The organism is Pseudoclavibacter sp. RFBA6 (assembly GCF_002931575.1).
GTDB classification, from domain to species: domain Bacteria; phylum Actinomycetota; class Actinomycetes; order Actinomycetales; family Microbacteriaceae; genus Pseudoclavibacter; species Pseudoclavibacter terrae.
On record NZ_PSUA01000008.1, the window covers coordinates 1 to 87,848 of the forward strand.

Consider the following 87,848-nt stretch of genomic DNA (forward strand, 5'->3'; position numbering starts at 1 on the left):
AAGGCGGACCCACCGACGCGAAACACGGCATCCTGCTCTGCTCCTTCCACCACCACGAAGTCCACCGCGGACGCCTCGCCCTCACCCACAGCAGCAAAGGGCGCTGGCACGTCGTCCCCGCGCTCGGACACCACGCCCCACGCAGAACCGCCCGCCGCCGCGGCTACACCACCACCACCACCGCTACCACCACCCAAGGCGCGCGCCCACAGATCAACCGAAGACCCTAAACAAGCGAGGCCCCTCAAGAAGCGAAAACCCTCAGCACGCGAAGCCCCGCACGCGATGACCCTCAGCACGCGAAGCCCCTCAGCACGCGAGGACCCGGAACAACCGAGGACCCGGAACAACCGAGGACCCGGAACAACCGAGGACCCGGAACAACCGAGGACCCGGAACAACCGAGGACCCGGAGGCCGCCCGCAGGGCAGACTCGGGTCTCTTCGGGGTTGGCGCGGAAGATCACAGAGTCGGCGCGGAAACGCGAAAGTGCCGCCGAGATCACGAAGACCAGGGCGGCACCGGTTGCTGTCCAACTCCGCTCACACGGAGCGGGATGCAGCAGCGCGACTAGAGCTGCGGCTGACGAGTGTTGTAGCCGAAGCGCGTGGGGCGCTGCGCATAGCCATCCTTGCGGACAGCGCGAACAGTCTCAGCGGCGAAGGCGACAACCGCCACAACCCCGATACCAATACCAAGAAGTTCCATGGGTCCACCTCCGTGATCTGCCGGCGGGCGCCGGATATTGCATATCCAATCGCATCCGCCCGGGCGTGTCGCGGTCCACTCGGGGGTCAGTGGACTGGTCGCGCCGCGTCAACCCGCGCCCCCGCGAGCCACTCCTCCAAGAAGACCGCAACCCCATCATCGATGTTGCTCGGAATCACCGACTCGACCACCGCGAGCGCCTCAGCGCGCGCGTTCGCGACCGCGATCGGGTGGCCGACCACGTCGAACGCCGGCAGGTCGTTGTAGTTGTCGCCGAAGTAATACAGGTCTTCACGACCCACCCCCAGCTGCTGCGCAACCGCGAGCAGGCCCGTGCCCTTCGAGCAGTCCGCGTTCGCGATCTCCAAGTACGTGTCCTTCGACCGGTAGCTCACAACACCGGAACGCGCACCAAGCACCACCTCGAGCGCATCCACCAGTGCAGGATCGCCCATGCACATGATCTTGTGCGGAGGAGTCGCGTCCACCTCCCCAGACGCGACGAACTCCAACGCCGAAGCAGCCTCCGGGCGCACCCACGTGTGCGTGCGCTCCCGCTCGGTCCACTCATCCTCGCCCCAGGCGTACCAGTGCTCACCCGCGAAGAAACTCGCATGCAAGCCGGACGCCTCGCAGTGCTCGGCGACGAACCGCGCATCCGCGGGCGAGATCGGCACATCGTGCTGCACCTCACCGCTCCCGGAAAGCACCAAGCCGCCGTTGAACGCAACCAGAGGCGACCCGACACCGCCGTACAGGCGCTCGAGCACCCGCATCGACTCCGGGGGCCGCGACGAACAGAGCACGAAGTGGTGGCCAGCGGCCCGAACCGCCGCGATCGCCTCGATCGTTCTGGGAGAGAGCGTCCGCTGCGCGCTCAGCAGAGTGCCGTCGATGTCGCTGATGAAGAGAACCATGGACTACACCATCTCAGGAAGACGCGTATCCGCCATCGACCGGACGTCACGCGCCGACAGCTGCGCCCACGCATCGGCAAGCATCCGAGTGCCCGCCTCCAGATCAGCGATCGGCGCCGTGAACGGCACCCGCAGGAACCGCTCCAGGCTCCCGTCGATCGAGAACTTCGGCCCAGCGACCAGCGCCAACCCTCGCGCCTCCGACAACGACGTCATGGCGGAGCTCGCCGACTGCGCGAGATGCACCCACATCGACAGGCCACCATCAGGCAAAGGCACATGCCACTCCGGGAGGTGCAGGCTCAGCGCCTCGTGCAGCGCGTCCCGGTGCCGGCGCATCTGCTCCCGGCGCCGCGGCAGCAGCTCTGGCAGGGCCCGCACGATCCGCTCCGCGAGAAGCTGCTCGATCTGCGGCGTCCCGAGATCACCCGCGGGACGCGCCTGCACGAACCGGCGAATCAGCGCCGCATCAGCCCGGATCCAGCCGATCCGGAGGCCCGCCCAAGCGGCCTTGCTGAGCGACCCGACCGTCACGACCCCCGAACCGGAGAACGGGGACGCCCCCCGCGCGTGGCGAGCAAACGGGCCGTCGTCCCACGGCCGGTCGATCGACAGGTCGGCGGTCGTCTCGTCCACGACGAGAATCGTGCCAGTCGCACGCGCCGCCTCCGTCACGCGCACGCGATCCTCCGGTCGCATCGACGCCCCCGTCGGATTATGGAAGTCCGGGATCAGGTACGCGAGCGCCGGACGCATGCGCTCGATCGTCTCGACCAGGTGATCGATCTCCCACCCGCCCGTCGTGACCGGCGTCGCGATGAGCCTCGCCCCCGCGCGCCGCATCGCCTCGTAGGCGTGCGGGTAGGTGGGCGACTCCACGAGCACCACATCCGACCGGGTGAGCAGCGTGTGCGCCGTCAACGAGATCGCGTGCTGCGCCCCCATCGTCACGATGATCTGATCTGCCGTCGTGGGCAGCCCCCGCGCCGCGTACCGGTCGGCGATCGCCGACCGCAACGACAGCGTCCCCAGGAGATCGAAACCGGGCGCGGCGAGCGCGAGCGGCATCGAACTCGACGCGTCCGCGATGATCTCAGCGAGACCCTCGACAGGTGGCGGCACCGCCCGCGCGAAGTCCACGCCGAAGTTCTCACCCTCCCCACTCGGACGGTAGTCCTGCCGACCGAGCCGGGGGAGCGTCACACGACTCCCGGACCCCTGGCGGCTCAGCACGTGCCCGCTGTCGCGCAGCGACTGATACGCGGCCACGATCGTCGTACGGCTCCGGCCGGACTGCACCGCAAGCTCCCGCTCGGAAGGCAGTCGAGTGCCGACCGGAATGCGCCCGTCGACGATCAGCAGGCGGATGCGCTCGGCCAGAGCCTCGTACGCCGCCGAATCGTCGCGCAGCTCACCCGCCAACGACAGCAGGGTGCGGGCAGAGATACGAGAACCAGAAGTCGACTCCATGGATCCAGTATGCGGGAAGTGGACCGCGACGGCCAGGCCAATACGACGATTGGATGTGCTCACCAGCACGATTCGCCCTACGTCACGGAGGTGGCCCATGGAACTCATCCCGCTCATCGTCATCGGGATCATCGCAATCCTCATCGCCGGGGCCGGGGTGACGGGCACCCTCATCGTCATGATGCGGGATGGGTACCGGGCGCGCCCGATGCAGTCCAGTTACGACTCCCGCCAGCCGAGCTCGTCAACCCGCGCTCACGACCCGGCTGCCGCCGGTTAGCGCCCGCGAGCGCGACCCGCGATCACAGCCCAATCCTCGACCGACGCTCACGACCCGGGTCGGGGCCCGACGCGCGTGGCCCGACGCCGCGACCAATACACTGGCCGCAAGCTGGGGGAGGCGGCATGGCAGGCGGCGAGCACGGGCAACGGCGAGTTGCGACGCTTGGCCGAGGGGTCTCGATCGCGCGAGCCCTGGTGGCTGCCGCCGTCATGGCCACCGGGCTCGTGCTCTCCACCGAGGTCGCGTCGCTGCTCTTGGGCGTCGATGCGACCGCTGCGAGCGGCTTCGGGTCCCGCGTGCTCGTGGCGTGCTGCGTCACGCTCGTCGTCGTCGGTGCCGTCCTGCTCCTGCTGCGCCGGTGGGACCGCCGATCCCTGACTGGCATCGGGTTCACGGGCCTCCGGGCCGACGCCTCGGGGTTCGCCCTCGGACTCGGCACCCTCGTGGCTGCCGGCGTCGCCATGCTCCTGGCGCTCGACGTCACCGGCGTCGTCAGCCTCATCGCCCTCGACCCTGTGCGGCTCCTCGGGTTCCTCGGGGCGAACACGGTCGTCGCGCTCCTCCTCGAAGCCATCCCGGAGGAGCTCGCGATCCGCGGCTACGCGCTCACGAACCTCCGCGAGGCCTTCCCGCCCGCCGCAGCGACCCTCCTCAACATCGCGACGTTCCTCGTCGTCCCGGTCCTGGCCCTCACGCTCCAAGGGGCCCTCGCGGCAGCTCGCGGGGCGGGCGACCAGATCCTCCTCGCACCGGCAGGTGAGGACCCCATCGTCTACTCCACGATGCTCACCGCCTTCGGCTACCTCCTGATCTGCGCGCGCGACGCCACCGCATCCGCCACCGTCTGGACCAGCGTCGGCGCCCACCTCGGGTGGCTCACCATGAACCGCCTCGTGCTCGGCGGCGACAGCGTCCAGTTCGAGATGGACCACCTCGGCATGCTGCTCTTCTTCGCCGGATACGCGACCATCTCGGTCGTCGCCTTCAGCTGGCTGCGACGACGCCACAGCGCTGCCAGGTGAGAAGGCTGCGAGAAGAGATGGCATCCACGCGCGACGGCAGCCCGGTATGACGGCCGCCACGCGTGACGGCAGTCACGTATGGCGGCTGCGAGCCGGGTGGCCGCGAGCCTGGTTGTCGTGAGTCTGATGGCCGTGAGTCTGGTGGCCGCGAGTCTGGCGGCTCCGCGAGCGCACCGCGCCGCAGCGCATCAGGGACCGCGGTGAATTGACGGTCGAGATGGCCCAGGGGGCGCGAGCGGGAGTGCCGGCCGCGCGGGTGATCGTCTAGAAGACGTTCACGAGCACGACGAACGTCGCCGTCCCGAGCCCGACGCTGAGCAGTGTCCTGCGTCCGAACCCAAGGTGCACGCCGATCGTCACAGCGAGCGCGATCGCCGCCCACAGGGATGTGCGCGGCTCGACGGCGAAGTCGCTGAAGGTCACGACGGCGAGGATCGCGAGGATCCCGGCGGGCATCCACACGGCAAGCCGCTGCACGGTCTTCGAGTCGCGCAACGGCTTGAGGGCCGCGAACGGCACCGCGCGCAGTGCGAACGTGATGCCGCCGCAGACGGCGACCGCCCCGACAAACCACCACACGTCAAACATCGCTCACCTGCACCTCGCCCCGGTCGCGCCGCGCGGCCACGAGAGCGCGGGCCGCGAGCGCCACGGCGAAGAGGATGAGCGCCGCGAAGAGCGGAGCGCCCGGCACGAAGAGCAACCCGAGCGAGACGCTCAAGCCGGCGATGAGCAGCGAGGGCACGTCCTCGCGGGAGCGGATCGCGTCGAGAGCCAGGACCGTGAAGAGTGCGCACAGCGAGAACTCGAGGCCCTTGATCTCGCCCGGGAGGATGCTCGCGAGCGCCACGCCGGCCAGGCCCCCGCCGACCCAGTAGGTCTGGAGTGCGAGCTGCAGGGTGAGGAGTCGAGTCGCCGAGCGCTGCGCCGACGGGATGGGCGTCACGATCGCGTAGGCCTCGTCGGTCATCGCCCAGATCGAGTAGAGACGGGCGAGGCGTCCGCGCACCAGATGCAGCGGGAACGAGAACGCGTAGAACACGTGCCGGAAGTTGACGAAGAAGGTCGTGAGCGCCATGGTCGGGATCGGTGTTCCAGCAGCGATGAGGCCCACCAGCAGGAGCTCGATCGACCCCGCGTAGACGAGCACCGACAGTGACGGCGCGACCCACCAGGGCAGCCCAGCCTGCATCACCAGCACCCCGAAGGCCACACCGAGCGGCACCACGCCGAGGCCCGCCGCGAGCGAGTCACGCAGCCCCGCCCGGATCCGCGCACCGCGGGTCGATGGGACCGCCAGGCTTGGGGCTAGGCTCGGGGCTCGGTTCGCCGCCGCGTTCGCGCGGGCGCCCGTTCCTGCTCTTGTTCCTGCTCTTGTTCCTGCTCTTGCTCCCGCTCCCGCTACCACGGCCGTGCCTTCGCGCGTGCCCACGGCATCCGCATCCGCGGGCCTCGCCCTTGCGGGCCCAGGTGGGGAAGCGTCGCGTGCTCCGGCGTCTGCGGTGGTCATGCGGAGATCTTGGCACGTCGGGCGCGCACGCCGAGAGCGAATTGGAGCCTTGCGGCGTCAGATTCGGCAATAATCAGGTGTGGACACCATCGATCGCGCAATCCTGCGAGAACTGCAAGCGAACGCCCGACTCACGAACGCCGAACTCGCGCAGCGCGTCGGGCTGACCCCCGCGCCCTGCCTGCGCCGCGTGCGGCGCCTGGAGGAAGACGGCGTGCTGCTCGGCTATCACGCCGAGGTCAACCCGGACAGGGTGGGACGGGCCTTCAAGGTGCTCATCGACGTCGACCTCACGAGTCAGGCGCACTCGACGGTGGAGGCGTTCGAGTCGCAGGCCGTCGAGCTCACCGAGGTGACCGAGGCGCGCCGCATGTTCGGCTCGCCCGACTACGCGATCCGCGTCGAGGTGGCCGATCTCGAGAGCTTCGAGAAGCTGCTGCGCGAGAAGATCTGGCGGCTCCCCGGCGTCCACCGCGTCACCTCGCATTTCACGATGAAGGTGCTCAAGGGGTGAGCGCGGCGTGCCCGTCGCCCGCGCCACGCCGCGAGCGGGCCTGGATCGCCGCGGCCCCCGCCGTCCTCATGATGGCCTGGGGCGGCAACCAGTTCACGCCGCTCCTGCTCCTCTATCGCAAGGTCGAGGGCTATTCGGCTCTGCAGGTCGACCTCTTCTTCGGTGCGTACATCCTGGGACTCATCCCCGGTTTCCTCATCGCAGGCTCCCTCTCCGACCGCTTCGGTCGCAAGCCGGTCATGATCGCCTCGGTTGCGCTGAGCGTCGTCGCCGCTCTTGTGCTCGCGCTCGGCAGCGCGAGCCCGACCGCGATGATGCTCGGGCGCCTCCTGTCCGGCGTCTCGGTGGCCTTCGCGATGGTCGTCGGCACGACCTGGATCCGCGAGCTCTCGAGCGGCACCGTGCCACCCGCCATCGCTGCGAGGCGTGCCTCGCTCACCATCACCGGAGGGTTCCTCCTCGGCGCCGTCGTCGCCGGCCTCGTCGCGCAGTGGGCGCCCTGGCCGACCGTGACCCCGTACGTCGTGCAGCTCGCGCTCACGGCCATCGCCGCCATCGCGCTCGCCCGCGGCACCGAGACCGCCGGCCCGCGAACGCTTCGACCGGGCGAGCAGCGACTGCCCCGGCCGATCGTCGACGTGGCCATCGCCCCCGAGCACCGCCGTCGCTTCCTCACGGTCATCCTGCCGATGGCGCCGTGGGTCTTCGCGGCTCCCGCGCTCGCGTTCGCCGTCTCGCCGGCCATCGTCGTCGAGCGGCTCGGGGGCCTGGAGATCGCCTTCGCCGCCCTCCTCACGCTCGTCACGCTCACCGTCGGGTTCCTCATCCAGCCCAGCGTGCCGCGCATCGCCGCGCGCGTCGGGGGTGCCTCCGGCTCGGTCGGCCTCGGGCTCCTCGCCGTCGGGGCGCTCATCGTCGCCGCCAACGTCGCCGTCCAGTCCCCGCTGCTCGCGTGTGCGGCAGGCGTGCTCCTCGGCGGGGCGTACGGCATCTGCATGCTCACCGGCCTCGTGGAGGTGCAGGCCATGGCGGGAGCCCGCAACCTGGCGGGCCTCACCGGCATGTACTACGCGCTCACCTACATCGGCTTCGCCCTCCCAGCCATTCTCTCCGCGCTCGCGCCGACGTTCGGCCTGACCTCCCTGCTCGTGACCGTCGCCGTCGTGGCGAGCGGATGCGCTGCCCTGGTCGCGTTCAGCGCGCGACGCACCCGGTGACGCGCGCCACCAGGCCCTGCCGCCGCTCCACCCGCCGCTGCTCCATCTGCCGGCGCCAAGATGACGTCGGACGCGCGGCGCACTGAGCGCGCACGCACCTGCTGATCAGGGAACGTCAACGTTCGATCCCTAGCGTCGTCGGTACATCGCGCCGCGAACCGCCGCGTCGATGCCAGACCCACGATCACCACGAACCACCGATCAGACGGAGGCGAACGATGACCGCTCTCACCGACCCCAGAAACCGTTTCAGCGACTCCGGCTTCCCCAGCCAGGAGCAGCAGCAGCCAGGCCTCACCACCGAGACCACGCCAGCCCCCGACCACGGGGAGAGCAGCTACACGGGCCACGGGCGCCTCAAGGGCCGCCGCGCCCTCATCACCGGTGGCGACTCCGGCATCGGCCGCGCCGTCGCCCTCGCCTACGCACGAGAGGGCGCGAAGGTCGCCATCTCGTACCTGCCCGAGGAGGAGGCGGACGCACAGGAGACCGCGCGCCTCATCAACGAGGCCGGCGAGACCGGGCTCCTCCTGCCCGGGGACCTCCGGAACGAGCAGTACTGCTCCGAGATCGTGCACGCGACCGTCGCCGCCTTCGGAGGCATCGACCTGCTCGTCCTCAACGCCGCCTACCAGCGCGACCGGACGAGCATCGGCGAGACGCCGACGGAGGAGATCCGTCGCGTCATCGAGACGAACCTCGAGGCGCCCATCTACACGCTTCGAGCCGCGGAAGAGCACCTGCCGCCCGGCGCATCCGTCATCTTCTCGTCGTCGGTGCAGGGCTACGAACCCAGCGATGGCCTGTTCGACTACGCCATGACGAAGGCGGCCCTCGTGTCGCTCACCGAGTCGATGGCGAAGGAGTTCGGTCCGAAGGGCGTCCGCGTCAACGCCGTCGCCCCTGGCCCCATCTGGACGCCCCTCATCCCGGCGACTGGCTGGGACGAGGAGAAGCTCGCGAGCTTCGGCCAGGACACGCCACTGGGGCGGGCTGGCCAGCCAGCCGAGCTCGCTGGTGCCTACGTCTACCTGGCGTCCGACGACGCCACCTACACGACCGGAGCGATCATCGCCGTCACGGGCGGCAAGAACCTCTGACGTCGACGGAGGCCGAACAGGCGATCCCACCCGGATCGAAGCGAGAGGAGCGGACCATGCCCAAGAACGCGAACGCCGACGACCAGCCGAGCTTGAAGGACCAGGAGCTCTACGAGAAGCTGCGCGACGAGGGCAACTCGAAGGAGAAGGCCGCCCGCATCTCGAACGCCGCCGCCAAGAAGGGGCGGGGTGAGGTCGGGAAGAAGGGCGGCGAATCCGGATCGTACGAGGACTGGACCGTCGCGGACCTCAGGAAGCGCGCGAAGGAGCTGGACCTCACGGGCTACTCGGACAAGCGCAAGGACGAGCTCATCGGAATGCTCCGCGAGCACTGAAGAGACTCGCCCGCCCCGCTGAGGATGAGCTCGCGAGAGCCCGTCCCGAGCGGGGCGGCGGCCGTCAGTCGAGTTCGAGCGTCTCGAACGGCTGGAGGTCGACGAGCAGGGCGCCAGCGCGCTCCGCCGACTCGCGGAGCCGGGTCGTCGCCAGCGTCTTCCCGACCTTGGCGAGCAGCATCTCGTGCACGGGCAGCACTCGCTTGGGGCGCACCCGCTCGATGTAGTCCATCGACTCGGCGATGCGCATCCAGGGTGCGTTCGCGCACACGGCCAGCACGTCGATGTCGACGCCCTCCGGCGCGCTGTAGGCGTCGCCACCGTAGTAGAGCGCCCCGTGCTCGACGAGCACGCCGACGTTCTCGATGCGGGGGATCGAGCTGTGGATGATGGCGTGCTCGCCGCCGAAGAACGCAAGGTCGAAACCGCCGACCAGCACCGATTCGCCGGCCGAGACGTCGATGACCTCCCCGATGTCCGGAAGATCCGCGGCGATGATCTTCTCGGCCGCGGAGGGGGTCGTGAAGATCGGGGTCTTCGGGTTCCTGGCGAGGATGCGGGTCAGCTGCTCCGGGGTCCAGTGGTCGTCATGCTCGTGCGTGATGACGATGGCGACCGTGCCCGCGGCCTCGGTGATCGGGGTCGTGAACTTGCCCGGATCTATGAAGAGTCGAGACCCGCTCTTCTCGATCGAAAGCGCGGCGTGCTCGAGCTTGGTGAGGCGCATGTTCCTCCTTGATGAGATGCGGCCTCCGTGGGACGCGCGACGATGCGACAACGCTAGCAACCCGCGTCTGGTCGGCCGCACGGGACCCGCGGAACAGCGCGCGACGCGCCGTGCCTCGAAACCCGACTTGCATTGTGTTCACGCGGTGTGCCAGAATATCCGAGTTGCCAAAACGGTCCCATCGTTTAGCGGCCTAGGACACCGCCCTCTCACGGCGGCAGCGCGGGTTCGAATCCCGCTGGGATCACCAACGAAAGCCCGGTTCGAGACTTCTCGAGCCGGGCTTTCTGCATGCGCGGCGAAAGCTCCAGCACCCGGGTTCGGTTGACGGACACCCTGCTCGGGGATACGTTGGGATGGTTCCTGTTCCCGACAGATTGGCAGGCCGGTGAGGATTATCGACGCCCCCGCAACGCACACTGTGCGCTGACGACCGTCGAACCCACCTTCTGAGGCTTCCGGTGTCAGTGCGCGCACTGAACCACCAGGGAGCATCGTGTCTACGTCGACACCTCACACCATCACCCCGCTCGCCTTCGAGCGCCTCAGCCTGAGCTGGCCGGACGGGACGCGGGCACTCGATTCGCTCACGGGCGCCTTCCCACCGGGGAGGACCGGCCTCGTCGGCCGCAACGGCAGCGGCAAGTCGACCCTCCTGCGTCTCCTGGCGGGCCAGCTCGCTCCGACCGGTGGCACGATCCGGGCGGACGCGGATGTCGCCTACCTGCCGCAGCAGCTGACGCTCGACACGGCCCTCCCGGTCACTGCCCTCCTGGGTGTCGACGAGAAGATCGCGGCCCTGCGCGCCATCGAGGGCGGTTCCATCGACACGGCCGCGTATGACGTGCTCGGGGACGACTGGGACATCGAGGTGCGCGCCGAGGCCGAGCTGCGAGGACTCGGCCTCGACGAAGCGATGCTGACGCGCACCGTCGGTGGCCTGTCCGGCGGTGAGGCCATGCTCGTCGCCGTGGCCGGCCTTCGCCTGGGCCGTGCGCCCGTCGTGCTGCTCGATGAGCCCAGCAACAACCTCGATCGGGAGGCACGCGGCAGGCTCACCGCGCTCGTCGCAACGTGGCGTGGCACGCTCGTCATCGCCAGCCACGACGAGGAGCTGCTCGAGCACGTGGACCAGATCGCCGAGCTCCGGCGAGGGGACATCAGCCTCACCGGCGGCGGGTACAGCACCTACCTCGAGCAGCTCGAACGCGAGCGGACGGCGGCCGCTCAGGCCCTCCGATCGGCCGAGGGCACGCTCCGATCCGAGCAGCGGGACCGTCGGGAGGCCGGGGCGAAGATCGCCGGCAGCCTCCGAGCCGGGAGGAAGGCGCAAGCCAACAAGCGGGCACCGAAGATCCTCATGAACGGGCAGAAGGCGCGCGCCCAGGTGTCCGCGGGAAAGCTCCGAGGTGAGCACGAGGCGCGCCTCGCCGACGCTCGTGCCGCCGTGGACCGGGCGGAGGAGCGCGTGAGGGACGACGCGAGCATCCGCGTCCAGCTGCCCGACCCCGACGTCGCGTCCTCGCGTCGGCTCGCGACCCTCGAGGTGCCGGATGCGGCAGGCGAGCTGCGTCCGATCGTGATCATGGGGCCGGAGCGCATCGCCCTCACCGGTCCGAACGGGTCGGGCAAGACGACGCTCCTCGACGCGATCGCCACCTCGGCGGATGCGTGCGGCGCCGAGGGGGCTGCCCGCATCAGCACGCGCGGGGGAGCGTGGGTGACAGCATCCACCACCCGTGTCGGCTACCTGCGCCAGCGCCTCGACGGTCTGGACGATGAGGCGAGCGTGCTCGACAACGTGCAGCGGGCGGCGCCGGAGACCTCCGTGCAGGAGCTCAGGGCGCAGCTCGCCCGGTTCCTGCTGCGGGGAGCTGTCGTCGAACGGCCCGTGGCCTCGCTCTCCGGTGGCGAGCGCTTCCGTGTCTCGCTCGTTCGGCTCCTGCTCGCGACCCCCTCCGCCCAGCTCCTGCTGCTGGACGAGCCGACCAACAACCTCGACCGGGAATCGACCGCGCAACTCGTCACCGCGCTCGGTGACTATCGCGGAGCGCTCATCGTCGTGAGCCACGACGAGCGGTTCCTCGGGAGGCTCGAGGTGACCAGACGGCTCAGCCTCGACTCGGCAGGCAGCGTCCTCGGAGAGGCGTGAGGCCGGGATGGCGTCGCGGCGGGTCTCGCAGCAGGGCCGCCGCAATGCCACAATGGATGCACGCGCGATCTACGCGTACAAGGTGTGCCTTCGGGGCAGGCCACCCGGGCAGAGTTCCAGAGGTGCTATTTGTGAATACTGAACTGGCTTCGTCGTACGCGCGCGCGGAGGAAGCCGTCGCGCTGCGCGTGAGTGCCGCCAGCGACGTCGGAAGTGTGCGCCAGGTCAACGAGGACTCCGTGCTCGCGCGCATGCCCGTCTTCTTCGTCGCCGACGGCATGGGCGGTCACGCGTACGGCGACCGCGCGAGCCAGACCGTGGTCGCGACCTTCGACGAGGAGTTCCAGGTCGAGGAGCCCGCGACGCCGGACCGCGTGCTGCGCACCATCGACCGCGCGAACCGTGCGGTCCAGGACCTCGTGACCGAGGCAGACGGCCCGGGTGCGGTCGCGGGTACGACGCTCTCCGGCATCGCCCTCGTCGATCTTGCCGACCTCGGCGCAGAGCTGCTGCACTGGATGATCTTCAACGTCGGCGACTCGCGCGTGTACGGCTGGAACGGCCGCGCGCTCGTGCAGGTCACCGTCGACCACTCGGCCGTGCAGGAGATGGTAGCCATGGGCCTCATCTCAGCCGCAGACGCGCTCATCCACCCCGACCGCAACGTCATCACCCGCGCCGTCGGCTCCGAGAGCGACGTGGAGGCCGACATCTGGCTCATGCCGGTGCACGGCCACCAGGTGTTCCTCGTCTGCTCGGATGGGCTCACGAAGGAGCTCAGCGACGAGCAGATCTCGCAGGTCATGCTCGAGTACCACTCCGACCCGGAGCCCGAGCTGACGCTCGCCGAGACGCTCGTGCAGACGGCGGTCGAGGTCGGCGGACGCGACAACGTCAGCGTCGTCGTCATCGACTCCGAATACGCGAACGCCGACCAGGCGTCCGCTGCGCCCTCCGTGACGACGGGGCCGATCGCGGCACCGCCGGCCGACGACAGCTTCGAAGACACGACGCCGAGGTAACGATGACCGAGGCACCCCACGAGGTCACGGCACACGCTCCCGTCATCTTTCGTCAGCGCCGCCACGCGCTGCTGCTCCCGCGTCCGTTCGCATCCTCGCAGCGCGCGGATCCGGCCCTCGACGCGGCAGAAGACGCTGTGGCCCCGGGACTCGTCGACGCGGCCCGCCTGGCGTTCACCGACGGCGCCCTCTCGTATGACACTGTGCTCGGGGCCATGCTCGGCGGCGGCCCGCTCAGCGAGGTCGCCCCGTTCGTGTACCTGATCCGCGACGGCAACGGCCTCCGGGTTCTCGCGCGGGGACCGCTGCGTGTTGTCGAGCTGCCCAACGCACCACGGATCGGGATGCGACCGGCGGTCATCAGCGCGCGGGAGGCGCTCACCTGGGTCGAGGCCGTGCTGCCGGCCGCGCGCGGCGTCGAGGTCACCGTCGAAGACGACGGGCACGGACTCGACGAGGTGCCGATCCAGCTGCTGTTCGCGGACCACGACGACGAAGTCGCCGAGACATCGGCTCCGAGCCTCCAGGCTGTGGGGACGACCGCCGACCCCGACCTCGACGGCGCCGTCGGCCCCAGGGAGGCTGTGCGGCCGCGCTCGCTGGCGCTCGAGGCGCAGCTCGAAGGGGCCCCACGCCGGCAAACCGCGGAGGCGGATTCCGGCGAGGCGTTCCCCGAGGCGACGATTCTCGAGCTGCCATCCGAGGAGGAGGCGCCGTCCTGCGACGAATCGGCCGCGCTCGGCACGCCTGCTGCCGAAGCCGAGCCTGCAGCTGAAAGCGAGCCTGCAGCCGAAAGCGAGCCTGCAGCCGAAGGTGAGGCGGGGCCCGAGACGAACGAGGACGCGGATCCCTCGAATCGTGACGCGCAGACGTTCCCCGTGCCGATCCTCGACACGGAAGCGCAGGCCGACCTCATCGGCGAGCACGACGGCCGCACGATCCTGAGCGACGAAGCGAGCCGCATCCGCCAGGCGGCATCCGCGCGCCGAGCCGCGCGCCAGGAACCCCAGGACCACGCCGACCCGGCGGCGACCCAGCTCGGGTCGGTCCCACCCCAGCACGTCGCCTCGGCGGGCCGCCTCGACCGCCCCGACCGCCCCGACCGCCCCGACCGTGGGGAGCACGACGGCCTCACGGTCGCCGGGGGATCGATCCAGGACCTCAGGCGCGACCGTGCCAGCCAGGTCGGGCTCGGCGAACTCGGTGAGACGGTGCTCGCGCAGGCGCTGTCGTTCGAGACGCACCCGGAGAGCGCGGGCCCGACGTTCGCGCCGCCGAGCCCGGCGCCGATCCCGCCGCAGGTGGGGCCCGACCCGCTCGCCGCGCCCGCACCCTCAGCCCCGCCGCCCGCGCCCGCACCCGCGCATCCCACCCCGACGAACGCACCCGCCTACGTCGTCGAGCTGTCCACTGGCGGCACGGTCGCACTCGCGGGGCCGCTGGTGCTCGGCAGGGCCCCGAGCATGGGGGCGGAGCAGACCGGGGGCATCGAGCCCCACCACGTCAAGCTCACGGGCGCGACCGACATCTCCCGCAACCACGTGCTGATGAGCGTCGAGGGTGGCGTCATCGTCGTCACCGACCTGCACTCGCGCAACGGCACGGACGTCGTCATGCCGGGCCGTGGCCCGCAGCGGCTGCGAGCCGGTGAGCCGACGGCGGTCATGCCGAACACGGTCATCGACCTCGGCAGCGGCATCTTCCTGACCGTGCGCAACCAGTCCATGACGGCGAGCCACTGACGGTGGCCGGGCAGCGACGGACGCCAGCGGAGCCGCCCGAGATTCCCGGCTACCTCTACCGAAAGCACTTAGGTTCCGGCGGCTTCTCCGACGTCTTCCTCTACGAGCAGCAGTTCCCACGAAGGCTCGTCGCCGTCAAGGTGCTGCTGGGCGGCGACGACCTCGGCGAGACGAGCAGGCAGGCCTTCATCGGCGAGGCCAACCTCATGGCGCAGATGTCGTCGCACCCCTACATCGTCACGATCTTCCAGGCCGACGTCGCGGGCGACGGCCGCCCCTACTTCGTGATGGAGTTCGCGTCGGGCCTCAGCCTCTCCGAACGCTACAAGCGTGAGCGGATCCCCGTCGAGGAAGTGCTGCGAACGGGGGTGCGCATCTCGAGCGCCGTCGCGACCGCACACGCGGTCGGCATCCTGCACCGCGACGTGAAACCGGCGAACATCCTCACGAACGACTTCGGCTGGCCGGCGCTCACCGACTTCGGCATCTCCTCCGCCGTCGACGATGAGCTCGCAGACGCCGGCGATCTCGTCGAGTCAGCCCCGGCAGGGGGAGGTGGGCTGTCGGTGCCATGGTCCCCGCCGGAGATGTTCGAGGACGAGCCGAAGCCCGACGTGCGCAGCGAGGTCTTCTCGCTCGGCGCGACCGTCTACTCGCTGGTCGCAGGGCACACCCCGTTCGAACGCCCCCGTCAGAAGAACTCGACGCTCGACCTCATCTCCCGCATCGAGCGCGGATCCATCTCACCCATCGACCGCGGTGACGTCCCCCGATCGCTCGTGAGCGTGCTCCACAAGGCGATGGCCCGCAACCCCGCCCACCGCTACCAGAGCGCGGTCGAGTTCGCGTACGCGCTGCAGCGGGTCGAACTCGAGCTGAACTACGCGCCGACCGCGATCGACGTGCCCAACATGACGATCTCCGCTCCCATCGCGACCGGGGGTGGGGATGCGGATGCGACGAGCCTGCGGCCCGTCTCGCTGGTCAACGCGCAGGTCCACGAAGGAGCCCGCGCGAGCAAGGCCGAGCTGACCTCCGCACGCGCGGTCGTCCGGGTCGCAGCGCAGCAGTCGCCGGGTGGGTTCGCGGCCCGGTACGAGACCGCCAGCGGCCCACGGACCGGCCGGAAGCCCCGGGGCGCCGAGCATGCGGGCGCGCAGGCGAGCGATGACTCCGGCCCGACGACAGCCCGCCGCATCACGACACCTGGCCATGCTTCCGCTGGTCCGACGCCGATCGCGCCCTCGTTCGGGGGCGCAGCCGGAGGCCAGCAGCTCGGTGATGCGAGGGGCGAGGCGACGATGGCCGCCGAGCTGGCGGGCGTCAGCGAGGCCAACGCGGCGGCAGCCAGACGCAGGCCGTCGCGGAACGCCCTCGTCGGGCTCATCGCGGGCGGTCTCGTCGTCGTCATCGGCGTTGCCGCCGCCATCGCATGGATGCTCACGCCAGGTGACGAGCAGATCGGCCGCGCCACCGCCACACCCGTGTCGATCGACGCGGGTGGCTTCCCTCCCGTGCTCGTGGCCCCCGTCGCCGTTCGCAGCCCGGACGGAGCCGTCACCTTCTCCTGGTCGAACCCCGACCCGCAGCCCGGCGACGTCTACTACTGGACCGCCGGAGAGAACGGCAAGGACGGCGCGACGACAAGTGAGACATGGGTTGTGATCCCGGGAGTGCCGGAAGGCGCCCAGTCCTGCATCGAGGTTGAGGTGAGGCGCGGCGGGAAGGTCAGTCCGGAACCGCTCGATGTCTGCTATCCGCAATGAGCGCGCTGATCCGCCATGATGGACCCATGAGTGAAAGCAAGTACACCTCTGCGGTCGACGCGAGCGAGATCCCGGAAGAGGCCGTCGAGATCTCCGACAGCGACGAGCGAGTCGTCAGCGAGGTGCCGCCACTCGGACCGCTGCGCGTCGAGTTCGTCGGGGAATGGTACGAACTGGACCCGGCGACGCCGTTCACGATCGGCCGCGACGCGGACCTCGTCATCGACGAGAACCCGTACCTGCACCGACAGTTCCTCGTGCTCCAGGCCGAGTTCGGCATGTGGTGGCTCTCCAACGTGGGCTCGGTGCTCTCGGCCACGGTCACCGATGACTCTGGCCAGGTGCAGTCCTGGCTGTCGCCCGGCGCGAAGCTGCCCGTCGTCTTCCAGCACATGCAGGTCATGTTCACGGCGGGTTCGACGACGTACGACTTCGCCATCCACTCGGCGTCGGACTTCTACAACACGTCCCACGTCAACATGTCCCCGTCCGGCAACACGACGCAGGCCGTCATCCACCTCACGGAGACGCAGCGCGAGCTGATCCTCGCGCTGGCGGAGGACGTGCTGCGCAACTCCGTTCCGGGGCGCGGCGTCATCCCGAGCTCGGCGGATGCGGCCGCTCGCCTCGGGTGGACGCTCCCGACCTTCAACCGCAAGCTCGACAACGTGTGCGACAAGCTCGACAAGTTCGGCGTCTCGGGACTGCGGGGCGGGCGAAGCAAGCTCGCGTCCAACCGCCGCGCGCGCCTCGTCGAGTACGCCATCTCGACGCGTCTCGTGACTCCGGAGGACCTCGACATCCTCGACCGCCGCTGAGACCGCCGGGCATCCGCCACAGTCGTCCAGGGGAGCCTTGCCTCCTTCAGGAGGACGAAGGGGAGCCCTCTCGGTCGCGCCCGCGTCCGCTCCTCGTGCACAATGATGTCCGTGCGCCTTGCGTGAGGCGCTGAGGAGCTCTGCTGGGGGTGGGGAAGCATGCGCCGAACAGCGCCGAGGGCGAGGGGACGCCGCCAGCTCGCGATGACGCTCGTCCTCGCCCTCCTCGTGGGAACACCACTGCTGTTCGCGCTCCTCCACGAAGGGTTCGCGGCCGCCGAGATCGAGGTGGAGAGCAGCGACGTCTGGGTCTCGAACAGCCAGGAACTGCGGGCGGGGCGCCTGAACGCGCAGATCCAGGAGCTCGACGCGAGCGTGAGCCTCGTCACCGCGGACGTGGGCATCCTGCAGGACGGCGACACCGTCTTCCTGCACGACCAGACGAGCGGCTCCCTCGGACGGGTCGACCCGGCGCTCACCGACCTGCGGGAGAGCATCCTGACGCCGGCCGGCAGTCGCAGCTCGTATGGGGGCGGCGTGATCGCGCTCCTCGACCCGGCCACTGGCAGACTGTGGCTCATCGACGCCTCGCAGCCGCTCGCCTTCGACGCGGCGACCGCGGAGCCGGTCGCGGAGCTCGGCCCGGACGCGCAGGTCGTCGTCACGCCGCTCGGCACCGTGCTGGCGGTCTCGCCCGAGAAGCAGCAGATCCTGCGCATGGAGGGCCTCGGCGCCGAGCAGAGCTGGGAACCCCTCGCGGGTTCCCCCGGCGCGTACGAGCTGACCGCTGTCGGGGAGCAGCCGGTGGTCTTCGACCGTGAGGCCGGCTCGCTGCTGGTCGACGGCGCGGCCAGGCCGGTCCCCGAGACGGCCCTCCGCGTGCAGCTGCCTGGCGCGGCGGCCCCCGAGGTCGTGTTCGCGACCGTCGACGGAACCCTCCGTGTGCCCCTCGGCGGCGGCGACCCGGTCAGCGTGCCAGCCGGTATCGACGGCTCCCTGGCCACGCCGCAGGGCACCGCGCGTCCCGCAGTGGTCGGTGGATGCACGCACGCGGCCTGGGCGCAGGCCGCCGCCACGATGGTCGCATGCGGTGACGGCGAGCCGCGGGTCCAGTCGATGTCGACGCCACCGCTCGGCGAGATCCTCTTCCGGGTCAACCGCAACGTCGTCGCGCTCAACGACATCGCGACGGGCCAGGTGTGGCTGCCGCAGGAGAACATGCGGCTCGTCGAGAACTGGAACGAGCTCGTGCCGCCCGAGGATGCCGACGGCGTCGAGGGGGAGAACGAGGCGACCGAGGAGTCGTTCGAGGCGACACTCGCCGAGCGGGGCGAGGTGAACACGCCTCCCGACCTGGTGGACGACGTCTTCGGCGTGCGTGCCGGATCCACGGGGTACCTGACGGTGCTCGACAACGACTCGGATGTCGACGGCGACATCCTCACGATCACCGGACTCGCGGGCGACGTGCCGGAGTCCTTCGGCGAGCTGCGCCTCATCGACGACGGGCGAGCCCTCCAGTTCCGAGCCGCCGACGGAGCCTCCGGCGAGCAGACGCTCACCTACACGGCGACCGACGGCAGGCAGGGCGGCGTCGCTGAGGCGCGGCTCACGATCCGGATCCAGCCCGCTGAGGCCGAGAACCAGGCCCCCACGACGAACAGGACCAGCACGGTCGCCGTCGAGGCCGGCCAGAAGATCTCCTACAACGTCATCCCCGACTGGATCGACCCGGACGGCGACCCCATCTTCCTGCAGGGGGCCACGGCACCCGTCGGCGATGCCATCGGCTTCACGCCAGACGGACGCATCACGTTCACGGCGGCCAGCGCGGAGCTGGGGGAGCGGGTCGTGCCCTACCTCGTCTCCGACGGCTCCTCGCAGGCCGCCGGCGAGCTGCGCATCCGGGTCGAGGCGCCAGGCACGCTCGGCCCGATCGGGACGCCCGACTACGCGAGCGGCGTGGTCGGCGAGACCGTCACCGCGCAGCCGCTCGTCAACGACCTCTCACCCAACGGGCAGGCCCTCGGTCTGGTCGAGATCGCGGAGCTCGGCACGGCGACCGGAGGGGCCGGGTTCAACCCCGACCTCGGCACGGTGACCTTCACCTCCGAGACCGCGACGACCGCCTACGTGCAGTACACCGTCACGGCTGGCGCCGCCACCTCGGTCGGGATCATCCGCTTCGACGTCGAGGAGCCGGCGGCGGAGCCTGCGCAGGTGACCGCGGTCCGCGACCTCGCCTACCTGCGTCCCGGCCAGTCGAACGCCGTCGACGTGCTGGGCAACGACGTGTCCACGGGCACTGGCGTGCTCTCCGTGCAGAGCGTCGAGACGACGGATGAGGCGCGCATCGCGGGCCTCGCCGTCGAGCTCATCGACAACACGATCGTCCGCCTCTCCTCGCAGGCGGCCATCCAGCAGGCCATAGAGCTGCCGTACACGATCACCGACGGCACGGCGACGTCCGTCGGCTTCATCGTCGTCGTCCCGGTCGAGCCGGCCGTGACGCACGAGCCACCCGTCGCCGTCGACGACACCAGGCGGGTGCGCGCCGGCGACTACACGAGCGTCTCCGTGCTCGAGAACGACTCGCACCCGGACGAGGCGCAGATGTCGCTCGCGCCGGAGCTCAACAACGTGCAGGTCGGCGACGGCTACACCTTCGTCTCCGGCGACGACGTCCGCCTCCAGGCGCCGAGCGAGCCGGGCACCTACTCGCTCGGGTACACCGTCGTCGACGAGCACGGCGAGCAGGCCGGCGCGAACCTCACCTTCCAGGTGACGGCTCCCGACGAGTCGAACAACCGGCCGCCGGAGCCGGGCACCGACACCGCCAGGGTCTTCGAGGGCGCCAGCGTGCGCATCGAGGTGCCCCTGAACGGCATCGACCCGGACGGAGACTCCGTCGAGCTCACGCAGCTCGTCGACGTCCCCAAGCTCGGCTCGGTGCGGGAGATCACGCAGACCTCCTTCGTCTACGAGGCCTTCGCGGGCGCCTCCGGAACGGACGTGCTGCGCTACGAGGTCGTCGACGGCTACGGTCAGCGCGCGGAAGGCACCATCAAGGTGGGTGTCGTCGCCCGCGCCGCCGCGACCGCGCCTCCCGTCGCCGTCGATGACAACGTGCGCGCCAAGCCCGGATCGCGCATCGCGGTCCCCGCGCTGCAGAACGACTCCGACCCGAACGGCTACCCGCTCGAGCTCGTGCCCGAGCTCGTCGGGGTCGACGCGAGCCTCGACGCCGAGGTCGACGGCGACTCCGTCATCGTCACGGTCCCGAGCGACGGCGAGTTCGTCTCCGTGCCCTACACGATCACCAACGGCCAGGGAGGTCAGGACGCCGCGTTCATCCACATCACGATCAGCGCGGATGCGCCGACGCTCCCGCCGACCGCGACCGACCACGTCGTTCGCCTCGACGACTTCGCAGGTGCGCAGACGCTGAGCGTCAACGTGCGCGACGGAGCGGCGAACCCAGGCGGGCGGGCGAGCGAGCTCGCCGTCGACCTCGTGGGCGCCGGGGCCGGGGCGGCGCAGGTCGAAGAGGACGGACGCGTGACGGTGACGCTCAGCGACGTCAGGCAGATCATCGTCTACCGGCTGACAGCGGAGGACACGGGCCTCACCGCGGCGGGCTTCCTCATGGTGCCAGCGCTCATCACCGAGGAATCGAAGCGGCAGTCGCCGTTCCTCATCCCCGACCTCCCCGCGCAGAAGGTGAAGGTCGGCGAGTCGATCTCGTGGAACGTCAACGACCTCGTCCGGGCGCCCTCCGGCAACCGCGTCACGATCATCAACCCGGAAGAGGCGTGGGCCGAGCAGGCAGACGGCAGTGCCATCGTGCAGAGCGAGACCGACCTCAGGTTCACGCCGAAGCCCGGCTTCCGCGGGCCCGCATCCGTCACCTTCCAGGTGTCGGATGCGGACGGCGACAACGACCCGAACGCAGGCATCGCGACCATCCGGGTGCCGATCGCCGTCGGAGACCCCGACTTCTTCGACGTCCCACCGACGTTCGTCGCCCCGCAGCTCACCATCGAGCAGGGCACAGAGCAGAGCTTCGACCTGAGCACCGCGACGGGGCACCCCAACAAGGACGTCGTGCCGCAGGTGCAGTTCTCGAAGCTCACGGGTGGAACGGGAGACCTCACGGCGTCCCTCGACGGCAGCACCGTCAAGGTCGGGGCCGGCGTCACCGCGAAGGTCGGCACGGTCGCGAAGTACACGGTCACGTACACGTTCCGCGAGTTCGTGCAGACGGGCACCGTCACCGTCACGGTCGTCTCGACCTCGAAGCCGCTGCCGCGGGCGGTGCCGGACGAGCAGCTGGCCCGACGCAACGAGCCCGTCACCATGAACGTCACCGCCAACGACTTCAACCCGTTCCCCGAATCGCCACTCAAGCTCCTCTCCGCGAGCGACGTCTCCACAGGCGCTGAGAAGGCTGCCGTCTCGCTCGTGGACGGGCAGCTGCGGATCGTCCCGGCCCCGAACTTCATCGGCACCATCACGGTCAGCTACCGCATCGGCGACCAGACCGGCGACCCCCTCCGCGAGACCACGGGCCTGGCCACCGTCGAGGTGCAGGACGTGCCAGGCATCCCCACCTCGGTGACGCTCGAGAAGGGCAGCGCGCTCGGCACGCTCGTCGTGGGCTGGTCGAGCGCCATCTCCAACGGCCCCGAGATCACCGGATACGAGGTGACGCTCACCGGGGGCGGGGCTGTCCTCACCGCGTCCGTTGGCGTGGCGTACAGTGCGACCTTCTCGGCTTCCGACGGCCTTGTGCCCGGCGTGGAGTACACCGCAACCGTCCAGGCCAAGAACGCGCTGGGCATAGGGCCGCCTTCGAACTCAGCGGGCGCGAAGCCGATCAACCTCCCTCAGGCGCCCCAGGGACTCTCGGTTCCTGATGTTCAGGCCGCGCCGGGAGCGCTCACGGGGACACTCAAGGCGGACTGGTCTGCGCCCGCCGTGGACGGTGGAGGACTCAGCGGGTACGACGTGACGGTGCAAGTCGGAACGCAGGCCCCGACGACGACGAGTCTGCCCGCATCGCAGCGTTCCTTCGAGATCACCGGCATCGCTATCCCCAAGTACGGTTCGACGCCGGTGAGCGTCTACGTCGCGGCGAAGAACGAAGCTGGGGCCTCCACGGCCACAGTCAAGATCACGGGCACAGTGTTCTACACCCGGGACTACAAGATCAGCATCATCGCGGGCAAAGCGGTAGACGGGAAGCCTGACGACGTGAAGAGCTTCGTCATCAAGGGGCAGGACTTCTCCGAGGCGACCACCTACAGCGTCAAGTGCTACAGCAACAACAAGCCAGGCGACAACAAGCTGATCGGAGAGCAGACCGGACTGAACGCCGCGTTCCTCAACTCCGACGGAGGGCTCCATCTGCCGGACTGCGCGGGGAGCCTCGGTGGCTACTGGGTGGAGATCATCGAGAACGGTGCGTCCGTCGTCAAGAGCCCGGTGCTCGAGAAGTGGTAGCCAGAATGTCGGTGGCCGAAGAGACAATCAAGAGACCTGACGTGCAGCAGCCGTCGCGAAGAGGAGCCCGTATGACCGTGACCGAAGAGCAGGCCGCCTGGTTCCAGGACGCCTTCGAGCGGCTGACCGCCAACATCGAGCAGGCGGTCGTCGGCAAGCGGCACGTCGTCGAGCTCACCCTCACAACCCTCTTCAGCCAGGGGCACCTCCTCCTCGAGGACGTGCCAGGCACCGGCAAGACGGTGCTCGCGAAGGCCCTCGCCAAGACGATCGACGGCACCAACAGCCGCGTCCAGTTCACGCCGGACCTGCTGCCCTCCGACGTCACCGGCGTCACGATCTTCGACCAGGGGAAGCGCGACTTCGAGTTCCACCCGGGCCCCATCTTCGCCTCCATCGTGCTGGCCGACGAGATCAACCGCGCCTCGCCGAAGACGCAGTCCGCGCTGCTCGAGGTCATGGAGGAGGGGCGGGTCACCGTCGACGGAACACCGCATCCCGTGCCGTCGCCATTCCTCGTCATCGCCACCCAGAACCCCGTCGAGCAGGCGGGAACCTACAAGCTGCCGGAAGCGCAGCTCGACCGCTTCCTCATGAAGACCTCCCTCGGCTACCCCGACCACGAGAGCACCGTGCGACTCCTCATGGATGCGGGAAACCGGCAGCGCGCCGACAGCGTGCCCGCCATCCTCCACGCCGAGAACGTCGTCGTCATGCAGCAGCTCGCCGCCGACGTGCACGTCGACGAGTCGATCATGGCCTACGTCTCGGAGATCGTCACCGCCACACGCGCCGACCGAGACGTGCTCGTCGGCGTCTCCGTCCGCGGTGCCCTCGCGCTCGCCCGCGCCGTGAAGGCCTGGGCCCTCGCGCACGGCCGCCGCTACGTCGTCCCCGACGATGTGCGCACCCTCGCGCACCCCGTGCTTGCACACCGGCTCATCCTCGACCCGGAAGCCGAGTTCTCGGGTACCACGCCAGACCAGGTCATCGACCGGTGCCTCCTCGAGGTCGACCCACCCCAGCACCGAGCCGCGCAGTGACCGACGCGCACGAATCCACCGAAGCCGACGTCGCGGACCGCGACCGGCTCACGATCGGCGACGCCATCAGGTGCGTCACGCCGCTCGGCTGGATCGTGCTCGTCTCCGGCGTCCTGCTGCTCGCCGCCGGGACGGTGTTCGGCTGGCTCGAGCTCATCGGAATCGGGGGAGTGCTCATCGGCGTGTTCGCGGCCGCGGTGCCCTTCACCATCGGACGCGAGAGCTTCGGCGTCCAGGTCGACCTCGAGCCGCGGCGCGTTCGCGTCGGCGACCGCGCGCTCGGCCGCCTGCAGGTCACCAACCTCGGCGAGCGCCGCGTCCTCCCGACCCGCCTCGCACTCCCCGTCGGTCACGCGACCGCCGAGTTCAGCGTGCCCCAGCTGGCCCCGGACGAGACGCACGAGGACCTCTTCGCCGTGCCCACGACGCGCCGCGCCGTCATCGAAGCCGGGCCAGCCCGCTCGCTGCGGGGCGACCCCATCGGCCTGCTCGAGCGGGCCAGGAGATGGACGGGCGTGCTCGAGCTGTTCGTGCACCCCAGGACCGTGCGCATCACCGCCCAGGTGGCAGGCCTCCTCCGCGACCTCGAAGGTGTCACCGGCGAGCGCATCACCGACGACGACCTCGCCTTCCACGCCCTCCGCCCCTACGAGCCCGGGGACGACCGGAGGAACATCCACTGGCGCACGAGCGCGCGGACCGGCCTGCTCATGGTCCGGCAGTTCCAGGAGACCCGTCGCTCGCAGGCCAACGTGCTCCAGACACTCGAGACGTCCGCCTACGCGTCCGAGGAGGAGTTCGAGCTCGGCGTCGAGGTGCTCGCCTCCCTCGCGCAGGAACTCATCCGCTCAGGGGTCGCCCTCAGCGCCATGACCCAGAGCGGGCGGCTGCCGACGCGCGCCGTCTCATCGATGCTCGACGGCACCAGCAGGCTGCAGCCCCACGCGAGGGCAGCCCCATCGCTGCGCGACTTCGTCGCCCTCAGCGTGCGACGGCTTCCCCAGGCCAGCATCGTCTTCCTCGTCTGCGGCAGCGCCACGACCGACGCGCAGCTCGGGCAGCTGCAGTCGGTCTTCGCAGCCGACGTGACGCTCGTCGTCTTCCGCTGCGCGATCGGACACCCAGCCAGCCGCACGCGCCTCCGCGAGACCGTCGTGTGCACGGTGCCTGATCTCGACGACCTGCCGCGCCTGGTGCGCGAGACGCGGGTGCGCACATGACCGCGGCGACCAAGGGGCAGACAGGCGGCGGACCGCGGGAGATGTCCTCGCCCCGGCGCGACCGAGCCACCCGGGCGCCGCAGGAGACAGCGACCACGTCCCTGATGGGGGCGCGTTCAATAGTCGACGCGGGTGTCATCGCGGCGCTCACGACGCTCGCATCCCTCGGGTTCGCGCCCGCCTACGGCAGCGGCTGGTTCCTGCTCGCGGTCGCTGGCGGACTCCTCGTCGGCATCGGCCCCGCCCTCATCGGGGCCCGCCTGGGCCTCACCCGCGTCAACACGATCCTCGTGGCGATCGCCAGCTACTTCCTCTTCGGAACCGCGTTCGCGCTGCCCCAGTCCGACCTCGGCGGCGTGCTGCCCACCCTCGCGACGCTCGCCGACCTCGCCCGCGCCCCCGTGTTCGCGTGGCGCGACGCCGTGACCCTCTCGACGCCGCTCCTCGAACCCGGCCATCTCGCGGCGCTTCCCTACTTCGTCGCCGCCGCCTGCTCCCTCGTGTCGATGATGCTGCTCCTCTGGGTCGCGCCCGCACGCCCTCATGCGGTCTGGCCGCCGACCGTCGCGCTCCTCGGCCCCCTCGCCGTCCTCGCCAGCGCGATCTTCATCGGGACAGACGACAGCGTCGCCGGTGTGCTGCGCGGCGGGATCTTCGCCGTCGTCGCCCTCGTCTGGCTCAGCTGGCGCCGCGGCTTCGGCAACGTCGCCTCGAAGGACGCCAGGCGAGCGCTCTTCCGTGCCCGCGCGCTCGGCACCGGCGTGCTCGTCCTCGTCGCCGCCCTGCTCACGACCGCCGGTGGCCTCGTCGCCTCCGCGACCGTCGCCGACCAGCGGGTCGTCGCACGCGAGCAGATCACACCGCCGTTCGACCCCCTCTCGCACACGAGCCCACTCGCCGGCTTCCGCGAGTACTCCAAGCTGAGACCAGACGCCGTGCTCTTCGACGCAACCGGCCTCCAGGGCGGCGACCGCATCCGCCTCGCGACCCTCGAGAGCTACTCGGGCAAGTCCTGGCAGATCGCCGACCCCCAGCAGTCCCTCGAAGCAGCCGGCAGCTACACCCTCTCGGGACGAGTCGTGCCGAGCAACCCCTTCGTGACCGCATCCTCCCAACGCCACCTCGACGTCACCATCCGCGACTACTCCGACATCTGGCTGCCAAGCGTCGGCGTCCCGACGGACGTGAACCTCACCGGCGGCAGCCTGCCAGAGCGCCGCGGGGACTTCCGCTTCAACGCCCGCGCCAGCGGAGGCCTCCTCACCTCGGGACTCCAGGAAGGCGACACCTACGAGATCGCCGCGCTCGTGCAGGACCTCCCGATCGAAGGGCAGCTCGACAACGCGGACGTCGTCGACCTCGCCTACCCGGACATGCCCGCCGCCCCAGCCGCGCTCGTCGAGCGCCTGCAGAGCTACGTCGCGGGCGAGACCTCGCCCTACCTGCAGCTGAAGGCCATCGAGAACGCGCTCATGGCCGAGGGGTACTTCAGCCACGGCACCGCCAGCGACACCGTGCCCTCCCGTGCCGGGCACGGACTCGACCGCATGCAGGAGCTCTTCGAACTCCGCTACCTCGTCGGCGACGAGGAGCAGTACGCGTCCGCCATGGCGATCATGGCCCGCCAGCTCGGCTTCCCGGCCCGTGTCGTCATGGGCTACGCGCCAGAGGTCACGAGCGAGGGCACGACCGAGGTGCGCGGCTCCGACGTCACCGCCTGGGTCGAGGTGCCATTCGAGCGCTTCGGATGGGTCGCCTTCGACCCCACACCGGAGCGCACCGACGTGCCCGTCAACACGACGACCGACCCCCAATCGAAGCCCAAGGCCCAGGTGCGTCAGCCACCGCAGACCCAGGAGAAGCCGGACGAGCTGCTGACGAGTGCCGACGAGCGCCGTCAGGAGGAAGAGCCGGACGACGAGGAGACCCTCCCCGGCTGGATCCTCACGCTCGGCGCATCGCTCGCGGTTCCACTCGCGCTGTTCTTCGTGCCGCTGCTCGTGATCGCGCTCCTCAAACGGCGACGACGCCGAAGACGACAGCACGAAGGGACCCCAGACCTCCGGGCAGCCGGGGCATGGAGCGACAGCATCGACCGATACGCGGAGCTCGGCTACGCAGTGCCGCCACGACGCACCCGCGCGCAGACGGCCGCGGCAGTGCATCCATCGCTCGCCTCCATCGCCGACCGGAGCGACCTGGCCGTGTTCGGCGACGAGCTGCCGACGGAAGAGCAGCTCGCGCTGCTCTGGGCGGATGCGGATGCCTCCGTCGCCGAGGCGCGCAGGTCCGTCGGCTTCTGGCGCCGCCTCCGAGGACGATTTGCGTTCCGCCGCCGCCAGCGAGCCGTATCATGGCGACGTGGAACGTTCGGGGTTCATCGAGGTACCGCCGGGAATGATCGGCCAGGGGGCGAGCATGTCTGAGACGGCAGACGAGCCCGACCGGGCAGCTCGGTCGGAGCAATCAGCGCGCGGAAGCTCGGCGGAAGGATCGCCCGACAACTGGCTCCGCGCCGAGCTCGACGACGACTATCCGCTGCCGCCGCTGCCCGCCCCACGGCCCAGGCTCACGCCACAGCCAGCCGCGCAGGGCCTCCAGCCGGCCGCGCAGGGCCTGCAGCCGGCCGCGCAGGGCCTGCAGCCGGCCGCGCAGGGCCTGCAGCCGGCCGCGCAGGGTCTGCCTCCCGCCGCCCCGCAGTTCGGCGCAGCAGCGCAGGTCACCAGCGCACCGCTCGAGTCGCCGCTCGCTCCGGTCGATCGTGCCCAGTCTGCAGTGCCGTTCCAGGGGCCTTCGACCACCCCGGAGGTCGACGCCCGACAGCCGAGCGTGCAGGGGCCGGGCGCGCATGCCGAGCAGCCGCTCCCAGAATGGGTGATCGTGCTCGCCGACGGCGTCAGCCTCCCCATCTACGGTCCGGTGGTGATCGGGCGCAACCCGTCGCAGGAACGCTTCCCAGACGCCTCCGTCTCCGCGGTCCCCGACATCACCCAGACCATGTCGAAGACCCACGCCAGGTTCTGGGCAGACGGCGACCGCCTGTACGTCGACGACCTCAACTCCACCAACGGCGTCGCCCTCTTCCCTGGCGGGAATGCGCACGGCGCCCTCGCGGTTGAGCCTGGAGTCCCAGCGGAACTCCGCTCCGGCGACGTCGTGCAGCTGGGCGAATACCGGCTGTCGATCCGCCGAAGCTGAGCACCGCGTTCAGCCTCGTCCCGTCAGGAGCCGCATGGTCTCGTCGCTGCGACTCACACCCCCGACGCCGACACCAGAAGCCCGAAAAGCTGCAGACGACGCAGTGTTAGCATGGTCCGCATGTCTGCCGGTCTGCTCCTCCTTTGCTGCCGCGACGGGGCCTGACTTCGCAGGTGCATCCCGTCGCGGTGTTCAAGGCGCCTGACCAGATGCGAGGAGACACAAGCAGCATGAAGACCGAACGCAGCAGCACACACGGCGCACTCCCCACGGCGCAGCCGAGAACCCTGGCGCAGAAGGTGTGGGAAGACCACCTCGTCGCCAAGGGTGAAGACGGCTCACCAGACCTCATCTACATCGACCTGCACATCATGCACGAGGTCACCAGCCCGCAGGCGTTCGACGGCCTGCGCGTCGCTGGCCGCCCCGTGCGCCGCCCCGACCTCACGATCGCGACCGAAGACCACAACACGCCGACGGTCGACATCCTGAACCGCATCGCCGACACCACGAGCCGCACGCAGATCGAGACGCTGCGCCGCAACGCCAAGGAGTTCGGTATCCGTCTCCACCCGCTCGGGGACGCCGAGCAGGGCATCGTGCACGTCGTCGGGCCGCAGCTCGGCCTCACGCAGCCCGGCATCACCGTGGTCTGCGGCGACTCGCACACCTCCACCCACGGGGCCTTCGGTGCCATCGCGTTCGGCATCGGCACCAGCGAGGTCGAGCATGTGCTCGCCACGCAGACGCTCGCCATCAAGCCGTTCAAGACGATGGCCATCAACGTCGACGGAACCCTCAGGGAGGGCGTCACCGCGAAGGACATCATCCTCGCCGTCATCGCCAAGATCGGCACGGGCGGCGGCGCCGGCTACGTGCTCGAGTACCGTGGCTCCGCCATCGAAGCCCTCTCCATGGAGGGGCGCATGACGATCTGCAACATGTCGATCGAGGCCGGAGCGCGCGCGGGAATGGTCGCACCGGACGAGAAGACCTTCGCGTATCTCGAAGGCCGCGATCACGCCCCCATCGGCGAAGACTGGGACGTGGCACTCGACTACTGGCGAACGCTGCGCACCGACGACGACGCCGTCTTCGACGCCGAGGTCTCCATCGACGCCGACACCCTCGAGCCGTTCGTCACCTGGGGCACCAACCCCGGCCAGGGCGTCTCCCTCAGCGGCGTCGTCCCAGAGCCGTCCGAGTTCGCCGACCCCAACGACCGGCAGGCCGCCGAGCGCGCCCTCGAGTACATGGCGCTCGAAGCGGGCCGCCCGCTGAAGAGCATCCCCGTGGACGTCGTCTTCATGGGGTCGTGCACGAACAGCCGGATCGAAGACCTCCGCGCCTTCACCTCCGTGATCGCAGGACGCCAGAAGGCAGAGGGCGTGCGCGTCATGGTCGTCCCCGGTTCCGCGCGGGTTCGCCTCGAGGCGGAAGCCGAGGGCCTCGATCGGATCATCACCGACTTCGGAGCGGAGTGGCGCTTCGCGGGCTGCTCGATGTGCCTCGGCATGAACCCAGACCAGCTCGAACCGGGCCAGCGCTGCGCTTCCACCTCGAACCGCAACTTCGAAGGGCGCCAGGGCAAGGGCGGGCGGACCCATCTTGTGTCTCCCCTCGTGGCCGCCGCGACCGCGGTTCGCGGTACGCTCTCCAGTCCGTCCGATCTCGACCCGCCCGCAGCATCCACAACCCCGGGCACCGCACAGCAGCCACAGGAGGTGACCGTCTGATGGAGAAGATCACCCGCATCGAAGGCGCCGCCGTCCCGCTTCGCCGCTCCAACGTCGACACCGACCAGATCCTCCCGGCGGTCTACCTCAAGCGCGTCACCAAGACGGGCTACGAAGACGCGCTCTTCAACGGGTGGCGGCAAGACCCCGAGTTCGTCCTCAACCGACCCGAATACCAAGAGAACCCCCGCATCCTGCTCGTTGGACCCGACTTCGGCACGGGGTCATCCCGAGAGCACGCCGTCTGGGCGCTCAAGGACTACGGCTTCCGAGCCGTCATCGGCTCCCGCTTCGGAGACATCTTCCTCGGCAACGCCGGCAAGCAAGGGCTGCTTGTCGCCACGCTGGAGGAGCACCTCGTAGAACAGCTCTGGGATGCCGCGGAAGCGGACCCGGGCGCGGCTGCGGTCGTTGACCTCACCACGAACACCGTTACTGTCGGAGACATGACGGCGACGTTCGAGATCGACGACTACACGAGATGGCGTCTGCTCGAGGGCCTCGACGACATCTCGTTGACGTTGCGTGACGAACACGCGATCTCCACCTTTGAGTCACGCCGAGAGGCGTGGCGTCCGCGGACTCTTCCGATCCGCAGGTCCACCACCGCAGGGAGTGCAACTCAGTGAACACGATCACCAACGACTCGGCTCGCGCCGGCGCATCAGTCGGCCTGACCGGCGACACCATCGTCTTCAACGGCGGACGCCCGCTCGCCGGTCGCATCGAGGTCCGTGGCGCGAAGAACCTCGTGACCAAGGCCATGGTCGCGGCCCTCCTCGGCGAGGACGTCAGCGTTCTCCGCGACGTGCCGGACATCTCCGACGTCCGCGTCGTCGCCGGCCTCCTCACCCTCCACGGCGTGAAGATCGACCGCAACGAGGTGTCCGGCGACCTGCGCCTCGACCCGACGAACGTCGAAACGGCCCACATGGCCGAGATCAACGCGCACGCCGGCTCCAGCCGCATTCCGATCCTTTTCTGCGGCCCGCTCCTGCACCGCCTCGGCGAGGCGTTCATCCCCGACCTCGGCGGCTGCCGCATCGGCGACCGCCCGATCGACTTCCACCTCGAGGTGCTCCGCAACTTCGGCGCCGTCATCGAGAAGCTGCCGAGCGGCATCCGGATGAGCGCGCCAGAGGGCCTGCACGGCGCCAAGGTCACGCTCCCGTACCCGTCCGTCGGCGCCACCGAGCAGGTCCTGCTCACGGCCGTCCGCGCGAACGGGCGCACGGAGCTGCGCAACGCGGCCATCGAGCCCGAGATCATGGACCTCATCAACATCCTGCAGAAGATGGGCGCCATCATCTCGGTCGACGCCGACCGCGTCATCCGCATCGAGGGCGTCGAGCGCCTCGGCGGCTACAGCCACAAGGCGCTCTTCGACCGCAACGAGGCAGCCAGCTGGGCCTCCGCGGCCCTCGTCACGAAGGGCGACATCTACGTCGGCGGCGCCAAGCAGCCCGAGATGCTCACGTTCCTCAACGTCTTCCGCAAAGCAGGTGGAGCGTTCGAGATCCACGACGACGGCATCCGCTTCTACCACCCAGGCGGCGAGCTGCGCCCCGTCGTCATCGAGACGGACGTGCACCCCGGCTTCATGACCGACTGGCAGCAGCCGCTCGTCGTCGCCTTGACGCAGGCGCACGGCGTCTCGATCGTGCACGAGACCGTGTACGAGCAGCGCTTCGGCTTCGTCGACGCCCTCGTCGAGATGGGCAGCGACATCCAGCTGCACCGCGAGTGCCTCGGCAGCCAGGAGTGCCGCTTCGGCCAGCGCAACTTCCAGCACTCCGCCGTCATCTCCGGCCCGACGAAGCTCAAGGCGGCCGACATCGAGGTCCCCGACCTGCGCGGCGGCTTCAGCCACCTCATCGCGGCGCTCGCGGCGGAGGGCACCTCGCGTGTCTCCAATGTCGGCATCATCGCGCGCGGCTACGAGAACTTCATCGCGAAGCTCGAGACCCTCGGAGCTGACTTCACGGTAGAGGCGTAGGAGTGACCGCTGCGAAGCGGGGATCTGCGGGGAAGCGCGTCTCGCCGGAGAAGAGCACTCCGTCGATCTTCTGGTTCCTGGCGGCGATCGCCTTCCCACTGAGCTGGCCGATCATGCGGTGGGAGATCAAGGGCGAGCTGCCGGTCGACGGCGCATTCATCGTCGCCCCGAACCACACCAGCGAGGTCGACCCGCTCATCATGGGGATGGCGGTCTGGAAGCTCGGCCGCGCGCCGCGCTTCATGGCGGCCGACCGCCTCTTCCGAGTGAAGGGGCTCGGCTGGATCCTCCGCAAGAGCGGGCAGATCCCCGTCTCGCGTGACGTCCGCGGCGCCAACCAGGCTGCCATCGCGTCCGCGCAGCAGCTCGCGCGGCTCGGCCAGGGGGTCATCATCTACCCGGAGGGCACGCTGACCCGCGAGCCCGAGCTGTGGCCCATGCGCGGTAAGAACGGAGCCGCCCGCGTCGCCCTGAGCGCCGACATCCCCGTCTACCCGACGGCGATCTGGGGCGCGCAGCACATCCTGCCTCGCTACTCCAAGAAGCTCACGCTTGGCTGGCGCAAGACCATCACGGTGCACGTCGGCGAGCCCGTCAGCCTCGCCGAGTTCAACGGGCGGATGCACAGCGCGAGCGCCATGAAGGCCGCGACCGAGCTCATCATGCACGACATCACTGGACTGCTCGAGGGCATCCGCGGCGAGAAGGCTCCGACCGAGCTCTACGACCCGGCCAAGCACGGGCAGACGGAGCACGGCCGGTTCCCGCAGGACCGGGGCACAGCCCCACGAGAATCGGGCAGCGGCGCGTGAGCTCCGTGCAGCGCGCCGTCGTGCTCGGCAGCGGCAGCTGGGGCACCACGTTCGCGAAGGTACTCGCTGACGCGGGGCACGAGGTGACCATCTGGGCTCGCCGTCCTGAGGTCGCGAACGAGATCAACGAATCGCACCGCAATACGGGCTACCTGCCTGGCATCGACCTGCCGAGGAACCTGCGCGCGACGCCGGACCTCGTCGAGGCGGTTCGAGGGCAGCGCTTCGTGTTCGTGTCGGTGCCCGCGCAGACGGCGCGCGAGCTCGCCGGGCAGCTCGCCACCCTCATCGACGACGACGCGGTCGTCGTGAGCCTCATGAAGGGCGTCGAGCGCTCGAGCGGCCTCCGCATGAGCCAGGTGCTCACGGGCGTCCTCGACCTCCCGCCCGAGCGCATCGCGGTGGCCAGCGGGCCCAACATCGCGCTCGAGATCGCGAAGGAGCAGCCGACCGCCATCGTCGTCGCGTCTGACAGTGAGGCGACGGCCGTGAGCGTCGCGAAACTCGCCCGCAACGGCTACCTGAAGTCGTTCGTGAACGTCGACGTGGTCGGCACCGAGTTCGGCGGGGTCCTCAAGAACCTCATCGCCATCGCCGTCGGCATCGTCGACGGCGTCGGCTACGGCGAGAACACCAAGGCGTCGGTCATGACGCGCGGCCTCGCCGAGATCTCCGACTTCGCTGTCGCCATGGGCGCCCAGGCGTCGACCATGATCGGGCTGGCCGGGCTCGGCGACCTCATCGCGACGTGCGAATCCCCGCTCTCGCGCAACTTCACGGCTGGCAGGCTCCTCGGGCAGGGGTACGTCTACGACGACGTCGTCGCACAGATGCAGCAGACGGCGGAGGGGCTCAGATCGGTCGGGGCGATCCTCGAGCTCGCCGAACGCCACGGGGTCGACATGCCCATCGCGACGCAGATCGACGATGTCCTCCACGGCCGCATGAGCCCCGCCGACCTGGCACCGCACCTCGCGACCGACGACGGACCGAGCGGCGAGTAGCGCCTCGTCCCAGCCTGGCGACCCCGTACCCTTGATGCGGTGAGCGAAGAGTCGCTCGTGGAAGGAACCCTCATGTCGACCGCTCAGCCGAACGCCACCGCAACCGCAGACTCGCGGCCCCTCATCGCCATCGTCTTCGGCGGCCGATCGAGCGAGCACGCGATCTCGTGCGCCACGGCGAGCGGTGTCCTCGGCGCGATCGACCGCGACAAGTACCGTGTCCTGCCGATCGGCATCACGCGTGACGGCGCCTGGGTGCTGGAGGACGACGACGCGGACAAGTTCGCGCTCGACCCCGAGAACCTGCCGGAGGTCGTGGACAACGGCACGCGCATCCACCTGCCGGACTCCGCGAAGCACCGCGAGGTGACCGTCTCCCGAGTCGAGGGCGACGCCCTGGGCGCCGAAGCCGGAGCCGAGCGCACGGAGCGCACGTCGCTCGGCGAGGTCGACCTCGTCTTCCCGATCCTGCACGGCCCGTTCGGCGAGGACGGCACCGTGCAGGGCATGCTCGAGCTCGTCGGCCTGCCTTTCGTGGGGTCGTCGGTGCTCGCCGCGAGTGTGGGCATGGACAAGCACTACACGAAGATCGTGCTGCGGGATGCCGGCCTGCAGGTCGCGGACGGCGTCACCGTCACGCAGCATCAGTGGGACACGCAGGGTGAGTCGCTGGCGGCCGAGGTCATCGACCAGCTCGGGCTTCCCGTGTTCATCAAGCCGGCCCGCGCCGGCTCGAGCGTGGGCGTCAGCAAGGTCGCTGCGCTCGAAGAGTTCGCCGGCGCCATGACGACGGCCCTCGCCGAGGACGACCACGTGCTCGTCGAGGCCGCAGTCGTCGGCCGAGAGGTCGAGATCGCCGTGCTCGAGTCGCGCCCGGGGGAACGTGCGCGCGCCTCCGTCGCCGGTGAGATCGTCATGACGAAGGCGGAGTTCTACGACTTCGAGGCGAAGTACCTGGACGACTCGGGGGTCGAGCTGCGCTGCCCCGCCGACCTGAGCGACGAGCTGCTCGAGGAGATGGCGGAGCTCGGCGTCCGCGCCTTCGAAGCGCTCGGCGCGTCCGGGCTCGCCCGCGTCGACTTCTTCCTCACCGACGACGGCTTCGTCGTCAACGAGATCAACACGATGCCCGGCTTCACGCCCATCTCCATGTTCCCGAAGTGCTGGCAGGCGAGCGGCATGAGCTACCCGGAGCTCATCACCGAGCTCATCGAGGTCGCGAGCGCGCACGCCGCGGCCCGCGAGGCGCGCCTCACGCGCTAGCGGCACAGCTGGCGGCGGGGGCGGGGCGTCCCCGCAGCCCGGACCTGGACGGGATCTCGGCCGCTATTGGGAGCCGAGCACGTCGTCGGCGCCCACGCAGGCGCCCGTCTTCGGCAGCTTCTCGACCGCGTCCTCGAGGTCGATGAGCGCGTTGACGCCAGATGCGACGTCGGAGTCGACGATGACCTCGACGGCGGGGGTGCGCCCGTAGCTGGTGAACCGGTAGGTCGGGGCCTGGCTATCGTCAACGATCCAGTCGATGCCGTTGATGTTTCGGCACTCGGCGGAGGTGGGCCCAGGCGTCGGCACCCCGCAGCGCAGCAGCACGCTGGCTGGGCTGCCCCAGGCTCCCGTGGCCTGGGCGTTCGTGAGGCGCAGCTCGAGTCCGTCGACGGTGGAGGGGAGACGGACCGAGACCTCTGCGCACTCTGGCGCTGCGGCGTCGGGCGCCGGTTCCATCGGCACACTGGCGCTGTTGCAGGCGGTCAGCAGCACTATGGATGCGGCGGTCGCGGCGACGGCGGAGCCGATTCGCGAGGCGGAGCGGGAGGTTCGAGGCATTTGCTCCCAGGCTATCGTGAACGGGTGCCTGCCCTCCCCGACGAAGCCTCACCCCGTCCCGTCCCTGCTGGCGCCCCTGTCGCCCTGACAGTGGGCGAGTGTGGCGAGACCGAGCTGCTGCGGCGCATCCTCGCCAGAGTTCCTGCGGCCAGGGCCGGGGTGCTGGGCGCCGGCGACGACGCCGCGGTCCTGGCGGCCGGCGACGGGAAGGTCGTCATCACGACCGACCTCATGATCGAGGGGCCGGACTTCCGCCTCGCATGGTCGTCGGCTCGCGACCTCGCCCGCAAGGCGTGTGCCTCGAACCTCGCCGACGTCGCGGCGATGGGGGCCGCCCCGACCGCCATCACCGTGGCGCTTGCGCTGCCCGGGCAGACGGCGGTCTCCTGGGTCGAGGAGCTGGCCGAGGGATTCGCCGAGGCGCTCGGCGAGATGGCCCCCGGGTGCGGTGTCATCGGCGGTGACCTCTCGACGAGCGAGCAGCTGGTGATCGCGATCACGGCGTTCGGAGACCTGCGCGGGGGAGACTCGGTGCGACGGTCTGGAGCCCAGCCCGGCGACGTCTTGGCTCTCAGCGGTCCCGCCGGGCGCAGCGGCACCGGGCTCTCGCTGCTGTATGCGCTCGCCCGGGATCCCAGCGGGGAGGCGCTGGCGGAGGGCATCGCGGCCCTGCGCGATCGTGGCGAAGCCGTGGCGTCGGTGATCGACTGGCATCTCGCACCCACGATCGACGCCAGCCTGGGACTCGCGGCCAGGGACGCCGGGGCGTCGGCGATGATGGACGTCTCCGATGGCCTCCTTCTCGATTCCGCGCGGCTGGCTCGAGCCAGCGGCGTGCGGCTCGACGTCGAGACGGCTGCTCTCGCGTCTGACGTCGAGGCGGTCGAGGCTGCGCTGAGCGCCGCGATGCCGGAGCTGGACGAGACCCAGCGGAGGGCGCGCGCCGTGGATCTCGTCGTGGTCGGCGGCGAGGACCACGGCCTGCTCGCGACCTTCCCGGCCGGGGTGACACTGCCGGACGGCTTCAGGGCGATCGGTCGAGTGCATCCGCTGCTCGACGACGACACCTCACGCGTCCTCGTCGATGGTGAGCCGAGGGAGGCTCGGGGCTGGGATCCCTACGCCTGGGACTTCTCGTCGGCGGAGTCTTCGACGGGGCTCGCCTCGTAGCTGTAGACGATCGTCTCGCCGTACGCTTTGCGGCGCAGCGGCTCGAAGCTGCGCGGAACGGTCGGCGCGGGGGAGCGCGAACCGCGTTCGAGCACGACGACCGCCTCGGGAGCCAGGTGCGGCACCAGTGCCTCGAGCGCCTCTGCGAGCTCTGCCTCGCCGAGGTCATATGGCGGGTCGATGAACACGAGCTCGAAGAGCTGCGCTGGGGGAGTGCGGAGGAAGCTCGCCACGGAGTTCTGCGCGACGCGCGTCGTCACCGTGCGGCGGCCCTGCTCGCGCGTCACGCGCGCGAGCAGGTCGGCGTTGGCGCGCAGCACGCTCGTGGCCGCCTTGGACTGCTCGACGAGCACGGCGCTGGATGCGCCCCGGCTGAGCGCCTCGAACGCGAGTGCCCCGGAACCCGCGTACAGGTCGAGCACGGCGACACCGCCGAGGTCGAGCAGCGACTCGAGCGACGAGAACATCGCCTCGCGGACGCGGTCGCTCGTGGGGCGCGTGCCGCTCTTGGGGACGTTGAGCGAGTGGCCCCTGGCGGCTCCTGCGATGATGCGTGTCACGCAGCGATCGTAGCCGCGGGGTCGCATCGGTGCGCACAGCCGCGAGCTTCTGGCCGAACTTGTCGGGGGTGCGTGGAATGATGGGCACTTGAATTCGGAGGTGGCCATGGAATACGGCAACAGCGGGGAAACCCGGGCGGCGACAGCCTCGCCCACGACGTCGACTGGGCGCGATCGCGCATCCGACGCGGCTGTCGCGTTGCAGGATGGCGCTCGTCAGATCCGCGAGAGCGTGTCGTCAGTCATCTCGGGCAAGGACGAGCAGGTGCACCTCGCCGTCGTCGTGCTCCTCGCTGGCGGTCACCTGCTGGTGGAGGATGTGCCAGGCGTCGGCAAGACGGTGCTCGCGAAGACGCTCGCGGCGGCGATGGACTCGACCGTGAGCCGCATCCAGTTCACCCCTGACCTCCTGCCGTCGGACGTCACGGGTGTCGCGATCTACGACCAGGTCGAACGCCGCTTCGAGTTCCAGCAGGGCCCGGTGTTCGCGAACGTCGTCATCGGCGACGAGATCAACCGCGCCTCCCCGAAGACCCAGTCGGCGCTCCTCGAGTGCATGGAAGAGGGCCAGGTCACGGTCGACGGCGTCACGCACAAGCTCCCCGCGCCATTCACGGTGTTCGCCACGCAGAACCCTTCGGAGATGGAAGGCACGTACGCACTCCCGGAGGCGCAGCGAGACCGCTTCATGGCGCGGATGTCGATGGGCTACCCCGAGCGCGATGACGAGCTCGCGATGGTCGACCGCCGCGACTCGAGCGACCCCCTCGCCAGCGTGCGCGCCTCGCTGAGCGCGACCGACGTGTCGACCATGATCGAGCAGGCCTCGCGAATCTACGTGGCCCCCGCCATCAAGCAGTACATCGTCGACCTCGCGAGGGCCACTCGCGAGCATCCCGACGTGCGCGTCGGCGTGAGCCCCCGCGCCACCCTGCATCTTGTCCGCGCCTCGCGCGCGGCTGCGGCGGTCGCCGGGCGCGACTTCGTCGTGCCGGACGACGTGGCGAAGCTCGTCGGTCCCGTCTTCGCGCACCGGCTCGTGCTGAGCGCCCGCGGGTCGAGGGGTACCGCCGCGTCTGCATCCGCCGCCCGCATCATCGACCAGATCTCGCAGCAGATCGCCGTCCCAACGAGCGCGGCGACCGCGTAGCGCGTGGCGACGAAGCGCATCGAGAGGCGGCTGAGACCCACCAGCCGAGCCATCGGCCTGGTGGTGGTCGGCGTGCTGCTCGGAGCCGCCGCCGTGGTCTTCGGCCGTGGCGAACTGCTCGCCCTCGGCGGGTTCCTCGTCGCGCTGCCCCTCGTCGCCTACGTGCTTCGCCTCATCTGGCGTCCGCGCCTCGAAGCCGAGCGCACGATCTACCCGACGACGCTCGCGGTGGGTGATCGGATGCGTGTGGTCACGGAGGTCCGCAACCGGTCCTGGATTGCGCTCGAGCCGAGTTCCTACCTGGACCTGCTGCCCGGCGCGGAGCCGTCCAGCGTCGGCGGCGTGCTGCCGGCGATCGGCTCACGCATCAACCGCAACGAAGACAAGCGGCGCCGCCGGGTCGCCTACGGGGTGGATTCGATGCGGCGCGGAGTCCACGAGGTCGGGCCCCTGTTCTTCGACAACATGGACGGCCTCGGCCTGACCAGGCGAGTCCTGAAGATCGGTGAGGCGACCGAGGTCGAGGTGTGGCCTCGCGTCGTCGACCTGCCGGCGATGTCGGTGCCGAGCGGCAAGAGCGGCGGTGAGGTCGAGGCCGGTGTCGCGCAGTCGGGCGACTCCGACGACGTGCTCACCCGCGACTACCGACGAGGGGACCCGCTGAGACGCATCCACTGGCGTGCGACGGCGCACGCGGGAGAGCTTCGCGTTCGGCAGGAGGAGCACCACGCCGAGGACACCTCCGTGGTGATCCTCGACACGAGCGGGGCGCCCGAGGTCGAGGAGCCGAAGGCGCCGATGACGATCATCGACCTCATGAACGAGCAGGCCGGTCCGATGACTGCCGTGGATGCGGAGTTCGAGCTCGCGGTCTCCCTCGCCGCCTCGGTGCTCGCACGCTTCCACCGGTTCGGGTACGAGACCGAGCTCTTCGAGACGCACGCCGCTCTCGACGGTGACGCCGAGAGCACGCGCACCCCGTCGGAGGAGGCCCTCGAAGGGGTCATGCGTCGACTCATGCTGACGCAGCCCGACGCTGAGCGCCGGGAAGCCTGCGCCGAGGTGGTCGACGACATCTCCAGGGTGGCGCGCACGCCCGTCGTCTACGTGCACCGTCACCTGACCGGCGATGGTCTGGCCGCCATCCGCTCGCTCTCGTCGGTCGCCTCGCCCGCCCTTGCCCTCATCGTCTCCGACGAGCCCGTGCCCCCGGCAACCCTGACGTCGTTCACGGAAGCCGGCTGGAACGTCGCTGTCTACTCACCCACCCGCGCCCGGCCGTTCTCGCCCGTGCTGGAGCTGGAGGCCACCGCATGAGCGCGCAAGCCACGACCACGGCGCAGATGCGCCGTCGCCAAGGCTGGAAGGGCACCCCGGGCGCCAACGGCTCCTGGGTGGTCACCGTCTCGCTCGCCGTCCTGATCTTCAGCGCGACGAACCTGCTGTGGCCGATCTTCGACACCAACACGTGGTCGGCGAAGGCCATCGTCCTGGTCACGGTCATGCTCGGGGCCGCCGCGCTCGTTCGCACCTTCACGGGGTCGCAGCTCTGGGCGCTCATCGCCTCGATCGTGGGCGGTGCGATCGTTCTCGTGGGCTTCACGGGGCGCGGCTCTCCGCGGGCGACGGTCGAGGGCTGGGGTGTGCTGGCCGAGCAGCTCGTCGAGCAGCTGCGCTCCGACGCGGCCCCATTGCGTGAGACCGACGCCATGACGATGCTCGTGCTCATCGGCGTCGCGATCATCGTGGTGCTCTGCGACTTCTTCGTGTTCGGCATCAGGGGTCGCTCCCTCGCGATGCTGCCGCTGCTCGCGTTCCCGCTCATCCCGATGGCCCTCGGCATCGACGCGTTCGACGGGTGGGCGTACGTCTTCGCCGCGTTGGCGCTCGCGGTGTTCCTCTATGCGGTGTCGAGCTGGCACCAGCGCGTGCACGACGAGGAGCTCTCGTACCAGGGCTTTCTCGTGGACAGCAGGGGCCTGGCCGGTCTCGGCGGCGCGCTGGGCGTCACCGCGGTGTCGCTGGTTGCCGTCCTCGTCGCCTCGACCGTCGTCCCAGCGCCGACCGGCATCGACGCGATTCGGCAGACGTCCACCGCCGGGCTGTCCACGAACCGGGCGAATCCCATCATCGACCTCGGCGAAGACCTTCGGCGCAACAACGCGGTCGAGGTGCTCCGCTACGCGACGACCACGGACCAGGGTTCGCTGCCGTACCTGACGCTGCAGACGCTCAGCGACCTGAACGGCAGCGACGACTGGACCCCCGGTGCCTTCGACGGGAACGTGGCGATCGACGGGGGCGAGCTGCCCCTCCCGACCGGTGTCTCCGCCGGGGCGCAGTCCAGCGAGTTCACGACGCGCATCGTGCTCAACGACGGCGTGAGCTCGTTCCTCCCGCGGCCCGGTTTCGCGGCCAGCATCGTGGACCTCCAGGGGGAGTTCCTCCTCGAAGAGCAGACCGGTGACGTACGCAGCGCGAACGACGAGGCCCTGGCGCAGAACTACGAGATCCAGACGGTGGTGCCGACCCCGAGCTTCGAGACCATCTCGCAGGTCGAGGTCGATGTGCCGCCCGAGCTCGAACCGCTCACGCAGGTGCCGGACGAGCCGAGTGCCGACCGCATTCGGGACGTGCTCGCCGGAATCGTCGACGAGAACGCCCCGGCGGGGACGCAGGCGCTGCAGCTCCAGGCGTTCTTCGCCGAGGGCTTCGCGTATTCGGAGACCGCGCCCGTCCAACAGGGCTACGACGGCACGAGCCTCGACGTCATCGCCGCCTTCCTGGACGCACGAGCGGGGTACTGCGTGCACTACGCGTCGTCGATGGCGGTCATGGCACGCATGCTCGGCATCCCCTCCCGCATCGGCGTCGGCTTCACGCCTGGCTCCGCAGGGGAGCTGAACGCCGAGGGGCAGCCCGTGTACACCGTCACGAGCGACCAGCTCCACGCGTGGGCAGAGCTCTACCTGCCCGGGCACGGCTGGGTCATGTTCGAGACGACGCCGGCTGGTGCGCTCGGAAACCTCGTCGCGCCCGGCCCTGGCGAGACGACGGCGCCGACGATCGACCCGTTCGAGACGACGACGCCGACACCGACGCCCGTCGAGACGCAGAGCACGGCGGGGCCGACCGTGCCACCGGAGACGCCGACGCCGACTCCGGCTCCGACCGATGGCACGGAAACCGCCGGAGAGCAGGAGGGTGAGGAAGCGGGCATCGACCTCTCCGCCGTGTTCGTCACGCTCGCAGTCATCGCCGGGGCGCTGGCGGTCATCGCGCTCCTCCTCATCCCAGCGTTCCTTCGCGGCGCCAGACGGCGAGCGCGCCGAGCTGCGGTCCTCACCGGGAGACCCCCGCAGCATCCCAGCGCGGGAACCGCCGCTTGGCAGGAGATCTCTGAGAGCGCCGTCGACTACGGCGTCCGGCTCGCGGCCGGCCTCACCCCCGAGGCGGTCGTCGTCGCCATCGCTGGCGCCTTCGAGACCCGACGCGACCCGGCAGACGCCCCTGCCGCCGCCACCGACCCCGCCGTCGGGGAGGTGGATGACGCCCGCTCCGCGCTCGATCGCATCCGAGTCGAGCATGAGCACGCCGCCTTCTCGGACCCGGGAGCCGGGCAGCAGCTGAGCGCAGGCGAGCGGTCGGCGCTCTGGAACGACGTCCTCGTGGTCCGGGCAGCGCTCCGGGCCGCGGCGGCGCCCGCCGTCCGTCGCCGGGCGGTGCTCGCCCCGGCCTCCCTGTCAGGAAGGCGCTGATGGACGGCTTCAACCTCGACACTCCGCTCGAGGACGTGCTCGGCAAGCGCGACGCTCAGCAGCTCAAGAAGCAGCTCGACGTGACGACGGTCGCCGACATGCTCGAGCACTACCCACGCCGCTACGCGCGCCGGGGTGAGATGACCGCCATCGAGTCGCTGCCGCTCGGAGAGCACGTCACCCTGGTCGCCCGCGTGCTCCGCGTCAGCGACCGGCAGATGCGGGCGCGCCGCGGTTCGATCCTGGAGGTCGAGATCACCGACGAGAAGGGCATCGTCTCGCTGACCTTCTTCAACCAGAGCTGGCGGGCGAAGCAGCTGCAGCCGGGCGTGACGGGTATCTTCTCCGGCAAGGCGTCGGCCTACCGTGGGGCCATCCAGCTCGCGCATCCCGAGTACGAGCTGTTCGAGAATGCGCCGCTCGAGGCCCTGTCGGAGCGTCGAGACCAGTGGCTGAAGGAGCCGATCCCGATCTACCCGGCCACGGCCAGCCTCCCCACCTGGAAGGTCGCGGCCGCCGTCCAGGCGGTGCTCGAAGCGGTCCCGTTCCTGCGCGACCCGGTACCCGTCGAGACGCGTGCCATGTTCGGCATGTACAGCTACGACGAGGCGATGCGTGCCATCCACCAACCTGAGACATTCAAACTGCTCGAACGGGCGCGGGAATCGCTGCGCTTCACCGAGGCCTACGTGCTGCAGGCCGCGCTGCTGCAGCGCCGCGCCATCTCCGAGCTCGTCGCCGCCCGGGCGAGGACCGACGACATCGGCCCCATGCTCGCGGCCTTCGACGAACGGGTGCCCTTCGAGCTCACCCCCGACCAGAAGACCGTCGGCCGGCAGATCGCGAAGGACCTCGCGCGTGGCGTGCCCATGCACCGCCTCGTGCAGGGCGAGGTCGGCTCCGGCAAGACGCTGGTCGCCCTGCGCGCGATGCTGCAGGTCGCCGATTCGGGCGGACAATCGGCCATGCTCGCTCCCACCGAGGTGCTCGCCTCCCAGCACTACCGCTCGATCATCGACTCGCTCGGGCCGGAGCTCGCCGAGCGCCTGAAGCCGACCCTCATCACTGGGAGCATGCCGAAAGCCGAGCGCAAGCGGGCCGCGCTCCGCGTCGTCGCCGGCGAGGCCAAGATCATCGTGGGCACCCACGCACTGCTCAGCGACGACGTCATGTTCGACGACCTCGGCCTCGTCATCGTCGACGAGCAGCACCGGTTCGGGGTCGAGCAGCGCGAGTCGCTGCGCGCCAAGGGTGCCCAGCCGCCGCACCTGCTCGTGCTCACCGCCACCCCCATTCCGCGCACGGTGGCCATGACCATCTTCGGCGACCTGGACATCTCGAGCATCGTGACGATGCCGAAGGGGCGCCAGAAGATCGAGACGTTCGTCGTCGCGACTCGCGAGCGTCCGCACTGGCTCGAACGCGCCTGGCAGCGCGTCGCGGAAGAGGTCGACCGGGGGCGGCAGGCGTTTGTCGTGTGCCCGGCCATCGAGCCCTCCGAGCCCGCGGAGCCCGCCGAAGGCGAGGAGGCACCGCAACCGGTCGCGGCCGTCATGGAGCTCGCGCCGACGCTCGCCGTGCATCCGCTGTTCGCGGGCAAGCGCGTCGCCGCAGTGCACGGGGCGATGCCGAGCGACGAGAAGGACGGCGCCATGCGGGCCTTCGCGGAGGGCAAGATCGACGTGCTCGTCGCCACGACGGTCATCGAGGTCGGCGTCAACGTGCCGAACGCGTCGGTCATGATCGTGATGGATGCGGACCGCTTCGGCGTCTCGCAGCTGCACCAGCTGCGCGGTCGCGTGGGGCGAGGGGAGCACCCGGGGCTGTGCCTGCTCGTCTCGAACTCCGAGGAGGAATCCACCGCTCGGGAGCGCATCAACGCAGTGGCGGAGACGCTCGACGGCTTCGAGCTCGCCGAGCGCGACCTCGAGCTGCGCCGCGAGGGCGACGTGCTCGGCACCGCACAATCCGGCGGGCGGACATCCCTGAAGCTGCTCCGGGTCATCGAGGACACGGACCTCATCCGTTCCGCGCGAGACGAAGCCGCCCTGCTGATCAACGACGACTGGAGCTTGAAGCGCTGGCCGGACCTCAAGGCGGCCATAGGCCGGCACAGCTTCGAGGAGCGGGAGTTCCTCGGCAAGTCCTGACGGCCGCCGTCGGCCGCCGTCGGGGGAACGGGGCTCGCCAAGACAGGTCCGCGCCAGGAGACGGGGTCAGGCCCCTGGCCTACGATGGTCCGGTGACCTCCTCCTCCGCGCGCTCGCTCCGCATCGCCTCCCGCCTCATGATCGCCGCGATGCTGGCCTTCCTGGCGCTCGCGCTCGGGCTCGGGTCGCAGTACGCCTCCGCGCACGACTCACTGGTCGAGTCGAGCCCCTCCGCCGAGGATGCTGTGGAGGTGGCCCCGGCGAGCGCGACTTTGACGTTCTCCGCGGAAGTGCAGTCAGAGGGCACGCTCGGGCCGCAGATCGAGCTGTTCGCGGTGAGCGTCGTGGAGGAGACCGCTGTCGATCTCGAGTCGCCTGCGACGGTGGACGGCACGGTGGTCGACCAGGCGCTCCCCGAGCTCGCCGCCGGCGACTACGCGCTCAACTGGCAGGTCGTCTCCTCCGACGGCCATCCCATCTCCGGCACCATCCCGTTCACCGTCTCCGTGGGCGTCGCCTCTGCGGAGGACACGCAGCCCTCCGCCTCCGCGCCCGCCGGCTTCGGAGCCGCGGAGAACACGGAGGGGTCCACGCTCGCCAACAGCGACGCGGGAGCGACAGGCGCGGCGGAGCAATCCAGCACGCCGGTTCCCCAGGACTCGGGCATCCCTGCATGGGCCTGGGTGCTCATGGGGCTCGCCGGAGTCTCCGTCGTCCTCGTCTCCTTCCTCGTGTTCCGTCGCAAGGCCGCCGACCTCGAGGCGAGCCGCAAGCCGCAGGCCGACGAGCCGACGGCAGACCAGGACGACGACACGCCCAACGCGCGCTGACGCTGAGCTGGCCCGCCGGGCGGCGTTCCGGCCCCGCGTTCCGCCCGCGAGCGGCAACGTGGTGCTCGTGCGCGCTTCGCGCAGGAAGTCCCCCGTAGTCTTGTCCGCATGAGCAGAATCGCTGTTGTGCCCGGTTCGTTCGATCCGGTGACCCTTGGCCACCTCGATGTCATCCAGCGCGCCACCTCGGTCTTCGAGGAAGTGCACGTCGTCGTCGTGCACAACCCGGACAAGCACGCGCTCCTGCCCATCGCACGCCGGGTGGAGCTCATCGAGCAGGCCGTCTCGGCGAGCGGCATCCGCGGCAACGTCCGCGTCGCCTCCTGGAGCGTCGGCCTGCTGGTCGACTACTGCACCGATGTCGGCGCGAAGGTCATCGTGAAGGGCATCCGCTCGCAGGCCGACGTCACCTACGAGACGCCGATGGCGATCGTGAACCGCAACCTCGCCCGCGTCGAGACGATGTTCATGCTCCCCGATCCGAGTCACGCGCACGTGTCCAGCTCGCTGGTCCGTCAGGTGGCTGGGCTCGGAGGCGATGTCTCGCCGTACGTGCCGCGTGTCGTGTACGAGTACCTGCAGGGCGACACCGACACCTCCATCGAGTAAGGGGGTTCGGGATGCACTCCGAGCCGAGGGCGTACAATCTCCCGGTGACTTCCTCTCCGTACCTCGTGAACATCGCGACCATCGTGGGCAAGGCCGGCACGATGCGCACCCTCGAGCTCGACTTCGATGCGCCTGAGCGCATCGGCGAAGGGCTCGGCTACATCGAGAAGGGCACGCCGATCGAGCTCGACGTGCGTCTCGAGGTGCTGCACGACGGCATTCTGGCGACCGCAAGCCTCGAGTCCCGGATGAGCGGGGAGTGCAGCCGGTGCCTGACGCCGCTGGACGAGCCGCTTCGGGTCGATTTCGCAGAGCTTTTCGCGTATGCTCGCGACGAAGCCCTCGAGTACGAGGTTCACGACGACACTGTCGACCTTGAACCGCCCGTTCGCGATGCGGTAGTGCTCGCACTGCCATTCCAGCCGGTTTGTCGGCCGGACTGCCTCGGCCTAGATCCCGAAACCGGCGAGAAGCTGGTGGAGCCGCTCGAAGAGCAGGCGCCCGCGGTTGACCCGCGTTGGGCGGCGTTGGCAGGGTTTGGCGCTTCAACAGGAGCAGCCGAGGAACCAGCAACGGGTTCTGAGGAAGTCGCGGGTCCTCGTGAGACAGAATCTCGTGAGGATGCGCGCAACCATGATTACAAGGGGGAGCCGGGCCAGAGATGAGCTCGCCTCCCTGCACGATGAAAGATGAAAGGTAGACGCCGATGGCTCTCCCCAAGCGCAAGATGAGCCGCTCGAACACGCGTTCGCGTCGTTCGCAGTGGAAGGCCTCTGTGCCGACCCTCGTCAAGACCGTTGAGAACGGCAAGGTCACCTACAGCCTCCCGCACCGCGCGAAGGTTGTCGAGGACGCAGCTGGCACTCCGCTGTTCTTCGAGTACAAGGGCCGCAAGGTCGCAGACGTCTGATCCTCGCGTCATGCACGACGTGAAGATCATCGACCCCGACGCCGCACCGTCAGCTGAGCTGGCAGGCGGCCTCGGGGTCGACTTCGTTCCCGCACTGCTGGAGCTCGCGTTGACCCACAGGTCGTACGCGGTCGAGAACGGCGGCATTCCCGACAATCAGCGCCTCGAGTTCCTCGGCGATTCGATTCTCGGGCAGGCGGTGACGGTCATGCTGTACCGCACGTACCCCGACTACACGGAGGGGCAGCTGTCGCGCCTGCGCGCGTCCCTCGTCTCGACGGTGGCGCTTGCGGAGATCGCTCGGGGCATCGACCTCGGGCGGTATCTGCACCTGGGGCGCGGCGAGCACCTGACGGGTGGCAGCAACAAGGACTCGGTGCTCGCCGACACGATGGAGGCGGTCATCGGGGCTGCCTACCTGTCCGCCGGTGTCGACGTCGCGACCGAGCTGATCCTGCGACTGGTGGAGCCGAAGCTCGCCGTCGTGTGGCGCCTCGGCGCCGAGCAGGACCCGAAGACCGCTCTGCAGGAGCTTGCCGACACTCGCGGTGCCGAGCCGCCGAGGTACGAGGTCGAGGGATCCGGGCTCGAGCATGACCGCAGCTTCACCGCCACCGTGACGGTGCTGAAGAAGAAGCGCATCCTCGCTCAGGCGAAGGGTGTCGGCACGAGCAAGAAGCAGGCCGAAGTGGCTGGGGCGCTCGCCGCGTGGCATCAGCTGAGCCGGGGCGACGACGTCGCCCCCTCGGTTTCCTAGCCGTGCCCGAGCTGCCTGAAGTCGAGGTCGTCCGCCTCGGCCTGGCTCCCGCCGTGACGGGGGCGTCCGTGTCGGCGGTCGAGGTGCTCGACGAGCGGTCCCTGCGCCGCCACCTCGGTGACTCGGTGCACTTCGTCGGCGCGCTCGAGGGTGCACGGTTCGAGGGCGTCTCGCGGCGGGGCAAGTACCTGTGGCTCCCGCTTGAGGGTCGCGAGGAGGCGCTGACCGCGCATCTGGGCATGAGCGGCCAGATGCTGCTGCGCACGCCGGATGCGCTCGACGACCGTCACCTGCGCGCGCGCATCCGGGTCGATGGCCCGGCTGGCGACCTCGTGGTGGCGTTCGCCGACCAGCGCGTCTTCGGGTCGCTGGCGATCGACCGGCTTGTGCCGACGCTGGACGTCGCGGGCGAGCACGTCCCGTCGCAGGTCGCGCACATCGCCCGGGACCCGCTCGACCCGCACTTCGACGACGATGCCTGGGCGGCCGCGCTGCTGCGACGGAGGACGGGCGTGAAGTCGGCGCTGCTCGACCAGACGCTCATCTCGGGGATCGGGAACATCTACGCCGACGAGGCGCTGTGGCGGGCGCGGCTGCACTACGCGCGCAACACGGCGGGGTTGTCGCCGTCCAAGGCGAGGGAGCTGCTGCAGCACGTGCGCGAGGTGTTCGCGAAGGCGCTCGCCGAGGGTGGCACATCCTTCGACGCCCAGTACGTCAACGTGAACGGGCAGGCCGGGTACTTCGCGCATTCGCTCAACGTGTACGGGCGTCAAGGGAAGCCCTGCCCGAGGTGCGGGCGGCCGATCGTTCGCGAGAAGTTCCAGAACCGGGGCTCGCACTTCTGCGAGAAGTGCCAGCGGGAGCGCTAGCCGTCACCAACCGCGACGTCGTGCTCCGCACGGACGAGCATCGCGGTCAGCGAGGGTCAGCTGCCGCCGACTCCACGGCCGCCACCGCCGCATCCACGCCGCCGCTCCACGGGGCTCCGTGGCCGGGCAGCACCCACTTCGCTGTGGTGCTGACGATGGCTTGCAGGGACGCGATCGCCTGGGCGGGCTCGTCGGTGAACGGCGCCGGCTGCGGGCCCTCCGCCCCCGTGAGGACGTGGCGGGTGGTGAGCCCGTCGCCCACGAAGACCGCATCCGCGACCGCCACGTAGACCGCGATGCTGCCCGCGGAATGACCCGGCATGCTGATGATCTGCGGGGAACCGGGGAGGTCGAGGGTTTCGCCGCCCTGCACCTCGATGACCTCGGTCAGCCACTGGGTTTTCGCGCCGCCCTTGCGGAGGGAGTAGGCGGCGAACCCGAGGAGGGGGCCGAACTTCATCGCCTGCTTCGCGGTCGCCGGCTTCGGGCCTCCCTTCGCCCGGTCCGCGTCGGCGGCGTGCACGAAGACGGGCACGCCGTGGTCGCGACGCAGGCGTTCCGCGAAGCCGACGTGGTCGGAGTCGCCGTGGGTGAGGACAACGCCCCGGACGTCGGCGACCGTGAGCCCAAGCGAGGCCAGCTCTGCGACGAGGTCACGCCAGTGGCCGGACAGGCCCGCGTCGATGACGGTCACTCCCTCGGGCGTCACGACGAGGTAGGCGGCCACGATGTCGTTGCCGATGCGGTGGAGCGAAGTGTCGAGTCTCATGATGGCTAATTTATGTAGCCATCATGGCTACTGTCAATAGCTATAGTAGATGCATGCCTACCCCGGACAGGACCTCCCTCGACGCCATCGTGCTCGCAGCCCGCGACCTCCTCGAGGGCGAGGGGCTCGCAGGCCTCAGCATGCAGGCGGTCGCCAGCCGCGTCAGAGTGAGGGCTCCGTCGCTGTACAAGCGGGTCGCGAATCGCGAGGAGCTCATCCAGTTCGTGGCGGAAGCGAGCCTGCTCGAACTGGGGGAGCGGCTCGACGCCGCGAGCAGCCTCGAGCAGCTCGCCGACGAGTTCCGCGCTTTCGGCCACGAGCGGCCAGCCGCCTTCCAGTTGATCCTGACGCCGGGCGCGGGGACGCCGACGGCACGGCCCGAGTTCGGAGCGTCCGCGAGCCAAAGCATCCTGCGGCTCGCGGGCGAACTGGCCGGTGAAAAACGTGCGCTCGAGGCGGCCCGGACGCTCACGGCATGGGCTGCAGGCTTCGTGAGCATGGAGCTCAACAGCGGCTTCAACCTCGGCGGGGACGTCGACGAGGCGTGGCGCTTCGGGCTCGCGAGCATCGTCAGGGCCATCGGCGACGAGTAGTTCGCGACGAGTCGCGAGCTACTGCTGCCGGCCGGCGTCGATCTGCCGTGCGTGGTACGTCACGAGCTCCTCGATGAGCGCATCCGGGAGCGGCTTCGCGGCCGTGAACTGGATGGCGTGCTTCGTCGTCGTGTAGTCGGTGAGGTGGTCTGCGAACTCCTCGAGTGCCCACTCGGATGGGTAGAAGCTCAGGTGCTTCTTCGATGCGGTGAAGTACACGAGCGCCCTGCCCTTGTAGGCGAGCGTCGGCATCCGGTAGCTGATCTTCTCCTCAACCTCTGGCACGATGCGCTTCACGATCGAACGGATGCGCTCGAGCTCGGCCCGATACTCCGGGCTCAGTGCCTCGAGGTACTCGTCGATGCTGCTTGCCGTCTCAGCCATTCTTCGAGTCTACGGGAGCGGCTAGCCGCGGCCGAGTGCCTGGTCGACGCCCTTGTTCGCGAGCATGTCGGCGCGCTCGTTGCCGACGTCGCCTGAGTGGCCCTTCACCCAGTGCCACTCGATCGTGTGGCCGCTTTCCTCGACCAGCGCGTCGAGCTCCTTCCAGAGCTCCGCGTTCTTGACGGGCTGCTTCGAAGCGGTCTTCCACCCCTTCGCCTTCCAGCCTTTGATCCACTCGGTGATGCCCTTGCGGACGTACTGGCTGTCCAGGTAGAGCGCGACCGTGCACGGCTTCTTCAGCGCGCTGAGCCCCTCGATGACGGCCTTCAGTTCCATGCGGTTGTTCGTCGTGTTGAGCTCGCCGCCGAACAGCTCCTTCTCGTGGTCGCCCGACCTGAGCCACACGCCCCACCCGCCGGGGCCCGGGTTGCCCTTGCAGGCACCATCCGTGTACATCACAACATCGCTCACGTGCGTCCCTCGTCTCCGTCGCCAACCACGCAAGAGTAGTCGCGGGCGAAGCCGTATGCAGATTCAGCGCAGATCTAGCGCAGTCGGCGCAGCAGCACCACGCTGTCCTCCAGCGTTCCCGGTGCTCCGTCGGGGGAGGTGACCTCGCGGGTGCGGAGCTCGGCGATCACCGTCTCCCACTCGTCGGCGGGCAGAGCCAGGTCGTCGATCTCGCGTTCGGGATGCACGAACAGGTGCGTGGGATGCTCGGAATTCTCCACCCAGGATGGCGGGCCGGCGTGCGCGATGGTGAGGAGGTGGCCACCGGGCGCGAGCACGCGGGCGGCCTCGCGGAGGATCTGCGTGCGTGGCAGGTGCACGGGTGACTGGAAGAAGCTCGCCGTCACGAGATCCAGCGGTTCGGCCGGGCGCCACGTCTCGAGGTCGCCTGCCACAAAGTCGACCAGCGAGCCGTCCACGCTCGCAGCGCGGGCTGCCGCGCGTGCCCGCTCGATGGCGACCGTCGAGATGTCGATGCCCGTGACCCGCCAGCCCTGCTGGGCGAGCCAGATCGCGTCGCCGCCCTCACCGCATCCGATGTCCAGAGCGCGGCCCGGCGCGAGCGTGCCGGCGACGCTCGCGAGGTTCGCGTTCACGCGGCCAGACCACACGGCGGGCTTCGCCGTGTAGAGCTCTTCCCAGAACTCGGTGGGTGCCTGCGGCTGATCGGCGGTCGCGGCAGCGTTCGTGCCCGAAGCTGCAGATGGATCGGAGGCATCGGATGCGTGGTGGTGGCGCGAGGTCATGCGCTCAGCATGCGCAGGCACGCTGGCAATGGCAATACCGCTTGCGAGAACCGCAAACGCGGACGCGCGTCCAACGTGCGGGACGAGGTGGCCCTCCGAGTCGCATCTGGCTCGTCGTGGCCTGTTTCATCACGCACATCGGCCGGCGTGCTCGCTACAACCGCTTCTGCCACCCGCCCTCCGGCGCGAGCGCGGTGAAGCCGAGCGCCTCGTTGACGCGCAGCATGTGCGCGTTCTCCTCCGCATTCCACGTGAAGACCCCCGTGCACTCCGGGTAGCGCCTGGCGAGCTGTTCGAGGTTGGCGGCCTTCACGAGCATCCCGAGCCGCCTGCCGCGGTGCGTCGACGTGACGAGCGTGTTGTCCTGCTGCGCTGGGCGCGTGGTGTCGTCGAGGTCGAGCTGCAGCATCGACTGGGCCACGAGGTGGCCGCTCGGGACGTGCAGCACCGCGGCATTGAGGAACGTCGCGCCGGAAGCGAGCGCACGACGCTCCATCTGGGCGACGCGTTCGGCGTCCCAGTGCTCTTCGTCGACCTCGAGCTCGCCGGCTGGCGCGTCGACCGACATGTCGCCGTTGAGCCTCGCCAGGTCGTCGAGGTGGGCGGCATCGCTCTCGCCCTCCCAGGTGAGCACACGGTAGTCGACGCCGGCCCGCGCCGTCGCGGCCTCGATGTGCGTGCGCAGGTTCTCGGCCGACACCGGGAGGTGCAGCTCGCTGATGCGCTCGATCTGCCCGAGCTCCCAGCCGTTCTTCCACAGGAAGCGAGCGGCGGGGTCCTCGGCGGACACGGTGCCGTGCCCGGTCGGTGCGGCCACACGATCGCCTCCATGGGTCGGATGCTCGACCCAGTCCTGCAGGAACGTGCGCCCGTCCGCCCGTGCGAGTTCCTCGAGATGCGCCGCGACGAACGTGCCGATGCCGCACCGCCGGAAGGGCGCATCCACGACGACGTGCGGGTACGCGTGCGCGGGGGAGTCGCGGGGCGAGACCATGAGCTTCGCCGCGGCGACCGCATGCTCGCCCGCGTCCCGCCCGTCGCCGCTCGGGAGGGCGAGCAACAGGCGACTCGTGACGGGGCCCGGCATGGTCCAGACGGCGAGGATGCGCTGGCTCGTCTCGAGCAGACGACCCTCGCCGTACGTGGCCGCGTAACCGGAGTTGACGATGTCGCGGAAGCGCTCGAGCAGGCGCCAGGCCTCCCCGTCTCGGGCCGACGCCGGCTCTGGAGGCGTGAGCTCCCGAATGAAGTAGTCCACTCCGGTACCGTAGCTGTCAGGCCAGGGCTCCGTGAGCCCCGCCAGCGCGCCGATCGGGGCGCCGCCACCCCAGTCCGAGCATCCAGTCCAGTCCGACCACGAGCGAAGTCCGACCACCAGCGAGAGGCCAGCGAGCGCGCATGCATCTGAAGAGCCTCACGATGAAGGGCTTCAAGTCGTTTGCGCAACCCACGACCCTCGCGCTCGAACCCGGCGTGACCTGCGTCGTCGGGCCGAACGGCTCCGGCAAGTCGAACGTCGTGGACGCCCTCGCCTGGGTCATGGGGGAGCAGGGCGCCAAGAGCCTGCGCGGCGGCAAGATGGAGGACGTCATCTTCGCCGGCACCGCGACCCGCGGCCCGCTCGGCCGCGCCGAGGTGACCCTCACGATCGACAACGCCGACGGGATGCTCCCGATCGAGTACAGCGAGGTGACGATCCGTCGCACCCTGTTCCGCAACGGCGGATCCGAGTACGCGATCAACGGCGACGGCGTGCGCCTCCTCGACGTGCAGGAGCTGCTCAGCGACACAGGGCTCGGCAAGGAGATGCACGTCATCGTCGGGCAGGGCCGCCTCGACGCCGTGCTCCGAGCGACACCCGAGGAGCGACGCGGCTTCATCGAAGAGGCAGCAGGCATCCTCAAGCATCGGCGCCGCAAGGAGAAGACGGTGCGCAAGCTCGAGGCGATGGAGGCCAACCTCACGCGCCTCCGCGACCTCACCAACGAGGTGCGCCGCCAGCTGAAGCCCCTCTCGAGGCAGGCCGACATCGCCAGGCGCGCGCAGGGCATCCAGGCCATCGCCCGCGACGCGAAGGCGCGCCTCCTCGCCGACGACGTCGTGCAGCTGCGCGCCGCGCTGCGCCTCGCGACCGGCATCGAGCAGGAGCGCTCCGAGGAGCGGGTCGTGCTGCAGGAGAAGCTCACCGCAGCCCTCAACAGAGCCGAGCTGCTTGCCGCGGAGAACCGGGGAGACGCGGCCGACGGCGCCCGTCGGGTCGTGTTCGACCTCGAGAGCGTGCGTGAGCGCATCCAGAACCTCAACGCGCTCGCCGCCCAGCGCAAGGGGCTCCTCGTGTCGCGCCTCGAGTCGCCCGCGTTCGTGCCGACCGTGACCCTCGAGGCCGTGGACGTCGCACGCCGGGAGGCGGAGGTGCTTGTCGAGCGCGCCGCCGAGGCCGAGACGCTCTGGGAGGCGACGAAGATCGCGACCCGGGACGCACGCGCCGCGCTCGACCGCATCGACGTCGAGATCCAAGCCCAGGCGACGCGCATCTCCGCCTACGACCTCACTCGCAGCGAGCTGCGCGGCGCCGCCGACACCGCCGCCTCGAAGCTCGCGTCCGTGCGCGGCGAGGTGCTCAGGCAGCGCAACGCCCGCGACGCAGCGAACGACCGCCTCGCGCAGGCCACGACGGCGAAGGAGCAGCTCGACGCGAGCGCTGCCCAGAGCGCCTCTGACTCGAGCGAGCTCGACGCCGCCTACAAGCGCGCCGAGGCCGCGCAGCGCGAGGCGGAGCAGCAGCTCGACGCCGGACGCACCAAGGCGCACGAGCTCGAGCGTGAACGCGACGCCCTCCAGGCCCGCGTGCAAGCCCTCACCCTCGCGACGGCCGCCAAGGACGGCACCGCGGCCCTCCTCGCCGCCCGCCTCGACGGCGTCGAAGGCCCCGTCGCCGAGCACCTCCGCATCGACGAGGGCTACGAGGCCGCCATCGCCGCGGCCCTCGGGTCGACGGCGGATGCGGTGCTCGCGAGCGACGCAGACGCCGCCTTCCGAGTGCTCGAGCATGCCACGGGGGAGAAGCTCGGCCTCGTCGAGGTGGTCGCCGAGTTGGGCGCTGCCGCCGCGGCGGCGACCCGCGCCGATGGCCGCACGCTTCCTGAAGGCCTGCGCCCCGCGGTCGAGCTCGTGCAGGCGCCGCCCGCGATCGCCGCGCTGCTCGCCCGCGTCCACGTCAGCGAGACGCTCGACGAGGCACGCGCCGCGGTGGCAGCGCAGGCGTCCTCCGGCGACGCATCCGTGGCCGGAGCGGTGACCGTCGTCACCCGCGCAGGCGAGGTCGTGACGAGCACCTCGCTGCGCGGCGGATTCGCGGAGGAGGGGACGAGCCGACTCGAGCTGCTCGCGGCCCGCGATCGGGCATCCGCCCGGCTCGCGGTGGTCGCCGACGAGCTCGACCAGGCCGCGCTCGCGCTCGCCGAGCATCGCGCCGCAGCGCAGGCCGCGAAGACCGAGGCCAAGCGCACCCTCGACGCGCTCCGCGCCTTCGACGGCGCGCTCGCCGCCGAACGCGAGCAGCTCAACCGCGCCAGCGCGCGAGTGGATGCGGGCACGGCCGAGCTCGCACGCGCCGCGAAGGCCTTCGACCTCGCCTCCGGCGGCGTCGAAGCGGCAGAACAGGCGGCCGCCGCGGCCAAGGCGGCGCTCGCGGAACACGAGGCGCTGCCCCGACCCGAACTCGACTCCTCGACCCGGGTCGATGCCAACGCCGAAGTCGAGCGCGCCCGGGAGGCAGAGGTCGAGGCCCGGCTGCAGCTCGAGACGCTGCGCGAGCGCTCCCGCAGCGAGCGCCTCCGCGCCGACTCCCTCGAACGCCAGCTCGACGCCGACCGCCAGGCCGCAGACAAGGCCGCCCGTGAGACCGTCGTGCGCCGCGCGGAGCTCGCCCAGACCGAGCGCGTGCTCGCCGCCATCCCGCGCCTCGCCGCCGCCGTGCAGGACTCGCTCGCCGAAGCCCAGCAGCAGCTCGCCGAAGCGGAGCGCGAGCGCGCCGCCCAGCACGAGGAACTCGGCCAGCTGCGGCAGACCGAGCAGCAGCTGCGCGCCCGCCTCAGCGAGATCACCGAGGACGTGCACTCGATCGAACTGCAGATCTACGAGAAGAAGAGCTCGCTGCGCTCCACGCTCGAGCGCGCCGCGAGCGAGCTGCGCCTCGCCGAGGCCGTGCTCGTCGCCGAGTACGGGCCAGACCAGCTCGTGCCCGCCGACGACGACGCCCTCCGCGCGAAGGCCGAGCGCATCGCCTCCGCGCTCGCCGAGCAGCGAGCCAGGCACGAGGTCGCCGCCGACGGCTCAGCCGAGGGTGCGGCTGAGGGCGCGGCAGAGGGTGCGGCAGCGCAGTCGAGCAGCGACGCCGGGGCCGAAGAGCCCGAGACCGGCTCGAACGCGACCGACGCCGGCGATGCGTCGGAAGCATCCGGCGCACCGAGCGAGGCCCGTGCGGTGAGCGGCACCCTGGCTCAGTTCGGGAACGACGTCGAGGCCAGCGGCCAGGCGGACGTCGCGATCGACGGGGCCTCGAGCGCGAGAGCCGCGGCGGCGGCGGCGGGGGCGGAGACAGGAGCCCCAGCCACGGACACCGGCGCGCGCGCCACAGACGCCGCGCTTGCCGAGCAGCTCGACGACGACCTCGCCGCGACGCTCGAAGAGGACGTCGAAGAGGAATTCGTCGGCGTGCCGTTCGTGCGCGCCGAGCAGCAGGCGCGTCTCGCGGCAGCCGAGCGGAAGATGTCCACGCTGGGCCGCATCAACCCACTGGCCCTCGAGGAGTTCGCGGCCCTCGAGCAGCGGCACGCGTTCCTCGCCGACCAGCTCGACGACCTCGCCGCGACGAAGGCCGACCTGCTCCGCATCGTCGGCGACATCGACGAGCGCATGCGCACCGTCTTCGAGGCGGCGTTCGAGGACACGAGGGAGGCCTTCCACACGGTCTTCCCCATCCTCTTCCCCGGCGGGTCAGGCGACATCACCCTCACCGCGCCAGACGACATGCTCACGACGGGCATCGAGGTGTCGGTGCGACCAGCCGGCAAGAAGATCGAACGCCTCTCGCTGCTCTCCGGCGGGGAGCGCTCGCTCGCGGCCGTCGCCATCCTGGTCTCGATCTTTAAGGCGAGGCCGAGCCCGTTCTACATCATGGACGAGGTCGAGGCCGCGCTGGATGACGCCAACCTGGGGCGCCTCCTCGCGGTGTTCGAGGAGCTGCGCGCCTCCAGCCAGCTCATCGTCATCACGCACCAGAAGCGCACCATGGAGATCGCGGATGCCCTCTACGGCGTCTCGATGCGCCAGGACGGCGTCTCCGCGGTCGTCGGCCAGCGCATCCAGCGCGACGAGGCCGAGCCCGCCGCGTAACCCGCGTCGCCCCGCGCATCCGGGATCGCTGCCAGTCAGTGGGCCCGAATGGAGGCGCGTTAAGGGCCATTGGGCTGGCAGCCTTCGAGGGCGAGGTGGCGACAAGGGCCATTTGGCTGGCAGCGATCGCAGGAAGCTCCGCGCCGCCCCGCGCCGCCCCGCGCCGCCCCGCGCCGCCGGTGGACCGGGCGTGGGACGATGGACCCAATGACTTCCGTCGATGGCACCTCCGCCCCAGCCCCCGCCACGCCCGAGCCCAAGCTGAGTCTCGTGACGCTCCTCCCGGACCCGTACGACGCCGACTCCATGTTCGAGGCGTTCGAGCTGTGGACCACGAGCCGCGGCATCACCATGTACCCGGCGCAGGAGGAAGCCGTCATGGAGCTCGTCTCCGAGGCGCACGTCATCCTGTCCACGCCGACCGGCACCGGCAAGTCGCTCGTCGCGATCGCCGCCCACGCGGCTTGCCTCGCGCAGGGCGGCCGCAGCTACTACACGGCCCCCATCAAGGCGCTCGTGAGCGAGAAGTTCTTCGCGCTCGTCGAGATCTTCGGCGCCGCGAACGTCGGCATGGTCACGGGCGACAGCTCCGTGAACCCGGACGCGCCCATCATCTGCTGCACCGCCGAGATCCTCGCGAACCTCGCCCTGCGCCAAGGGTCTGACGCCGATGTCGACCAGGTGGTCATGGACGAGTTCCACTACTACGGCGACCCGGACCGCGGGTGGGCGTGGCAGCTGCCGCTCCTCATGCTTCCCGACGTGCAGTTCCTGCTCATGTCGGCGACGCTCGGCGACGTCACCGAGATCGTCGAAGACCTCGAGCGGCGAACGCAGCGCGACGTCTCCCTCGTGACCGGCGTCGAGCGCCCCGTGCCGCTCGACTTCTCGTACGTCGTCGCACCCACGCACGAGACCGTCGAGAAGCTCGTCGAGGAGCGCAAGACGCCCATCTACATCGTGCACTTCTCGCAGGCCGCCGCCATCGAGCGTGCGCAGGCGCTGTCGAGCCTGAAGGTCGTCGACCGGGCCGGGCGGGATGCGATCGCAGACGCCATCGGCGGGTTCCGCTTCACGACGGCATTCGGCAAGGTGCTGTCGAGGTACGTCCGCGCCGGCATCGGCGTGCACCACGCGGGCATGCTGCCCCGTTACCGCCGCCTCGTCGAGACGCTCGCGCAGAAGGGCCTCCTGCGGGTCATCTGCGGCACCGACACGCTCGGCGTCGGCATCAACGTGCCCATCCGCACGGTGCTCATCACGGCCCTCGCCAAGTTCGACGGGCAGCGGATGCGGCACCTCTCGGCGCGTGAGTTCCACCAGATCGCGGGGCGCGCGGGCCGCGCCGGCTACGATACGGCCGGCACGGTTGTCGTCGAGGCGCCGGAGCACGAGATCGAGAACGCCGCCGCCGTCCGCAAGGCGGGTGACGACGAGAAGAAGCGCAAGCGCATCGTCAAGAAGAAGGCGCCGCAGGGCTTCGTGTCGTGGGGCGAGAAGTCGTTCGAGAAGCTCGTCTCCGCCGAGCCCGAGCCGCTCACCTCGCACATGCACATCACCGCGTCGATGCTCATCAACGTCATCGCGCGCGGGGGAGACGTGTTCGGCAACGCGAAGAAGCTCGTCTACGACAACCACGAGAAGCCCGCACGTCAGCGCGAGCTGGCGCTGCGCGCCATCGGCATCTTCCGCACGCTCGTGACGGCGGGCATCGTCGAGATCGGCCGGCAGGGGCGCATCACCCTCACCGTCGACCTGCAGGCGAACTTCGCGCTCAACCAACCGCTGTCTCCGTTTGCGCTCGCGGCCATCGAGCTGCTGGACCCTGACGCGGAGGCGGCCCCCGGTGACCGCGGCTCGGAGGAGAACACGAGCGGGGAGGGGGCCGTCGGCTCCGGCCACTACGCGCTCGACGTCGTCAGCATCATCGAGTCCACCCTCGACGACCCGCGCCCCGTGCTGTCGCAGCAGCAGTTCAAGGCTCGGGGCGAGGCGGTCGCGCAGATGAAGGCTGACGGCATCGAGTACGAGGAGCGCATGGAGCGGCTCGAGGAGATCACGCATCCCAAGCCGCTCGAGGGGCTTCTCGCGCAGTCGTTCGAGCTGTTCGCGCAGCACGAGCCGTGGGTGCGCGACTTCGAGCTCTCACCGAAGTCGGTGGTCCGCGACATGTTCGAGCGCGCCATGAGCTTCGCCGAGTACGTGAACTTCTACCAGCTCATGCGCAGCGAGGGGCTCGTGCTGCGCTATCTGAGCGACGCGTACAAGGCGATCCGCCAGACGGTGCCGGATGAGGCGAAGACGGAGGAGCTCCTCGACATCATCGAGTGGCTCGGCGAGCTGGTCCGCCAGGTCGACTCGAGCCTCATCGACGAGTGGGCGTCGCTGGTCGACCCGGAGCAGCAGGCCGCGAGCGACGAGCCTGTGGTGCCGCCGGCGCCTCCGAGCGTCGTCGGCAACCGCCGTGCGTTCACGGTGCTGGTGCGCAACGAGATGTTCCGCCGGGTCCAGCTCGCCGCCCTCCAGCGTGATGAGGCGCTCGCCGAGCTCGACCCGGACGTCGACTGGTCGAAGGCCCTCGACGACTACTTCGACGACCACGACACGATGGGGGTGGATGCTGCGGCTCGTTCGCCGAAGCTCCTCACGATCGACGACTCCGAGGGGCGCCAGTCGGGCGGCCTCTGGAGCGGCGTGTGGCATGTCGAGCAGATCATCGACGACCCGGCGGGCGATCACGACTGGCGCATCCGCGCGGACGTCGACCTCGCCGAGTCGCACGAGGCCGGAGAAGCGGTCCTCCGCGTCACCGAGGTCACGCGCCTCTAGTTGCGGGCGGCGCGGCGTCGGGCCTGAGCCGACGCGTCGCTGCGTCGCAGCTTCTCAATTCGAGGGCGAAGTGCGCAGTCCTGCCGGAGGTGCTCCGACGTCAACCGCGAAAGTCCAGGTGCGGAGGCAGGGGGCTCGCACCATTTTGCCCTGGAATTGACCAGAACGTCGGCGTACCGAGCATCGCCCGGGCCGGAACGACGAGAAACCGGATGCTCGCGACTGGCGCGTGCATCCGGTTTCTCGTCGTACTGGCGGCGCGTGCCTACCGGTGGTCGGGCTCGTGGCTCGCGACCGGAGCGGCGTCCGTGTCCTCCGCGGCCTCGGGCGTGGTGCCCTCGACGCCGGCAACCGCGGCCTCAGGGCCACCGGCGGCCGAGCCGACGGTGCTGGGTGCGTCGTCGCCCTTGGCGCGGGTGTAGATGATGCTCGCGATCGTCGCGACGATGAGGACGCCGAAGATGAACGTGAGCGACAGCCAGATCGGGATCTCGGGGATCCAGAGGAGCGGCTCGCCACCGTTGATGAACGGCAGCTCGTTCTCGTGGAGCGCGTGGAACATGAGCTTCACGCCGATGAAGCCGAGGATGAACGCGAGGCCGAGGTCGAGGAACACGAGGCGCTCGAGGAGCCCGCCGATGAGGAAGTACAGCTGGCGGAGGCCCATGAGTGCGAAGGCGTTCGCCATGAAGACGAGGTACGGCTCCTGCGTGATGCCGAAGATGGCGGGGATGGAGTCGAGCGCGAAGAGCAGGTCGGTGAAGCCGAGGGCCACGATGACGAGGATGAGCGGCGTCCAGACCTTCTTGCCGTTCTCGAGGATCTTCCACTTGTCGCCGTCGTAGTGCTCGCTGGCGGGGATGATCTTGCGGACGAGGCCGACCCACTTGGGCATCTCCGGCTCTTCGTCCTTGAAGGAGTCGATGGCCTGCTTGACGGCCATGTACAGCAGCCAGGCGGCGAAGATGTAGAAGACGGAGACCCAGGCCTCGAGGATCGCGGCGCCCGCGATGATGAACGCGAAGCGCATGACGAGGGCGATGGCGATGCCGATGAGCAGCGCCTTCTGCTGCGCGATCTTCGGCACCTTGAAGCTCGTCATGATGATGAGGAAGATGAAGAGGTTGTCGACCGACAGCGCCTTCTCGGTGGTGTAGCCGGCGATGAACTCGCCCGCGTGCTGCCAGTCCCAGACGAAGCCGAGCGCCACCATGAAGACGACGGCGAGCGCGATGTAGAAGATCGACCACCAGCCGGCTTCCTTGAGGCTCGGCTCGTGTGGCGTCTTCACGTGGGTGAAGAAGTCGAAAACAAAGAAGCCGATGACCACGGCAATGGTCACCGCCCAGATCCAAATGGGAACGTCCACGGGTCCTCCGGAGGGGTGTGTTCGGCGAAGCGGCCGAAGGTCTCTTCCGTCGGCAGAAACCGACCGACGCGCCCGGGTGGCTGATGACAGTCACCGTGATGACGAGCGCGTCGCAGGAGGAATACTCCCCTTCAACGAAGCTCATCGTACACCGTGGATGGGGCGACGCCAGGGGCGGTGGGGAATCCGTCGCTCGAATCCGGGGTTCGCGTGGCTGCGTTCCCGGGTGCCTGCTACGGCGTGGGAACGAGGGGGTACCCGTTGAGCAGTGTGACGACGAAGCCGCCTTCGGCGCACGGCCGCAGGATGCTGAGTCCGAGGTTGCCGATGTGCGGCGCCTGGGCGCCGAGGATCGCGGTGAGGACGAGGCGGATGACGCTGCCGTGGCACACGATGAGCGAGTCCTCGTCCGGGTGGGCGGCCGCGACCTCGCCGATGGCGGCCAGTGATCGCTCGACGACCGCGGCTCGCGGTTCCACGGTGGGGTGGTCGAGTGGGCGGCGGGTGCCGTCGGGCATCCAGTACTTCTCGCCTTCGAGGGCCCCGAAGCTGCGCTCGATGATGCCGGGCAGCAGGATCGGGGCACCGAGGCCCGTTCCCTCGCCGATGATCTCGGCCGTGACCCTCGCGCGGGAGAGCGGGGAGCTGTAGAGGTTGCTCCAGCCCTGACCCACGAGGAGCGCGGCTGCATCTCCCGCCTGGTCGAGGCCTCGCGAGTTCAAGGGGATGTCGGTGGCGCCCTGGAGGAGGCCGGTCGCGTTCCACTCGGTTTCGCCGTGGCGGATGAGGCCGATGCGCATAGTGCTCCGTTCGAGGTTTCCACCCTCGCCGGCGAAGTTTCGCCGCTGGCTGAGGGGTCAGCACCCATGGTGTCAGAGCGCTGACTACGCTTGGCACATGGCTGAACGCACTCCCTGGTCACTGTCCGGCGCTCTGCGCGGCATGTTCGGCAGGCAGAAGATCGACGAGACGACGTGGGACGACCTCGAGGAGGCGCTGATCACGGCCGACTTCGGGCCCGACATCACCGACGAGATCGTCGAGCAGCTGCGCGAGCAGGTCGCCAGGTTCCACACGGAGGATCCGAAGGACCTGAAGCGGATGCTGCGCGAGCTCATCGAGGAGAGGCTCTCGAAGTTCGACACGACCCTGAACCTGCGCGAGCGCCCCGCGGTGACGCTCGTGGTCGGCGTGAACGGCGTCGGCAAGACCACCACGATCGGCAAGTTCGCGAACTTCCTGCGCATCAACGGACGCACCGTGGTCGTCGCGGCGGCCGATACGTTCCGTGCGGCCGCGGTCGAGCAGCTCTCGACGTGGGCGCAGCGTGCAGGCGCCGGAATCGTGCGTCCGCAGCAGCATGGCCAGGACCCCGCATCGGTCGCGTATCAGGCGGTCGAGATCGCGATGCGCGAGGGGCTCGAGATGGTCGTCATCGACACGGCCGGCCGTCTGCAGACGAAGAGCGGCCTCATGGACGAGCTGTCGAAGATTCGCCGGGTCGTCGAGAAGCTGGCGCCCGTCTCCGAGGTGCTGCTGGTGCTCGATGCGACGACCGGCCAGAACGGTGTTGCGCAGGCCGAGGCGTTCATCCAGCACGCCGGCGTCACCGGGCTCGTGGTGACGAAGCTCGACGGCTCCGCCAAGGGTGGCTTCGTGCTCGCGGTGCAGGAGCGAACAGGTCTGCCGATCAAGCTCATCGGGCAGGGCGAGGGCATCAACGACCTGGCCGGCTTCACGCCGCACGTCTTCGCGGAGAAGCTCGTCGGCTGAGGCCCGCCGTCGCCCAGTGCGGGGGAGTAGTGTGCCTCGCATCCGTGGAAGAGGTCTCTGATGGAAGCTGACGCGCTGTTCGTGTTCCTGTCATACGCGCTCGCGGTGGTGCTCGCGGGTGCGGGCGGGGTCCTCATGGCGTTCGGCTCCGTGCCGCGGCGGTCCTGGCGCATGGTCACCTTCGCGACCGTGAGCCTGCTCGGCGCGGCGCTCCTGATCTGGACGGCGTTCGGGTCGCGGCCGTGGCTCTTCGTGGTCTTCGTGCTCGTTGTCGTCGTCGCGAACGCGGTCACGAGCGCACTGCGGTGGAGGCTGCTCCCGCAGCTGGCCGGGGCGCCGCTGCCTGAGCTGTTGCGACTGGTGCTCCTGCGTCCCGACATCCTCCGGCGGATGGCCGCCGACGCAGCCCAGCTGGATGCGGACCGTCGTCGCCGCGAGCACGGACGTGGCTGAGCGTTCGTCAGACGCGGCAGCGCATCTCCTGAGGCCGGAGAGGGCACTCGGTTTTCCCGTGGCGCGAGACGAACCGGGCAATTCGTGGGACGGCGGAAGGAAACGTCGCCCGCGACGGTTGTCTGCCTCGTGACCCGCCAGCAACGCCAGATCCTCGTCATCGCGATCCTCGCCTCGTTCGTCGCCTTCCTCGACGGCTCGGTGACGAACGTCGCGCTCCCCGCCATGGTCGCGGAGCTCGGCGGTGGACTCGGCACCCAGCAGTGGATCGTGGATGCGTACCTCATCACGCTCGGCTCGCTCATCCTGCTCGCGGGCTCCCTGTCAGACGTGTTCGGTCGCATCTCGGTGCTTCGATTCGGGCTCATCGGGTTCGGCATCACGAGCGTCGCGATCGCGCTGTCGCCGACCCCGGAGTTCGTCATCGTCGCGCGGGCGCTGCAGGGGGTGGCGGGCGCGCTGCTCGTTCCGAGCTCCCTCGCGCTCATCATCTCCGCGTTCCGCGACGCCGCGCAGGCGAAGGCGATCGGCATCTGGACAGCCTGGACCGGCGCCGCGTTCCTCGCCGGCCCCTTCCTCGGGGGCCTCGCAGCCGACTACGTCACCTGGCGTCTCGTGTTCGGCATCAACGTCATCCCGATCCTCGTCACGCTCTGGATGCTCACCCGACTCGACAAGAGCGTCGACAGCAAGTCCGGTGGGCGCATCGACGTGCTTGGCGCGGTGCTCGGCTTCCTCGGCCTCGGCGGGCCCGTGTTCGCGCTCATCGAGCAGGGCAACTACGGGTGGGGAAGCCCCGTCGTCTTCCTGCCTCTTGTGCTCGGCCTGCTCAGCTTCGCGGGATTCCTGTTCTGGCAGGCTCGCGCGCCGCAGCCGATGCTGCCGCTTGGGCTCTTCCGCATCCGCAACTTCTGGGCTGGCAACATCGCGACGGTCTTCATCTACGGTGCGCTCTCGCTGGGCGGCTTCGTGCTGGCCATCTACCTGCAGCAGGTGGCCGGGTTCACTGCCACGTTCGCCGCGCTCGCGACGCTGCCCACGTCGATCGCCAACGTGGCGCTGTCGTCGTGGTTCGGTTCGCTCAGCGGACGCTTCGGGCCGCGCCTCTTCATGACGCTGGGGCCGATCCTCGCGGGTGTCGGCACCCTGATGTACTCGGGGCTCGGCTCCGAGGTGAACTACTGGACCCAGGTGCTGCCGGGCGTTGTCGTCTTCTCGCTCGGCCTCTCGATGACCGTCGCTCCGCTCACGTCGGCGATCCTGGGCTCGGTGCCGACGACGCAGTCGGGCATCGGCTCGGCCACCAACAACGCCATCTCGCGGGTCGCCGGGCTGGTCTCGATCGCCATGATCGGGGTGATCGCCGGCGGCACGATCGATGTCGGCAGCTTCCAGCCCCTCATGTTCGTGACGGCTGGCCTGCTCTTCGCCGGGGCGCTCAGCTCGTGGCTCGGCGTGCGGAACCCGGCGCCGGAGGCTGTCGCCGCGGCGAGCTGACCTCGACCGCACGCCGGCGGATGCGCAGGCCGGGGAAGCGTCAGGTCGCGCTGAGCGTGAACTCGAGCAGGGTGTCGTCGCCCTCCCTCGGCGAGCCGCGCCCGTCGGTGTTGTTCGTCAGCACGAGCAGGGTGCCGGATGAGGTCACGACGGCGTCGCGGAGGCGTCCGAACTCGTCGACGTGGAGTGCCTCGTCGCTGGCTTCTGAAGCCTCCGGGATGTTGATCTTCCAGAGGCGCTCCCCGCCGAGGCCGGCCATGAAGAGCGTGTCGCGAGCGTACGCGAGCCCGCTCGGGCTGGCTTCGTCTGTCGACCACTGCAGCACGGGGTCGAGGAACGCGGGGTCACCGCCCTGGCCTTCGACGTTCGGCCAGCCGTAGTTGCCGCCCGGTTCGACCCTGTTGAGCTCGTCCCACGTGTTCTGTCCGAACTCGCTCGCCCACAGCGCACCGGTTCCGTCGAACGCGAGGCCCTGCGGGTTGCGGTGTCCCATCGAGTAGACGCGGTTGCCGAACGGGTTGTCGGCGACGGGGGATCCGTCGAGCTCCATGCGGAGGATCTTGCCGTTGAGCGAGTTCTGATCCTGGGCGAGACCGGTCTGGGATGCGTCTCCGGTCGAGGCGTAGAGGTAGCCGTCCGGGCCGATCGCGAGTCGCCCGCCGTTGTGGTTGCCGGCCTTCGCGATGCCATCCACGATCACTTCGGGGGCTCCGACGCCGAGGCCACCCTCCCAGGTCACGGGGAAGCGCACGATGCGGTTGTCGGCGTCGGCCGTGTAGAAGGCGTACAGCCACTGCTCGGCGTCGTCGCTCGTCCCCGCGAGGGCGAGGCCGAGGAGGCCGCCCTCGCCGCCCGGGGCAACGTCATCGATGGTCGTCACGACGCGATTGGTGTTCGAGCCGTCGGCGGACACCTCGACGATCTGGCCGGAGTCGCGTTCGCTCACGAGGAAGTCGCCCGTCTCCAGTTCGACGACGGACCAAGGGGCCTGGAGGCCCGTCGCGACCACGCGCGGGTCTGAGCTCGGGGCCACGGGCCCCGGTTCTTCGGCCCCGTCCTCCGGCGTGGCGGGAGCCTGGCTCGTGGATGCGGGCGACGGGCTGGCCGTCGCCGACGCCGTGGCCGTCGCCCCCGTCTGGGGTGCGGTCGGCGCGCACCCGGCGAGGGCCAGCGCTGCGACGGCGGCGAGGGCGATGAGCGGAGCGGTGCGCTTGGTCATGGTGGCGGCCAATCGTTCGACGACGGGTGTGACCAGTCAAGCCGAGCCGCCTGTGCTGACGCTCCGTGCCGGGCTGCCGCCCGCCCGGCTGCCGCCTGCCCGTGCCATGAGCGCGAGGGCGGCCGGCGACGCGGCTCAGTTCGTCAGCAGGAGGATGCCGAGCAGCGCCTGGGCGATGCCGATGATGAGCGCCGTGAGCACGAGCACGGCGTGCACGGTGAGGAAGCGAGTGGGGCGACCGTTCTCGTCCCGAGCGCGCGGGTCGTTGGAGACCCGACGGTAGAAGGAGGGCCAGACGAGCACGTTGAAGACGGCACCGACGAGCAGGGCGATGCTTGCGAGGAAGACCATGCCCCAAGCCTATGGGCGGGCGGTGGCGTCCTCGATCGAGATGGCGGCGCCCGCGGGGCTCTGCCGCTTCGCGAGGGAGACGTAGCCGGCCGCGTGCGGAATGAACGCAGCGCTCTCCTCTGCTGTCAGCTCGCGCCGGACCTTGGCTGGTACCCCGGCGACGAGGACGCCGTCGGGGATGCTCGCGCCCTCGAGCACCACGGCGCCCGCGGCGACGAGCGAGCCCGCGCCGATGTTGGACCTCGAGAGGCACGCGGCCTTCATGCCGATGAGCGTGCCGTTCGCGATGGTCGTGCCGTGCAGGAGCGCCTGGTGGCCGGCGGTGACGTCGTCGCCGATGATGGTGTCGACCTCACGCTCGACGTGCACCACCGTGCCGTCCTGCAGGTTCGACCTGGCGCCGATGACGATGCGGCCACCCACATCCGCTCGCAGCACGCACCCGTACCAGACGGACGATTCCGGGCCGATCTCGACGTCGCCGACGATGACGGCGCCCGGCGCGATCCAGGCGCTCTCGTGGATGCGGGGCGTCTTGCCCTCGAACGGCAGGATCAGGGGAGCGGCACTGGTCATGCTCCGATACTCGCAGTTGCGCTGCTCCTTCGCGACCCCGCACGCCAGACCCCGCACGCCAGACTCCGCCACCTCGGCTAAAATGGGCGGACTATGGCCATTTTCGGGAACCTCTCTGACCGGCTGACGCAGACGCTCGCCGGCCTCCGCTCCAAGGGCAAGCTCACGCCCGCCGACGTCGACGGCACCGTGCGCGAGATCCGTCGCGCCCTCCTCGAAGCCGACGTCGCGCTTCCCGTGGTCAAGGACTTCGCCGCGCACGTGCGCGAGCGGGCCCTCGGCGACGAGGTCAACCGCGCCCTCAACCCGGCGCAGCAGGTCGTGCAGATCGTCAACGAGGAGCTCGTGCGCATCCTCGGCGGCGACACTCGCCAGATCGAGTTCGCCAAGCAGCCGCCGACGATCATCATGCTCGCCGGCCTCCAGGGTGCCGGTAAGACGACGCTCGCCGGCAAGCTCGCGAAGCGCCTCGCGGGGGAGAAGCACACGCCGCTGCTCGTCGCGGCCGACCTCCAGCGTCCGAATGCCGTCACCCAGCTGCAGATCGTCGGCCAGCAGGCCGGCGTGCAGGTCTACGCGCCCGAGCCGGGCAACGGTGTCGGCGACCCGGTGCGCGTCGCGACGGATGCGGTGCGCTTCGCGAAGGACAAGCTGCACGACGTCGTCATCATCGACACGGCCGGCCGCCTCGGCGTCGACCAGGAGCTCATGAAGCAGGCGGCGGACATCCGCCGCGCCACGAACCCCGACGAAGTCCTCTTCGTGATCGACGCGATGATCGGCCAGGATGCCGTCGCCACGGCCAATGCCTTCCAGGAGGGCGTCGACTTCACCGGTGTCGTGCTCTCGAAGCTCGACGGAGACGCCCGGGGTGGTGCCGCCCTCTCGGTGGCGCAGCTCACCGGCCGCCCCATCATGTACGCGTCGACCGGTGAGGGGCTCGACGACTTCGAGGTCTTCCACCCCGACCGCATGGCGAAGCGCATCCTCGACATGGGTGACATCCTCAGCCTCATCGAGCAGGCCCAGAAGGCCTTCGACGAGGACGAGGCGATGGAGATCGCGGGCAAGCTCGCGACCGAGAACTTCACCCTCGATGACTTCCTCAAGCAGATGCAGCAGCTGCGCAAGGCCGGCAACTTCAAGAAGATGATGGGCATGCTCCCGGGCATGGGCCAGATGAAGGAGGCGCTCGAGAACTTCGACGAGCGCGAGCTGGTCCGCACCGAGGCGATCATCCAGTCGATGACCAAGGCTGAGCGGCAGAATCCGAAGCTGCTCAACGGCTCGCGTCGCTCGCGCATCGCCCGCGGTTCCGGTCGGACCGTCACCGACGTCAACGAGCTCGTGAAGCGCTTCGAGCAGGCGGCGAAGATGATGAAGACCGTCGCCCGTGGCGGTACCCCGCAGATCCCCGGGATGGGGCCGATGCCGGGCCAGCACGGGGGTCGCAAGGCTGCGGCCAAGGGCGGCAAGAAGAAGCAGCAGGGCAAGCGAAGCGGCAATCCAGCCAAGCGCGCGCAGCAGGCCGTCGAGGAGGCCTCGGCTCCCAAGCGTCCGGGTGGCGCGTTCGGCGGCGCGGGTCTCGGGCGTCCCGCGGCTGGCGACGGGCAGCCGAGTGCGGCGGAGCTCGAGCAGCTCCAGAAGTACCTGGGCCGCGGGTAGCTCGGCACGTTCTCGCGGGGCGGGAGCTGACGGAGGGGCGCATCCATCTCGGTGGATGCGCCCCTGTGTCGTTGAGCGTGTTCGCGTCGCGCGTCGCCCGGTGTGCGGCAGAACGCACGAGGGGCGCATCCGCTGACGGATGCGCCCCTCGTGCGTTCGTGCGCCGCCGTTAGTCGGACTTCCTCATGCGGCGTGTGAGGAGCAGCACGGCACCGGCTGCCAGCAGGAGCCCTGCGCCGATCGCCAGAGCGGGGGCGAAGCCGTCAGCACCGGTTGTCGCAAGTCCACCCCCAGCGGCTGGCGGGGTCGTGTGCGTCGAGGTCGGCGCCGGGGTCCAGGTCGGCGTGGAGGTCGTCGGGACAGGGGGGACGACGGTCGCGGTCGGCGTGGCCGTGCTGGTGGGCGTCGGCGTGGTCGTCTCGGTCGGCGTCGGCGTCGGTGTCGGCGTCTCGGTCGGCGTCGGTGTCACGACGACGGGGCTGACCGTGATGGTGACGGTCGCCGCCTCGCTGTCGACGGAGCCGTCGTTGGTCGTGAACGTGAAGCTGGTCTCTCCTTCGAAGCCGTCGGCCGGGGTGAAGGTGAGGTCTGCGCCTTCGCCGCTGAGCGTTCCGTTCTCTGGCTGCGTGAGGACCGTGTAGGTCAGTGGGTCGCCTTCAGCGTCGTCGCCCGTGAGCGTGATGTCGAGGGGTGTGTCGATGTCGGTCGTCAGGTTCTGCGAGGCCGCCGTCGGCGGGGTGTTCGAGCGGAAGCTGCCGGCTTGGATGAGGACCGCCGAGTCGAGGCTGGAGTCGCCTCTGTCGGCGATGACGAGCTTGATGTGGTTCGTCGCTCCCTGCTGGACGGGGGCGGACAGGCCGAGGACGGTCGTGAGTCCGTCGAGTCCGGTGTCGAAGGCACCCGAGCTGACGGGGTTGTCGCGGTAGAGGCCCGTGTTGCGCAGGTGGTTGATGTTGTTGATCGCGACGGCGGTGTCCGTGCCGTCCGCGTCGAAGGTCGCGTAGTTCGTGCCGTTGACGAAGAACGCGAAGACATCGTTGAAGTTGGTATCGACGTACTCCTGGTACTCCTCCGATCCGAAGACGTAGGAGAACGCGATGCTGTCCTCGGTGGGGACGAAGTCGAACTCGAGCACGGCCGCGTCGCGAGTCGAGCCCTCGACGATGTCGTCGAGGTCGGTGTCGCCTGGGAGGCCGTGAGAGGTGCTGGTCGACCCGGATTCGTTCGGACCGAGCAGCGCGCCCCCTTCACCGGCCGAACCGGTTGTCAGGGTGAGGCCGCTCTCGACGCCGAGATCCGTGAATCCCGAGTAGCTGCCGGAGGCTTCGGGGGCGCCCGTGTAGACGACGTTGGAGACCGCGGTCTCGTCGCCCACGAGCGTGCCGACCAGCTCTTCCGGTGTCTGGCTGGTGAGGTCGACGACGGTCTGCCCGGGCGAAGCGGCGGCGGTGCCGACTCCGACTCCGAGAAGAAGGACGGATGTTGCCCCTGCGGCGAGGGCGGTGCGGAGTCGCATGTGTTCTCCTGAGGATCTGAGGGTTTGGTGATGCTAAGCCGCCAGTTGCCTGAAAATCAAGAGAATCTTGGGAAACAGGATGCGCCGTTGCGCCCCGTGACGAGATGGTGGGGCGCATGTGACTCGTGTGAATGCTCGCCACCCCGATGAGTCGCCGATGGTGAGGGCTCGGCGACAGGTACGCTTGTCAGGTCATCAAGTCGTCCGAGGAGTGCGCCATTGAGCAATGAAGCTGCGACTACAGGCGAGGCCCGACTCCCGCTCGGGCTGTTCGTCGGCATCGACCGTTCGAGCCCCGTCCCGCTGTACCACCAGGTGTCGGAGCGCATCGAGAAGGCGATTCGAGACGACACGCTGCCGGCGGGGTCGAAGCTCGAGAACGAGATCTCCCTCGGACACCGGCTCGGGCTCTCGCGCCCGACAGTGCGCCGCGCTATCCAGGAACTGGTCGACAAGGGACTCCTCGTCCGGCGCCGCGGCGTGGGCACGCAGGTCGTGCACGGGCCCGTCACCCGCAACGTCGAGCTCACGAGCCTCTACGAGGACCTCGAGCGGTCCGCGCAGAAGCCGACGACGACGCTGCTCTCCCGCCGTGTGGAGGCTGCGACGCCCGAGCTCGCCGAGACGCTCGGCATCGAGGTCGGGAGCCCCACGCTGCACATCTCGCGCCTCCGGAGCGCCGACGGGGTCCCACTCGCGGTTCTCGACAACGTGCTCCCAGAGCCGTTCGTGGAGCTCACCGAGGACGAGCTCATCCAGCACGGGCTCTACCAGCTGCTGCGGGCCCGCGGCGTCACGATGCGCATCGCCAAGCAGCGTATCGGTGCCAGGACTGCGTCTCGCGAGGAGGAGCGCCTCCTGGACCTCTCCGGCGGTGCCGCAGTGCTCACGATGTCTCGCGTCGCGTTCGACGCGACGGGGCGCGCCGTCGAATACGGCCGGCACTGCTACCGGCCGGACCTCTACACGTTCGAGATCACGCTCGTCGAGCGCTGACACCGCGCTGACAGCGCGCCGAAACCGTCGGGCCGTCGCCGGGTCGACGGCCATCGCTGGCGGTGCGCCGATCTGCGGGATGCGCGAGGAAACGCCGCCAGCCGATGTGCCCTCCGCACGGGGTTCGTGCGGGCACATCGGCTGGCGGCGTTCGGCCGACTCGGGGTCGAGGCTAGGCTCGGTTGGGAACCGCGAGCTCGCCCGTGAGGTACTGGGCGCGGCCGAAGCCGAACGTCCAGTCTTCCGGGCCGTTCTCGACGTAGCCGATGAAGACGTCGTTGCCGTCGACGCCCTTCTCGCCGAGCGCTTCGGCGATGCGAGCGTAGAGCGACTGCTTGGCCTCAGTGGTGCGGCCGCGCTGCGTGAAGATCTGGATCATGACGACGCCGCTCGAGCGGTCGAAGCCCAGCCCGGCGTCCTGGGCGATGATCTGGCCGCCCTGGTGCTCGGTGATGATCTGGAACCGGTCGCGAGCGGGGATCCCGTACTCGGCGACGATGGCGTCGTGGATGGCGTCGGCGATGGACGAGATCTGCTCGGGCGTGCGGCCGGCGTTGACGTCGATGCGTACGAGAGGCATGGTGCGGTGTCCTTGGGGTCGAGGGTGACGTTCTTTGTCTGATCGCCAAGTCTAGCGTCAAAAGACCTAATGTCCTAACAAATGCACCCAGTGGTCAGGCGGAGTCCTTGCGGGAGAGTCGCGCCCACGACGGAGATCAGAGCGACGCCTCCAGTGCCGCGTCGGCGTCGCGGAGCACCTTCGCCGCGACCTCGAGCCCCTCGATGCGGCCGAGCGACGTGTCCTCGTGCTCGATGTTGACCCACATCTCCGGGTCGACCTCGTACAGGGCGTGGAGGAACTCGGTCCAGAACGCCGTGTCGTGGCCGCGGCCGAGGGCGACGAAGTCCCACGCCGAGTTCTTCGGCCACTCGTTCGCCCACTCATCGCCACCGAGGTTGGTGCGCGGCTCGTCGGCGGACAGCTTGCGGAACCGATTGTCCAGCACGCCGTAGATGGCGGCTGCCGGGTTGACGCGAACATCCTTCGCGGCGGCGTGGAACACCCACTTGCCGAGGTCGCGGACGACGGCCACCGGGGCCATCTGCTGCCAGAAGAGGTGCGAGGCGTCGAGCTCGACGCCGATGTTCGTCGTGCCGGCCCGCTCGATGAGCTCGCGGAAGTTCGCCGGGTTGAAGGCGACGTTCTGCGGGTGCAGCTCGAGCGCGACCTTCACGCCGTGCTCGCGGGCGAGCTCGTCGACCTCCGCCCAGAACGTCGCGGCGACGTCGAGCTGGTAGTCGATGACGTCGAGTGCGGCAGAGTTCCAGGCATTGACCACCCAGTTCACGGTCGTAGCTCCCGGCTCGCCTCCGGGGAGGCCGGACATCGTGACGACGCGGTCCTGCCCGAGCCGAGCCGCGAGGCGAATCGACCGGCGGATGTCCTCAGCGTGCTTCTCGCCGATGGTTCGGTCTGGGTGCAGCGGGTTGCCGTTGCAGTTGAGGCCGGCGATCGAGACGCCCGTGCCGTCGAACTGAGCGAGGAACGCATCCCGCGCCTCGTCGTGCTCGAGGATCTCGTCGAAGTTCGGGATGTGCGTTGCCGGGAGGAAGCCACCCGAGTTGAGCTCGATCCCCGTGAGGCCGAGGTCGGCGATGACCTCGATCGCCTCCCGCAGAGGCCGGTCATGGAGGATCGCGTTGTAGACGCCGAGGCGCATGTCAGGCTCCGATCTTGTGCGTGGTGGTGGGGTTGACGCGCACGGCCGAGCCGTTTGCGGATGCTGAGGCGGCGACGGCGTTGAGCAGCTCCATGTTGTGGATGCCTTCTTCGAAGCTGGCGCAGCGCGGGAGCGATTCGCTCTCGGGAACGCCGGCGACCTCCTCGAGGAAGGAGCGCGCCTGGTAGGCGAACGCGTCGTTCTGCCCGAAGCCGACACTCGGGGCGTCCATCGCGAGTCCGCCGGCGACGTAGGGGTGCTCCGGTCCGAGGATCACCTGCCGGTACCCGTTCTGGGCAGAGGGGACATCGTTCAGGAAGAGCTCGATCTCGGAGGGGCGACGCTGGTCGTACCTGGCGGCGCCGTTCTCGCAGAAGACCTCGAAGATGAGGCTGTTGGCATGACCGCGGGCGACGCGGGAGACCTCGATGGCGCCAGCGCCGTCCGCGAATTTCAGTGAGAACGCGGCGTAGTCGTCGTTCTCGACGGCCTCGAACGTGTCGCTCACTGCCGCGTGGTCGTGGCCGAGGACGGCTCCGAGCGGGAGGGGGCGCTCGTGGATGACGGTGGTGAGCGTTCCGCCGCTGACCTCCTGGATCTCACCGCCGAGGAACTCTGCGATATACGCCATGTGGCTCCCGACGTCGGCCAATGCGCCGCTGCCTGCTGCGCCCTTGAAGCGCCAGCTCATCGGGCCCTGTGGGTCGCAGGCGTAGTCCGTCCAGTAGCGCCCACTGAAGTGGAGCAGTCTGCCGAGGGTGCCGTCCTGGATGAGCTGGCGGATGTAGGCGATGCCGGGGGAGCGGCGGTAGGTGAAGCCCACGCGTGCGATGGAGTCGGCGCGCTCGGCGGCTGCCGCCATGGCGGAGGCGTCTTCGATGGAGTCGCTGAGGGGTTTCTCGCAGAGCACGTGCTTGCCGGCTGCGAGGAGGCCCTCGACGGCTTCTCGGTGCAGGGAGTTCGCGATGACGACGCTCACGACGTCGATGTCGTCGGCGGCCGCGATGGCCTGCCAGGACGAGTCGGTGCGCTCGTAGCCGAAGCGCTTGGCGGCCAGGGCGCCGAACTCCGGGTTGATGTCTCCGATGGAGACGAGGCGGATCTCGGGCAGCGTGGGGCTGTAGAGGGTGGATGCGACGCGGTAGGCCGCAGCGTGTGCGCGCCCGGCCATGCCTGCGCCGATGACGGCGACGCCCAGTGAGGTGGACATTGGTTCTCCTGTGGTTCTGCGTGAGCTGGGATGGTGAGCGCAGGCGACCGACGACGGTGTTGGAGCGCTACACTGGAAGGTAGGTCATGAAATAATGTCCTGTCAAACGATCTGAGTTCGGAGTGTCGAGTGCCACCCACGTCCCGCCGAAAGCGACCGACGATCTACGACGTCGCTGAGCGCGCCGGAGTCTCCAAGTCGCTGGTGTCGCTCGTGCTGCAGAACTCGACACGAGTCAGCGATGAGAAGCGCGCGGCAGTGCGAACCGCGATCCAGGAACTCGGCTACCTGCCGAGCCGGGCGGCCACGGCGCTCGCGGGGAACCGCACGCGCGCGATCGGCGTGATGATCGACGACTTCAGGAACCCCTGGTTCGTCGACCTCCTCGGGGGCATGCAGGAGGTGCTGAACGGGCCCGGTTTCCACGTCACGGTGGCTGACGCGAACCTGAACGCGCACCTCGAGCAGTCCCCGATCAGCGGTTTCCTGGCCGCCGGCGTCGAGGGTCTCGTCATCGGCGGCGACGTGGATGCGGTGCCTGGGGAGGGCTTCCCCGTTCCGACCGTCGTCGCGGGCAACCGAGCGACGGTGCCAGCTGGCGCCGACCTCGTGGCCAACGACGACGAAGCTGGCGCGCGCCTCGCCATCGAGCATCTGCGCTCACTCGGTCACACGAGGATCGGCCACGTCACCGGAAGTGGCCGAGCAGCCGAACTCAGGCGCACGGCCTACGAGCGAGCCATGGTCGAGGCGGGGCTCCAGCCGCGCGTCGTGGGCGGCTCTGGGGCCACCGACCAGGACGAGGGGCGACGAGCCTCACGCCAGCTGCTCGAGGACTGGCCGGAGACCACTGCCGTCTTCGCGGCGAACGACGTCATGGCGCTCGGTGTGCTCGGAACGCTCGACAGGATCGGGATGCGTGTGCCAGGCGACATCTCCATCGTCGGCTATGACGACTCGCACCTTGCAGGGGCCGAGTACCTGTCGCTCACCTCGGTTGACGACCGAAGCGCCGACGTGGGTCGTGTCGCGGCCGAGCTCCTGCTCGCGCGCATCGAGGGGCGCCATCCGGAGGTCGAAGAGCGCGGTGGGGGAACGCGCAGACTCATCCAGCCGGTGCTGACGGTGCGCGGCTCGACCGCGGCAGTGCGGGGCGACTGACGCGGCTCAGCGGTCGCGTCGGGCCCCTGCCTCAGGTTCGAAGGCGAGCACGAGGGGTGCCTCCCAGCCCTGCTCCGCGTAGGCGCTCAGCACGCTCTCGCGCAGCTCGTCGACCTTCTCTGCCGGGTGCATCACGAACACGGAGCCGCCGAGGCCGGTGCCGGTCATGCGGGCGCTTGCCGCGCCGAGGTAGGTGGCCAGCTCCACGGTGAAGTCGATGCGCGCCGTCGAGACCTCGAAATCGTCCCGCAGTGACGCCTGCGATGCGGCGAGCAGGTGATTGCGCTCCTCCGGCGTCTCGCCCGTGCGCATGAGCTTCGTGAACTCCAGCGTGCGGGCGATCTCGGAGACGACGTGGCGGGCCCGCCTGAAGACGACCTCGTCGAGCCTGTCCGCCGCTGCGTCGAGTTCAGCGGGCCGCACCTCGCGCAGCGTCTGGCAGCCGAGCGCCTCGGCAGCCCTGGCGCAGTCGTCCGCCCTCGACGCGAACTCCGCCGACCAGTTGCGGTGCGATTCTCGCGTGTCGATGAGCACGCGGACCAGGCCGGACTCGGCGGGTCTCGGCGCAGGCAGGATGGAGACGTCGGACCCGCGCGCGTCGAAGAAGACGTCCTCATTGCTTCGCGCCGCGTGCACGGTGATGTGATCGCTGAGCCCGCCAGGCGCGCCGACGATGTCGGCCTCAGTCTGTCGACCGATCTCGGCGAGCTCCTCGACGTTCATGCCGAGCCCCCAGAAGTCGTTGAGGGCTGTGCTGATGGTGGCGCACACGGAGGCGGAGGACGCCAGGCCGGCCCCGATGGGCACGTCCGTCGTGAGGAAGATGTCGAGGCCGGTGCCCAGGAAGAAGGGCACGCCGGGGTCCGTCTCGTCGTCATCGCCGCGAGTGCCTTCCGGCGGGTTCTCGCGAGCGAAGCGGAGCATGCTCGAGACCGCTCCGAGCGGGTACGCACGCCAATCCTTGGTGGGGATCTCCGAGGAGATCGACCGCAGATCGGTCACGGCCTCCTCGCTGGAGAGGTCGGTGACGATGCGGATGCGGCCGTCATCGCGCGGCGCGATCGCCGCGCTCGAGCGGAGGGGGATGGCGCACCCGTAGCCGACGCCGTCCTGCAGGTCGGTGTGATCGCCCATGATGCTGACGCGACCCGGCGCGGACCAGACCCCGAGGGGCTCGCGCTCGAATGAGGCCAGGAAGCCCTCGCAGACGATCGTCGTCAGGTCTCTGCTCATCTCGTCACCGTTTCTCAGGCATGGTCGAATGGGCGTCCGCCCCTGTGCATGCGCAGGCCGATTCTAATAACTGCGTCCTGAACGAGTGCCGAAACTCGGGCGGGCGCGCCGTTCAGGCGAACGGATCGGGCCGTTCATCTGGTCGGGACTGGTCTTGCGTGCTAGAGTCAAGAGTTCGTGGGTCCTATTTCCCACAATCGTCGTACCGTTTGTTGTTCGAGGGCACCTTTCCTGCCTCGGCACGATTTCACGAGTTGCGGCGAACGGGCACATTCGCCCGCATCATCGCCGCAAGAGCGCAGCACTCGAGTGTTGTGCGTTCTCTGCGTGCTGATTGAAAGGCAAGACCTCCATATGACGGAAACAACCTCAACTTTCGCCGAGCTCGGCGTCCCCAAGTCCCTCGTCAGCGTGCTCGATGCAGCAGGCAAGCACGAAGCATTCCCCATCCAGCAGTCCACCCTCCCGAGCACCCTCGCAGGCCGCGACGTCCTCGGCCGTGGCAAGACCGGCTCAGGCAAGACGCTCGCGTTTGCGATCCCACTCGTCGCCCGCCTCGCTGGCGCCGTGTCCGGTGGCAAGCGCCGCCCTGGCCGTCCGCTTGGCCTCGTGCTGCTCCCGACCCGCGAGCTCGCAACCCAGGTTGCCGCGGTCATCGAGCCGCTCGCCAAGGCCGCAGGCCTCACCGTGACGACCGTCTTCGGCGGCGTCTCGCAGCGCCCGCAGGAGACCGCGTTCCGCAACGGCGTCGACATCGTCGTGGCCTGCCCCGGCCGCCTCGACGACCTCATGAAGCAGCGCATCGTGAACCTCGACGCCGTCGAGGTCACCGTGCTCGACGAGGCCGACCACATGGCCGACCTGGGCTTCCTGCCCGTCGTCACGCGCATCATGAACGCCACGCCGCAGTCCGGTCAGCGCCTCCTCTTCTCCGCCACGCTCGACAACGGCGTGGACAAGCTCGTCAAGAAGTTCCTGAACGACCCGATCCTGCACTCGGTCGACGAGTCCAACTCGCACGTCGCCGCCATGACGCACCACGTCTACGAGGCGGAGACACCCGAGGCGAAGACGGCGCTCGTGCACGCCCTCGCGAGTGGCAAGGGCCGCCGCATCATGTTCATGCGCACCAAGCACCAGGCGAAGAAGCTCGCCAAGCAGCTCACCGCGTCCGGCATCCCGGCCGTCGACCTGCACGGCAACCTCTCGCAGAACGCCCGCGACCGCAACCTCGCGGCGTTCTCCGGTGGCGAGGTCAACGTGCTCGTCGCGACCGACGTCGCCGCGCGTGGCGTGCACGTCGACGCCATCGAGCTCGTCGTGCACGTCGACCCGCCCGCCGAGCACAAGGCGTACCTGCACCGCTCCGGCCGCACGGCACGCGCGGGCTCCGAGGGCGACGTCGTCACCCTCATGCTCCCGAGCCAGCGCAAGGACACGGAGATGCTGCTGCGTCGCGCGAAGATCGGCGTGACCCCGCAGCGCGCGAACGTCAACTCGCCGTTCGTGGCCGAGCTCGTCGGCGAAGTCGCCCCGACCGTGCGCCCCGTTCCGGGCGGACCGGGATCCGGCAACGTCGAGGTCAGCCAGGGCCGCGGCACCTCGCAGGGAGCGAACGCGCGCCGCAAGCGCGACAACGCCTCCTCGCGTGGTGGCGCATCGCGTGGCGGATCGAGCACCGGCGGTGGCCGTGGCCGCGGCGGGTCCTCATCGCAGACCTCCTCCTCGTCGTCCGCGTCGCGCCCCGCGCGCTCGCAGGGTGGAGAGGGTGCAGCCCAGGGCCAGCGCCGCGGCGAGGGTCGCCCGCGCCGCGCAGGCACCACCTCCGCAGCGGCTCCGTCGCGCGGTGGCGGCGAGCGCGGCTCGCGTCGCGCCAGCTGGTCCTCCGGCCAGTAGTCAGCGCCAGACGCACAGCATCCCCGAACGGGCGGCCCGAGCAATCGGTCCGCCCGTTCGCTGTCTGCCCGGTCTGCCCGCATGCGGAGTGCATTCACACGGGAGATTCGGCTTCGATGGCGCATGAAGCGGCGTTTCTCGTGTGGATTCCGCGGGCGCGGCGCGGGCAGGCGGTGAGTCGGCTCAGGTGGGGGAGTCGGGGAGCAGGTGGGCTGAGAGGGCGTCGAGGTGGGCGCGCACGGCGACCGGGCCCTCGTGCTCCAGCAGGCGGAGATACTCCTCGTGCTCGTCGGCAAGGCCCTGCGGGTCGTAGTGTTCGTGCGCGCCGGCGAGCAGCAGCCGAACCTCGCTGTCGAGTGAGCGTGCGGCCTCGCTGATCCGGGGGCTCCCGGCAGCGTCGATGATCGCCTGGTGCACGGCAGCGTGGGCTGCTTCCAGCCGTCGCCACGAGCTGGCATCCTGCGCCTCCAGTCTGCGCAAGCGCGAGATCTCGTCGAGCACGGGCGTGCGCACGTCTTCCGGCCAGCCCTGCGGGTGCTTCGTGCTCAGGATGCGCACGGCCTCCGACTCGAGGGCGCAGCGGAGGTCCTGCATGGCGCGGATCTCGGCTTCGTCGAGCTTCGCGACCTCGACCCCCTTGTAAGGCGCGGCGTTGACGAGCCGTTCCGCGGCGAGCGCGGCGAGGGCCGTGCGCACCGTGTGCCGCGAGAGCCCGAACTCGGCGGCGAGATGCTCTTCGCGCAGCGACTGGCCGCGGGCGTAGCTTCCCTCGAGGATCCGCTCGCGAAGCGTCGTGGCGAGCTTCGAGGCGGCGGTCACCCGTGGCGTTGTGTCAGGCGCTGCGCGCGTCATCGCTGCTGCCACTCCGCGGAATCTGCGTTTGGATGGATGCTTGCCGGACCCGCAGCCGCAGCCGTACCAGTCGTCGTGCCGGGCGCGGCGAGGGTCGACCTCGTCGCAGGTGGGAGCCGTTCGAAGGCACCGGTGGACCCCAGCACGAGCACTACGATACCTGCCGCCAGCACGGCGAGCCCGAGTCCCTCGAGCGCTGCGAGCTGCTCGCGAAGCGCGAGGAGCCCCAGGATGCTCGCGGTCAGCGGCTCCGCGAGCGTCAGCGTCGAGACGGTCGCGGCCTGCAGCTTCGCGAGGCCAGCCCCGAAGCACAGATAGGCGATGGTCGTCGTGACGACGCCGAGCCAGGCCGCCGTCGCGAGCCCGGCCGGGGTGAGCATCCACTCGGCACCGCTCGCGAGGAGCAGGGGGATGCTGGCGATGCCGGCGACGCCGAAGACCATGCCCATGGTGCCGTCGGCGCTCCAGCCTCGGTTCATGAGTGCCTTCGCCGAGAGGGTGTAGATGCTGTAGCTCGCGCCGGCGCCGATCGATGCAGCGATCCCGGCGAGGTTCGCACCGCCCGAGTCGCCCGCGCCAGCCGCCGCGATGAGGCCCACGCCGAGGACGGCGATCGCGGTCGCGACGCCCCAGCTCACCCCGGGGAAGCGGCGTTCGAGTGCCCACTGCAGCAGTCCCGTGAGGACCGGTGCTGATCCGAGCGCGAGGACGGTGCCCACAGCGACGCCGCTGCCCGCCGTGCCCGCGAAGAAGAGCGGCTGGTAGAGGAGAACGCCGAGCGTGCCGAGGGTGATGAGTCCCAGCTGGGCACGATTCGAGCGGCGGAGCCGGACGGTGTCCGGCGCGGGCTTCCGAGAGTATCCGCGGGCGCCGCGGCGACGCAGCCCCGTGAGCAGCGCCCAGGCGCCGAGCAGGGTCCCGCCGAGCGCGAGGCGGGCCGAGCCGAGCGAGAAGGCGGACACGTCTGGCGCCCCGAGCGCCTGCGCGGTGCCGGTTGTGCCGAAGCAGACCGCGGCGAGGAGGACAAGCAGGAGTGGAGCCACGGGAAGATTGTTACACAATCCGTCGAGCTCCGTGGTCGAGCGGTGGACGCGGCCCGCGAGCGAGCCGCAGACGAGCGACGGGCTCGGCCGAATCGGCCGAGCCCGTCGCTCATCTGTGGTGCGGAGAAGCTACTTCTTCGCGGTCGGGAGGAAGATCGCTCCCGTCGTGACGTCCTCGTCCAGCGACTCGAGCGTGCGGCCGCGGGTCTCGGGGATCTGCGTCGCGACGAAGATGAGCGCGAGCACGCCGACGCCTGCGAACAGGAAGAACGTGCCCGTGATGCCGAGCGCATCCACCACCGACGGGAAGTAAAGCGAGATGAAGCCGTTCGCGACCCACAGGGCGAAGATCGAGACGCCCATGCCGATGCCGCGCATGTGCAGCGGGAAGACCTCGGAGAGGTAGACCCAGACGGCGACGTTCAGGAAGGTCTGCATCGAGCCGACGAATGCGACGACGAGGAACAGGATGACCCAGGGGCGCAGCGGGTTGCCCGGCTCGAGGATCATGGACGAGAACCCGATGAGCAGGTGGCAGGCCGTGGTGAGCGAGAAGCCGATGACGAACGTCTTGCGGCGGTCGAACTTGTCCATGTACGAGAGCGCGATGAACGCACCGACGACGGCGATGATGCCGGGGGCGATGTTGGCGATGAGGGCCGCGCTCGAGTCGAAGCCGGACTCGATGAGCACGATCTGGCCGTAGTACATGATCGAGTTGATGCCCGTGAGCTGCTGGGCGACGCCGAGTCCGATGCCGACGAGCAGGATGCGGCGCAGCCACTTGTTGCCGAGGATGGCCTTGAAGCCGACCTGCTTCTCCTGGCCCTCTTCCAGTGCGACCTTCTCGACCTGTGCCAGCTCAGCTTCAGCGCGCTCGGGGGAGCGGACGGTCTTGAGGACCTCGAGCGCCTCGGCGTCACGGCCCTTCTCGACGAGCCAGCGGGGCGACTCCGGCATGCGCAGCATGCCGAAGAAGAGGCAGATGGCCGGGATGGCGCAGATGGCGAACATGATGCGCCAGACGCCGTCGAGGTGTCCGAGCGTGTTGCCGAGGATGGCGTTGATGACGAACGCGGAGAGCTGGCCGATGACGATGGCGGCTTCGTTGCGGCCTGAGATCGACCCGCGGATCTCGTAGGGTGCCAGCTCGGCCAAGAAGACCGGGACGACCGTGGACGCTCCGCCAACGGCAAGGCCGAGGAGGATGCGGCCGACGACGAGCACTTCGAAGTTCGGGGTGAAGACGACGACGAGCGTGCCGAGGAAGAAGAGCACGGCGAGCATGATGATCGTCTTGCGGCGGCCCCAGCCATCGGAGAGGCGGCCGCAGAAGATCGCGCCGATGGCGGCCGCGAAGACGAGCGAGCTCGTGACGACGCCTTCCGTGAGCGGCGTCAGACCGAGCTCCTCGGTCATGGGGTTCAGGGCGCCGTTGATGACACCGGTGTCGTAGCCGAAGAGGAGACCGCCGAAGCACGCGACGATCGAGATCAGCCCGAGCCGCGAACGGTGCGGCCCAGCTGTGAGGGGCGGGAGTGATTTCTCGGCGGTGTTGCCCGCCGGATGCGATGAGGCCATTTGGACGTCCTTGTCGTGGATGCTGCGAGGTGGAGCAAGGTTGTGCGGTGCTGCTGGCGCGTCTTCTGCGAACGCGTGTCTTGATGGTAACCGAAGAATGACGTGATGTGAATATGTCTTGACAAATCCGTCGGGAGTGACAGTGGCCCCGCAGCTCAGAGCTGCGGGGCCACACGACATCAGGAGGAGGCGACAAGCTCCCTGATCTTCTCCAGCTGGAACGCGGAGACCTCGTCGGCCCGCTCATCCTCGGCGAAGACGTTCGAGACGATGAGCGCGTCCGGGCGGTCGAGGTACCCGATCTGCTTCAACGTCGCGAACAGTTCAGCGAAGTCGACATCTCCGTCACCGATGCGAAGGTGCTGGTGGATGCGCGCCTCGTTCCCGGGAGGGTTCGAGATGTAGCGCAGGCCGTGCGAGCGGTGGTGGTCGAACGTATCCGCCGTGTAGACGGCGCCCAGCCGCTCGCCCAGTTCGGGGAGCAGCGTCGTCGCGCGGTCCCCGTAGTGGAAGGTGTGCGAGGCGACGTAGACGAAGCCCACATTCCTGCTGTTCAGGCCGCGGATGACGCGCCAGCCCTCGAGCCCGTCCTCGACGAAGTCGTTGGGGTGCGGGTCGATGTTCAGCTGGATGCCCTCACGCTCGAGGATCGGCAGGAGTGTCTCCATCGAGCGGTGGAAGGCATCCTCCGACTCGTTGAACTGGGAGGGCTCCCCGCTGAACTCGGTGTTGATCACCGGGATCTCGAGCAGCGACGCCAACTCGATGACGCGCGTGAAGTTGCGGACGGCTGCGAGACGGCCAGCCTCTTCCGGGCCCGAGATGCGCTGCACCGGCAGGATCGCCGGGATCGTGACCCCAGCATCCGCCGCCCGCTTCTTGAACTTCAGCGCGTACGCGTCATCGGCCGACGGGTGGCGGAAGAACCAGGAGAAATCGGGGTGGGGCGTGATCTGCAGGTACTCGTAGCCGAGGCGGGCTGCGATGTCCGGGAAGCCGAGGAAGCCGGCGTCGTGGTGGAACGGCGTCGGGTCCAGCGCGATGCGAACCATGAGAGTCTCTCCTTACGCCTTGTCGTAGAACGCGGGGCGCTCGACCTGCTGGACCTCGACGATGCCACCGTCGAACGCCTTCACGCCGGCCTCGCAGGCGAGCGCGACGCGGTAGCCGTGCCACGCGTCCGGGCCGTCGATGGTTCCGCGGGCGACCGCGTCCACCCAGCGCTGGATCTGCACGTCGTAGGCGGCCGCGAAGCGGGTCACGAACGAGCGGTGCTCCTCCTTCGCGAACGAGCCGTCCGACCAGGTCTGCACTCCGTTGGCCTGGCCGATGCGGGCGAGTCCGTTCGAGAACACTGCCTCGGTCGCGACCTGGTAGCCGAACTTGATGCTGACGTTCATCTCGACGTCGACGAGGATGCCGTTCTCGAGCTCCATGAGCACGAGGATCGGCTCGCGGAGGCGCTCGGGCGAGTTCGGGTTGCGACGCATGTACTTGATCTCGATGCTGCGGATCTCGCTGCCCGCGAGCCACGGGATGACATCGAGTTCGTGCACGACCGAGTCGTTGATGAGCATGTCCTGCGTGTACGTCTCGGGCACGTCGGGGTTGCGGTGCACGGCGCGCAGCGCGAGCAGCTCGCCTGCCTCGCCCGACGCGATGATCTCGCGCAGGCGGGCGTACTCGGCGTCGAAGCGGCGCATGAAGCCGAGCTGGATGAGCGGTCGGTCTGACGCGGCCATCTCAGCCTCGACGACGCGCAGGGACGATGCGGAGTCTGCCGTCAGCGGCTTCTCGCACAGGATGGGGAGCTTCGCCGCGAGAGCGGGCAGGAGCACGGGCTCGTGGAACTTGCCTGGCGTCGCGATGACAACCGCGTCGACGGCGTTCGCCGCGATGGCGTCCTCGATGCTCGTGAACCACTGCGCGCCCGGCGCGTTCTGCAGGGCCGCGGTGCCGCGTCCCTCGTCCGGCTCGATGACGGCCGAGACGATGGCACCGCTGATGCGCTTCGTGATGCGGGCGATGTGGTCTGCGCCCATGAGGCCGGCGCCGACGACGCCGACGCGGAGGTCAGTTGCAGTCATGTCGATGGTTCCTGTTCTTCTCTGGCGCTACTTCGCGCGGGCTGCTGGCGTCGAGCCGCAGATGTGCTTGAGGGTGCGCTCGGCGATCGGATATGGGCGATCGGCGGAGCAGCCGAACATGTCCTGCTCGACGATGCCGAAGATGTTCGGGTCGATCTCGGCGGCACGGGCCACGATGGGGCCGAGCTCCGGGATGCCGTTCGGCGGCTCGACCATGATCATGTCGGCAGCTGCCTCGGCCCACGACACGTCGTTCTTGAGCACGTCGAAGAGCTTGTCCGGGTCGACCTGCTTGAGGTGCAGGTAGCCGATGCGCTCAGGGTACTCGTTCATGAGGCGGAGACTGTCGCCGCCGTAGTAGGAGAAGTGGCCCGTGTCGAGGCACAGGTTCGTGTACCGCGCGTCGGTCTCGGTGAGCAGGCGCTCGACCTCGCGGTACGTGCCGACGTGGCTGTCGGCGTGCGAGTGGAACTGCTGCTTGACGCCGTACTCCTCGAGGAGCGCCTTGCCGAGGCGGTCGTGGCCGGCGGCGAGGCGCGTCCACTGCTCGGCGTCGAGCGTGCGGGGCTCCTTGGCCTGGCCCGTGATGTCATCGCGCCACATGTCGGGGATCGTCACGAGGTGCTCGGCACCGAGCTTCGACGCGAGGCCGGCGACGGCGATCGCCTGGTCCCAGGCGCGCTGCCACTGGCTCTCGTCCTCGTTGTGGAAGCCCGTGAAGACGGTCCCGGCAGAGAGCTTCAGGCCGCGCGACTCGAGTTCGTCGGAGAGCTGGTTGGGGTCGGTGGGGAGGTAGCCGTACGGGCCGAGCTCGATCCACGTGTACCCGGCCTTGACGACCTCGTCGAGGAAGGTCTGCCACGGGATCTGGCCCGGGTGGTCGGGGAGCCATATGCCCCAGGAGTCAGGTGCGGTTCCGATTCGGATGCTCTGCGACATCGTCGTCTGCTTTCTGTTGAGGGTCGTTCGGGGAGGTCGAGAAGTGGGTGTTGTCGTGGCGTCAGCCGAGGAGCGGCCGCTGGGCGGCCTTCTGCTCCCTGTAGGCCTCGAGCGCGCTCTTCGTGGAGTCGAGCGTGGAGGTCTCGGCGACCGGCACATCCCACCATCCTTCGCCGTCTGGGGCGTAGAGGAGGGGGTTGCTGTTGATGTGGATGAGGGTCGAGGTGTCAGATGCCTTCGCCGCGGCCATGGCGTCGCGCAGGTCGCTGATGGCGTTGGCGCTCGGCTCGATCTCGATCGTGCTGATGCCGTAGCTGCGCGCGTTGGCGGCGAGGTCGACGGGGAGGATCTCGTCGCCCTGGAAGTTCGAGCCGGCCTCGTCGAAGGCGCGGTACCAGGTGCCGAAGCGCTCGGAGCCGACCGTCTCGGAGAGGTGGCCGATGGAGGCGTAGCCGTGGTTCTGGATGAGCACGACGATGATCTTGATGCCCTCGGCAACGGCCGTGACGAGCTCGGTGTGGAGCATGAGGTACGAGCCGTCGCCGACCATGACGATCACGTCGCGGTCGGGGGCCGCGCGGCGCACACCCATGCCGCCCGCGATCTCGTAGCCCATGCAGGAGAACGCGTACTCGACGTGGTAGCCGAGCGGGTCGCGCACGCGCCACAGCTTGTGCAGGTCGCCCGGCAGCGAGCCGGCGGCCTGGACGACGACGTCGCGCGGGTCGCTCGCGCCCTGCACGGCGCCGATGATCTCGGGCTGGCCCGGCAGTTCGAGGCCGCTCGGCTCGAACGCGGCGTCGACGGCCGCATCCCAGCTGCTCTTCTCGGTGGCGATCTGCCGCGAGTAGTGGTCGCTCACGCGGAACCCGGAGAGGGCGCCGATGAGCTTCACGAGCGTCTCGCGCGCATCCGCCACGACGGGCAGCTGCGAGCCGTGCTTGTAGGCGTCGAATGCGGCCACGTTGATGTTGACGAAGCGCACGCCGTCGTTCTGGAACACCGTGCGGCTCGCCGTCGTGAAGTCGCTGTAGCGCGTGCCGATGCCGATGACGACGTCGGCCTGCGCCGCGAGGCGGTTTGCCGCGGTCGTGCCGGTCGCTCCGACGCCGCCGAGGTACTGCGGGTGGTCCCAGTCGAGGGAGCCGCCGCCAGCCTGACTCGTGCCCACCGGGATGCCCGTGGCCTCGACGAAGGCGCGCAGCTCGTCCTCAGCACCCGAGTAGATGACGCCTCCACCGGCGACGATGATGGGGTTCTTCGCGTTCTTGATCGCCTCGACCGCGCGGGCGAGCGGGCCGGCCTCCGGGAGGGGGCGGCGGATGTGCCACTCGCGCTCCTCGAGGAAGGCGAGCGGCACGTCGATGAGCTCCGCCTGGACATCCTCCGGCAGCGCGATCGTGACGGCGCCGGTCTCGGCCGGGTCGGTGAGGACGCGCATGGCGGCGAGCGCGATCGAGTACAGCTGCTCGGGGCGCTGCACGCGGTCGAAGAAGCGGGAGAGGGGGCGGAACGCATCCGTCACCTGGATGCCCGTGTCGTGCGGGAACTCGAGCTGCTGCAGCACGGGGTCGGCGACGCGGGTCGCGAACGTGTCGCTCGGCAGGAGCAGCGCTGGCAGGCGGTTCGCCGTGGCGAGGGCGGCGCCCGTGAGCATGTTGGCGGCGCCCGGTCCGACGGATGCGGCGCTCGCGTACGTCGCGCGGCGGCGGTGCATGCGCGCGTAGCCCACCGACTGGTGCACCATCGCCTGCTCGTTGCGCGCCTGGAAGTACGGCATGAGGGTCGGGTCCTCGACGTTGGCCTGCTTGAGCGCCTGGCCGATGCCGGCGACGTTGCCGTGGCCGAAGATCCCGAACATGCCGGGGATCGTGCGCTCGCGCACGTCGCCGTCGACGGTGTACTGCTTGCCGAGGAACTCGACGAGCGCCTGGCCGACGGTCATTCGCTTGGTTGACATCTGCGTCATCTTTCTGCGTTGGTACTGAGCTGGTGCTGGTGCGCTGGACGTGCGGAGCTACTGCTGTGGGCCGTACGGGAGGCGGGAGTCGAACTCCTGGGAGGCCCACTGCTCGCGCACCCAGCCGTGGGCTGGGTCGTCGCTGATGAGCCACTCGCGCGCCTTGTCCGGGCCCGCCATGACGTTCAGGTAGTAGAGGTCGTAGCCGGGGGCCGCGACGGCGGGGCCGTGGTAGCCGAACGGGACGAGCGCGATGTCTCCCGTGCGCACGATCTCGTTGATGGAGATCTCGCCGGCAGGCGACGTGTAGGTCGCGAACATGCCGAAGGCGTCAGCGCCCTCGGGCACGGTTGCGTTCTTGGTGGGCTTGCTCTCGAAGTAGTAGATCTCCTCGAGCCGGCTCTCGTGGCCCGGGTGGTGCTCGTCGTGCTTGTGGGGAGGGTACGACGACCAGTTCTCGGCCGGTGTGATGACCTCGCACACGATGAGCTTGGCTGCCTGCAGCGAGCCGGGGATGCCGAAGTTCTGCACTTGCCGGCTCGAGCGGCCGGCGCCGCGCAGCTCGACCGGCACGTCGCCCTTGCGGAGCAGCTGGAACGGGAAGACCTGGGTCGTCGGGGCCTCGGCGACGGCGACCCTGCCGTTCCCGGTGACGACCACGCTGGTGCCGACGGGGAGGTAGGCGACGTCTGCTGGACCGTCGAAGACCGAGGGTCGGCCCTCGAGCTCGACGGATGCGGGCGCATCCGCGCCGTCGAGCTCGAGGGACGCGTCTCCGCGGAGGGGGATGACCATTCGCTCAATGTCGCCTGCGGGCAGCTCGAGGCGCACACCATCGGAGAGGTCTGCGACTCGGATGCCCGTGTGTTCCCAACCGGGGAGCGTCGCATCGACGACGCTCTCCCAGCCGTCTCGCGAGAGGGCTCCGCGGGCCCTGAACCAGGTGTTCTCTGCTGCTTGTGAGGACATTGCTCGTGAGTCTTTCTTGGTGCGAATGGTCTGGCGGGCCGGTGGAGGCTAGTCGTTCTCGGGGAAGCCGAGGTTGATGCCGCCGTGCTTGGCGGGGTCGAGCCAGCGGCTGGTGACGGCTTTCTCGCGGGTGTAGAAGTGGAAGCCCT

At 69.6% G+C, this 87,848-nt stretch carries 74 protein-coding genes, 1 tRNA gene and 1 pseudogene; 45 read left to right on the plus strand and 31 right to left on the minus strand.

Annotated features, from left to right (window positions below):
- Positions 1-230: pseudogene (locus C5C17_RS18760) on the plus strand (hypothetical protein); the annotation flags it as partial.
- Positions 231-570: 340 nt separating this feature from the next.
- Here C5C17_RS18760 and C5C17_RS18545 read toward each other — a convergent pair.
- The 3 genes from C5C17_RS18545 to C5C17_RS05740 form a co-directional block, all read right to left on the minus strand.
- Entirely contained in the window at positions 571-708 is a 138-nt protein-coding gene (locus C5C17_RS18545) for a hypothetical protein (protein WP_167516603.1), read from the minus strand.
- Between the two features lie 86 nt (positions 709-794).
- Positions 795-1,625: a Cof-type HAD-IIB family hydrolase gene (locus C5C17_RS05735; protein WP_104252435.1), complete on the minus strand. Its 831-nt coding sequence runs from the start codon at positions 1,623-1,625 to the stop codon at positions 795-797.
- Between the two features lie 3 nt (positions 1,626-1,628).
- Positions 1,629-3,095, minus strand: a complete 1,467-nt coding sequence (locus C5C17_RS05740) for a PLP-dependent aminotransferase family protein (RefSeq protein ID WP_104252436.1) — start codon at positions 3,093-3,095, stop codon at positions 1,629-1,631.
- 97 nt (positions 3,096-3,192) lie between these two features.
- Between C5C17_RS05740 and C5C17_RS05745 the strand changes: the two genes are divergently transcribed.
- Both C5C17_RS05745 and C5C17_RS05750 read left to right on the plus strand, forming a co-directional pair.
- Positions 3,193-3,375 (plus strand): hypothetical protein, encoded by a 183-nt coding sequence (locus C5C17_RS05745; protein ID WP_104252437.1) that lies wholly within the window; start codon positions 3,193-3,195, stop codon positions 3,373-3,375.
- 125 nt (positions 3,376-3,500) lie between these two features.
- Entirely contained in the window at positions 3,501-4,400 is a 900-nt protein-coding gene (locus C5C17_RS05750; protein WP_146079090.1) for a type II CAAX prenyl endopeptidase Rce1 family protein, read from the plus strand.
- Positions 4,401-4,664: 264 nt separating this feature from the next.
- Here the strand turns inward: C5C17_RS05750 and C5C17_RS05755 are convergent, their stop codons facing one another.
- A complete protein-coding gene (locus C5C17_RS05755) occupies positions 4,665-4,988 on the minus strand; it encodes a branched-chain amino acid transporter permease (RefSeq protein ID WP_104252439.1) in 324 nt (107 codons plus the stop codon).
- Positions 4,981-5,910 (minus strand): AzlC family ABC transporter permease, encoded by a 930-nt coding sequence (locus C5C17_RS05760; protein WP_104252440.1) that lies wholly within the window; start codon positions 5,908-5,910, stop codon positions 4,981-4,983. The genes C5C17_RS05755 and C5C17_RS05760 overlap by 8 nt, the downstream gene beginning before the upstream one ends.
- Positions 5,911-5,989: 79 nt before the next feature.
- On the opposite strand from C5C17_RS05760, the gene C5C17_RS05765 reads away from it, so the two are divergent.
- The 4 genes from C5C17_RS05765 to C5C17_RS05780 all read left to right on the plus strand — a co-directional run bounded on the left by C5C17_RS05765 (position 5,990) and on the right by C5C17_RS05780 (position 9,076).
- Positions 5,990-6,424 (plus strand): Lrp/AsnC family transcriptional regulator, encoded by a 435-nt coding sequence (locus tag C5C17_RS05765; RefSeq protein WP_104252441.1) that lies wholly within the window; start codon positions 5,990-5,992, stop codon positions 6,422-6,424.
- Complete coding sequence (locus C5C17_RS05770) at positions 6,421-7,641, plus strand: MFS transporter (RefSeq protein ID WP_104252442.1); 1,221 nt, start codon at positions 6,421-6,423, stop codon at positions 7,639-7,641. The genes C5C17_RS05765 and C5C17_RS05770 overlap by 4 nt, the downstream gene beginning before the upstream one ends.
- A gap of 218 nt (positions 7,642-7,859) precedes the next feature.
- Positions 7,860-8,741: an SDR family oxidoreductase gene (locus C5C17_RS05775; protein WP_104252443.1), complete on the plus strand. Its 882-nt coding sequence runs from the start codon at positions 7,860-7,862 to the stop codon at positions 8,739-8,741.
- A 56-nt stretch (positions 8,742-8,797) separates the two neighbouring features.
- Positions 8,798-9,076, plus strand: a complete 279-nt coding sequence (locus tag C5C17_RS05780) for a Rho termination factor N-terminal domain-containing protein (protein ID WP_104252444.1) — start codon at positions 8,798-8,800, stop codon at positions 9,074-9,076.
- 64 nt (positions 9,077-9,140) lie between these two features.
- Here C5C17_RS05780 and C5C17_RS05785 read toward each other — a convergent pair whose 3' ends face one another.
- Positions 9,141-9,803 carry an MBL fold metallo-hydrolase gene (locus tag C5C17_RS05785; RefSeq protein ID WP_104252445.1) on the minus strand — a complete coding sequence of 221 codons (663 nt, stop codon included), beginning with the start codon at positions 9,801-9,803 and terminating at the stop codon, positions 9,141-9,143.
- A 174-nt stretch (positions 9,804-9,977) separates the two neighbouring features.
- On the opposite strand from C5C17_RS05785, the gene C5C17_RS05790 reads away from it, so the two are divergent.
- The 17 genes from C5C17_RS05790 to C5C17_RS05870 all read left to right on the plus strand — a co-directional run bounded on the left by C5C17_RS05790 (position 9,978) and on the right by C5C17_RS05870 (position 35,077).
- Positions 9,978-10,053: transfer RNA gene (locus C5C17_RS05790), tRNA-Glu, on the plus strand.
- A 246-nt stretch (positions 10,054-10,299) separates the two neighbouring features.
- Positions 10,300-11,955, plus strand: a complete 1,656-nt coding sequence (locus tag C5C17_RS05795; RefSeq protein WP_104252446.1) for an ABC-F family ATP-binding cassette domain-containing protein — start codon at positions 10,300-10,302, stop codon at positions 11,953-11,955.
- 131 nt (positions 11,956-12,086) lie between these two features.
- Entirely contained in the window at positions 12,087-12,977 is an 891-nt protein-coding gene (locus C5C17_RS05800) for a PP2C family serine/threonine-protein phosphatase (RefSeq protein WP_258065995.1), read from the plus strand.
- 2 nt (positions 12,978-12,979) lie between these two features.
- Positions 12,980-14,719 (plus strand): FHA domain-containing protein, encoded by a 1,740-nt coding sequence (locus C5C17_RS05805; RefSeq protein ID WP_104252448.1) that lies wholly within the window; start codon positions 12,980-12,982, stop codon positions 14,717-14,719.
- 2 nt (positions 14,720-14,721) lie between these two features.
- Complete coding sequence (locus C5C17_RS05810; protein ID WP_181028503.1) at positions 14,722-16,485, plus strand: serine/threonine-protein kinase; 1,764 nt, start codon at positions 14,722-14,724, stop codon at positions 16,483-16,485.
- A gap of 26 nt (positions 16,486-16,511) precedes the next feature.
- The gene (locus tag C5C17_RS05815; RefSeq protein ID WP_244296313.1) at positions 16,512-17,303 is read left to right on the plus strand and encodes a hypothetical protein; all 792 of its coding nucleotides are present in this window, start codon (positions 16,512-16,514) and stop codon (positions 17,301-17,303) included.
- A 159-nt stretch (positions 17,304-17,462) separates the two neighbouring features.
- A complete protein-coding gene (locus tag C5C17_RS05820) occupies positions 17,463-22,805 on the plus strand; it encodes an Ig-like domain-containing protein (RefSeq protein WP_146079091.1) in 5,343 nt (1,780 codons plus the stop codon).
- Positions 22,806-22,876: 71 nt separating this feature from the next.
- Entirely contained in the window at positions 22,877-23,848 is a 972-nt protein-coding gene (locus tag C5C17_RS05825; protein ID WP_104252451.1) for a MoxR family ATPase, read from the plus strand.
- The gene (locus C5C17_RS05830; RefSeq protein WP_146079092.1) at positions 23,845-25,068 is read left to right on the plus strand and encodes a DUF58 domain-containing protein; all 1,224 of its coding nucleotides are present in this window, start codon (positions 23,845-23,847) and stop codon (positions 25,066-25,068) included. Before C5C17_RS05825 ends, C5C17_RS05830 begins: the two co-directional genes overlap by 4 nt.
- Positions 25,065-27,494: a transglutaminase domain-containing protein gene (locus C5C17_RS05835; protein WP_146079093.1), complete on the plus strand. Its 2,430-nt coding sequence runs from the start codon at positions 25,065-25,067 to the stop codon at positions 27,492-27,494. The genes C5C17_RS05830 and C5C17_RS05835 overlap by 4 nt, the downstream gene beginning before the upstream one ends.
- Entirely contained in the window at positions 27,487-28,266 is a 780-nt protein-coding gene (locus C5C17_RS05840; protein WP_146079094.1) for an FHA domain-containing protein, read from the plus strand. The genes C5C17_RS05835 and C5C17_RS05840 overlap by 8 nt, the downstream gene beginning before the upstream one ends.
- 230 nt (positions 28,267-28,496) lie before the next feature.
- A complete protein-coding gene (leuC, locus tag C5C17_RS05845) occupies positions 28,497-30,002 on the plus strand; it encodes a 3-isopropylmalate dehydratase large subunit (protein ID WP_104252455.1) in 1,506 nt (501 codons plus the stop codon).
- Entirely contained in the window at positions 30,002-30,631 is a 630-nt protein-coding gene (gene leuD / locus C5C17_RS05850) for a 3-isopropylmalate dehydratase small subunit (protein WP_104252456.1), read from the plus strand. Before leuC ends, leuD begins: the two co-directional genes overlap by 1 nt.
- A complete protein-coding gene (gene murA, locus C5C17_RS05855; protein WP_104252457.1) occupies positions 30,628-31,998 on the plus strand; it encodes a UDP-N-acetylglucosamine 1-carboxyvinyltransferase in 1,371 nt (456 codons plus the stop codon). Before leuD ends, murA begins: the two co-directional genes overlap by 4 nt.
- A gap of 2 nt (positions 31,999-32,000) precedes the next feature.
- On the plus strand, positions 32,001-32,810 hold the full coding sequence (locus C5C17_RS05860; RefSeq protein ID WP_258065998.1) for a 1-acyl-sn-glycerol-3-phosphate acyltransferase: 810 nt from the start codon (positions 32,001-32,003) through the stop codon (positions 32,808-32,810).
- Entirely contained in the window at positions 32,807-33,814 is a 1,008-nt protein-coding gene (locus C5C17_RS05865; RefSeq protein ID WP_258066000.1) for an NAD(P)H-dependent glycerol-3-phosphate dehydrogenase, read from the plus strand. Before C5C17_RS05860 ends, C5C17_RS05865 begins: the two co-directional genes overlap by 4 nt.
- A 72-nt stretch (positions 33,815-33,886) precedes the next feature.
- On the plus strand, positions 33,887-35,077 hold the full coding sequence (locus tag C5C17_RS05870) for a D-alanine--D-alanine ligase family protein (protein ID WP_104252458.1): 1,191 nt from the start codon (positions 33,887-33,889) through the stop codon (positions 35,075-35,077).
- A gap of 63 nt (positions 35,078-35,140) precedes the next feature.
- Here the strand turns inward: C5C17_RS05870 and C5C17_RS05875 are convergent, their stop codons facing one another.
- A complete protein-coding gene (locus C5C17_RS05875; protein WP_104252459.1) occupies positions 35,141-35,638 on the minus strand; it encodes a DUF3515 family protein in 498 nt (165 codons plus the stop codon).
- Between the two features lie 24 nt (positions 35,639-35,662).
- On the opposite strand from C5C17_RS05875, the gene thiL reads away from it, so the two are divergent.
- Positions 35,663-36,808: a thiamine-phosphate kinase gene (gene thiL / locus C5C17_RS05880; RefSeq protein WP_258066001.1), complete on the plus strand. Its 1,146-nt coding sequence runs from the start codon at positions 35,663-35,665 to the stop codon at positions 36,806-36,808.
- Here thiL and rsmD read toward each other — a convergent pair.
- On the minus strand, positions 36,757-37,368 hold the full coding sequence (gene rsmD / locus C5C17_RS05885; protein ID WP_104252460.1) for a 16S rRNA (guanine(966)-N(2))-methyltransferase RsmD: 612 nt from the start codon (positions 37,366-37,368) through the stop codon (positions 36,757-36,759). The genes thiL and rsmD overlap by 52 nt on opposite strands.
- 106 nt (positions 37,369-37,474) lie before the next feature.
- On the opposite strand from rsmD, the gene C5C17_RS05890 reads away from it, so the two are divergent.
- The 10 genes from C5C17_RS05890 to mutM all read left to right on the plus strand — a co-directional run bounded on the left by C5C17_RS05890 (position 37,475) and on the right by mutM (position 48,404).
- Positions 37,475-38,518 (plus strand): MoxR family ATPase, encoded by a 1,044-nt coding sequence (locus C5C17_RS05890; protein WP_104252461.1) that lies wholly within the window; start codon positions 37,475-37,477, stop codon positions 38,516-38,518.
- Between the two features lie 3 nt (positions 38,519-38,521).
- On the plus strand, positions 38,522-39,835 hold the full coding sequence (locus C5C17_RS05895) for a DUF58 domain-containing protein (protein ID WP_104252462.1): 1,314 nt from the start codon (positions 38,522-38,524) through the stop codon (positions 39,833-39,835).
- Positions 39,832-42,276, plus strand: coding sequence for a DUF3488 and transglutaminase-like domain-containing protein (locus tag C5C17_RS05900; protein WP_104252463.1), 2,445 nt, complete (start codon positions 39,832-39,834; stop codon positions 42,274-42,276). The genes C5C17_RS05895 and C5C17_RS05900 overlap by 4 nt, the downstream gene beginning before the upstream one ends.
- Entirely contained in the window at positions 42,276-44,426 is a 2,151-nt protein-coding gene (locus tag C5C17_RS05905; RefSeq protein WP_104252464.1) for an ATP-dependent DNA helicase RecG, read from the plus strand. Before C5C17_RS05900 ends, C5C17_RS05905 begins: the two co-directional genes overlap by 1 nt.
- Before the next feature lie 92 nt (positions 44,427-44,518).
- Positions 44,519-45,256 (plus strand): copper resistance CopC family protein, encoded by a 738-nt coding sequence (locus C5C17_RS05910; RefSeq protein WP_104252465.1) that lies wholly within the window; start codon positions 44,519-44,521, stop codon positions 45,254-45,256.
- A 108-nt stretch (positions 45,257-45,364) separates the two neighbouring features.
- Positions 45,365-45,865: a pantetheine-phosphate adenylyltransferase gene (gene coaD / locus C5C17_RS05915; RefSeq protein ID WP_104252466.1), complete on the plus strand. Its 501-nt coding sequence runs from the start codon at positions 45,365-45,367 to the stop codon at positions 45,863-45,865.
- A 65-nt stretch (positions 45,866-45,930) separates the two neighbouring features.
- On the plus strand, positions 45,931-46,530 hold the full coding sequence (locus C5C17_RS05920; RefSeq protein WP_258066003.1) for a DUF177 domain-containing protein: 600 nt from the start codon (positions 45,931-45,933) through the stop codon (positions 46,528-46,530).
- Between the two features lie 41 nt (positions 46,531-46,571).
- Positions 46,572-46,775: a 50S ribosomal protein L32 gene (gene rpmF, locus C5C17_RS05925; protein WP_068484295.1), complete on the plus strand. Its 204-nt coding sequence runs from the start codon at positions 46,572-46,574 to the stop codon at positions 46,773-46,775.
- Positions 46,776-46,785: 10 nt separating this feature from the next.
- Positions 46,786-47,532 (plus strand): ribonuclease III, encoded by a 747-nt coding sequence (gene rnc / locus C5C17_RS05930; RefSeq protein ID WP_104252468.1) that lies wholly within the window; start codon positions 46,786-46,788, stop codon positions 47,530-47,532.
- A gap of 2 nt (positions 47,533-47,534) precedes the next feature.
- The gene (gene mutM / locus C5C17_RS05935) at positions 47,535-48,404 is read left to right on the plus strand and encodes a bifunctional DNA-formamidopyrimidine glycosylase/DNA-(apurinic or apyrimidinic site) lyase (RefSeq protein ID WP_104252469.1); all 870 of its coding nucleotides are present in this window, start codon (positions 47,535-47,537) and stop codon (positions 48,402-48,404) included.
- 46 nt (positions 48,405-48,450) lie between these two features.
- On the opposite strand, the gene C5C17_RS05940 is transcribed toward mutM, so the two are convergent.
- Complete coding sequence (locus tag C5C17_RS05940) at positions 48,451-49,173, minus strand: MBL fold metallo-hydrolase (protein WP_104252470.1); 723 nt, start codon at positions 49,171-49,173, stop codon at positions 48,451-48,453.
- A 53-nt stretch (positions 49,174-49,226) separates the two neighbouring features.
- Between C5C17_RS05940 and C5C17_RS05945 the strand changes: the two genes are divergently transcribed.
- On the plus strand, positions 49,227-49,766 hold the full coding sequence (locus C5C17_RS05945; RefSeq protein ID WP_104252471.1) for a TetR/AcrR family transcriptional regulator: 540 nt from the start codon (positions 49,227-49,229) through the stop codon (positions 49,764-49,766).
- Between the two features lie 18 nt (positions 49,767-49,784).
- On the opposite strand, the gene C5C17_RS05950 is transcribed toward C5C17_RS05945, so the two are convergent.
- The 4 genes from C5C17_RS05950 to C5C17_RS05965 form a co-directional block, all read right to left on the minus strand.
- A complete protein-coding gene (locus C5C17_RS05950) occupies positions 49,785-50,150 on the minus strand; it encodes an iron chaperone (protein ID WP_104252472.1) in 366 nt (121 codons plus the stop codon).
- A 21-nt stretch (positions 50,151-50,171) separates the two neighbouring features.
- Positions 50,172-50,621, minus strand: a complete 450-nt coding sequence (gene rnhA / locus C5C17_RS05955) for a ribonuclease HI (RefSeq protein WP_104252473.1) — start codon at positions 50,619-50,621, stop codon at positions 50,172-50,174.
- A 74-nt stretch (positions 50,622-50,695) separates the two neighbouring features.
- Entirely contained in the window at positions 50,696-51,406 is a 711-nt protein-coding gene (locus tag C5C17_RS05960) for a bifunctional 2-polyprenyl-6-hydroxyphenol methylase/3-demethylubiquinol 3-O-methyltransferase UbiG (protein ID WP_104252474.1), read from the minus strand.
- A 154-nt stretch (positions 51,407-51,560) separates the two neighbouring features.
- The gene (locus C5C17_RS05965) at positions 51,561-52,664 is read right to left on the minus strand and encodes a GNAT family N-acetyltransferase (RefSeq protein ID WP_104252475.1); all 1,104 of its coding nucleotides are present in this window, start codon (positions 52,662-52,664) and stop codon (positions 51,561-51,563) included.
- A 140-nt stretch (positions 52,665-52,804) separates the two neighbouring features.
- Here C5C17_RS05965 and C5C17_RS05970 point away from each other — a divergent pair, with 140 nt between their 5' ends.
- Positions 52,805-56,803 carry an AAA family ATPase gene (locus C5C17_RS05970; protein WP_104252476.1) on the plus strand — a complete coding sequence of 1,333 codons (3,999 nt, stop codon included), beginning with the start codon at positions 52,805-52,807 and terminating at the stop codon, positions 56,801-56,803.
- A gap of 207 nt (positions 56,804-57,010) precedes the next feature.
- Positions 57,011-59,632: an RNA helicase gene (locus tag C5C17_RS05975; RefSeq protein WP_104252477.1), complete on the plus strand. Its 2,622-nt coding sequence runs from the start codon at positions 57,011-57,013 to the stop codon at positions 59,630-59,632.
- Between the two features lie 265 nt (positions 59,633-59,897).
- Here C5C17_RS05975 and C5C17_RS05980 read toward each other — a convergent pair whose 3' ends face one another.
- Positions 59,898-61,001, minus strand: a complete 1,104-nt coding sequence (locus C5C17_RS05980) for a TerC family protein (protein ID WP_104252478.1) — start codon at positions 60,999-61,001, stop codon at positions 59,898-59,900.
- A gap of 233 nt (positions 61,002-61,234) precedes the next feature.
- Positions 61,235-61,801, minus strand: coding sequence for a histidine phosphatase family protein (locus C5C17_RS05985; RefSeq protein WP_104252479.1), 567 nt, complete (start codon positions 61,799-61,801; stop codon positions 61,235-61,237).
- A 97-nt stretch (positions 61,802-61,898) separates the two neighbouring features.
- On the opposite strand from C5C17_RS05985, the gene ftsY reads away from it, so the two are divergent.
- The 3 genes from ftsY to C5C17_RS06000 all read left to right on the plus strand — a co-directional run bounded on the left by ftsY (position 61,899) and on the right by C5C17_RS06000 (position 64,724).
- Positions 61,899-62,774, plus strand: coding sequence for a signal recognition particle-docking protein FtsY (ftsY, locus tag C5C17_RS05990; RefSeq protein ID WP_104252480.1), 876 nt, complete (start codon positions 61,899-61,901; stop codon positions 62,772-62,774).
- Positions 62,775-62,834: 60 nt separating this feature from the next.
- A complete protein-coding gene (locus C5C17_RS05995; RefSeq protein ID WP_104252481.1) occupies positions 62,835-63,227 on the plus strand; it encodes a hypothetical protein in 393 nt (130 codons plus the stop codon).
- 129 nt (positions 63,228-63,356) lie between these two features.
- Complete coding sequence (locus C5C17_RS06000; protein WP_104252482.1) at positions 63,357-64,724, plus strand: MFS transporter; 1,368 nt, start codon at positions 63,357-63,359, stop codon at positions 64,722-64,724.
- A gap of 40 nt (positions 64,725-64,764) precedes the next feature.
- On the opposite strand, the gene C5C17_RS06005 is transcribed toward C5C17_RS06000, so the two are convergent.
- The 3 genes from C5C17_RS06005 to C5C17_RS06015 form a co-directional block, all read right to left on the minus strand.
- Positions 64,765-65,943, minus strand: a complete 1,179-nt coding sequence (locus C5C17_RS06005) for a sorbosone dehydrogenase family protein (RefSeq protein ID WP_104252483.1) — start codon at positions 65,941-65,943, stop codon at positions 64,765-64,767.
- A gap of 135 nt (positions 65,944-66,078) precedes the next feature.
- The gene (locus tag C5C17_RS06010) at positions 66,079-66,294 is read right to left on the minus strand and encodes an SCO4848 family membrane protein (RefSeq protein ID WP_104252484.1); all 216 of its coding nucleotides are present in this window, start codon (positions 66,292-66,294) and stop codon (positions 66,079-66,081) included.
- A gap of 9 nt (positions 66,295-66,303) precedes the next feature.
- Positions 66,304-66,870: a gamma carbonic anhydrase family protein gene (locus C5C17_RS06015; protein ID WP_104252485.1), complete on the minus strand. Its 567-nt coding sequence runs from the start codon at positions 66,868-66,870 to the stop codon at positions 66,304-66,306.
- 93 nt (positions 66,871-66,963) lie between these two features.
- Here C5C17_RS06015 and ffh point away from each other — a divergent pair, with 93 nt between their 5' ends.
- On the plus strand, positions 66,964-68,535 hold the full coding sequence (ffh, locus tag C5C17_RS06020; protein WP_104252486.1) for a signal recognition particle protein: 1,572 nt from the start codon (positions 66,964-66,966) through the stop codon (positions 68,533-68,535).
- Between the two features lie 169 nt (positions 68,536-68,704).
- On the opposite strand, the gene C5C17_RS18550 is transcribed toward ffh, so the two are convergent.
- Positions 68,705-70,051: a choice-of-anchor L domain-containing protein gene (locus C5C17_RS18550; protein ID WP_181028504.1), complete on the minus strand. Its 1,347-nt coding sequence runs from the start codon at positions 70,049-70,051 to the stop codon at positions 68,705-68,707.
- A gap of 219 nt (positions 70,052-70,270) precedes the next feature.
- On the opposite strand from C5C17_RS18550, the gene C5C17_RS06030 reads away from it, so the two are divergent.
- Positions 70,271-71,047, plus strand: coding sequence for a GntR family transcriptional regulator (locus C5C17_RS06030; protein WP_104252487.1), 777 nt, complete (start codon positions 70,271-70,273; stop codon positions 71,045-71,047).
- Between the two features lie 172 nt (positions 71,048-71,219).
- Here the strand turns inward: C5C17_RS06030 and C5C17_RS06035 are convergent, their stop codons facing one another.
- From C5C17_RS06035 to C5C17_RS06045, 3 genes are all read right to left on the minus strand, one after another.
- On the minus strand, positions 71,220-71,627 hold the full coding sequence (locus C5C17_RS06035) for a tautomerase family protein (protein ID WP_104252488.1): 408 nt from the start codon (positions 71,625-71,627) through the stop codon (positions 71,220-71,222).
- A 136-nt stretch (positions 71,628-71,763) separates the two neighbouring features.
- A complete protein-coding gene (locus C5C17_RS06040) occupies positions 71,764-72,768 on the minus strand; it encodes a sugar phosphate isomerase/epimerase (RefSeq protein WP_104252489.1) in 1,005 nt (334 codons plus the stop codon).
- 1 nt (position 72,769) lies between these two features.
- Positions 72,770-73,978, minus strand: coding sequence for a Gfo/Idh/MocA family protein (locus C5C17_RS06045; protein ID WP_104252490.1), 1,209 nt, complete (start codon positions 73,976-73,978; stop codon positions 72,770-72,772).
- Between the two features lie 129 nt (positions 73,979-74,107).
- On the opposite strand from C5C17_RS06045, the gene C5C17_RS06050 reads away from it, so the two are divergent.
- The gene (locus tag C5C17_RS06050) at positions 74,108-75,139 is read left to right on the plus strand and encodes a LacI family DNA-binding transcriptional regulator (protein ID WP_181028505.1); all 1,032 of its coding nucleotides are present in this window, start codon (positions 74,108-74,110) and stop codon (positions 75,137-75,139) included.
- A gap of 6 nt (positions 75,140-75,145) precedes the next feature.
- Here the strand turns inward: C5C17_RS06050 and C5C17_RS06055 are convergent, their stop codons facing one another.
- Positions 75,146-76,372 (minus strand): galactokinase family protein, encoded by a 1,227-nt coding sequence (locus C5C17_RS06055; RefSeq protein WP_104252492.1) that lies wholly within the window; start codon positions 76,370-76,372, stop codon positions 75,146-75,148.
- 354 nt (positions 76,373-76,726) lie between these two features.
- Here C5C17_RS06055 and C5C17_RS06060 point away from each other — a divergent pair, with 354 nt between their 5' ends.
- Positions 76,727-78,268 carry a DEAD/DEAH box helicase gene (locus C5C17_RS06060; protein ID WP_104252493.1) on the plus strand — a complete coding sequence of 514 codons (1,542 nt, stop codon included), beginning with the start codon at positions 76,727-76,729 and terminating at the stop codon, positions 78,266-78,268.
- 183 nt (positions 78,269-78,451) lie between these two features.
- Here the strand turns inward: C5C17_RS06060 and C5C17_RS06065 are convergent, their stop codons facing one another.
- From C5C17_RS06065 to iolB, 8 genes are all read right to left on the minus strand, one after another.
- Complete coding sequence (locus C5C17_RS06065) at positions 78,452-79,087, minus strand: GntR family transcriptional regulator (protein WP_181028506.1); 636 nt, start codon at positions 79,085-79,087, stop codon at positions 78,452-78,454.
- Positions 79,088-79,116: 29 nt separating this feature from the next.
- A complete protein-coding gene (locus C5C17_RS06070; RefSeq protein WP_104252495.1) occupies positions 79,117-80,163 on the minus strand; it encodes a DMT family transporter in 1,047 nt (348 codons plus the stop codon).
- Between the two features lie 129 nt (positions 80,164-80,292).
- Positions 80,293-81,744 (minus strand): sugar porter family MFS transporter, encoded by a 1,452-nt coding sequence (locus C5C17_RS06075; protein WP_104252496.1) that lies wholly within the window; start codon positions 81,742-81,744, stop codon positions 80,293-80,295.
- Positions 81,745-81,923: 179 nt separating this feature from the next.
- Positions 81,924-82,796, minus strand: a complete 873-nt coding sequence (locus C5C17_RS06080; RefSeq protein WP_104252497.1) for a sugar phosphate isomerase/epimerase — start codon at positions 82,794-82,796, stop codon at positions 81,924-81,926.
- 12 nt (positions 82,797-82,808) lie between these two features.
- The gene (locus tag C5C17_RS06085; protein ID WP_104252498.1) at positions 82,809-83,831 is read right to left on the minus strand and encodes a Gfo/Idh/MocA family protein; all 1,023 of its coding nucleotides are present in this window, start codon (positions 83,829-83,831) and stop codon (positions 82,809-82,811) included.
- Between the two features lie 27 nt (positions 83,832-83,858).
- Positions 83,859-84,770: a sugar phosphate isomerase/epimerase gene (locus tag C5C17_RS06090; RefSeq protein ID WP_104252499.1), complete on the minus strand. Its 912-nt coding sequence runs from the start codon at positions 84,768-84,770 to the stop codon at positions 83,859-83,861.
- 61 nt (positions 84,771-84,831) lie between these two features.
- Entirely contained in the window at positions 84,832-86,730 is a 1,899-nt protein-coding gene (iolD, locus tag C5C17_RS06095) for a 3D-(3,5/4)-trihydroxycyclohexane-1,2-dione acylhydrolase (decyclizing) (protein WP_374953899.1), read from the minus strand.
- Between the two features lie 57 nt (positions 86,731-86,787).
- On the minus strand, positions 86,788-87,699 hold the full coding sequence (gene iolB, locus C5C17_RS06100) for a 5-deoxy-glucuronate isomerase (RefSeq protein WP_104252501.1): 912 nt from the start codon (positions 87,697-87,699) through the stop codon (positions 86,788-86,790).
- Between the last annotated feature and the right edge of the window lie 149 nt (positions 87,700-87,848).

What these genes read in the sequence shown, in the direction of transcription:
- C5C17_RS18545 (WP_167516603.1), bottom strand. Translation starts at nt 708, where the DNA reads ATGGAACTTCTTGGTATTGGTATCGGGGTTGTGGCGGTTGTCGCCTTC.
- C5C17_RS05735 (WP_104252435.1), bottom strand. Translation starts at nt 1,625, where the DNA reads ATGGTTCTCTTCATCAGCGACATCGACGGCACTCTGCTGAGCGCGCAG.
- C5C17_RS05740 (WP_104252436.1), bottom strand. Translation starts at nt 3,095, where the DNA reads ATGGAGTCGACTTCTGGTTCTCGTATCTCTGCCCGCACCCTGCTGTCG.
- C5C17_RS05745 (WP_104252437.1), top strand. Translation starts at nt 3,193, where the DNA reads ATGGAACTCATCCCGCTCATCGTCATCGGGATCATCGCAATCCTCATC.
- C5C17_RS05750 (WP_146079090.1), top strand. Translation starts at nt 3,501, where the DNA reads ATGGCAGGCGGCGAGCACGGGCAACGGCGAGTTGCGACGCTTGGCCGA.
- C5C17_RS05755 (WP_104252439.1), bottom strand. Translation starts at nt 4,988, where the DNA reads ATGTTTGACGTGTGGTGGTTTGTCGGGGCGGTCGCCGTCTGCGGCGGC.
- C5C17_RS05760 (WP_104252440.1), bottom strand. Translation starts at nt 5,910, where the DNA reads ATGACCACCGCAGACGCCGGAGCACGCGACGCTTCCCCACCTGGGCCC.
- C5C17_RS05775 (WP_104252443.1), top strand. Translation starts at nt 7,860, where the DNA reads ATGACCGCTCTCACCGACCCCAGAAACCGTTTCAGCGACTCCGGCTTC.
- C5C17_RS05780 (WP_104252444.1), top strand. Translation starts at nt 8,798, where the DNA reads ATGCCCAAGAACGCGAACGCCGACGACCAGCCGAGCTTGAAGGACCAG.
- C5C17_RS05785 (WP_104252445.1), bottom strand. Translation starts at nt 9,803, where the DNA reads ATGCGCCTCACCAAGCTCGAGCACGCCGCGCTTTCGATCGAGAAGAGC.
- C5C17_RS05805 (WP_104252448.1), top strand. Translation starts at nt 12,980, where the DNA reads ATGACCGAGGCACCCCACGAGGTCACGGCACACGCTCCCGTCATCTTT.
- C5C17_RS05815 (WP_244296313.1), top strand. Translation starts at nt 16,512, where the DNA reads ATGAGTGAAAGCAAGTACACCTCTGCGGTCGACGCGAGCGAGATCCCG.
- C5C17_RS05820 (WP_146079091.1), top strand. Translation starts at nt 17,463, where the DNA reads ATGCGCCGAACAGCGCCGAGGGCGAGGGGACGCCGCCAGCTCGCGATG.
- C5C17_RS05825 (WP_104252451.1), top strand. Translation starts at nt 22,877, where the DNA reads ATGACCGTGACCGAAGAGCAGGCCGCCTGGTTCCAGGACGCCTTCGAG.
- C5C17_RS05835 (WP_146079093.1), top strand. Translation starts at nt 25,065, where the DNA reads ATGACCGCGGCGACCAAGGGGCAGACAGGCGGCGGACCGCGGGAGATG.
- C5C17_RS05840 (WP_146079094.1), top strand. Translation starts at nt 27,487, where the DNA reads ATGTCTGAGACGGCAGACGAGCCCGACCGGGCAGCTCGGTCGGAGCAA.
- leuC (WP_104252455.1), top strand. Translation starts at nt 28,497, where the DNA reads ATGAAGACCGAACGCAGCAGCACACACGGCGCACTCCCCACGGCGCAG.
- leuD (WP_104252456.1), top strand. Translation starts at nt 30,002, where the DNA reads ATGGAGAAGATCACCCGCATCGAAGGCGCCGCCGTCCCGCTTCGCCGC.
- C5C17_RS05870 (WP_104252458.1), top strand. Translation starts at nt 33,887, where the DNA reads ATGTCGACCGCTCAGCCGAACGCCACCGCAACCGCAGACTCGCGGCCC.
- C5C17_RS05875 (WP_104252459.1), bottom strand. Translation starts at nt 35,638, where the DNA reads ATGCCTCGAACCTCCCGCTCCGCCTCGCGAATCGGCTCCGCCGTCGCC.
- C5C17_RS05890 (WP_104252461.1), top strand. Translation starts at nt 37,475, where the DNA reads ATGGAATACGGCAACAGCGGGGAAACCCGGGCGGCGACAGCCTCGCCC.
- C5C17_RS05900 (WP_104252463.1), top strand. Translation starts at nt 39,832, where the DNA reads ATGAGCGCGCAAGCCACGACCACGGCGCAGATGCGCCGTCGCCAAGGC.
- C5C17_RS05905 (WP_104252464.1), top strand. Translation starts at nt 42,276, where the DNA reads ATGGACGGCTTCAACCTCGACACTCCGCTCGAGGACGTGCTCGGCAAG.
- coaD (WP_104252466.1), top strand. Translation starts at nt 45,365, where the DNA reads ATGAGCAGAATCGCTGTTGTGCCCGGTTCGTTCGATCCGGTGACCCTT.
- rpmF (WP_068484295.1), top strand. Translation starts at nt 46,572, where the DNA reads ATGGCTCTCCCCAAGCGCAAGATGAGCCGCTCGAACACGCGTTCGCGT.
- rnc (WP_104252468.1), top strand. Translation starts at nt 46,786, where the DNA reads ATGCACGACGTGAAGATCATCGACCCCGACGCCGCACCGTCAGCTGAG.
- C5C17_RS05940 (WP_104252470.1), bottom strand. Translation starts at nt 49,173, where the DNA reads ATGAGACTCGACACTTCGCTCCACCGCATCGGCAACGACATCGTGGCC.
- C5C17_RS05945 (WP_104252471.1), top strand. Translation starts at nt 49,227, where the DNA reads ATGCCTACCCCGGACAGGACCTCCCTCGACGCCATCGTGCTCGCAGCC.
- C5C17_RS05950 (WP_104252472.1), bottom strand. Translation starts at nt 50,150, where the DNA reads ATGGCTGAGACGGCAAGCAGCATCGACGAGTACCTCGAGGCACTGAGC.
- C5C17_RS05960 (WP_104252474.1), bottom strand. Translation starts at nt 51,406, where the DNA reads ATGACCTCGCGCCACCACCACGCATCCGATGCCTCCGATCCATCTGCA.
- C5C17_RS05970 (WP_104252476.1), top strand. Translation starts at nt 52,805, where the DNA reads ATGCATCTGAAGAGCCTCACGATGAAGGGCTTCAAGTCGTTTGCGCAA.
- C5C17_RS05975 (WP_104252477.1), top strand. Translation starts at nt 57,011, where the DNA reads ATGACTTCCGTCGATGGCACCTCCGCCCCAGCCCCCGCCACGCCCGAG.
- C5C17_RS05985 (WP_104252479.1), bottom strand. Translation starts at nt 61,801, where the DNA reads ATGCGCATCGGCCTCATCCGCCACGGCGAAACCGAGTGGAACGCGACC.
- ftsY (WP_104252480.1), top strand. Translation starts at nt 61,899, where the DNA reads ATGGCTGAACGCACTCCCTGGTCACTGTCCGGCGCTCTGCGCGGCATG.
- C5C17_RS05995 (WP_104252481.1), top strand. Translation starts at nt 62,835, where the DNA reads ATGGAAGCTGACGCGCTGTTCGTGTTCCTGTCATACGCGCTCGCGGTG.
- C5C17_RS06005 (WP_104252483.1), bottom strand. Translation starts at nt 65,943, where the DNA reads ATGACCAAGCGCACCGCTCCGCTCATCGCCCTCGCCGCCGTCGCAGCG.
- C5C17_RS06010 (WP_104252484.1), bottom strand. Translation starts at nt 66,294, where the DNA reads ATGGTCTTCCTCGCAAGCATCGCCCTGCTCGTCGGTGCCGTCTTCAAC.
- C5C17_RS06015 (WP_104252485.1), bottom strand. Translation starts at nt 66,870, where the DNA reads ATGACCAGTGCCGCTCCCCTGATCCTGCCGTTCGAGGGCAAGACGCCC.
- ffh (WP_104252486.1), top strand. Translation starts at nt 66,964, where the DNA reads ATGGCCATTTTCGGGAACCTCTCTGACCGGCTGACGCAGACGCTCGCC.
- C5C17_RS18550 (WP_181028504.1), bottom strand. Translation starts at nt 70,051, where the DNA reads ATGCGACTCCGCACCGCCCTCGCCGCAGGGGCAACATCCGTCCTTCTT.
- C5C17_RS06035 (WP_104252488.1), bottom strand. Translation starts at nt 71,627, where the DNA reads ATGCCTCTCGTACGCATCGACGTCAACGCCGGCCGCACGCCCGAGCAG.
- C5C17_RS06040 (WP_104252489.1), bottom strand. Translation starts at nt 72,768, where the DNA reads ATGCGCCTCGGCGTCTACAACGCGATCCTCCATGACCGGCCTCTGCGG.
- C5C17_RS06045 (WP_104252490.1), bottom strand. Translation starts at nt 73,978, where the DNA reads ATGTCCACCTCACTGGGCGTCGCCGTCATCGGCGCAGGCATGGCCGGG.
- C5C17_RS06055 (WP_104252492.1), bottom strand. Translation starts at nt 76,372, where the DNA reads ATGAGCAGAGACCTGACGACGATCGTCTGCGAGGGCTTCCTGGCCTCA.
- C5C17_RS06060 (WP_104252493.1), top strand. Translation starts at nt 76,727, where the DNA reads ATGACGGAAACAACCTCAACTTTCGCCGAGCTCGGCGTCCCCAAGTCC.
- C5C17_RS06075 (WP_104252496.1), bottom strand. Translation starts at nt 81,744, where the DNA reads ATGGCCTCATCGCATCCGGCGGGCAACACCGCCGAGAAATCACTCCCG.
- C5C17_RS06080 (WP_104252497.1), bottom strand. Translation starts at nt 82,796, where the DNA reads ATGGTTCGCATCGCGCTGGACCCGACGCCGTTCCACCACGACGCCGGC.
- C5C17_RS06085 (WP_104252498.1), bottom strand. Translation starts at nt 83,831, where the DNA reads ATGACTGCAACTGACCTCCGCGTCGGCGTCGTCGGCGCCGGCCTCATG.
- C5C17_RS06090 (WP_104252499.1), bottom strand. Translation starts at nt 84,770, where the DNA reads ATGTCGCAGAGCATCCGAATCGGAACCGCACCTGACTCCTGGGGCATA.
- iolD (WP_374953899.1), bottom strand. Translation starts at nt 86,730, where the DNA reads ATGTCAACCAAGCGAATGACCGTCGGCCAGGCGCTCGTCGAGTTCCTC.
- iolB (WP_104252501.1), bottom strand. Translation starts at nt 87,699, where the DNA reads ATGTCCTCACAAGCAGCAGAGAACACCTGGTTCAGGGCCCGCGGAGCC.